Annotated in this window: 102 protein-coding genes and 1 pseudogene (2 of these 103 only partly in view); 39 read left to right on the top strand and 64 right to left on the bottom strand. The window is 69.3% G+C overall.

Annotated features, from left to right (window positions below; all coding sequences use genetic code 11):
* The 4 genes from gatB to gatC all read right to left on the bottom strand — a co-directional run.
* Positions 1–95: the 5' end (the start) of an Asp-tRNA(Asn)/Glu-tRNA(Gln) amidotransferase subunit GatB gene (gene gatB, locus ABZ195_RS01895; protein ID WP_355214340.1), read on the bottom strand. 1,417 nt of this gene lie to the left of the window's left edge; 95 of the gene's 1,512 nt are visible here — the first part of the coding sequence; it begins with the start codon at positions 93–95; its stop codon lies off the left edge, out of view.
* 51 nt (positions 96–146) lie between these two features.
* On the bottom strand, positions 147–1,178 hold the full coding sequence (locus ABZ195_RS01890) for an ATP-dependent 6-phosphofructokinase (RefSeq protein ID WP_355214338.1): 1,032 nt from the start codon (positions 1,176–1,178) through the stop codon (positions 147–149).
* Positions 1,179–1,196: 18 nt separating this feature from the next.
* Positions 1,197–2,681: an Asp-tRNA(Asn)/Glu-tRNA(Gln) amidotransferase subunit GatA gene (gene gatA, locus ABZ195_RS01885; protein WP_355214336.1), complete on the bottom strand. Its 1,485-nt coding sequence runs from the start codon at positions 2,679–2,681 to the stop codon at positions 1,197–1,199.
* A gap of 61 nt (positions 2,682–2,742) precedes the next feature.
* On the bottom strand, positions 2,743–3,042 hold the full coding sequence (gene gatC / locus ABZ195_RS01880) for an Asp-tRNA(Asn)/Glu-tRNA(Gln) amidotransferase subunit GatC (RefSeq protein ID WP_355214335.1): 300 nt from the start codon (positions 3,040–3,042) through the stop codon (positions 2,743–2,745).
* Between the two features lie 137 nt (positions 3,043–3,179).
* On the opposite strand from gatC, the gene ABZ195_RS01875 reads away from it, so the two are divergent.
* A complete protein-coding gene (locus ABZ195_RS01875) occupies positions 3,180–3,839 on the top strand; it encodes an amino acid-binding protein (protein ID WP_355214334.1) in 660 nt (219 codons plus the stop codon).
* Positions 3,840–3,841: 2 nt separating this feature from the next.
* Here the strand turns inward: ABZ195_RS01875 and ligA are convergent, their stop codons facing one another.
* Positions 3,842–5,959, bottom strand: coding sequence for an NAD-dependent DNA ligase LigA (gene ligA / locus ABZ195_RS01870; RefSeq protein WP_355214333.1), 2,118 nt, complete (start codon positions 5,957–5,959; stop codon positions 3,842–3,844).
* Positions 5,960–6,026: 67 nt separating this feature from the next.
* Between ligA and ABZ195_RS01865 the strand changes: the two genes are divergently transcribed.
* Positions 6,027–6,422, top strand: a complete 396-nt coding sequence (locus tag ABZ195_RS01865; RefSeq protein WP_355214332.1) for an MmcQ/YjbR family DNA-binding protein — start codon at positions 6,027–6,029, stop codon at positions 6,420–6,422.
* A gap of 37 nt (positions 6,423–6,459) precedes the next feature.
* Positions 6,460–8,067 (top strand): AMP-binding protein, encoded by a 1,608-nt coding sequence (locus ABZ195_RS01860; protein ID WP_355214330.1) that lies wholly within the window; start codon positions 6,460–6,462, stop codon positions 8,065–8,067.
* On the opposite strand, the gene ABZ195_RS01855 is transcribed toward ABZ195_RS01860, so the two are convergent.
* Both ABZ195_RS01855 and ABZ195_RS01850 read right to left on the bottom strand, forming a co-directional pair.
* Positions 8,064–8,843 (bottom strand): hypothetical protein, encoded by a 780-nt coding sequence (locus tag ABZ195_RS01855; protein ID WP_355214329.1) that lies wholly within the window; start codon positions 8,841–8,843, stop codon positions 8,064–8,066. The genes ABZ195_RS01860 and ABZ195_RS01855 overlap by 4 nt on opposite strands.
* Positions 8,844–8,880: 37 nt before the next feature.
* Complete coding sequence (locus ABZ195_RS01850) at positions 8,881–9,891, bottom strand: methionine synthase (RefSeq protein WP_355214328.1); 1,011 nt, start codon at positions 9,889–9,891, stop codon at positions 8,881–8,883.
* A gap of 46 nt (positions 9,892–9,937) precedes the next feature.
* On the opposite strand from ABZ195_RS01850, the gene ABZ195_RS01845 reads away from it, so the two are divergent.
* Positions 9,938–10,576, top strand: coding sequence for a sensor domain-containing protein (locus tag ABZ195_RS01845; RefSeq protein WP_355214326.1), 639 nt, complete (start codon positions 9,938–9,940; stop codon positions 10,574–10,576).
* Here the strand turns inward: ABZ195_RS01845 and mnmA are convergent.
* The 13 genes from mnmA to eltD all read right to left on the bottom strand — a co-directional run bounded on the left by mnmA (position 10,573) and on the right by eltD (position 25,127).
* The gene (gene mnmA, locus ABZ195_RS01840; protein ID WP_355214324.1) at positions 10,573–11,655 is read right to left on the bottom strand and encodes a tRNA 2-thiouridine(34) synthase MnmA; all 1,083 of its coding nucleotides are present in this window, start codon (positions 11,653–11,655) and stop codon (positions 10,573–10,575) included. The genes ABZ195_RS01845 and mnmA overlap by 4 nt on opposite strands.
* Positions 11,656–11,657: 2 nt before the next feature.
* Positions 11,658–12,842, bottom strand: a complete 1,185-nt coding sequence (locus ABZ195_RS01835) for a cysteine desulfurase family protein (protein ID WP_355214322.1) — start codon at positions 12,840–12,842, stop codon at positions 11,658–11,660.
* Between the two features lie 33 nt (positions 12,843–12,875).
* Positions 12,876–13,727 carry a lysophospholipid acyltransferase family protein gene (locus ABZ195_RS01830; RefSeq protein WP_355214320.1) on the bottom strand — a complete coding sequence of 284 codons (852 nt, stop codon included), beginning with the start codon at positions 13,725–13,727 and terminating at the stop codon, positions 12,876–12,878.
* A complete protein-coding gene (locus ABZ195_RS01825; protein ID WP_355214319.1) occupies positions 13,724–14,554 on the bottom strand; it encodes a GNAT family N-acyltransferase in 831 nt (276 codons plus the stop codon). Before ABZ195_RS01825 ends, ABZ195_RS01830 begins: the two co-directional genes overlap by 4 nt.
* Before the next feature lie 105 nt (positions 14,555–14,659).
* On the bottom strand, positions 14,660–15,925 hold the full coding sequence (locus tag ABZ195_RS01820; protein WP_355214317.1) for a hypothetical protein: 1,266 nt from the start codon (positions 15,923–15,925) through the stop codon (positions 14,660–14,662).
* A 309-nt stretch (positions 15,926–16,234) separates the two neighbouring features.
* Entirely contained in the window at positions 16,235–16,705 is a 471-nt protein-coding gene (derI1, locus tag ABZ195_RS01815) for a D-erythrulose 4-phosphate isomerase DerI1 (RefSeq protein WP_355214316.1), read from the bottom strand.
* 10 nt (positions 16,706–16,715) lie between these two features.
* Positions 16,716–18,446 (bottom strand): D-erythrulose 4-kinase, encoded by a 1,731-nt coding sequence (derK, locus tag ABZ195_RS01810; RefSeq protein WP_355214314.1) that lies wholly within the window; start codon positions 18,444–18,446, stop codon positions 16,716–16,718.
* The gene (locus ABZ195_RS01805) at positions 18,443–19,570 is read right to left on the bottom strand and encodes an ABC transporter ATP-binding protein (protein WP_355214313.1); all 1,128 of its coding nucleotides are present in this window, start codon (positions 19,568–19,570) and stop codon (positions 18,443–18,445) included. The genes derK and ABZ195_RS01805 overlap by 4 nt, the downstream gene beginning before the upstream one ends.
* A complete protein-coding gene (locus ABZ195_RS01800) occupies positions 19,567–20,694 on the bottom strand; it encodes an ABC transporter ATP-binding protein (RefSeq protein ID WP_355214311.1) in 1,128 nt (375 codons plus the stop codon). The genes ABZ195_RS01805 and ABZ195_RS01800 overlap by 4 nt, the downstream gene beginning before the upstream one ends.
* Complete coding sequence (locus ABZ195_RS01795) at positions 20,694–21,584, bottom strand: carbohydrate ABC transporter permease (protein ID WP_355214309.1); 891 nt, start codon at positions 21,582–21,584, stop codon at positions 20,694–20,696. Before ABZ195_RS01795 ends, ABZ195_RS01800 begins: the two co-directional genes overlap by 1 nt.
* Positions 21,584–22,540 (bottom strand): sugar ABC transporter permease, encoded by a 957-nt coding sequence (locus tag ABZ195_RS01790; RefSeq protein ID WP_355214307.1) that lies wholly within the window; start codon positions 22,538–22,540, stop codon positions 21,584–21,586. Before ABZ195_RS01790 ends, ABZ195_RS01795 begins: the two co-directional genes overlap by 1 nt.
* Positions 22,541–22,554: 14 nt before the next feature.
* On the bottom strand, positions 22,555–23,934 hold the full coding sequence (locus ABZ195_RS01785) for an extracellular solute-binding protein (RefSeq protein ID WP_355214908.1): 1,380 nt from the start codon (positions 23,932–23,934) through the stop codon (positions 22,555–22,557).
* 104 nt (positions 23,935–24,038) lie between these two features.
* On the bottom strand, positions 24,039–25,127 hold the full coding sequence (eltD, locus tag ABZ195_RS01780; RefSeq protein WP_355214306.1) for an erythritol/L-threitol dehyrogenase: 1,089 nt from the start codon (positions 25,125–25,127) through the stop codon (positions 24,039–24,041).
* Between the two features lie 132 nt (positions 25,128–25,259).
* On the opposite strand from eltD, the gene ABZ195_RS01775 reads away from it, so the two are divergent.
* Positions 25,260–26,288, top strand: coding sequence for a sugar-binding domain-containing protein (locus tag ABZ195_RS01775; RefSeq protein WP_355214304.1), 1,029 nt, complete (start codon positions 25,260–25,262; stop codon positions 26,286–26,288).
* A 7-nt stretch (positions 26,289–26,295) separates the two neighbouring features.
* On the opposite strand, the gene ABZ195_RS01770 is transcribed toward ABZ195_RS01775, so the two are convergent.
* Positions 26,296–27,153 (bottom strand): LLM class flavin-dependent oxidoreductase, encoded by an 858-nt coding sequence (locus ABZ195_RS01770; protein WP_355214302.1) that lies wholly within the window; start codon positions 27,151–27,153, stop codon positions 26,296–26,298.
* Complete coding sequence (locus ABZ195_RS01765) at positions 27,150–27,899, bottom strand: SDR family NAD(P)-dependent oxidoreductase (protein WP_355214300.1); 750 nt, start codon at positions 27,897–27,899, stop codon at positions 27,150–27,152. The genes ABZ195_RS01770 and ABZ195_RS01765 overlap by 4 nt, the downstream gene beginning before the upstream one ends.
* Before the next feature lie 98 nt (positions 27,900–27,997).
* Here ABZ195_RS01765 and ABZ195_RS01760 point away from each other — a divergent pair, with 98 nt between their 5' ends.
* The gene (locus tag ABZ195_RS01760; protein WP_355214299.1) at positions 27,998–28,984 is read left to right on the top strand and encodes an Lrp/AsnC family transcriptional regulator; all 987 of its coding nucleotides are present in this window, start codon (positions 27,998–28,000) and stop codon (positions 28,982–28,984) included.
* On the opposite strand, the gene ABZ195_RS01755 is transcribed toward ABZ195_RS01760, so the two are convergent.
* From ABZ195_RS01755 to ABZ195_RS01735, 5 genes are all read right to left on the bottom strand, one after another.
* On the bottom strand, positions 28,967–30,226 hold the full coding sequence (locus ABZ195_RS01755; protein ID WP_355214297.1) for an HNH endonuclease signature motif containing protein: 1,260 nt from the start codon (positions 30,224–30,226) through the stop codon (positions 28,967–28,969). The genes ABZ195_RS01760 and ABZ195_RS01755 overlap by 18 nt on opposite strands.
* Positions 30,227–30,260: 34 nt before the next feature.
* Positions 30,261–31,511, bottom strand: coding sequence for a threonine/serine exporter family protein (locus tag ABZ195_RS01750; RefSeq protein WP_355214295.1), 1,251 nt, complete (start codon positions 31,509–31,511; stop codon positions 30,261–30,263).
* Positions 31,511–32,905: a class II fumarate hydratase gene (fumC, locus tag ABZ195_RS01745; protein ID WP_355214907.1), complete on the bottom strand. Its 1,395-nt coding sequence runs from the start codon at positions 32,903–32,905 to the stop codon at positions 31,511–31,513. Before fumC ends, ABZ195_RS01750 begins: the two co-directional genes overlap by 1 nt.
* Before the next feature lie 89 nt (positions 32,906–32,994).
* Positions 32,995–33,159, bottom strand: coding sequence for a hypothetical protein (locus ABZ195_RS01740; protein WP_355214293.1), 165 nt, complete (start codon positions 33,157–33,159; stop codon positions 32,995–32,997).
* 64 nt (positions 33,160–33,223) lie between these two features.
* Complete coding sequence (locus ABZ195_RS01735) at positions 33,224–35,041, bottom strand: TIM barrel protein (protein ID WP_355214292.1); 1,818 nt, start codon at positions 35,039–35,041, stop codon at positions 33,224–33,226.
* Positions 35,042–35,136: 95 nt separating this feature from the next.
* On the opposite strand from ABZ195_RS01735, the gene ABZ195_RS01730 reads away from it, so the two are divergent.
* From ABZ195_RS01730 to ABZ195_RS01715, 4 genes are all read left to right on the top strand, one after another.
* Positions 35,137–35,793, top strand: coding sequence for a TetR/AcrR family transcriptional regulator (locus tag ABZ195_RS01730; RefSeq protein ID WP_355214290.1), 657 nt, complete (start codon positions 35,137–35,139; stop codon positions 35,791–35,793).
* Between the two features lie 163 nt (positions 35,794–35,956).
* The gene (locus ABZ195_RS01725; RefSeq protein ID WP_355214288.1) at positions 35,957–36,814 is read left to right on the top strand and encodes a shikimate dehydrogenase; all 858 of its coding nucleotides are present in this window, start codon (positions 35,957–35,959) and stop codon (positions 36,812–36,814) included.
* Positions 36,815–36,860: 46 nt separating this feature from the next.
* Positions 36,861–38,216 carry an MFS transporter gene (locus ABZ195_RS01720; RefSeq protein WP_355214286.1) on the top strand — a complete coding sequence of 452 codons (1,356 nt, stop codon included), beginning with the start codon at positions 36,861–36,863 and terminating at the stop codon, positions 38,214–38,216.
* Between the two features lie 101 nt (positions 38,217–38,317).
* Positions 38,318–39,505, top strand: coding sequence for a 4-hydroxybenzoate 3-monooxygenase (locus ABZ195_RS01715; RefSeq protein ID WP_355214284.1), 1,188 nt, complete (start codon positions 38,318–38,320; stop codon positions 39,503–39,505).
* Positions 39,506–39,509: 4 nt separating this feature from the next.
* Here ABZ195_RS01715 and ABZ195_RS01710 read toward each other — a convergent pair whose 3' ends face one another.
* Positions 39,510–40,274 carry an IclR family transcriptional regulator gene (locus tag ABZ195_RS01710; protein ID WP_355214282.1) on the bottom strand — a complete coding sequence of 255 codons (765 nt, stop codon included), beginning with the start codon at positions 40,272–40,274 and terminating at the stop codon, positions 39,510–39,512.
* A gap of 71 nt (positions 40,275–40,345) precedes the next feature.
* Here ABZ195_RS01710 and pcaH point away from each other — a divergent pair, with 71 nt between their 5' ends.
* From pcaH to pcaC, 4 genes are read left to right on the top strand one after another with little or no spacing between them, the layout of a single operon-like run.
* The gene (gene pcaH / locus ABZ195_RS01705) at positions 40,346–41,119 is read left to right on the top strand and encodes a protocatechuate 3,4-dioxygenase subunit beta (RefSeq protein WP_355214280.1); all 774 of its coding nucleotides are present in this window, start codon (positions 40,346–40,348) and stop codon (positions 41,117–41,119) included.
* Positions 41,116–41,691 carry a protocatechuate 3,4-dioxygenase subunit alpha gene (pcaG, locus tag ABZ195_RS01700; protein ID WP_355214278.1) on the top strand — a complete coding sequence of 192 codons (576 nt, stop codon included), beginning with the start codon at positions 41,116–41,118 and terminating at the stop codon, positions 41,689–41,691. Before pcaH ends, pcaG begins: the two co-directional genes overlap by 4 nt.
* Positions 41,688–42,908 (top strand): lyase family protein, encoded by a 1,221-nt coding sequence (locus tag ABZ195_RS01695; RefSeq protein ID WP_355214277.1) that lies wholly within the window; start codon positions 41,688–41,690, stop codon positions 42,906–42,908. Before pcaG ends, ABZ195_RS01695 begins: the two co-directional genes overlap by 4 nt.
* Entirely contained in the window at positions 42,905–44,062 is a 1,158-nt protein-coding gene (gene pcaC / locus ABZ195_RS01690; protein WP_355214276.1) for a 4-carboxymuconolactone decarboxylase, read from the top strand. The genes ABZ195_RS01695 and pcaC overlap by 4 nt, the downstream gene beginning before the upstream one ends.
* Positions 44,063–44,068: 6 nt before the next feature.
* Here the strand turns inward: pcaC and ABZ195_RS01685 are convergent, their stop codons facing one another.
* Positions 44,069–44,518 carry a nitroreductase/quinone reductase family protein gene (locus ABZ195_RS01685; protein ID WP_355214274.1) on the bottom strand — a complete coding sequence of 150 codons (450 nt, stop codon included), beginning with the start codon at positions 44,516–44,518 and terminating at the stop codon, positions 44,069–44,071.
* Between the two features lie 32 nt (positions 44,519–44,550).
* Positions 44,551–45,183, bottom strand: a complete 633-nt coding sequence (locus ABZ195_RS01680) for a DUF3159 domain-containing protein (RefSeq protein WP_355214272.1) — start codon at positions 45,181–45,183, stop codon at positions 44,551–44,553.
* Positions 45,184–45,218: 35 nt separating this feature from the next.
* On the opposite strand from ABZ195_RS01680, the gene ABZ195_RS01675 reads away from it, so the two are divergent.
* A complete protein-coding gene (locus ABZ195_RS01675; protein ID WP_355214270.1) occupies positions 45,219–46,235 on the top strand; it encodes a GTP-binding protein in 1,017 nt (338 codons plus the stop codon).
* Positions 46,236–46,239: 4 nt separating this feature from the next.
* On the opposite strand, the gene ABZ195_RS01670 is transcribed toward ABZ195_RS01675, so the two are convergent.
* The 9 genes from ABZ195_RS01670 to ABZ195_RS01630 form a co-directional block, all read right to left on the bottom strand.
* Positions 46,240–47,121, bottom strand: coding sequence for an endonuclease/exonuclease/phosphatase family protein (locus tag ABZ195_RS01670; protein WP_355214268.1), 882 nt, complete (start codon positions 47,119–47,121; stop codon positions 46,240–46,242).
* Entirely contained in the window at positions 47,118–48,305 is a 1,188-nt protein-coding gene (locus ABZ195_RS01665; protein ID WP_355214266.1) for a metallophosphoesterase, read from the bottom strand. Before ABZ195_RS01665 ends, ABZ195_RS01670 begins: the two co-directional genes overlap by 4 nt.
* A 69-nt stretch (positions 48,306–48,374) precedes the next feature.
* On the bottom strand, positions 48,375–50,099 hold the full coding sequence (locus ABZ195_RS01660; protein ID WP_355214905.1) for a BCCT family transporter: 1,725 nt from the start codon (positions 50,097–50,099) through the stop codon (positions 48,375–48,377).
* A gap of 191 nt (positions 50,100–50,290) precedes the next feature.
* Positions 50,291–50,695, bottom strand: coding sequence for a nuclear transport factor 2 family protein (locus ABZ195_RS01655; protein WP_355214265.1), 405 nt, complete (start codon positions 50,693–50,695; stop codon positions 50,291–50,293).
* Positions 50,696–50,711: 16 nt separating this feature from the next.
* On the bottom strand, positions 50,712–52,169 hold the full coding sequence (locus ABZ195_RS01650; RefSeq protein WP_355214263.1) for an aminotransferase class I/II-fold pyridoxal phosphate-dependent enzyme: 1,458 nt from the start codon (positions 52,167–52,169) through the stop codon (positions 50,712–50,714).
* Positions 52,166–53,341, bottom strand: coding sequence for an amidohydrolase family protein (locus ABZ195_RS01645; RefSeq protein WP_355214261.1), 1,176 nt, complete (start codon positions 53,339–53,341; stop codon positions 52,166–52,168). The genes ABZ195_RS01650 and ABZ195_RS01645 overlap by 4 nt, the downstream gene beginning before the upstream one ends.
* On the bottom strand, positions 53,328–54,635 hold the full coding sequence (locus ABZ195_RS01640; protein ID WP_355214260.1) for an aminotransferase class III-fold pyridoxal phosphate-dependent enzyme: 1,308 nt from the start codon (positions 54,633–54,635) through the stop codon (positions 53,328–53,330). The genes ABZ195_RS01645 and ABZ195_RS01640 overlap by 14 nt, the downstream gene beginning before the upstream one ends.
* Positions 54,632–56,119 (bottom strand): APC family permease, encoded by a 1,488-nt coding sequence (locus ABZ195_RS01635; protein WP_355214258.1) that lies wholly within the window; start codon positions 56,117–56,119, stop codon positions 54,632–54,634. Before ABZ195_RS01635 ends, ABZ195_RS01640 begins: the two co-directional genes overlap by 4 nt.
* Before the next feature lie 27 nt (positions 56,120–56,146).
* Positions 56,147–57,460 (bottom strand): glutamine synthetase family protein, encoded by a 1,314-nt coding sequence (locus ABZ195_RS01630; protein WP_355214903.1) that lies wholly within the window; start codon positions 57,458–57,460, stop codon positions 56,147–56,149.
* A gap of 134 nt (positions 57,461–57,594) precedes the next feature.
* Here ABZ195_RS01630 and ABZ195_RS01625 point away from each other — a divergent pair, with 134 nt between their 5' ends.
* Complete coding sequence (locus ABZ195_RS01625; protein WP_355214256.1) at positions 57,595–58,401, top strand: class II glutamine amidotransferase; 807 nt, start codon at positions 57,595–57,597, stop codon at positions 58,399–58,401.
* On the top strand, positions 58,398–59,252 hold the full coding sequence (locus tag ABZ195_RS01620; RefSeq protein WP_355214255.1) for a MurR/RpiR family transcriptional regulator: 855 nt from the start codon (positions 58,398–58,400) through the stop codon (positions 59,250–59,252). The genes ABZ195_RS01625 and ABZ195_RS01620 overlap by 4 nt, the downstream gene beginning before the upstream one ends.
* Positions 59,253–59,255: 3 nt before the next feature.
* Here the strand turns inward: ABZ195_RS01620 and ABZ195_RS01615 are convergent, their stop codons facing one another.
* Together ABZ195_RS01615 and ABZ195_RS01610 are read right to left on the bottom strand one after the other, a co-directional pair.
* Entirely contained in the window at positions 59,256–60,611 is a 1,356-nt protein-coding gene (locus ABZ195_RS01615; protein ID WP_355214901.1) for an MFS transporter, read from the bottom strand.
* Between the two features lie 69 nt (positions 60,612–60,680).
* The gene (locus tag ABZ195_RS01610; RefSeq protein ID WP_355214254.1) at positions 60,681–61,910 is read right to left on the bottom strand and encodes an FAD-dependent monooxygenase; all 1,230 of its coding nucleotides are present in this window, start codon (positions 61,908–61,910) and stop codon (positions 60,681–60,683) included.
* Positions 61,911–61,977: 67 nt separating this feature from the next.
* On the opposite strand from ABZ195_RS01610, the gene ABZ195_RS01605 reads away from it, so the two are divergent.
* Positions 61,978–62,454 carry a MarR family transcriptional regulator gene (locus tag ABZ195_RS01605; protein ID WP_355214252.1) on the top strand — a complete coding sequence of 159 codons (477 nt, stop codon included), beginning with the start codon at positions 61,978–61,980 and terminating at the stop codon, positions 62,452–62,454.
* Here the strand turns inward: ABZ195_RS01605 and ABZ195_RS01600 are convergent.
* Positions 62,420–63,559, bottom strand: a complete 1,140-nt coding sequence (locus tag ABZ195_RS01600; RefSeq protein ID WP_355214250.1) for an FAD-dependent oxidoreductase — start codon at positions 63,557–63,559, stop codon at positions 62,420–62,422. The genes ABZ195_RS01605 and ABZ195_RS01600 overlap by 35 nt on opposite strands.
* Positions 63,560–63,611: 52 nt before the next feature.
* Between ABZ195_RS01600 and ABZ195_RS01595 the strand changes: the two genes are divergently transcribed.
* Positions 63,612–64,526, top strand: a complete 915-nt coding sequence (locus ABZ195_RS01595; RefSeq protein WP_355214248.1) for a DUF808 domain-containing protein — start codon at positions 63,612–63,614, stop codon at positions 64,524–64,526.
* Positions 64,527–64,585: 59 nt separating this feature from the next.
* Here ABZ195_RS01595 and ABZ195_RS01590 read toward each other — a convergent pair whose 3' ends face one another.
* Positions 64,586–66,211, bottom strand: a complete 1,626-nt coding sequence (locus ABZ195_RS01590; protein ID WP_355214246.1) for a PucR family transcriptional regulator ligand-binding domain-containing protein — start codon at positions 66,209–66,211, stop codon at positions 64,586–64,588.
* An 80-nt stretch (positions 66,212–66,291) separates the two neighbouring features.
* Here ABZ195_RS01590 and ABZ195_RS01585 point away from each other — a divergent pair, with 80 nt between their 5' ends.
* Together ABZ195_RS01585 and ABZ195_RS01580 are read left to right on the top strand one after the other, a co-directional pair.
* Positions 66,292–67,815: a CoA-acylating methylmalonate-semialdehyde dehydrogenase gene (locus ABZ195_RS01585; RefSeq protein ID WP_355214245.1), complete on the top strand. Its 1,524-nt coding sequence runs from the start codon at positions 66,292–66,294 to the stop codon at positions 67,813–67,815.
* Positions 67,816–67,840: 25 nt separating this feature from the next.
* The gene (locus tag ABZ195_RS01580; RefSeq protein ID WP_355214243.1) at positions 67,841–69,223 is read left to right on the top strand and encodes an aspartate aminotransferase family protein; all 1,383 of its coding nucleotides are present in this window, start codon (positions 67,841–67,843) and stop codon (positions 69,221–69,223) included.
* A gap of 16 nt (positions 69,224–69,239) precedes the next feature.
* Here the strand turns inward: ABZ195_RS01580 and ABZ195_RS01575 are convergent, their stop codons facing one another.
* Positions 69,240–70,094 carry an aldolase/citrate lyase family protein gene (locus ABZ195_RS01575; protein WP_355214241.1) on the bottom strand — a complete coding sequence of 285 codons (855 nt, stop codon included), beginning with the start codon at positions 70,092–70,094 and terminating at the stop codon, positions 69,240–69,242.
* 99 nt (positions 70,095–70,193) lie between these two features.
* Between ABZ195_RS01575 and sthA the strand changes: the two are divergent.
* From sthA to ABZ195_RS01555, 4 genes and pseudogenes are all read left to right on the top strand, one after another.
* Positions 70,194–71,600 (top strand): annotated as a pseudogene (gene sthA, locus ABZ195_RS01570) (Si-specific NAD(P)(+) transhydrogenase); the annotation flags it as partial.
* 165 nt (positions 71,601–71,765) lie between these two features.
* Positions 71,766–72,518 carry an alpha/beta fold hydrolase gene (locus ABZ195_RS01565; RefSeq protein ID WP_355214240.1) on the top strand — a complete coding sequence of 251 codons (753 nt, stop codon included), beginning with the start codon at positions 71,766–71,768 and terminating at the stop codon, positions 72,516–72,518.
* A gap of 20 nt (positions 72,519–72,538) precedes the next feature.
* On the top strand, positions 72,539–73,447 hold the full coding sequence (locus ABZ195_RS01560; protein WP_355214238.1) for a 2-hydroxyacid dehydrogenase: 909 nt from the start codon (positions 72,539–72,541) through the stop codon (positions 73,445–73,447).
* Between the two features lie 9 nt (positions 73,448–73,456).
* On the top strand, positions 73,457–74,386 hold the full coding sequence (locus tag ABZ195_RS01555; RefSeq protein ID WP_355214236.1) for an NAD(P)-binding protein: 930 nt from the start codon (positions 73,457–73,459) through the stop codon (positions 74,384–74,386).
* Positions 74,387–74,394: 8 nt separating this feature from the next.
* Here ABZ195_RS01555 and ABZ195_RS01550 read toward each other — a convergent pair whose 3' ends face one another.
* The gene (locus tag ABZ195_RS01550) at positions 74,395–75,690 is read right to left on the bottom strand and encodes an aspartate aminotransferase family protein (protein WP_355214234.1); all 1,296 of its coding nucleotides are present in this window, start codon (positions 75,688–75,690) and stop codon (positions 74,395–74,397) included.
* Between the two features lie 54 nt (positions 75,691–75,744).
* Between ABZ195_RS01550 and ABZ195_RS01545 the strand changes: the two genes are divergently transcribed.
* The 4 genes from ABZ195_RS01545 (at position 75,745) to ABZ195_RS01530 (ending at position 81,024) form a co-directional block, all read left to right on the top strand.
* Entirely contained in the window at positions 75,745–76,977 is a 1,233-nt protein-coding gene (locus tag ABZ195_RS01545; protein ID WP_355214232.1) for a cysteine desulfurase-like protein, read from the top strand.
* Positions 76,978–77,189: 212 nt separating this feature from the next.
* Positions 77,190–77,678, top strand: a complete 489-nt coding sequence (locus tag ABZ195_RS01540) for a MarR family transcriptional regulator (RefSeq protein ID WP_355214230.1) — start codon at positions 77,190–77,192, stop codon at positions 77,676–77,678.
* Positions 77,675–78,115, top strand: a complete 441-nt coding sequence (locus tag ABZ195_RS01535) for an MmpS family transport accessory protein (protein ID WP_355214228.1) — start codon at positions 77,675–77,677, stop codon at positions 78,113–78,115. Before ABZ195_RS01540 ends, ABZ195_RS01535 begins: the two co-directional genes overlap by 4 nt.
* Entirely contained in the window at positions 78,112–81,024 is a 2,913-nt protein-coding gene (locus tag ABZ195_RS01530) for an MMPL family transporter (protein WP_355214226.1), read from the top strand. Before ABZ195_RS01535 ends, ABZ195_RS01530 begins: the two co-directional genes overlap by 4 nt.
* Here ABZ195_RS01530 and ABZ195_RS01525 read toward each other — a convergent pair.
* The 4 genes from ABZ195_RS01525 to ABZ195_RS01510 are packed head-to-tail and all read right to left on the bottom strand — an operon-like array spanning position 81,021 to position 87,885.
* Positions 81,021–81,350 carry an STAS domain-containing protein gene (locus ABZ195_RS01525; protein ID WP_355214224.1) on the bottom strand — a complete coding sequence of 110 codons (330 nt, stop codon included), beginning with the start codon at positions 81,348–81,350 and terminating at the stop codon, positions 81,021–81,023. The two genes, ABZ195_RS01530 and ABZ195_RS01525, sit on opposite strands and share 4 nt — an antisense overlap.
* Positions 81,350–85,438 carry a SpoIIE family protein phosphatase gene (locus ABZ195_RS01520; protein WP_355214899.1) on the bottom strand — a complete coding sequence of 1,363 codons (4,089 nt, stop codon included), beginning with the start codon at positions 85,436–85,438 and terminating at the stop codon, positions 81,350–81,352. The genes ABZ195_RS01525 and ABZ195_RS01520 overlap by 1 nt, the downstream gene beginning before the upstream one ends.
* Positions 85,439–85,495: 57 nt before the next feature.
* Positions 85,496–86,554, bottom strand: coding sequence for a cobalamin-dependent protein (locus ABZ195_RS01515; RefSeq protein ID WP_355214222.1), 1,059 nt, complete (start codon positions 86,552–86,554; stop codon positions 85,496–85,498).
* On the bottom strand, positions 86,542–87,885 hold the full coding sequence (locus ABZ195_RS01510; RefSeq protein WP_355214220.1) for a SpoIIE family protein phosphatase: 1,344 nt from the start codon (positions 87,883–87,885) through the stop codon (positions 86,542–86,544). The genes ABZ195_RS01515 and ABZ195_RS01510 overlap by 13 nt, the downstream gene beginning before the upstream one ends.
* 272 nt (positions 87,886–88,157) lie before the next feature.
* Here ABZ195_RS01510 and ABZ195_RS01505 point away from each other — a divergent pair, with 272 nt between their 5' ends.
* Entirely contained in the window at positions 88,158–89,834 is a 1,677-nt protein-coding gene (locus tag ABZ195_RS01505) for an alpha-amylase family protein (protein ID WP_355214219.1), read from the top strand.
* Here the strand turns inward: ABZ195_RS01505 and ABZ195_RS01500 are convergent.
* Entirely contained in the window at positions 89,827–90,684 is an 858-nt protein-coding gene (locus ABZ195_RS01500) for a cutinase family protein (protein WP_355214217.1), read from the bottom strand. The two genes, ABZ195_RS01505 and ABZ195_RS01500, sit on opposite strands and share 8 nt — an antisense overlap.
* Positions 90,685–91,033: 349 nt before the next feature.
* On the opposite strand from ABZ195_RS01500, the gene ABZ195_RS01495 reads away from it, so the two are divergent.
* Positions 91,034–91,279 (top strand): hypothetical protein, encoded by a 246-nt coding sequence (locus tag ABZ195_RS01495; protein ID WP_355214215.1) that lies wholly within the window; start codon positions 91,034–91,036, stop codon positions 91,277–91,279.
* 35 nt (positions 91,280–91,314) lie between these two features.
* Positions 91,315–91,566, top strand: coding sequence for a hypothetical protein (locus tag ABZ195_RS01490; protein WP_355214213.1), 252 nt, complete (start codon positions 91,315–91,317; stop codon positions 91,564–91,566).
* Between the two features lie 88 nt (positions 91,567–91,654).
* Here ABZ195_RS01490 and ABZ195_RS01485 read toward each other — a convergent pair whose 3' ends face one another.
* Both ABZ195_RS01485 and ABZ195_RS01480 read right to left on the bottom strand, forming a co-directional pair.
* The gene (locus tag ABZ195_RS01485) at positions 91,655–92,299 is read right to left on the bottom strand and encodes a TetR/AcrR family transcriptional regulator (RefSeq protein WP_355214211.1); all 645 of its coding nucleotides are present in this window, start codon (positions 92,297–92,299) and stop codon (positions 91,655–91,657) included.
* A gap of 68 nt (positions 92,300–92,367) precedes the next feature.
* On the bottom strand, positions 92,368–93,726 hold the full coding sequence (locus tag ABZ195_RS01480) for a trypsin-like peptidase domain-containing protein (RefSeq protein ID WP_355214209.1): 1,359 nt from the start codon (positions 93,724–93,726) through the stop codon (positions 92,368–92,370).
* A gap of 218 nt (positions 93,727–93,944) precedes the next feature.
* Here ABZ195_RS01480 and ABZ195_RS01475 point away from each other — a divergent pair, with 218 nt between their 5' ends.
* Both ABZ195_RS01475 and ABZ195_RS01470 read left to right on the top strand, forming a co-directional pair.
* Entirely contained in the window at positions 93,945–94,358 is a 414-nt protein-coding gene (locus ABZ195_RS01475; RefSeq protein ID WP_355214207.1) for a YciI family protein, read from the top strand.
* Positions 94,355–95,527, top strand: a complete 1,173-nt coding sequence (locus tag ABZ195_RS01470; RefSeq protein WP_355214205.1) for a DUF6596 domain-containing protein — start codon at positions 94,355–94,357, stop codon at positions 95,525–95,527. Before ABZ195_RS01475 ends, ABZ195_RS01470 begins: the two co-directional genes overlap by 4 nt.
* A gap of 6 nt (positions 95,528–95,533) precedes the next feature.
* Here the strand turns inward: ABZ195_RS01470 and ABZ195_RS01465 are convergent, their stop codons facing one another.
* From ABZ195_RS01465 to ABZ195_RS01455, 3 genes are all read right to left on the bottom strand, one after another.
* Entirely contained in the window at positions 95,534–96,250 is a 717-nt protein-coding gene (locus ABZ195_RS01465) for a CoA pyrophosphatase (protein ID WP_355214203.1), read from the bottom strand.
* Between the two features lie 28 nt (positions 96,251–96,278).
* Positions 96,279–97,496: a formaldehyde dehydrogenase, glutathione-independent gene (fdhA, locus tag ABZ195_RS01460; protein WP_355214201.1), complete on the bottom strand. Its 1,218-nt coding sequence runs from the start codon at positions 97,494–97,496 to the stop codon at positions 96,279–96,281.
* A gap of 134 nt (positions 97,497–97,630) precedes the next feature.
* Complete coding sequence (locus ABZ195_RS01455; RefSeq protein WP_355214199.1) at positions 97,631–98,461, bottom strand: LLM class F420-dependent oxidoreductase; 831 nt, start codon at positions 98,459–98,461, stop codon at positions 97,631–97,633.
* 232 nt (positions 98,462–98,693) lie between these two features.
* Here ABZ195_RS01455 and ABZ195_RS01450 point away from each other — a divergent pair, with 232 nt between their 5' ends.
* The gene (locus ABZ195_RS01450; RefSeq protein WP_355214198.1) at positions 98,694–100,664 is read left to right on the top strand and encodes an MFS transporter; all 1,971 of its coding nucleotides are present in this window, start codon (positions 98,694–98,696) and stop codon (positions 100,662–100,664) included.
* On the opposite strand, the gene ABZ195_RS01445 is transcribed toward ABZ195_RS01450, so the two are convergent.
* The 3 genes from ABZ195_RS01445 to ABZ195_RS01435 all read right to left on the bottom strand — a co-directional run bounded on the left by ABZ195_RS01445 (position 100,657) and on the right by ABZ195_RS01435 (position 105,789).
* Positions 100,657–102,960 (bottom strand): hypothetical protein, encoded by a 2,304-nt coding sequence (locus ABZ195_RS01445; RefSeq protein WP_355214196.1) that lies wholly within the window; start codon positions 102,958–102,960, stop codon positions 100,657–100,659. The two genes, ABZ195_RS01450 and ABZ195_RS01445, sit on opposite strands and share 8 nt — an antisense overlap.
* Before the next feature lie 133 nt (positions 102,961–103,093).
* Positions 103,094–104,230 carry a 1,4-beta-xylanase gene (locus ABZ195_RS01440; RefSeq protein ID WP_355214897.1) on the bottom strand — a complete coding sequence of 379 codons (1,137 nt, stop codon included), beginning with the start codon at positions 104,228–104,230 and terminating at the stop codon, positions 103,094–103,096.
* A gap of 176 nt (positions 104,231–104,406) precedes the next feature.
* Entirely contained in the window at positions 104,407–105,789 is a 1,383-nt protein-coding gene (locus ABZ195_RS01435; RefSeq protein ID WP_355214194.1) for an MFS transporter, read from the bottom strand.
* A 135-nt stretch (positions 105,790–105,924) separates the two neighbouring features.
* Between ABZ195_RS01435 and phoU the strand changes: the two genes are divergently transcribed.
* The 4 genes from phoU to ABZ195_RS01415 all read left to right on the top strand — a co-directional run bounded on the left by phoU (position 105,925) and on the right by ABZ195_RS01415 (position 108,658).
* Entirely contained in the window at positions 105,925–106,572 is a 648-nt protein-coding gene (phoU, locus tag ABZ195_RS01430) for a phosphate signaling complex protein PhoU (protein WP_355214192.1), read from the top strand.
* A 12-nt stretch (positions 106,573–106,584) separates the two neighbouring features.
* Positions 106,585–107,541: a D-2-hydroxyacid dehydrogenase family protein gene (locus ABZ195_RS01425; RefSeq protein WP_355214190.1), complete on the top strand. Its 957-nt coding sequence runs from the start codon at positions 106,585–106,587 to the stop codon at positions 107,539–107,541.
* Positions 107,542–107,738: 197 nt separating this feature from the next.
* Complete coding sequence (locus ABZ195_RS01420) at positions 107,739–108,332, top strand: hypothetical protein (RefSeq protein WP_355214188.1); 594 nt, start codon at positions 107,739–107,741, stop codon at positions 108,330–108,332.
* Between the two features lie 17 nt (positions 108,333–108,349).
* Positions 108,350–108,658, top strand: coding sequence for a hypothetical protein (locus ABZ195_RS01415; protein WP_355214186.1), 309 nt, complete (start codon positions 108,350–108,352; stop codon positions 108,656–108,658).
* Here ABZ195_RS01415 and ABZ195_RS01410 read toward each other — a convergent pair.
* The 6 genes from ABZ195_RS01410 to ABZ195_RS01385 all read right to left on the bottom strand — a co-directional run.
* Complete coding sequence (locus ABZ195_RS01410; RefSeq protein WP_355214184.1) at positions 108,630–109,520, bottom strand: sucrase ferredoxin; 891 nt, start codon at positions 109,518–109,520, stop codon at positions 108,630–108,632. The two genes, ABZ195_RS01415 and ABZ195_RS01410, sit on opposite strands and share 29 nt — an antisense overlap.
* Entirely contained in the window at positions 109,517–110,725 is a 1,209-nt protein-coding gene (locus tag ABZ195_RS01405) for a cupin domain-containing protein (protein ID WP_355214182.1), read from the bottom strand. The genes ABZ195_RS01410 and ABZ195_RS01405 overlap by 4 nt, the downstream gene beginning before the upstream one ends.
* A gap of 9 nt (positions 110,726–110,734) precedes the next feature.
* Complete coding sequence (locus ABZ195_RS01400; protein WP_263995107.1) at positions 110,735–110,983, bottom strand: BatC protein; 249 nt, start codon at positions 110,981–110,983, stop codon at positions 110,735–110,737.
* 127 nt (positions 110,984–111,110) lie between these two features.
* A complete protein-coding gene (locus tag ABZ195_RS01395) occupies positions 111,111–113,366 on the bottom strand; it encodes a glycoside hydrolase family 3 C-terminal domain-containing protein (RefSeq protein ID WP_355214180.1) in 2,256 nt (751 codons plus the stop codon).
* A gap of 34 nt (positions 113,367–113,400) precedes the next feature.
* Positions 113,401–114,870: a phospholipase D-like domain-containing protein gene (locus tag ABZ195_RS01390; RefSeq protein WP_355214178.1), complete on the bottom strand. Its 1,470-nt coding sequence runs from the start codon at positions 114,868–114,870 to the stop codon at positions 113,401–113,403.
* Positions 114,871–114,955: 85 nt separating this feature from the next.
* Positions 114,956–115,343 carry the 3' portion of an amidase family protein gene (locus ABZ195_RS01385; RefSeq protein ID WP_355214177.1) on the bottom strand. It continues 1,082 nt past the right edge of the window, so only the last 388 of its 1,470 coding nucleotides appear in the window; its start codon lies off the right edge, out of view — the gene reads right to left on this strand; its stop codon occupies positions 114,956–114,958.

The raw sequence follows: 115,343 nt of genomic DNA, 5'->3' as shown, positions 1-115,343 counted from the left end.
GTCGACAGTTCGACGTGGACCTCCATGCCCATCACGGGTTCGTAGCGGGAGACGACCTCGTCGTAATCGATCAGTTCGGCGGTGTCGACAGTCATGGTCCGATCCTAGTTAGTTGGTCTTCGTCCCCCGCCGACGGGAAGGCGACGTCAGCCGAAGAACTCGGCGGCGTCGTCGTAGCGGCCCTGCGGTACCAGCTTGAGCTGCTTGACGGCCTCGGCGAGCGGCACCCGGCCGATGTCCTGCCCGCGCAGCGAGACCATCGTTCCGTATTCGCCGGAGTGCGCGGCGTCGGCGGCGTTGACGCCGAACCGGGTGGCCAGCACGCGGTCGTACGCCGTCGGGGTGCCGCCACGCTGCACGTGACCGAGCACCGTGGTGCGCACCTCCTTCTTGATCCGCTTCTCGATCTCGACGCCCAATTGGTGCGCCACGCCGGTGAACTTCACGTGGCCGAATTCGTCGATGCCGCCGTCACGCAGCATCATGGTGCCCTCGGCGGGCTTCGCCCCCTCGGCGACCACGCAGATGAAGTGCGAGTCACCACGGACGAAGCGCTGCTTGATCAATCGGCACACCTCTTCGACGTCGAAGGGCTGCTCGGGAATCAGGGTCATGTGCGCGCCGGACGCCAGCCCGGCGTTCAATGCGATCCAGCCGGCGTGCCGCCCCATCACCTCGACGAGCATCACCCGCTGGTGCGACTCGGCCGTGCTGTGCAACCGGTCGATGGCGTCCGTCGCCACCTGCAGGGCGGTGTCGTGGCCGAACGTCACGTCGGTGCAGTCGATGTCATTGTCGATGGTCTTCGGCACGCCGACGACGGGCACGTTCTCCTCCGACAGCCAGTGCGCCGCCGTCAGCGTGCCCTCGCCGCCGATGGGGATCAGCACGTCGATGCCGTTGTCCTCCATCGTCTGCTTGATTTGGTCGAGCCCGGCGCGCAGCTTGTCGGGGTTCACCCGCGCGGTGCCGAGGATGGTGCCGCCCTTGGTGAGCAGACGGTCGTTGCGGTCGTCGTTGGCGAGCTGGATGCGGCGGTCCTCCATGAGACCGCGCCAGCCGTCGAGGAATCCGACGACCGAGGACTTGTAGCGGACGTCACAGGTCCGGACGACGGCTCGGATGACCGCGTTCAGTCCCGGGCAGTCACCGCCGCCGGTGAGAACTCCAATGCGCATGCGCTACATCCTCCCCCGTCAGATCGCCGACGGCAGCGCACAGCGGGCCGCCTCGTAGGCCGCACCGACGCGGTAGAGCCGGTCGTCGGCCAGCGCCGGCGCCATGATCTGCAGGCCAACGGGCAGACCGTCGTCCTCGGCGAGCCCCGACGGGACCGACATTCCGCAGTGGCCGGCCAAGTTCAGGGGCAGCGTGCAGAGGTCGAAGAGGTACATCGCGAGCGGGTCGTCGACCTTCTCGCCGAGGGGGAAGGCGGTCGTCGGGGTGGCGGGCGAGACCAACACGTCGACGCTCTGGTAGGCCCGCTCGAGGTCCCCGGCGATCAACGTCCGCACCTTCTGCGCCTGGTTGTAGTACGCGTCGTAATAACCCGCCGACAGGGCGTAGGTGCCAATCATGATGCGGCGCTTGACCTCTGGGCCAAATCCGGCGGCTCGGGTCATCGCCATCACCTCTTCGGCACTGTGCGTGCCGTCGTCGCCGACCCGCAGCCCGTAGCGCATCGCGTCGAAGCGGGCGAGGTTGCTCGACACCTCCGACGGCAGGATCAGGTAGTACGCCGCCATCGAATGGTCGAAATTCGGGCAGTCGACTTCGCTGACCTCGGCGCCGAGCGCCACGAGCTGCTCGACGGCGGCGGTGAACGAGTCCAACACCCCGGGCTGATAGCCCTCGCCGCTGCGCAGCTGCTTGACGATGCCGACGCGCACGCCCGACAGATCGCCCGTCGCACCGGCCTTGGCGGCGGCGACCACGTCGGGGACGGCGGCGGCCACCGAGGTCGAGTCGCGCGGATCGTGGCCCGCGATGACCTGGTGCAGCAACGCCGTGTCCAGCACCGTGCGCGCGCAGGGGCCGCCCTGGTCCAACGACGACGCGCACGCGATCAGCCCGTAGCGCGACACCGTGCCGTAGGTCGGCTTGACGCCGACGGTCGCGGTCAGCGCCGCCGGCTGACGAATGGAGCCGCCCGTGTCCGAACCGATGGCCAGCGGCGCCTGAAAGGCCGCGAGCGCCGCGGCGCTGCCGCCCCCGGAGCCACCGGGCACGCGTTCGACGTTCCACGGGTTGCGGGTGGGCCCGTAGGCGGAGTTCTCGGTCGAGCTGCCCATGGCGAACTCGTCCATGTTGGTCTTGCCGAGGATCGGGATGCCCGCCGCCCGCAGCCGCGCGGTGACCGTCGCGTCGTACGGCGACTGCCAGCCCTCGAGGATCTTCGACCCGCAGGTCGTCGGCATGCCGACGGTCGTGAAGACGTCCTTGAGGGCCAGCGGAACGCCGGCCAGCGGGGACGCCAAGGTCTCGCCGGCGGCGACGGCGGCGTCGACGCGCGCCGCCTGTGCCAGCGCGGCCTCACTCGCGACGTGCAGGAATGCGTGGTAATCGCCGTCAGTGGCGGCGATCTGGTCGAGATGGGCCTGCACGACCTCCGTCGAGCTGACCTCCTTGTCGGCGATCTTGGCGCCGAGCGTGGCGGCATCCAGACGAATCAGCTCGCTCACTGGGCCCTCCTCGCAGGCTCGGCCGGCCCAGCCCAGGCCGTCGGTTCGCTCGCGAGCTCGCTCACTGCTCCTCCCCCAGAATGCGCGGCACCGCGAAGCGACCGTCGACGGCGTTGGGAGCGGCCGAGAGGGCCTGCTCCTGGGTGAGGCAGGGTTGCACCTCGTCGGGCCGGGTGACGTTGACCTCGTTGAGGGGGTTGTCGGTCGCCTCGACACCGGTCACGTCGACGGCCTGAATCCGGCTGACGTGCTCCAAAATGGCGTCGAGTTGGCCGGCGAAACTCATCAGTTCGCCGTCGGTCAGGGTGAGCCGGGCCAGACGTGCCAGGTGGGCGACGTCGTCCTGCGAGATCTGCGACACGACACCAAAGCCTAGTCACGGCTTTCGAGTCGCTCCGCTCCTACCCTCCGTGCACATCTCCCGAGTCGCTCCGCTCCTACCCTCCGTGCACATCTCCCGAGTCGCTCGCTCCTGCCCTCCGTGACACAGTGTTGCCCGTGCCGTCATACCTGCTGCGCGTCGAACTGGAGGACAGGCCGGGCAGCCTGGGCTCACTCGCGGTGGCACTCGGCTCCGTGGGGGCCGACATCCTGTCCCTGGACGTCGTCGAACGCGCGGCCGGCTACGCCGTCGACGACCTGGTCGTAGAGCTCCCACCCGGGGCCATGCCCGACATGCTCATCACGGCCGCCGAGAAGCTCAACGGCGTCTACGTCGACAGCATCCGGCCGCACACCGGCCTGTTGGAGGCCCACCGCGAACTAGAGTTGATCGACCACATCGCCGCCGCGCCCGGCAAGGCCGGCAGGCTGCAGGTGTTGGTCGACGAGGCCCCCAAGGTGCTCAGGGTCGGGTGGTGCATGGTGATGCGCCGCGACGACGTCGGCGTGGCGATGGTGGCGGGTAGCCACGGCGTACCCGAGACCGCCGCCGAGTCCGCCCCCTGGCTGCCACTGGAGCACGCCGAGGCACTGGACGGCGCCGCCGAATGGGTGCCCCAGGTGTGGCGCGACTTCGACACCACGCTGGCCGCTGCTCCACTGGGCGATCACCACACCGCCGTCGTGCTCGGCCGTCCCGGCGGACCGGCATTCCGCCCGTCGGAGGTGGCCCGGTTGGGCTACCTCAGCGGCATCGTCGCGACGATCTTGCGCTGAGATCAGCCGTCGGCCGGCACCGTGTTCGGGTCGTCGGCGTCGGCGTCGGCGTCGGCGTCGGCGTCAGGATCCTCGGGTCCGTTCTCCAGCAGGCGCCGGAAGCCGTCCTCGTCGAGGACCGGGACGCCGAGCTCGACGGCCTTGTCGTACTTCGATCCCGGCGCATCGCCGGCCACCACGTAGGCGGTCTTCTTCGACACCGAGCCGGCGGCCTTGCCACCCCGAGCCAGGATCGCCTCCTTGGCCTCGTCCCGGGAGAACCCGGGCAGCGATCCGGTGACCACGACCGAGAGCCCCTCCAACGTCCGCGCGATGCTCTCGTCGCGTTCGTCGTGCATGCGCACGCCGGCGGCCCGCCACTTCTCGACGATGGCGCGGTGCCAGTCGACGGTGAACCAGTCGATCACCGCGTCGGCGATCGTCGGGCCCACGCCCTCGCTGGCCGCCAGTTGCTCCTCGGTCGCGGCCTCGATGGCCTCGAGGCTGCCGAACTCCCCGGCCAGCGCGCGGGCTGCGGTCGGGCCGACGTGCCGGATGGACAGTGCCACCAACACGCGCCACAGCGGCTGTTGCTTCGCCTTGTCCAGATTGGCGAGGAGTCGCTTCCCGTTGGCCGAGATCTCGCCCTTCTGCGTCGTGAACAGTTGAGTGCGCAGCAGATCGTCCGCGGTCAGGTCGAACAGGTCGCCCTCGTCGGTGATCACCTCCGACTGCAGCAGGGCGACGGCGGCCTCGTAGCCCAGTCCCTCGATGTCGAACGCGCCGCGTCCGGCGACGTGGAAGACCCGCTCGCGCAGTTGCGCCGGACACGTTCGCGAGTTGGGGCACCGAATGTCGGCGTCGCCCTCCTTGGCCGGAGCCAGCGTGGTGCCGCATTCGGGACACTCGGTCGGCATCTCGAACTCGCGCTCGGTGCCGTCGCGGACGTCCACCACCGGTCCGAGTACCTCGGGGATGACGTCGCCGGCCTTGCGGATGACCACCGTGTCGCCGATGAGAACACCCTTGCGCTTGACCTCGGAGGCGTTGTGCAGCGTCGCCAACCCGACCGTGGACCCGGCGATCTTCACCGGCTCCATGTAGGCGAACGGCGTGACACGTCCGGTGCGGCCGACGTTGACGCGGATGTCGAGCAGCTTGGTGGTGGCTTCCTCGGGCGGATACTTGTAGGCGATCGCCCACCGCGGTGCGCGGGAGGTGGCGCCGAGGCGGCGCTGCAGGGCGACGTCGTCGAGTTTGACCACCAGACCGTCGATTTCGTGTTCGACGTCATGGCGGTGCTCACCCCAGTAGGCGACCCGTTCGACGACGGCGTCGATGCCCGTGACGCGCGTGGTGTGGTCCGACACCGGCAGTCCCCAGGCCTTCAGAGCCAGGTAGGCGTCATGCAGAGTCGCGGGGCCGAACCCCTCGGCACGCCCGAGGCCGTGACAGATCATCCGCAGTTTGCGGCGTGCCGTCACCGCGGGATTCTTCTGGCGCAGTGACCCCGCGGCGCTGTTGCGCGGATTGGCGAACGGGGCCTTGCCGTCGGCGACCAGTCCGGCGTTGAGCTCCTCGAAGTCGGCGAGCCGGAAGAACACCTCGCCCCTGACCTCGAGGACGGCCGGGATGGGATGGTCGTCGCTGTGCGCCAGGCGCTCGGGGATGTCGGAGATGGTGCGGGCGTTGAGCGTGACGTCCTCGCCGGTGCGGCCGTCACCCCGGGTGGCGGCGCGGGTCAGCACCCCGTCTCGATACACCAGCGCCAGCGCCACGCCGTCGATCTTCAGTTCGCACAGGAACTCTGGGTCCGCACCAATCTCACCGGTCAGCCGGCCCGCCCAGGCGATGAGCTCCTCGGGGGTGAAGACGTTGTCGAGGCTCAGCATCCGTTCGAGGTGGTCGGCGGAACTGAAGTCCGTTGCAAACCCCGCTCCGCCGACGAGCTGGGTCGGCGAGTCGGGCGTCCGCAGTTCGGGGTAGCGCTCCTCGAGGGCGTTCAGCTCGCCGAGCAGCCGGTCGAATTCCCCGTCGGACACGATGGGGGCGTCCCTGACGTAGTAGCGGAACTGGTGACCGCGCACGTCGTCGGCCAGCTGTTGCCATTCGCGACGGACGTCGGCGTCGGGTGAGCTCACTCGAGGAAGGTTATCGGAGGTCGGTGACACGCCAGCCGGGCCGGCGCTGCGCCGATACGCTGGCGTCGTGCCGCACCCGATCGTGTTCCGCGACGGCGATCCCGGGCTGGCCGAACTGCGCGAGATCGCCCTGGCGTATCCGGAGGCCTACGAGAAGGTGTCCCACGGCCGGCCCAGCTTCTTCGTCACCAAGATGTTCGCCGTCTACGGCGGAAGCACCCGGCAGACCGGCGAGATGATCCCGGTCGACCACTGCGTGATGGTGAAGGTCGACGACGCCGACCGCCCCGCACTGGAACGTGACGAGCGGTTCTTCTACCCCGCCTACGTCGGCGTGTCCGGCTGGCTGGGTCTGGACTTCAGCGTCGCGCCGGTCGACTGGGACGAGGTCCGCGAGCTCGTCGACGCGTCCTACCGGCTGGTCGCGCCCACGCGCTTGGCCAGGGAGCTCGACGAACGATGACCCGCACGCGGCGGCTCATGGTTCGATCGGAGGCACGATGAGTTTCTCGAGCCCCTTCCCCCAGGTCCACGTTCCCACCACCAACCTCTACGACTACCTGTTCGCCGATCTCGACGAGCAGGACGCCGAGCGCATCGCGTTGGTCGACGCCAAGTCCGGTGCCGAGACGACGTACCGCGACATGGTCGCCCACATCGACGCCTTCGCCGGAGCACTGGCTGCGCGCGGCATCGGCGTCGGTGACGTCGTCGGCGTGCTGGCCCCCAACAGTTCGGCGTTCGCGATCGCCTTCCACGGCATCCTGCGCGCCGGCGCGACGGCCACCACGATCAACGCACTGTTCACGGCCAAGGACATCGCCAAGCAGCTGACCGACGCGAACGCGTCGATGCTGGTCACCGTGACGCCGCTGGTGTCCCAGGCCGCCGACGGAGCGGCGTCGATCGGACTGACCGCCGACCGCGTCGTCGTGCTCGACGGGCCCGGCGAGGCCGCCGACGGTCATCCCAACGCCGAGGACCTCATCGGTGCGGGACTGCCCGCCCCGGAGGTGACGTTCGACCCGGCCACGCATCTGGCAGCCCTGCCCTACAGCTCGGGGACGACGGGGAATCCGAAGGGCGTGATGCTCACGCACCGCAACCTGGCGGCCAACGTGGCGCAGATACGTCCCCTGCAGGGGATGCGCGCCGACGACCGCATCCTGGCGGTGCTGCCGTTCTTCCACATCTACGGCATGACGGTGCTGTTGAACGCCGCGATGCACGCCCGGGCCCGGTTGGTGATCATGCCCAGCTTCGATCTACTGGAGTTCCTCGGCAACATTCAGACGCACCGGTGCACCTACGCCTTCATCGCGCCCCCCGTCGCCGTCGCCCTGGCCAAGCACCCAGTCGTCGAGCAGTACGACCTGTCGAGCCTGCGGGGCATCATGTCCGGGGCCGCACCGCTGGACGAGGATCTGGGCAGCGCCGTCAGGCAACGCCTGGGCTGCCAGGTCGTGCAGGGCTACGGGATGAGCGAGCTCAGCCCCGTCAGCCATGTCGCCCCCTTCGACGGCGGCTTGGAGCTCGTCGGCACCGTGGCACCGTTGAGCTCGTGCGGCTGGACCGTGCCGAACGCCGTCAGCAAGATCGTCGACGAGTCCGGTGCCGAAATCGACCCTCCCGCTTCAGGTCTCAGCGAAACCGGCGAGCTCTGGTTCAAGGGTCCCAACGTGATGCCCGGATATCTGAACAACGCCGACGCGACCCGCTCGACCATCGACGAGGACGGGTTCCTGCACACCGGGGACGTCGCCAGGGTCGACTCGTCGGGTTGCGTCTACATCGTCGACCGGCTCAAGGAGCTCATCAAGTACAAGGGCTACCAGGTTCCGCCGGCCGAACTCGAGGCGGTGCTGCTCACCCATCCCGCGGTTGCCGACGCGGCCGTCGTCGGCGTGACCGACCCCGAGTCGGGTGAAGAGGTGCCGAAGGCGTTCGTGGTCAAGCTCGCCGACGCAGACTTGACCGACCGCGAGGTGATGGACTTCGTCGCCGAACACGTCGCCCCCTACAAGAAGGTCCGGCAGGTGGCCTTCATCGACGCGATCCCCAAGTCGGCGTCGGGCAAGATCCTGCGCAAGGACCTGCGAACGTCCTAGTGGCTGACGAGCTGCGAGGCCGACTTCGACGCACGGGCCTGGCGCCAGCCCAGCCACATTCCGGCGATCGGCGCCAGTAGCAGGCCGGCGATGCCGAAGATCGTGCCGGTGGGCCAACCCGGCGTCACCGGCGTCACCGTCGTCCACGGCGGTGGCGGCGGTAGTTCGAACCGTGGCGACGACGGAACGACCGTCACCGTCTGCGGCGCGGCCGCGACGACCGGCGGCGCGACGACCGGCGCTTCGGACTGCGGCGCCGCGACGAAGAACTCCGGGGGCGCGGGTGGCTCTTCGGCCGCGTGCACGGGGGCCGGCGAGCGTCCGTTGCCGACGACGACGCGCGGTGGGCTCGAGGCCAGCGCCGCGGGCACGGGGTCGAGGCCGCCGCGGCCCGTTCGGACCGGTGGCGCAGGCACGGAGACGGCGAGCTGAGGGGTCGGCGGTGCGACGGCGACGTTCGGCGAGGGCGACGGACTCGCGTTCGGGATCGCGGTCGCCGGCTCGACCACGACGACGCCCGGGCCGGGCCGGCCCGCGGTGTCGGAGCCGCCCCGCGGACCCGTGTGTTCGGCACCGGGGTGATCGCCGCCGCGCGGACCACGTCCAGGTCGAGGATCCTCGCGGTGACCGCGTGAATGTCCGCCGTCACGGGAGTGGCCCGGCGGTGACGTATACCCCGGGTCCGCGGCGGCTACGGCCGTGACGGGACCGCCGGCAACGCCGATCGCCAACGCGACGGCGACACCGGCCGCGAGGCGGATCGACGACGTGGCCACGGTCCTCCCTGACCCGTTGAGTGCAACTGAGCAAACCCTACGCCGCGCTGGGATCGTCGGCGATCCCATCGGCCACCTTCTGCGCCAACTCGATCGCCGTCCGCGCCCACTCGGGCGTCGCACCGGCCAAACCGCAGGCTGGAGTGACACCGGTGCGGTCGCGGAGCACCTCGCGGGAGAAGCCGAGCCGGTCGGTGATCGACGCGGCGGCCTTGGCCACCTCCTGGGGGCCGGGCGGACGACCGGGCGCCTGCCCCGGGATCACGCCCAGCATCACCACCCGGCCCGACTCGACGAACTCGCCGATACCGTCGAGGTCCGCCGCCGACAGCGTGGTCACGTCGATCGACACGGCGGCTAATCCGGTGCGCTGCAACGTCTTCCACGGCAGATCCGGTGCACAGCAGTGCAACGCCACCTCGCCCCCGATGCGCGCGACGCACCCGTCGAGCAGGCTCTGGGCGACCGCCTCGTCGACCGGGTGCACCGGCGAGAAACTCGTCACGCCGGTCAGGCGACCAGCCAGCGCGGCGGGCAGCGTCGGCTCGTCGAGCTGCACCACGACGGGTACGCCGAGCCGACGGGCGAGTTCGGCGCGGTGCAGCGCGACGCCCTCGGCGAGGCTCTCGGCGAGGTCGCGGACGGCCCCGGCGTCGGTGATGGCCCGATGTCCGTTGGGCAGTTCGAGATGCGCCGCCAACGTGATCGGCCCCGGCGCCTGTACCTTGACGATGCGCGCACCGCCCCGCAAACCGGCGCGTTCCCATGCCTCCTCGAGGGCGTCGACGTCCTCGTCGAGCAGGCTCACCGCGCGACGCAGCACCGAGCTGCGGCCTGGAGCCAACCGATAGCCGCGGGGCACGGTGTCGATGCCGACGTCGACGAGCAGGGCGCCCGCCCGCCCAATCATGTCGGCGCCAAGCCCGCGGGCGGGCAGCTCGACGAGGTGCGTCAGGTCGTGGAGTTCACCGACCACCACTTCGGCCGCCTCACGGGCCGTCGTGCCTGGCCAGGATCCGATGCCGGTTGCCGCGGCGAAAACGCTCACGCGGCCAACACTATTCGATGACGGAGGCGACGAGTTACCGTCGACCATGCCCACGTCGCACCCGAGGTCGCTGCTGGCGGTCTGCGCGGCCGCACTGACGGTCGGGTGCACCAGCACCGTCGACGGCTACGCGGTGGGGTCCGCGCCGGGGATCGAGGACTCCTCGCGGTCCCTCGTCGACGTGGACGCGGTGCTGCTCGAGCAATCGCGAATGCGGGCCATCACCGGCGGTGGCGACGATCTCACCGTCATCCCCACCATGGACGGAAAGACTCCCGTCGACGTGGACGTTCTCGCCGACCGGGTGCCGTCGCAGTGCGCCTGGCTCTTCGCCGAGACGCAGACCTTCGGCCGAGAGGTGGTCGACTTCCACAAGACGACCTACCAGAACCCGCCCGTCGGTGCGCTGATCTCGCAGGGCGCCGCCGCCTACCGGGACGTCTCGACGGCCCGCACTGCGTTCGACGGCCTGGTCGGCCGGGTCGACGCATGTGGCTCGTCGACGGCCGGCTACGTCGGGGATTGGACGGCGGACGACGACGCCATCCGCACCCGCACCAGCAGCGAGTGTGGTCGGGACTACCGGTTGAAGTCGGTGGTGCTCGTCGAGGTCACGTTCTGCGCCTACCCGCCGTCGGTGCCGGACATCGTGATGACCAACGTGCTGGAGCGCGTGCCCGGCTAGCGCTGCCGGCCGGCGACCGCGATCGTGGCGCTGGCCAGCACCTCGTCACCCTCGGGATCGGGGCGGTAGAGCACCATGGTCTGCCCGGGGGCGACACCGCGCAGCGGTCCCCGCAGGTCGGCGACCAGGGTGCCATCACGAAGTTCCGCCACGGCCGGCGCGATGCCACCGTGGGCGCGCACCTGCACCTCGCACTCGACGGGACCCTCGATCGGCGTTCCCCGGGTGAACACCGGTCGCTCCCCCACCAGGTGCCAGACGTCGAGGTCCGTTGCGGCGCCGACGTGCACGGTGCCGGTGTCGGCGTCGATCGCCGTCACGTACCGGGGAAGGCCGTCCGGGCCCGGTCCGGCGATGCCGAGGCCCTTGCGCTGTCCGATCGTGAACCCGTGCACACCGTCGTGCTCGGCCAACACGGCACCGCCCGCGTCGACCACGGCACCGCGCCGCACGCCGATCCGCGCACCCAGGAATGCCTTGGTGTCACCCGACGGGATGAAGCAGATGTCGTAGCTGTCCGGTTTGTCCGCCACCATCAGGCCGCGCTCGGCGGCCTCTTCGCGGATCCTCGGCTTGGGGGTGTCACCGATTGGGAAGACCGCGGTCGCCAGCTGCCCGGCGTCGAGCACCCCGAGGACGTAGGACTGGTCCTTGTCGGCGTCGACGGCGCGGCGCAGGCGGCCGTGGGCCAGACGGGCGTAGTGGCCGGTGGCCAGTGCGTCGAAGCCCAGGGCGAGCGCGCGGGCCGACAGCGCCGAGAACTTGACCCTTTCGTTGCACCGCACACAGGGGTTGGGGGTCTCGCCACGCGCGTAGGACGCGACGAAGTCGTCGATCACGTCCTCCTTGAAGCGGTCGGCGAAGTCCCAGACGTAGAACGGGATGTCGAGGATGTCGGCGACGCGGCGGGCGTCACCCGCGTCCTCCTTCGAGCAGCAGCCGCGCGAACCGGTGCGCAACGTACCCGGCGCCGACGACAGCGCGAGGTGCACGCCGACGACGTCGTGGCCGGCGTCGACCATCCTGGCGGCGGCCACCGAGGAGTCGACGCCACCGCTCATCGCGACCAGGACGCGCATGGTCACTTCCGTCCCGCGCTGGCCAATGCGGCCTGCCGGGCCCGGTCGACCGCGGCGGGCAGCACGGCGAGCACTGCCTCGACGTCGGCCTCGGTGCTGGCGTGCCCCAACGAGAAACGCAGGGAGCCGCGGGCACCAACGGGGTCGGCCCCCATGGCGATCAGGACGTGTGAGGGTCGCGCCACGCCTGCGGTGCATGCCGAGCCGGTTGAGCACTCGATTCCCTTGGCGTCCAACAACATCAGCAACGCATCGCCTTCGCAGCCGCGAAAGGTGAAGTGGGTGTTGCCTGGCAGCCTGGCGTCGCCGCGGGCGCCGTTGAGTTCGACGTCGTCCATCGAGGCGAGCACCCTCTCGACGAGGGTGTCGCGCAACGCCGAGATCCGGGCCCGGTTGGCCTCCAGGCCCTCGACGGCGACCCGGGCCGCCGCGGCCATCGCCACCGCGCCCGCGACGTCCGGAGTACCCGAGCGGACGTCACGCTCCTGGCCGCCGCCGTGCAGCAGCGGGACGCAGGCGGTGTCGCGGCGAAGCAGCAGCGCGCCGACACCGGTGGGGCCGCCGAACTTGTGGGCGGCCACGCTCATCGCCGACAGTCCGCTGGCCGCGAAGTCGACCGGCAGCTGGCCAATCGCCTGGATGGCGTCGCTGTGCATCGGCACGTCGAATTCGGCTGCGACGGCGGCTAGTTCGGTGATCGGCATCACGGTGCCGACCTCGTTGTTGGCCCACATGATCGTGACCAGCGCGACGTCGTCGTGCTCCTCGAGCGCGTGCCGGAGAGCCGCGGCGGTGACCGAACCGTCGGCACCGACGGGCAGCCAGGTGACCTCGGCGCCCTCGTGCTCGACGAGCCATTCCACCGCGTCGAGGATCGCGTGGTGCTCGACGGGGGTGGTGATGATCCGATGACGCTTGGGGTCGGCGTCGCGGCGGGCCCAGTAGACGCCCTTGACGGCGAGGTTGTCGCTCTCGGTACCACCGGCGGTGAGGATGATCTCCGAGGGCCGTGCGCCGAGGAGCCCGGCCAGCGACTCGCGCGCTTCCTCCATCCGGCGCCGCGCCGCTCGACCCGCGGTGTGGAGGGAGGATGCGTTGCCGACCGTTGCCAGCGCTGCCGTCATGGCCTCGACGGCGACGGGGTGCATCGGGGTCGTGGCGGCGTGATCCAGGTAGACGGCGGTCATGGCCCGTCAAGGATACCGGCAGGCCGGTGTGCGTCAGGCGACCAGCGCACGCCCGTGGGCCGGGCGGGCTTCGAGCACCGTCTCCCCGCGCACCGCGGCCTCGCACCTGGCCGCGAGGTCGCGGCGGTCCGTGCCGGGCAACTGAAGCGACTGCACCCGCACCTGGCACACCGTCAGACGGGCGGTGACGACCCGCCGCACCGATTTCAGAAGTGAGTCGTCGCCGATGAAGGCGGGAATCGTCGACGGCTGCCCGTCTCGGTGGTGATAGGTCAGCCGCAGCGGCTGGACGGGCCGGCCCGCGTCGACCGCGCCCTGGAACATGGCGGGCCGGAAGCTGCCGTAGGCGACACCGCACCACGTGGTGCCCTCGGGGAAGGCGACCACGGTCTGGCCGGCGGCCAACCTGTCGGCGACGGTGCCCACCACCTCGGGCAGGCGGCGCAGGCTGGCCCGGTCGATGGGGATCACCTTCATGAGGCGGGCCAGGACGCCCAGTGCGGGCCATTCGACCAGATCCGCGCGGGCGACGAACGAGCCGGGCAGCACCGCGCCGATCACGAAGACGTCGACCCAGGACACGTGCCCGCTGACCACCAGCACACCACTGAGGTTGCGGATGGGGCCGCCGGAGGTGGCGACTCGCACGCCGAGGCAGCGCAGCATCAGCCGGCAGTACAGGCGCTGGGCCCGCGCCTTGCCGGGCATCGGCAACGCGAGCAGGACCGCGGTCGGCAGCACCAGCAGGGCGCATACGACGCGAACGGTCGTGCGTGCCGCCATCACCACCCGCCGCACGCCGTGCACGGCCTCGCAGCGTACGCAGGACGCGTCACACGACGCTCTGGGCAACCACGGACTGTCCAGCACCGCATGACTGCTCATCGGCCCGACCCGTCGGACATGTCGCCAGCCTGGGACACCGAGCGCAGGCGCTGCAGGTAGCGGACGTCGGCGTGGCGCTTGTCGAGCAGTGCCGGGAAGTCGCCGACGCCGAAGTCGGGGTCGTGGGCCGGGTCGCCGCACACCTGAGCGCCAAGCCGAAGGTAGCCGCGCATCAGCGCCGGCAGCGCTGGCCGGGCGGGAGGTTCGATGTCGTCGAGCCCCCTGCCGTCCAGAACCACCGGCCGATGGGGACGGACGGCGAACGGCGATGCGTGCCGCTTGCGCACGAAGTCGCGAACACCGCGGATCTGGGCGCCGGGCACCTCGTCGGGAGTCCCCCGAACCGGCACCGAGACGCAGCCGGTGACGTAGTCGTAGTCGCTGCGGTCGAGGTAGGCCAGGATGCCCGCCCACATGAGCAGTACGACGCCGCCGTTGCGATGATCCTGGCGCACCACGGCGCGTCCCATTTCGACCAGGGAGGGTCGCAGTGGGTCCAGTTCGGTGACGTCGAATTCGGTGGCGCTGTAGAGGCCGCCGGCCGCGATCGCGCCGGGAGGCGGCAGCATCCGGTAGCAGCCGACGAGCTCGCCGGACTGGTCCTCCCTCACCAGGAGGTGGTCGCAGTATTCGTCGAATCGATCGGCGTCGCGTCCGTCGAGGCCGCCGACGAGTTCGAATCCGGGCTCGGAGGTGAACACCTCGTGACGCAGGCGCTGGGCGTCGGCGACGAGCGTGGGATCGGAGGACAGCAGCAGTGTGTAGCGCGGCGTGGATGATCCGGCGGTCGGTTGATCAGCGGCGATGAGTACGGAAGCGGTGCTCATGGCGGCCACGGTGCTTCAGCAGGACAGCGACTGAGCAATCACAGCGTGACGTGTCAGTGCACGCCAGGTGACGAGTTGACCTCGGCGGTGGTGTGAGCGGCGGTACTAGACGGCGGTGTCGAGCATCTGCGTGGCCGTGGTCTCGGACCTCACGACGTGCAGAGCCGGTCGCCGCTCGATTGCCTGCGTCGCCACCGGCGCGAGACGCGATGGGCGCGAACGCAATTCGACTTGGGAGTGGGAACGCACCACACCGACGGGACCCGACCCGACGAACCGCGCGAGCGCCGTGTTCGGCAGGGCCGACGCGGCCTTGGCCTGCCGGTACCCCACACGGATTCCCGCGGCGCACGTAGTGAGCAGGCCGAGGATGCCGGGCAGCGCCACGGCGGCCAACGCGGTCAGCGACACCGTGGCGACGACCGCCCCGATGACGTGCTCCACCGTGGACAGGACGTCGTTCTCAGGCGCTTCCACCGCAGCGGCGGCCGGCGCAGGCGACTCGGCGGGGCGGGCCGGACCCGTGGTCAACACGTCCAACGGACGAATCGGCGCGACGGGTGCCTCGGCAGCGGGACCGCCCGGTGCCGCGAGGAGGGCCGGGATGTCGGGTGCCGCCGACCAGACGGGCATCGCCGGGTCGGGGGTCACGGCCGTCGGACGGGAGAGACCGGTCGCGGCCCCGATGGTCGGTGTCGCCACGCCGGTATCCACGCCCATCAGACCCGCAAGGTCCGACGGCAGCGCCGCGAGGGAGTTGCCCGTGTCGCCGACGGAGGTGAGCACGTTCTGAATCGAGGTCAGCACGTCCGACACCGGCGTCACCGACGTCGGTAGGCCGGCGACGACCCCGGGTACCGCGGTCAGGGAGTTGGTGAGCGAGGTGACCGCGCTCGTGACCGGTGCGATCGGGTTCTCATTCACCAGCGGAGCGGGGGCTGGCGGCGACACGGGGGCCGACGACGATTGCTCGACGGGTGCGCTGGACGGCTCGGCCGGGGGCACCGGCGCATCGACGGATGGGCTCGGCGCCGGCGCGGTCGTGGGTGCGGTGCTGCCGTACACCGTGGGGCTGCCACCGAAGGTCGTCTTCGGCGACTTGGGGATGCTCGACGGGATCTGGCCGGGCCTGGCCAGGGTGCTCAGCGTGCCGGTGACACCCTGGACGGTGCCTTGCAACGAGGTCTCCACGGCCTTGCGAACGTTGTCGGCGAAGGTCCCGATCGGGCCGTGGGTGGCGCCGGTGGATGCGGTGGGCGCCGACGCGTCGGACTCCGGTTCGGCCGAGGCGACGGCTCCGCCGGCCCCGGCGATCATGAAGCTGGTCGAGAGCACGCAAGCGCCCGCGGCGACGCGCAGATGCGTTGACAAGGCGACCTCCTCGTACCAGCTAGCGGCCCACGTGGCGGGCGGTTACCGACAATCGTCCCACATCATTGGGTCCAGCTATCGAGATTGTGCCGTGATTCGACCGCCCTGACCAGCATTGGCAAACGGCGTCGCCGCAGCGCCGGGCGACCAGCCGCGAGAGCCGTCGTCCGCTCGATCCGCACGTCATCGGCACCTTTTGTCGCTGGGGCGCGATGTTGGCGCCGAAAGTCCTGTTCAAGGATCAGAAAACGCCTGACCCCGACTTGGCTGCGTTCGATCCATTTGGTCGCAAACTGCGGACACCCCGAATCAGGATGTGACGGACTCCGATTCGTACCCACAGATCGCGTCGACCTTCTCGGCCGACGCACTGGTCGGGTCGAACTCGTAACCGAGCCATTCCCGGGCAAGTCGGCGGGCCAGTTCGAGCCCGATCACGCGTTGACCGAAGCACAGCACCTGCGCGTTGTTCGACAGCACCGACCGCTCGACGGAGAACCCGTCGTGAGCGGTGACCGCACGGATGCCGGGCACCTTGTTGGCGCTGATCGCCACGCCGAGGCCCGTTCCGCACACCAGCAGCGCACGATCGGCCTTGCCCTCGGCGACGAGTCGGGCTGCGGCCACCGCGACGTGCGGGTAGGCGGTGTGCTCGTCGGCGCCGACGCCGACGTCGGTGACCTCGGCGACGCGGTCGTCGGCCTGCAGGTCCCGCTTGAGGGCTTCCTTGTATTCAGATCCCGCGTCGTCGCAGCCGACGACGATTCGTAGTCCGGTCATCGAGTTCTCCCTAGTTCTTGCGTTCGAGGCAATCGCCGACGGTGTGGGCGATCATCGCCAACGACGTCGCGCCGGCGTCAGGGGTTCCGACGCTGCGCTCTGCGAGCGGCCGTGCCCGTCCCACCTTCGGCCGCATGTCCGCGGTGGCGCGGGCGGCATCGGAGGCGATCTGCGCGGCGGCCCGCCACGAGGCCTGCCACGACTCGCCCTCGGACACCCGGCGTTGCAGCTCCTCGACGAACGGCGACATCGCGTCGAGCATGGTCTTGTCCCCCGGCGTCGCACCGCCGAGCGAGATGAGGGCGTCGTAGCCGTCCCGCATCGCCGCCGCCACGGTCGCCGAGTCCGGCCGACCGGTGTCGCCGAGTCGGGCGCCGACGGCGTTCAGCAGCGCTCCCCACAGCACTCCGGAGGTACCCCCGGCCTTCGCCGCCCATTCGCGTCCCGCCGCGGCGAGCACCGAACCCTGGCCCGCACCGGCCTTCGCCGCCGAGGCGGCGGCGGTCCGCGCCGCCGACGAGCCCTTGACCATTCCGCGCCCGTGGTCACCGTCACCGGCGACGGCGTCGATGCGGCCCAGTTCCTCCTCGACGCCGGCCAGCATGCCGGCCACCGCGTCGAGCGCCTTGACCACGAAACGCCCGCCGGCCCGACCGGCGTCGTCGGCGAGTCCGGACACGTCTCGTTGCGGGGCGGCCGCGTCGGCGGTGGGGTCCGTGCGCCGCTGACCCGAATCTCCCTGCCTGGCAACGCCCTTGCGGTAGGCGGGAGTGTCGGCCGGCGCCGTCCAGTACTTCTCGAGCTCGTCGTCGAGCCACATCAGCGTCAGCGAGCAACCCGCCATGTCGAGGCTGGTCACCAGTTCACCGACCTCGGGTTCGACGATCTCGTAACCGCGGTCGCGCAGCAACTGCGACGCCGTGCCCCACACGACGAACAGTTCCTCGTACTTGGTGCGGCCAAGTCCGTTGAGGATGACGGCGATTCGCTTGGATTCGGTCGTGGGCTCGTCGGCCAGCACGCCCTCGACCAGGGTCGCTGCGAGGTCGGCCGCCGATGGCATCGGTTCATCGCGCACGCCCGGCTCACCGTGGATGCCCAGACCGACGCCCATCTGCTTCTCGGGCACGCTGAACAGCGGGGCGTCGGCCCCGGGCAACGTGCACCCGTCGAACGCCACGCCGAGCGTTCTGGTGGCGGCGTTGGCGGCTTCCGCGACACGGATGACACCGGTGATGTCCAGGCCGTCCTCGGCGGCGGCGGAGGCACACTTGAAGACGGTGAAATCGCCTGCGATGCCGCGTCTCTTGGCCTCCTCGCCGGCCGGAGCGCTGGCGATGTCGTCGGTCACCGCGAAGTAGTGCGCGTCGATGCCCTCGCCGCGCAACTGGGTGACGGCGAGGCCGAAGTTCATCACGTCGCCGGCGTAGTTGCCGGTGGTCAGCAGGACGCCCGCGTCCCCGTGGGCGGCCCGCGCGACCGACGCCGCCTCCTCCGCTGACGGCGAGGTGAAGATGTTGCCGACCACTGCGCCGTCGGCGAAGCCCGGGCCGACCGTGCCGCAGAACGCGGGGTAGTGCCCCGACCCGCCGCCGATGACGACGGCCACCTTGCCCGGCGGGGTCTCGGTGGCGCGCACCACGCCGCCCGGAACGCCGGCGACGTAGGTCGAGTTGGCGTCGAGGAACCCGACGAGCATGTCCTCGGTGAATCTCGCCGGATCGTTGAACAGCTTCGTCATCGCAGTCGATCTCCCGTTTCGGCGTCGAAGAGGTACACCCGTTCCGGCGGTGCGCCGACGACGACCTTCTGCTCGGGCTCGTAACTCTCCTGCGCGGGAGTCTGCACGACGATGCCCTCCTGCACGCCGGCCACCGTCGTGGTCGCCAGGCCGAATTCCAGGAGGTGCTCGAAGTACGCGACGGTGGTCTGCAACCCGGTTCCGTGCGCGGCCGACATGGTGCAGTCCTGCGGGCGAATGCCCACGGCCACCTCGGTGCCGTCGGCCACTCCCGTCACGGTGGTCTGCAACGACCCAGCGTCGGAACCGATCTCGACCCGAACGGTGCCGCCGTCGGAGCGTGCGACTCCGCGCACCACGTTGATCTGCGGTTCGCCGACGAACTGAGCGACGAACAGGTTGGCCGGATCGTCGAACACCTCGTCGGGCGTGCCGAATTGCTGCACCACCCCGGCGTCCATCACCGCGAGGCGGTCGGCCAGCGACAACGCCTCGACCTGGTCGTGGGTCACGACGATCGTGGTGTAGCCGAACTCACGCTGCAGCACCTTCAGCTCTCGCCGAACCCGTTGCCGGGCCGAGGCATCCAGGTGGCTCAGCGGCTCGTCGAGCAGCAGCACCGGTGGGTTGCGAACCAGGGCGCGGGCCAGCGCCACCCGCTGCTTCTGACCGCTGGAGAGCCCGGCGGGCCGAAGGTCCATCATGTCGTCCATCTCGAGCCGGGTGCTGATCGACGACACCATCTGCTCGGCGCCCTTGACCTTGCGCGCCTTCAGGCCGTAGAGCAGATTCTCACGGACCGACATCGGCGGGTACAGCGCATAGCTCTCGAAGCCCACCCCGATCCCGCGCTTGGATGCCGGCAGCTGGGAGATCTCGCGATCGCCGATCTTGATGGACCCGCTCGTCACGGTCTCCAGCCCGGCGATCATCCGCAGCGTCGTCGTCTTGCCGCAACCCGAGGGTCCCAGCAGGGCGATCAATTCGCCCGGCGCGATGTCGAGATTGATGCCCTTGACCGCGGCGAAGCTCTCCCGGCCCTTGGCCATGTAGGTCTTCACCAGGTCGGTCAGCGTCAGGCTCTGGGCGGTCGTGGTCTTCGGGGCCGCCGTCGTGGTGGTCACTGTGCTGCCTCCAGGCTTTCGTGGTCTGAGCCGAGTCGTCGCGTGTCACCATCGCCGGCGGCGAACACGTGAACGTCATCATCGGCCACGGTCATCGAGACCCGGCCGCCCTCCTCGACGCCTTCTCGACCGGACGCCAGCACGATCAGCTGCTCGCCGCCCATGTCGACGGTCAGCTCGATGTTACGACCGAGCCGCTCGGCCAGCGTGACCGTACCCTGCAGGCGCGGCCCCGAGCCGTCTTGACCGGCACCGGTGACGACGTGAATGTCGCAGGGTCGCAGTCCCACTCGCACGCGGTCACCGCCGCGCACGTCGACTCCGGTCGGCACGGGCACGTCGAACGCACCGCCGCCGAGGCGAATGCGGCCGTCCTCGACCTCGCCGTCGAACAGGTTGATCTCCGGCTGCCCGAGGGCTCGGGCGACGAAGGTGTCGGCGGGGCGCCGCCAGATGTCCTCCGGAGTACCGATCTGCACCAGCGCGCCCTCTCTGAGCACCGCGATGCGGTCACCGAGGGCCAACGCCTCCTGGTAGTCGTGGGTGACGTAGACGGTGGTGGTCTTCGACATCGCACCGAGTTGCTTGAGCTCCGCGCGCATCGCCGCCCGCAGCTTCGCGTCGAGGTGGCTCAACGGCTCGTCGAGCAGGTAGACGTCGGCGGGCCGCACCAGCACCCGACCCAACGCCACCCGCTGCCGCTGCCCGTTGGACAGTTCTCGCGGAAAGCGCTTGAGCAGGTGGTTGATTCCGAGTGTCGTGGTGACCTGGTCGATGCGCTCCTTCTGCTGCGCGTCGGAGTAGTTGCCGGTCCGCCCGGACTTCAGCGGCGACGCCAAGTTCTCGCTGACCGTCTTCTGCGGATAGAGGGCGTAGCTCTCGAAGGCCATGGCGACGTTGCGGTGGTAGGGCTCGACCAGGGTGACGTCCTTGCCACCGATGGTGACCGACCCGCCGTCGACGTCGACCAGACCGGCCACCGACTTCAGCGTCGTCGTCTTGCCGGCGCCGCTGGGACCGAGGATGACGAAGAACTCGCCGTCGGCGATGTCGACCGAGAGATCGCGCACCGCCTGCGTCTTGCCGTAGGACTTGGACAGACCCTTGAGGGTGACGGTCGCCATCAGGCCTTCACCGCCCCAAAGGACAGGCCGCGCACCAGGTATCTCTGGATGGTCAGCGCCAGTATCAGTGGTGGTAGCGCGGCGATGATCGCCGCGGCGGCCGTCAGGTTGTAGTAGGCCTGCCCGCCGCCGCCGAGGAACTTGGTGATCGCGACGGTCACCGTGCCGGCGTTGCTGTCGGCGAGGATGAGCGGGAACACGTAGTTGTTCCAAGCGAAGATGAAGGCCAGCAGTGCGGCGGCCGCGATCCCCGGTCGCACGATGGGCAGGGCCACCATGACGAATGCGCGGGTGCGGCTGTAGCCGTCGAGCAGTGCCGCCTGTTCCAGGTCCTCGGGCAGATCCTCGAAGTAGGACCGCAGGATCCACACCACCAGCGGCATCGTGACCAGCTGGAGCACCCAGATCATTCCGACCTTGGTGTCGAAGAGCCCGATCTGGTTGTAGATCACGAACAACGGCACGATCACCATCAGCTCGGGGGCGAAGCGGAACGACAGCATCTGGAACATCAAGTCGTTGCTGCCCTTGTACTTCCAACGCCCCGCCGCATAGGCCGCGGGGATGCCGATGACCAGCGAGACGATCACGGCGCCGCCGCAGTTGATCAAGCTGGTGAGCATCGCGGACTTGAAGTCCACGCTCGTCATCTGAGTGCCCTTGTCGGACAGCACGGTGGCGAAGTTCGACCAGCTCGGGCTGAACTCGAAGTAGGTGGTGGTCTGCTCCTCGGCGTTCTTGAGCGCGAGGATCACCATCCACACGATCGGGAACAGCGAGAACACGAACCAGAAGATCAACCCGACGTCGGCGAAGACGGAGCCGAACCCGAGTCGCTTCTGGCCGGGCAGCAGTTCGGTGCGCGTCGGCTTGAACCTGTCGAGTGCCATTAGGACTCCGCTCCCGCAGCACGACGCTGCGCCTTGCCGAGCACGCTGACGAGGTAGCGCGCGGTGATGAACACGATGATCCAGAGCAGCAGCATGTAGGTGCTGCCGCGTGAGTAGTCGAGGTTGATGATCGAGTCCTCGAACGCCCCGATTTGCAGGGTCCTCGTCGCCACGCCGGGGCCACCGGCGGTCAGGACGTAGATGTGGTCGAACACCTTGAGGTTGTCCATGAACCGGAAGATGACCGCCACCAGGATGTAGGGCCACAGCATCGGCAGCATGAGCTTGCGGAACATGAAGAACCAGCTCGCGCCGTCGACCTCGGAGGCCTCGAACGGTTCCTTTGGCAGTGACCGAATGCCGGCCAGCACCAGGATCGCCACGAAGGGCGTGAAGATCCACAGGTCGACGAGGATCACCGAGAACAGGGCGTTGCTGCTCGAGAGCCAGTCGAAGGTGTTGCCCAGTCCGAGAACGTGGTTGAGGATTCCGAACTGCGGGTTGAACATCAGCTTCCAGATGACGCCCGCGATCACGGGGGCGATCATCAGCGGCAGGATGAGCACCTTCTCGAAGATCTTGCCGATGATGCTCGACCGGTTGAGCAGCAGCGCCAGTCCGACGCCGAGCGCGGTCTCGACGAGCGTGGCCAGGACGGCGAAGATCGCCGTCGTGCGCACGCTGTACCAGAACACCTGGTCGCCGAGAACGGATTTGAAGTTGTCGAACCACACGAAGTGCGGGTTCGGGTTGACCGCGGCGTAGTTGAGGAACGCGTAGTACGCACCGACCACGAACGGGTACAGAATTCCGATGACGATGACCAGGGCGGGAATCGACAAGAGATACGGGCGAAGCTTGCGGCGCCAGGTTGGCACCTCGGGCAGGTTGCTCCGCCGGGTGGCGGCAGGCTGTTCCGGCGAGGTGGCCGGCGCCTTGGGGGTCTGAGTCGTCATCGGTTCCAGATCTCCTAGAGGTTGACCTTGGAGGTGTTGGTCTTGGCGAGGCTGCGCAAGCGCGACGCAGCGTCGTCACCGCCGTAGATGTCCTGCAGGGCTACGGCCCAGTTCTGCGTGGTGTCGAAGAACTTCTTCTGGGGGGTGAACTGGATCTTCGACTGCCCGATCACGGTCTCGAACGTCTCGAGGTAGCCGAACTGGTCGGCCGCGACCCTCTTGAAGGTGGTGTCGAACACCGACTTTCGCACCGGGTCGGCGTACGTGCCGCCCTCGACGGCCTTGTTCATCGACTCCTTGCCCGTCGCCCACTGGATGAACAGCCAGGCCGGCAGCTTGTTTCGGGAATTGGCGCTCATCGCCCAACTCCAGGTCCACAGGTTGGTCTTGTAGTTGCCGTCGGCGCCCGCGGGTCCGGGGTACCAGCCGAGGTTGCCCGCCTCCTTGCTGGCACCTGGCTTGTTCTTCGGGTACGTCGCGCTGTCGGCGTCGAACACCATCATTGCCTTGCCGTCGCCCAAGTCGCCGGTGGCATTGGGGTAGTCGTAGGTGGTCCACGAGGTGGGGCCGGCCTCGTGCTGCATCTGGATCCACTTCTTGGTGAAGTCGATCGCCTTGTCGCTGTCCATCTCGGCGATGAGTTCCGAACCGTTGAACGTGTAGTCGACCGCCCCCGCCCGGCTGTACTGGGTCATGAAGCCGGGGTGAATCGTGGCCCACGACTTCGAGCCGCGGGTCGCGATGCCGTATCGGTTCTGCGACCGGTCGGTCAGGTCGACGGCCAACTGGATGAAGTCGTCGAAGTCGTCGGGCAGCTTGGTGATGCCCTTCTCGTCGAAGATCCGCTTGTTGTAGGCCACGACGTTGTTCTCGAAGCCCCACGGAATGGCCCACTGACCGCCGGTGCCCAACGGGTTTCCGTTGACGAAGTCCCATCGGGTGGAGGTGCGCAGGCCTTCGAAGATGTCCTCGAAGTCGTAGTCGGGGTTGGTCGCCGAGCTGTTCTGCAGCCACGGGTTGAGATCCTCGATCCATCCCGGCGGGCCGTACTGCCAGATGAAGTAGGCACCGAGCATGAACGCGTCGTGCTTGCCGGAGCCACCGGCGAGTTCGGTGTTCAGCTTGGTGAAGTAATCGGCCTCGGGCACCAGGTCGACGTTCACCGTGATGCCCGTCAGCTCGCTGAACTCCTTGAGCAACGGCTGGTACGACAGCTGGTACGGGTGTGGCGTCTGCAGGATGTTCAGCGTCTGCCCGGATGCCTTCTTCCAGTCGAATCCACCGGTCACCGCCGACGCACCGTTGGGTGCGCTGGCCTTGCCGCCGACCCCGCAGGCACTGAGGATTGGCAGACTGGCAGCGGCCGCTCCGGCAACGCCCAACGCCGCCAACATGTTTCGACGCGACATCTGGGGTCCACCCGAGTGGGCCCCGAATGCGCCTGGGCTGCGATCTCGACTCATCTTCGTCCTTCGTGGGATTCCGCAGGGAGGCTGGACTACGCCGGGATCAGGGAGACCTTGACCGATTCCTTGCCGCTGCCGACGAGGTCCAGGCCCTTCTGGAAGTCGCTGAGCGGGAGTTGGTGGGTGCAGATCTCGTCGAGGGGCAGCACGCCGGATTCGATCATCTTGATGGCGGCCGGCCAGCAGTAGGGCCCGAGATGTGCACCGAGCACGTCGAGTTCCTTGTCGTCGCTGATGATGCTCCAGTCGACGGTGACGTCACTGCCGAAGACGCCGTACTCCACGTAGCGGCCGAGCTTGCGAAGGGCGTTGAGGCCCTGCGGAACTGCCGACGGATGCCCGGTGCCCTCCAGGTATACGTCGGCCCCGTAGCCGCCGGTGAGGTCCTTGACGATCTTCTCGACGTCCTCCTCGGCGATATTGATCGTGATGTCGGCGCCGCACTTCTTGGCAAGGGCCAGCTTCTCGGGCGCCATGTCCAACGCGATGACGTGCATCGGATTCTTGGCGCGGGCACCGGCGATCATGCCGAGACCGATGGGTCCGCAGCCGGCCACGACGACGGTGTCCTCGAAGGTGATCTGGGCCCGTTCCACCGCGTGCAGCGAGCACGACAGCGGCTCGACGAACGCTGCGTGCGCAGGCGGGATGTCCCCGGAGATCTTGTGCACCAACGCCTCCACCGGGTAGGTCATGTATCCGGCCATGGCCCCCGGGGTACGGCGCTTGAATCCGTACAGGTCATGGGGCTGGCACATGTGGTACTGCCCGCGCTTGCAGAAGCGGCATTCCCAACAGGGCACGATCTGCTCGGAGGTGACCCGGTCGCCGACGGCGATGCCCCACCGGCTGGCGGCTTCGTCGTCGAGTTCGACCACCCGACCGACGAATTCGTGGCCGGGGATGACCATCGTCTCGGTCCACGCAGGGCGATTCTCGTCGCCCCAGAACTTGGCCGCGCCGTGGTAGCACTTCAGATCGCTGGCGCAGATGCCGACCGCCTCGACCCGGATCAAGGCCTCTCCGGGCTTGCGCAGCGGAACGGCGACCTCCTCGAGTCGGTAATCGTTGGGTCCGTGACACACGACTGCCTGCATCTTCTCGGGGATCTGTTCGGGCATTTCAGAGACTCCTTCGGCTGTGGCTGAGGTCACATTAACCAGGTCGTTGCACATTTGTCCAGAACGATTGTTCAGAAAGATTCTTTTCTGAACAGATGTGCAGGGGCCTGGGGGCGGTGCCATACTGCGTACATGTCCAGGTCGGCTCAGCCCGTGCCGGCGAATCAACCGGCAGAGGCCACGCCGCCGGACGGCGAGGCCAGCCACGTCGCTGCCTCACTGCTCTACACCGCGGCCCGGCTCTACTACGAGGACGACGCCACCCAGGCCGAGGTGGCCGAACGACTCGGCACCAGCCGCGCCACCGTCAGCCGGCTTCTCTCGGAGGCCAAGCGCCAGGGCATCGTCCGCATCGAGGTGGTCCCACCCGCCGAGGCGCGCACCGGCGATCTGGCCGATCGGCTGGCGCGCGCCCTCAACGTCACGTCGGTGTACCTCAGCGCACCGCTGCCGACGCCCGGTTCGGGCCGCACGGTCGTCGACGTGATGGGCCGCGTTCTGGCACCGGCGGTCGCGCGCGCCCTCGGCGAGGCCGGACTGCTGCCGGGCGACGTGCTGCTGGTGTCCTCCGGACGCACCATGTACGAGGTGGCGCAGTGCGAGCTGATCCCGTTGCCGGGCGTCGTCGTCGCGCCCACCGTCGGCGGCCACGACCAACCCGAGGAGTGGTACCAGACCAACGAGATCACCCGCCTGGTCGCCAATCGGGTCGGCGGGCGAGCGAACTACCTGTTCGCCCCCGGCCTGCCCGGCGAGGAGCTCTACCAGTCACTGCTCAACGATCCGAGTATCCAACGGGTGCTTCATCTTTGGCCTCACGCACGGTGTGCGCTGATGGGCATCGGCGCGCCGCCGCTGACCCGCTCGGACATCCCCCGATTCGTCCCGACGGGCTCGACATCACTGCGCTCCGCGGTCGGCGACGTGTGCTCGCGCTTCTACGACCGCGACGGCAGACCGGTCGACTTCGAGAACGGCGACCGGTTGATCGCCGTCGAACTCGAGGTGCTGCGGCACATTCCGGCCACCATTGCGGTGGCCATCGGCAAGGAGAAGGTCGAGTCCGTCATCGCCGGCGCGCGCGGCGGGTACTTCAACCGTCTGGTCACGGACCCGCAAACGGCCAACGACATCCTGACCAGTCCCGCCCTGGCCGACTGACCGTCGGCTACAGCACGGCGTCGGCGAGACGGTAGACCTGATCCGGTGAGGCGACCGCCGGATGGAAGAGCAACCGGTCGAAACCCAAGTCGCGATAGGCCATCACGGTCTCGACCGCGTCGCGTGGCGAGGACACCATGTCGGCGACGTTGAGCGCCGCATAGTCGGGTTTGTTTCCGTAGTAGGCGGCCAAGTTTCGTCGCCCCTGCGCGAGGACGTCGTCATCCCCGAGGGCGAAGTTCACCGACGTCTGCATCACCGGGTGGCCCGCACGCCCCGCCGCGAGCCACCTCGCGCGGATCTCCGCGGTGAACGACGCCTGGGTCTCGTAGTCGCGCACGGCACCCCCGGCCCACCCGTCACCGACCGTGGCCACCCGCCGCAGCGTCGGCGCGCCCTTGCCGCCGAACAGCACGGGGATGCAGATCGGTGCCGGACACAGCGCCGTGTCGCCGTCGAGTGGCTCCCCCGCCCACACTCGGCGCCAGACGGTCACGGCCGCGTCGAGAGTCCGCCCGCGAGTGTCGAATTCGACGTCGGCTCCGCGGTAGTCGTCGGGTCGCGCGCCGACACCGACCCCGAGGGTGAGCCGGCCGCCGGAGGCGTCCGCCAACGTGGCCACTTGCTTGGCGAGGATCACCGGCGGATACAGCGGGGCCAGCAGCACATTCGGCACCAAGTCGACGGTCGAGGTGGCACCCGCGGCCACCGCCAAGGTGGTGATCGAGTCGAGGCTCGGATAGATCAGCCGGTCGATCGTGGTGAGCGCGTCGAACCCGCACCTCTCGGCACGGCGCGCCCAGTCGACGACCACCGTCCCGGCCACGCCGGAGAGATGATTGGGTATTCCAATTCCGATCTTCATGACAGACCCTTCGCGTCGTTGACTGCGTTGAACGATTGGCTGTACGCGCCGCGGCGTTCCGCGAAGCGCAGTCGGCGAGCAGCTCGGACGACGATCTCGCCCGCCTCGGGGTGCGCCACGAGCGAGGACATCACCTCCGCGACGAACTCGTCGACGGTGATGCCGTGATCGCCGCCCGGTGCGTCCGATTCGATTCGGACTCGAGGCGGTGCCACCTCGATGACGTGAACACTGCTGTGGCGCAACTGGAATCGCAGCGACTCGGTATAGGAATGAAGCGCGGCCTTGGTGGCGCAGTACGTGGGCAGTTCGGCCTTGGGGACGAAGGCCAGGGCCGAGGTCACGTTCACGATCGCCGCTGACGGCCTGCGCGTCAGCACGGGCAGTAGGTGCGCGGTCAGCGCGAGCGGCCCGCCCAGATTGGTGGACGCCACCTCGGCGACGACGTCCGGGTCGGGCGCGTACAGGTCCTCGGCGCGCACGATTCCGGCGTTGTTGATCAGAACGCTCAACTGCGGATGTCGTCGGACGACCTCGTCGGCGAAGGCGCGAACCGCACGTGGGTCGCCCTGGTCGAACCGCAGATAGCTCATGCCTGGGTGCCGGTGCGCCATTGCTTGCAGCACCTCTGTACGGCGCCCTGCGATGACGACCTGGTTGCCGGCGTGGTGCATGGCGGCTGCCAGACCTGCGCCGATGCCGCTGCCACCCCCGGTGATGAGGATCGTGTGTCCGGTCCATTGCATGTCCACGAGCGTGCCAATGCATCATGGCGATCAGCCAGGATCTGATCCGAAATCGTGAGTAATCCTCATTTCTTGCGCCGATGCGTAGGTTGATCCTCATGATCGACGATCTCGACGGCCAGATCATCCATGCCCTCCAGGTCTCTCCACGGGCGTCGTTCCGTCTCATCGCCGAGGCCGTCGACGCGCCCGAGCAGACCGTCGCCCGCCGCTACCACCGTCTGCGTAGCGATGGGACCGTTCGGGTCGTCGGCCTCCCCGATCCCCGCGTGCATGGTGACGCGCAGTGGTTGGTTCGGGTGAAGGCCAAGCCCGATGACATGCCCCGGCTGTCTGAGGCCTTGATACGGCGCCCCGAGGTCACGCACGCCAACATCCTCTCGGGCTGGAGCGAGCTGGTGTGCACCATCCGCGCGCCGCTCGCCGAGGGCTCCGACGGCCTCCTGCGACGACTTCCGCGCACGACGTCAGTGATCGATCTCGATGTCGACCTGATCCTGCGGACGTTCGGCGAGCCGGGTACCGAACCGTGGACCGCATACGGTTCGACGTTGGGCGCCGATCACGTGAGCAGGCTGGTGTCCCTCGTCGCCGCAACGGTTTCGGGCCGGCCCACGGCGCCGTCGAGCAATGACGAACCGCTCTTCGAGGCGCTCGCATCGGACGGGCGGGCGTCGCATGCGCGCCTGGCCGAACACACGGGGTGGTCGACCCCGCGGGTCGCCCGTCGGCTCGCTGCGTTGGAGGCCTCGGGCAGCGTGATCTACGACGTCGACGTGCTGCCGCAACGACTCGGGTTTCACGTCAACGCAATGGTGTGGTTGACGGTCGCGCCGTCACACCTCGAGGCCGTGGGGAGCGAGATCGCCGCGCACGCCGAGATCGCATCGGTGATCGCGATCAGCGGCCGCCACAACCTCGTGGCCATCGCGATCTGCCGCGACGTCGAACACCTCTACGCCTACCTCACGGGGTCGTTCGCCGCCGTCGGTCAGGTGACGGCGTACGACGTCGGCATCCGCGCCGAGCGCCTGAAGCAGACCGCCTCCCTGGTGTCCCATGGGCGGCTAGTTGGCCGAGGGTGACCTGGTGGGGTCGTAGGGGTCGTACCACCACCAGTCGGCGCGTTCGCCGAGTGGGCCGGTGCACGGTGGCACGTCCGGTGGGGGTGTGGTGGGTGGTCTCGCCAGGGACGCCCCGGTCAGGACTGCCCCGTCGGTGTCGGTGACGACGAGGTGGGTGGCGGTGCCGGCGATGGTGATGCCACCGCGGTGGTGCAGCCGGTGGTGAAACGGGCACAGCAGCACCAGGTTGTCCGGATCGGTGGGGCCGCCGTCCTCCCAATGCCGAATGTGATGGGCGTGCAGGCCGCGGGTGGCTCCGCAGCCGGGGACCACGCAGCAGCGGTCGCGGTGCTCGAGGGCTCGGCGGAGTCGGCGGCTGATGGTGCGGGTGGCCCGGCCCGCCCCGATCGGCGTCCCCTGGCGTTCCAGCCACACTTCACACGTCGCGTCGCAGAGCAGGTATCGGCGGTCGGCGTCGGAGAGGACGGGCCCCAGATGCAGGGCGGCTGAGTGGTTCTCGAGGTCGAGGTGCACCACCACTGTGGTGTGCTGCCCGTGCGGGCGACGGGTCGCGTCAGCGTCCCACCCGGCCTCCACCACGCTCATGAACGCGTCCACGGTGGTCGGGAACGGCGCTGCGAGCTCCGACCCGGTGTCGTCGTCGCCGCCGTCCTCGCGGGCGGCCTTCCAGTCGTTGATCAACGCGTCGCGGTGTGAGGCCAAGCCCGCGTCGACCTTGGCGGCCTCCACCTTCGGCAGGCGGATCCGCCAGGTCGTGTGGGTGGCGGTCTCGGTTCGGGTGATCGAGCGGTCCGGTTGGTATTTCGCCTTCGGGTCGGGCCGGGGTTCCAGCGCGATGGCGGTCCGCAACTGGGTGACCGTCGCGACTGACGCCAGGGCGGCGTAGTGCGCGTCGGATTCGTCGCCGGCGCGTTCGGCGATCACCCCGACCTGATCGAGGGACAGCCGGCCCTCTCTCAACGCCTCGACGCACGACGGGAAGTCCGGTGCCCGTTCGGCGATGGTGGTGATGGTCTGCGCGTTGTGCGGGGACATGCCGGTGCGCCAGGCCACCAGCGCGGAGATCGACGCGCACCCGGTGTTGCCCCACAGTCGGTTGCCGTCGATCTCGGCGACGATGTCCACGATGCGACCGTCGATGGCGTTGCGTTGTCCGGTCAGCTCCGCCAACTCCTCGAACAACACCTCCAACCGGTCCTGGGGACTGAGCTCAGTCACCAAAGGCGTTGCGGTCATGGACATGAACCCATCACAGCACAGGGGTCCGACACGTCTGCTAGACCCGCGTCACCCGGTTCGCCGTGGCCACCGCGTAGGCATGCATCGGCAGCGCCAGCCCGGACGCCAGCCCGGCGACGACGAGCGCCGCGACGGCGCCGTCCGAGGCCAGCGCAGTCAGGAGCTCCGGCGTCGGCGTGGACGCGAACCTCACCAACCCGCTGAGCATCCGAAATACGTAGACGCCCGGAACCAGTGCCACCACCGACGCGAAACCGACTGCCGCAAAGGGTATTCGCAACGTGTGCGCAACCGGCACCAACAAGACGCCGGCAACGAGCGCGGACAGGAATGCCGCGGTCGCCAGGTCGACACTCCACGTCGTCATCGCCCACCAGTGAACCGCGTGCACCAACATTCCCACCCCCACCGGCCAGACGATCATCCGGTAGGGCATGGAGAAGAAGATGGGATAGGACCCCGCGGCGACTCCCGCGGCCACCACATCGACGCCCATCGGCACGGGGACACCCGACTGTCCCACCGCGATGTCGAGGCCACCCGCAGCCAAGCCGAGAATGAGACCGCTGGCAATCGCGGTCACGATCAGCGCCCCGTAACCCAGCCGCGCGGCACCCAGCGCCACGCGGAGCGACAGCAGATCCAGAGCGCCGTTGAGGATGTGCGGTCCCGGCACCAGGACCATCGCCGGACAGAGCACTACCAGGCCCGTGGCGTCGTCGACGTGCAGACGGTCGGCCACGACCCCCACCAGTCCCGCGATCAACGCCGCCGCGAACGCCTGGGTGAGGACTTCGCCATGTAGCTTCCCGACTCCCCGGCGGGCCAGTCCGCCCAGGGCGGCGCTGAGCGCGGCGACCAGCACGACCGCGGGGTGCTGCGCCCCGAAGATGACCGCGAGCGCTCCGGCACCGGTGGCGCAGGCACCGCTGAAGATCAATGCTTGGGAGATGGGTTGTGTTGCTGCCGCGGCGAACTCGCCACGAACCACGTCTGGGTCCAGCGGACCGTCCTGGGCACGGTCCACGACGGCCATCGTCGCGGCGACGCGCCGCATGTTCACCCCCGTCGGCGATCCGGCAGCCACGTGGACGGTGCCGTCCGGATCGGCCAGCTGAAGCGACGCCCAGGTCGGGATGAGGGTGCCGGCGACACCGAGACCGGTGTTCAGCCGGTCCACCGCTGCCAGCGTCATGCCGGTCGACTGGCCGCCGGCATACAACACCGCGGCGGCGTTCAGGACGAGATCGGTCGGGGACTCCGCACGTTCGGACCCGCCGGTGGGCATTAAGCGCCGCCCACCCCGTCGCCGACCATGCTCTTCGGATCCACGACCGAATCGAATTGTTCGTCGGTGACGTGACCGGACGCCACTGCGGCCTCACGCAGGGTCGTGCCCTTGGCCAACGCGTCCTCGGCGATGTGGGCGGCGTTCTGGTAGCCGATGACGGGGCTGAGCGCGGTCACCAGCATCAGGCTCTCGTCGACGTACTTGGTGATCCGCTCGGTGTCGAGAGTCGTTCCCTTGACCGAGAACTCGAGGAACTTGGCGCATCCGTCACCCAAGATGCGAGCGGAGTGTAGGAAGGCGTTGATGATCACCGGGCGCATCGCGTTCAGCTCGAAGTTGCCCTGCGAGCCCGCCAGCGCCACCGCGGTGTCGTTGCCGATGACCTGGATGGAGATCATCACCAGGGCCTCGCACTGGGTGGGGTTGACCTTGCCCGGCATGATCGACGAGCCGGGTTCGTTGGCGGGCAAACGCAACTCGCCCAGCCCGCATCGCGGGCCCGACGCCAGCCAGCGCATGTCGTTGGCGATCTTCATCAGTGCCACGGCAAGACCGCGGAGCGCGGCGTGAGCTCGGACCATTGCGTCCAGAGACCCCAGGGCCGCGAACTTGTTTGGCGCCGTGACGTATTCGGCGCCGGTCAGGTTGGCGATCTCGGCGGCGACGTCGCGGCTGAAGCCCGCCGGTGCGTTGAGTCCGGTTCCGACGGCCGTGCCGCCGACGGCCAGTTCGAGCAGTCCCTCACGCGCATGCCTCAGCTCGGCGATGCAGGCGTCGAGTTGGGCGGCGTAGCCCGACCACTCCTGGCCGACGGTCAACGGGACCGCGTCCTCGAGGTGGGTGCGTCCGATCTTCACGACGTCGGCCCACTGCGCGGCCTTGTCGGCGATCTCGCGCTGCAGCGCCTCCACACTGGGGATCAGCCGGTCGTCGAGTTCGGTGACCGCCGCGACGTGCATCGCGGTGGGGAACGTGTCGTTGCTGCTCTGTCCCATGTTGACGTGGTCGTTGGGACCCACCGGTACCTGGCTGCCGAGCTCACCGCCCAGGAGCTGAATCGCCCTGTTGGACAGCACTTCGTTGACGTTCATGTTGCTTTGGGTGCCCGAGCCGGTCTGCCACACGAACAGCGGGAACTCGTCGTCGAGCTTGCCCGCCACGGTCTCGTCGGCGGCCTGCACGATGACCTTGGACCGCCAGTCCTCCAGTCGGCCGGCCCGTTCGTTGACCAACGCGCACGCCTTCTTCACCACGCCGTAGGCGCGGTAGACCTCGATGGGCATGTGGTCGTTGCCGATCGAGAAGTGGACCAGGGAGCGCTGCGTCTGCGCACCCCAGTAACGGTCGGCGGGGACGTCGACCGCCCCAAGACTGTCGAACTCGCGGCGCATCCCGGTGGCGTCGATGCCGACCGGCACGTCGGTGTAGGTCGGGACGACCTCGGGGGTGGGGTTCTGCATCACGTTCTCCCTTCTAAGGTTCATTGTGAGACGTGGTGGGCGGTGTGTCGGTGACGCCACTCCGCGATGACGAGGACGGAGACGACCGAGGCCAGGGACCAGAGCGGCGCGACGAGCGGCAGGGTGGCGAGGGTCAGCCCACCGTGGGCGGCGGCGACGACCGCCATGCGCTGATCTCGATGCATGGTTCGAGTCTGGGTCGCGGGGGCCAGCCGTGTCGTCCCCGGTGCCGCCACCGTGCGGTGGGGGCTAGCCGGTAGTGCGTTGCCGCTGCGCCGCCAGGCGCACCGGTGCGTTGTCGGTGCCGTAGCCGTCGTAATCGCCGATGCGCTGGACGAATTCGAAGAACACCGATCCGACGGTGCGCGTGTAGAAGTGGATGAACGACCCGTCGCGGTTGCGGTCGTAGAGCAGGTCGAGTTCTCTGAGTTCGGCGACGACGGACTCCTCGACGCCGAAGCGGCCCGCCACGTAGTCGTAGTAGTTGTCCGGCACGGCGAGGAAGCGCAGGCCCCTCGACCGCGCCCGACGGGCGAAGGCGACGACGTCGGCGCACGCGAAGGCGACGTGCTGCGGCATGTCCGCCGTCTCGAGCACCTGCGGGGCGACATTGAGCGGCAGGCGGATCGCGCCGTCGTCGGTCCGCATCACCTGGCTGCGCACCAAGCCGCGCGGCCCGGCCACCTCGGTGGGTGCGTCTGCGGTCAGGTCGAAGACACTGGTCAGGAAGAGCACGGCCTCGTCGGAGGTCTGCCACGGAACGGCGAGGTTGACGTGGTCCACGTGGCTCAGCGGCGAGGCCGAGTCCGGCGGAAGCCCGTTCTCGAACTCGTCGACCCAGGGCGGCGGGGACCCGGCCGGTGGCGCGGTGACCCAGAAGAACTCGGTGCCATCGGGTGCCACCGCACCACCGAGCGCCTGCTCGGAGGCATGGGTCCGTCGATAGGCCACCGGCGCCATCAGGTCCGCCGCGCGCCGGGAGGTCGCGTCGCCGTCGGGCACCTGCAGGCCCACCGCCGCGACGTGGGGCCTTCGGTCGCGGGCCTGGTGCTCGTTGAGAACGATGCGGACGTCACCGGAGGTCCACAGCGACACGGGCTTGGTGCGGTGGCGTCCACCCGCGACGAAGCCCAACTGCTCCAGCAGGACTTCGACGTCCCCGGTGTCCTCCGCTTTGAGTTCGACGAAGTCGAATCCCACCGGCGGCTTGGCGTCGGTCACCGGAGTCAGGCCGGTCCCGAGTCGAACCCCCGGCAGCGCGGCGACCTTGTCCTGCAACCAGATCAGCGAGCGCAGGGCGTGCACGGCGGTGCGGTCGGGGTCGGTCTGCCGAAAGGTGTCGTTGAAGACCTCCAGGGAGAGCGGCCCGTCGAAACCGGTGTTCAGCACGTGGGCGACGAAGGTGGCCAGGTCGAAGTCACCCTCGCCAGGAAACAGCCGGTGGTGCCGACTCCAGGACAGCACGTCCATGGAAAGCGCTGGGGCGTCGGCGAGTTGGAGGTAGAAGATCTTCTCGCCGGGGATGTCCTCGATGACGGCCGGATCGTGGCCGCGGGACAGCACGTGGAAGCTGTCGAGGCAGACGCCGACGGCGGGGTGGTCGGCCAGCTCCACGATGCGCCAGGCACGCCGATAGTCGTCGACGAACCGGCCCCAGGCCAACGCCTCGAAGGCGACGCGGACGTCGTAGCGCGCCGCGACGTCGCCCAACCGGCGCAGTTGGTCGGCGGAGTGTTCGTCGGAGTCGACGCTGGCGGTGGCCACGTTGCTGCAGACGAGCACGGTGCCGATGCCGAGCCGCTGGGCGGTGGCGAAGGTCGCGCCGGCACGACGCAGGTTCTCGACGAAGGTCGCCTCGTCGACGCCCTCGATGTCGCGCAGCGGCTGGTAGAGGTCCAGGGACAGACCCAGTCGACGGGCCAGACCGCGAATCTCCTCGGGGCTGTGGTCGCTGGCGATCAGATCCGGCTCGAAGATCTCGACGCCGTCGAAACCGGCGGCCGCGCAGGCGTGCAACTTGTCGACCAGGGAGCCACTGATGGACACGGTGGCGATGGACGTCCTCATGGTGTGCCTCCAATCACAATCAATGTACTAAACGGTTCATACATTCGGAAGGGCGTGACCGGGATCGGTTCGCGACGCTCGGTAAGCTGCCGGGCGTGGCGCAACCCGAGTCGAGGCCCGTGCCGAAGCGGGAACTGCTGCGCGACGCCGAACGCACCCGCGCGGAGGTGCTGGCCGTCGCCACCGAGGTGTTCGCCGAATCGGGCTACTCCGGGGCGCGAGTGGACGAGATCGCGCAGCGGACGCGGACCACCAAGCGAATGATCTACTACTACTTCGGCGGCAAGGAACAGCTCTACCTCGCTGTCCTCGAGAACGCCTACCGCGGCATCCGCGAGGCCGAACAGCGGTTACAGGTCGACCACGTCGACCCCGTGGTCGCGATGCGACGGCTGGCCGAGCTGACCTTCGACCACCACCTCGACCACCAGGCCTTCATTCGGCTCGTATCGATCGAGAACATCCACCGCGGCGCGTTCATCGCACAGCTCGATTCGCTGCGGTCTCTGTCCCAGCCGGCCACGACGCTCCTCGACGACATCCTGGGTCGCGGTCGGGCCGCAGGGGTGTTCCGGGACGACGTCGACGCACTCGACGTGCACATCCTGATCAGCTCGTATTGCGTGTTCCAGGTCGCCAACCGGCACACCTTCGGCTTCCTCTTCGGCGTCGACTTCACCGACCTGTCGCAACGGGCGCACATGCGGCGGATGATCGGCGACGTCGTCGTCGGCTGGCTGACGTCCCGCTGACCAGTGCGATTTCGGCGTGATCGGTCACGCTGGGGACGACCGATCACGCCGAAATCACTCGGCGTGGGGAGATCCACGCCACCTCCGGGGGTTGACGAGACCCACGCCACACTGCTCTAATTCCTGTACGTACCAGTTAGTACATTAAAGAGAGCAGGTCGACGTGGCGGCGAAACCCTTCTTGGTCGGACTCGTCGGCGTCGGCGTCGGCCCATCCCTCACCCCGGCCCTGCACATGGCCGAGGCCAAGTCCCACGACCTGGACTACCTCTACCGCACCGTCGACCTTCGGGAGATCGGCGTTGCGCCCGACCGCATCGGCGACGTGCTCCGGTGGGCGCGGGCGCTGGGCTTCGACGCCCTCAACGTCACGCACCCCTGCAAGCAACTCGTCATCGGGCACCTCGACGTCGTCGACGACGCAGCCGCCGCGCTCGGGGCAGTCAACACGGTGGTCTTCGAGGCCGACCGGGCGGTCGGGTACAACACCGATGCCCCGGGTTTCGCGACCGCATTCGCCGAGGGCCTCCCCGGTGCCGCCACCCACGACGTCGTGCTCCTGGGCGCAGGCGGCGCAGGCACCGCCGTGGGCCACGCCCTGCTCGACCTGGGTGCCGACCATCTGACCGTCGTCGACGTCGACCTCGACCGTGCCACGACGTTGACCGGCGAACTGTCTGCCCGCCATCCCGAGGCGCGGGTCGACGCGTCGGCGTTCGACAAGCTCGACGTCCTGCTCGCCCACGGCGACGGCGTCGTGCACTGCACGCCCACGGGGATGGCCGACCACCCCGGCCTGCCCTTCGACGAGGCTCTGCTGCACTCCGAACTCTGGGTTGCCGACATCGTCTACCGACCCCTGGACACCGCGCTTCTGACCGCGGCCCGCCGCGCCGGCTGCCGCACGCTCGACGGCGGCCACATGGCCGTGCACCAGGCCACCACTGCCTTCGAGTTGATCACCGGCATCACGCCGGACGCGGCCAGGATGTCGCGTCACTTCCGAAGTCTCGTCTCGTGATTCGCACGCGCCGACCAATCGCCAGTAGGAAACCAGGAGGAATCCGATGACCGCCATACCGCAGACCGGATCCGGCGCCGTCGCGCCGGGGGGACCGGCGCGTACCCCGAAGCGTGCGGCCCTGGCCAGCTTCATGGGCAGCGCCGTCGAGTACTACGACTTCTTCCTCTTCGGTCAGGCCGCAGCCCTGATCTTCCCCCGGGTGTTCTTCCCGGAGGGCGGCAGCCAGGCCGCGCTGCTGATGTCGTTCGCGACCTTCGGTGTCGCGTACTTCGCCCGGCCCGTCGGCGCATTCGTGCTCGGGCACTTCGGCGACCGCATCGGCCGTCAAAAGGTGCTGATGTTCACGATCGTCTTGATGGGGTTGTCCACCTTCGCCATTGGCTGCTTGCCCAGCTACGACACGGCCGGCTACCTCGGCATCAGCCTGCTGGTGGTGTGCCGCCTGCTGCAGGGCTTCTCCGCCGCCGGCGAGCAGGCGGGCGCGAGTTCGCTGACCTTGGAGCACGCCCCCGACCACCAGCGCGCGTTCTACACCTCCTGGACGCTCACCGGCACGCAGGGCGGTCTCATCCTGGCCTCGCTGGTGCTGATCCCGTTCGTGTCCCTGTCCGACGACGACGAATTGTCCTGGGGCTGGCGCATTCCGTTCTGGCTGAGTGCGGTCGTCGTACTGGTTGCCTACTTCATCCGCCGCAAGCTGCACGAGACGCCGGAGTTCGAGGAGGCCAAGGCGACCGGCACGCTCGCCAAGATGCCACTCAAGCCGCTGCTGCGCGACCACTGGCGCGACGTGTTGCGAGTGTTCTTCTGCGCCTTCATCGCCGCGGTCTCGACGGTGTTCGGCACGCTGGCCATCGCCTATGGCAAGAAGGTGGGCCTTCCTGCCGACATCACGCTGTGGTTGGTGGTCGTGGCCAACGTGGTCGCGCTGGGTACGCAGCCGTTGTTCGGCATGCTGGCCGACAAGATCGGCCGCAAGCCGGTATTCGTCTACGGCGCACTCTCGTCGGCTGCCCTGATGCCCTTCTACATGCTCTCGATGAGCAACGAGGACCACACGTTGACCTTCGTGCTCGCCGTTGCGACGTTCGCCTTCGGCTACGGCGCGGCCAACGCGGTGTGGCCGTCGTTCTACAACGAGATGTTCAGCACCAAGGTGCGCTTCTCGGGCGTGGCGATCGGCACGCAGCTCGGATTCCTGGTCGCGGGCTTCGCACCGACGATCGTCACCGCGCTCGGCGGCATCCGCGAGGGTGGCTGGGTCGTGATCGGCGCCTTCACCGCGGCCGTGTGCGTCATCGCCGCCGGAGCGGCGCTGACCGCCCGCGAGACCAAGGACGTGCCGACCCCACTTCTGGGCACGACGCCGGACGCAGCCCGCAAGCTGGTCGACCACTAGCCGGGACGTGAGCGTCCCCGCGGCCACCGGTCGCGGGGACGTTTCCGCTGGACGGAAGTCCGCTCTGGCCCTGGGCTCGGAACTAGGATGAGATCGACGTCATGACCGTCCGCCAGGCCTCCGCCACCGTCGCCATCGTCGGTGGCGGTCCCGCAGGCCTCATGTTGTCACACTCGTTGTCTCGCAATGGGATCGAATCGATCGTGATCGACACCCGCACGCGTACCGAGATCGAGCAGACGGTGCGGGCAGGCATCCTCGAACGCGACAGCGTTCGCCTCCTGGCCGACGGCGGGGTGTCCGACCGCGTTCTGCGCGAGGGTGACGAGCACCGGGGAATCAGCCTCGGCTTCGGGGGCGCCGACCACCGCGTCGACCTCAACGGTCTCACCGGAGCCTCGGTGTGGCTCTATCCCCAGACCGACGTGTTCGTCGACCTCGCCGCGGCCAGGGAGCGCGACGGCGGCGACGTTCGCTTCGGCGTTCGCGACACCGAGGTACTCGACGCGCTGTCCGACCGTCCCGGCGTCAGATTCACCGACGCCGACGGCGTGGCCACGGAGATCCGGTGCGACATCCTCGTCGGGGCCGACGGTTCGCACGGCGTCTGTCGTCAGGCGGTTCCAACCTCGTTGCGCCGCGACTACTTTCGCGAATATCCCTTCGCCTGGTTCGGGATCCTGTGCGAGGCGCCGGCGAGCGCGCCCGAACTGATCTACAACCACTCCGAGCGCGGATTCGCGTTGATCAGCCAACGCACCGCGAACGTGCAGCGGATGTACTTCCAGTGCGACCCGGACGAGGACGTCGACGCCTGGTCCGACGACCGGATCTGGGACGAGCTCGGCACCAGGGTCGGTGCCAACGGCTACGCGCTGAAGGAGGGACCGGTCACCTCCAAGACCGTGCTGCGCTTCCGCAGCTTCGTCTGCGAACCGATGCGCTTTGGACGCCTCGTCCTGGCCGGCGACGCGGCGCACACCGTGCCACCGACGGGCGCCAAGGGCCTCAATCTCGCACTCGCCGACACCCAAGTGCTCGCCGAGTGCATCGAACGCTTCGTGCGAGGGCACGATTCGACCGCCCTGACCGACTACACCGACCAGGCCCTGGCGCGGGTGTGGAAGGCCCAGCACTTCTCGTACTGGATGACCACGATGCTGCACACCCTTCCCGGCGCCATGCCGTTCGACGTCCGACGTCAAGTGGGAGAACTGAATTCGGTGGTCTCGTCCACCGCCGGCTCGACGTACCTGGCCGAGGCCTACACGGGGTGGCCCGCGACCTGATCGGTCAGGCGCCCAGAATTCGGCCGACACCGCGGGCGGCGACCTGAAGGGCCCCCAGCAGCCGCTGCCGGTCGCGCTTGAGCGACGGCACGACGACGCCGATGGCAGCCACCACCTCGGGTTCGGACCCAGCCTCTCGACGGCGCACCGGCACGGCCAGCGAACAACCGCCCAGGGACATCTCCTCGACGGTGCTGGCCACGTCGTCGCGTCGGATCCGGTCGAGCTGGGCGCCCAGCACCGCGGGCTGCGTGATCGTGTACGGGGTGACACGTCGCAGCGAGGCGAACACCCGCCGCCGCACGTCCGGCGGGGCGTGGGCGAGCAGCACCTTGCCCACCCCGGTGCAGTGCAGGGGCAGCCTGCTGCCGACGCGGCTGACGATCGGTACCGACGCGCGCCCGGCCATCCGGTCGAGGTAGAGCACCTCGTCGCCGTCACGCACCGCGAGGTGCACGGTGGCGAGCGTTGCGGCATAGACGTCGTGCAGGAACGGCTCGGCGACCAGGCGCAGCTCGGCTTGCACCGGTGCCAGCAGGCCCACCTCCCACAGCAGCGGCCCCACCACGTAGGTACCGTCGGCGCGACGTTCCAGCGCACGGCCCTCGACGAGCTCGCCGACGAGCCGGTGCGCCGTGGGAAGCGCAAGGTGCGCACGTTCGGCGATGGCGCTGAGTCGCAGGACGCGATGGTCGTCGTCGAACGCGGCGATGATGGCCAGTAGCCGCGCCGAGACGCGCACGCCGGGCACGGAGGTGTTTCCCGCCAATCGAGGAGTTCCTTTCGCTCAGTGGAACCGTACGCTTCCGCGATCCAATCGGGGCCGGATACGTTCCACCCATGAACGCAGTGCGCAACGAGGCCACTCAGGCCGACGTCAGTGCGGAGATCGAGGCGATCGAATCCGCTTATCGGCGAAGCGGTGTCGAGGAGACCCAGCCACGCCTGGACTACGCGCCGTATCGCAGCAGCGTGCTGCGCCATCCGACGAAGGACCTCCACCACGCCGATCCCGAAGGCGTCGAACTGTGGACGCCGTGCTTCGGTGAGCGCGACGTCAGTGTGTTGGAGTCCGACCTCACCATCGGCCACGGCGCCGACCCGATCGGCGAGCGGATGGTGGTGACCGGTCGCGTGCTCGACGGTGACGGCCGGCCGGTGCGTCGCCAACTCGTCGAGATCTGGCAGGCGAACGCCGCCGGACGCTACATCCATCTGCGGGACCAGCATCCGGCCCCGGTCGACCCGAACTTCACCGGCACCGGCCGCTGCCTCACCGACGACGACGGCCACTACCGGTTCACCACCATCAAGCCGGGGCCCTATCCGTGGAAGAATCACCGCAACGCCTGGCGGCCCGCCCACATCCACTTCTCCTTGTTCGGAACGGAATTCACGCAGCGGATGATCACGCAGATGTACTTCCCCGGCGATCCGCTGTTCGGACTCGATCCGATCTACCAGGCCATCACCGACCAGAAGGCGCGCGACCGACTGGTCGCCACCTACGACCACGACGTCACCACCCACGAGTGGGCCACCGGCTACCGATGGGACGTGGTGCTCACCGGTGCCACCCGCACGCCCTTCGAGGATTCGGAGCAGGAGTCGTGAGCACCGTGCACGTCGACGCCACGTCGGCCGCCACCCCGGGCCAAACCGTCGGCCCCTTCTTCGGCTACGCGCTGCCCTTCGACAAGGGCGACGAACTCGTCCCCCCGGGCTCCCGGGGTGCGATCCGGTTGCACGGCGTCGTCACCGACGGCGACGGCGCCCCGGTTCCCGATGCGCTGCTGGAGCTCTGGCAGGCCGACGCCGACGGCACCGTGCCCACCGCCACCGGATCGTTGCGCCGCGACGGGTGGACGTTCACCGGCTGGGGCCGATCCGCGACCGACGGCGGCGGTCACTACGGCTTCACCACCGTGACGCCCGGGGTGACGAATCCCGGTGCGGCGCCGTTCTTCCTGATCACCGTCTTCGCGCGCGGATTGCTGAACCGGCTCTTCACCCGGGCCTACCTGCCGGGAGAGCACCTCGACGGTGACGCCCTGCTGTCCTCCCTGCCCGCCGAGCGGCGCGACACCCTGATCGCGGTACCGGAGCCGACCGGATTCCGGTTCGACGTCAGCCTGCAGGGACCCCAGGAGACGGTGTTCCTCCGCTATCCGGGCCATCGGTCGTGACCGACCTGTTCTGGCCGGGCGACCACCTCGCCGGCGACCTAATGTCCGACGGGGCCTTCCTGGCGGCGATGCTCGCCGTGGAGCAGGCCTGGCTCGACGGCCTCGTCGACGCCGCCGTCGCCCCCACCGCAGCCGGAGTCACCCTGCCGACCGACGTCGACGCCGACGACGTCGCCCTGCAGTCCGACGTGGACGGAAACCCCGTCTCCGCCCTCGTCGCCCTGCTGCGCAGCCGCACCCCGGAGCCCGCGTCGCGGTGGATCCATCGTGGGCTCACCAGCCAGGACGTCGTCGACACCGCTCTGATGCTGTGCCTGCGCGACGTGCTGACCCGGCTGGCCGAGGAGGTCGGCAGCCAGCTCGCCGTCCTCGTCGCGCTCACCGAGAAACACCGTCACACAGTGGCTTTGGCCCGCACGCTGACCCAGCCGGCACTGCCCACCACGATCGGCACGCGAACCGCCGCCTGGCTGACCGGACTACTCGACGCCGCCGAGCCGCTGCGCCGCGTCGAGCTTGCCGCTCAGTTCGGCGGTGCGGTGGGCACCTTGGCCGCCGTCGTCGAGCTCACCGGCTCGGTGCAGGACGCGCTCGACCTCACCGGCCGGACGGCCCGCCGGCTCGGACTCGCGGACGTGGCGCCATGGCACACCACCCGGGCGCCGATCACCCGGATCGGGGACCTGCTGGCCGGACTCTGCGACGCATGGGGACACCTGGCCGCCGACGTCGCCACCGGCAGCCGCGCCGAGATCGGCGAGTTCACCGAGGGGCACGGCGGCGGGTCGTCGACCATGCCGCACAAGAACAATCCGGTGCGCTCGGTGCTGATCCGCCGGGCCGCGCTGACCGCGGGACCGCTGGCGGGCACCCTGCACACCGCGGCGGCCACCAGCGTCGACGAGCGCGCCGACGGGGCCTGGCACGCCGAATGGGCCACCATCGGTGCCCTGGCCCGCCGCACCGTGGTCGCGGCGACGCACACCACCGAACTGCTCACCGGCTTGCGCGTCGACGCCGACCGGGCCGCCGCCAACCTCGCCGCCGCGGGCGACCTCGGCGCCGAGCAGTCCACGATGGCGGCGCTGGTGGGGCGCGAGGCACACTCGACGTACCTCGGCGTCACCGACCACCTCGTCGACGCGGCGCTCGAGCGTGCTGCCACCTACAGTGCCGGTCAGAACGATGCCGCCCACTACCGCAAGGACGCGCCATGACCGTGCCCCGCCTCGTCGGCACCCTGACCGGCGGACCCGCCGACGCCCCCACCCTGATCCTCGGGCCGTCGCTGGGCACCTCGGCCGACACGCTGTGGGCCCCCGTCACCCGGATTCTGCGCGACCACGTCCGGGTGGTGGCGTGGGATCTGCCGGGGCACGGGCGCAGCCCGTCGGGTGAGGACTTCACGATGGCCGACCTCGCGGCGGGCGTGCTGGCACTCGCCGATCGCGTTGGGGCCGAAACGTTCCACTACGCAGGCGATTCCGTCGGCGGCTGCGTGGGACTGCAACTGCTGCTCGACGCCCCCGAGCGGGTGCGGACCGCCACGCTGCTCTGCACCGGTGCGAAGATCGGCACCGAGGACGGCTGGCGGGAGCGTGCCGCCGCGGTCCTCGACGGCGGCACGGCCGCGGTGCGGGACGGCTCGGCGCAGCGGTGGTTCGCTCCAGGCTTCGTCGACCGCCATCCGGAGGTGGCCGCGTCGCTGCTGGGCGCGCTTCGGGACGCCGACCCCCGGGGATACGTCCAGACCTGCGAGGCGTTGGCCGCGTTCGACGTCGTCGACCGGCTGGCCGACGTGCATGTGCCGGTGCTCGCCGTGGCGGGCGCTCAGGACGTCGCCACTCCCCCGGAGTCGTTGCAGCGCATCGCCTCCGGTGTGCGCGACGGTCGGCTCGAGGTGCTCGACGGCGTCGGGCACTTGGCTCCCGCCGAGGCACCGACCATCGTGGCCGATCTGATCGCCGCGCACTGCGGGGTGCGCGCGCAACGTCCCCGGACCGTCAACGAGGTCTACGAGGCGGGCCTGGCGGTGCGTCGCGCCGTCCTCGGCGACGCGCACGTCGACCGGGCGATCGCGGCCACCACGGATCTGACCGCCGACTTCCAGCGGATGATCACCCAATACGCGTGGGGCGGCATCTGGACCAGGCCCGGGTTGGACCGACGCAGCCGCTCCATGATCACCCTGACCGCTCTGGTCGCCCGCGGGCACCACGAGGAGCTGGCGATGCACGTGCGCGCCGCCCGACGCAACGGGCTGACGGACGACGAGATCAAGGAAGTGCTGATGCAGACCGCGATCTACTGCGGTGTGCCGGACGCCAACACCGCGTTCCGGATCGCGTCGGCCGTCCTGGCCGAATCCTGACGCGATTCACTCGGTGAACACCGGAATCGGCTTGACGATCCGCAGCATCACCACGGGGATGTGGCGCGTCGTGGCCGTCTGGTAGCCGAGGTACGGCGGGTACAGGTGGGTCATGTAGGCCCACACCTGGTGCCGCTCCTCGTATTCGGGCTCGCGCCAGGTGGCCTCGAACGCCTGGGTGGCGATCTGCACGCCAATCGTCTCGCTCTCCCGGAGGTTGAGGTACCACTCCGGGTCGGTGTCGGCTCCGCCCTTGGAGGCGACGATGACGATCTCGCCGCCCACGTTGCCGTAGATCAACGGCGTGACGTAGGTCTTGCCGGACTTGCGACCCACCACCTTGATGAGACAGTTCGTCGTGAGCGCATGACCGCCGGCGGACGTGACGTCGAGGATGTGGCCCTCGGCGCCGCCGGAGGTCAGATAGGCCTTGAGGTGCTCGTCGATGAAGCTCACGGGTGGATCCCCTTCGGCTAGGTCGGTCGTGTCTAGGTCGGTCGTGTCGCCTCGGCCGAGCGCGGCAGCGCCCGGACGGCGATCCGGATGGCCCAGTAGATCAGGGCCGAGGTGACGATCCAGATGGGCCACCCCATTGCGATGCGAGCCGCGGCGAGCAGGTTGGCCTGATCGGTGGCGTAGAGATACCACTGCACGGCGAAGCGCGACCAGGACGCGACCGCCATCGCGAGCGTGACCAGGTCGAAGGCCCGACGGACCCGCCGCACGTGCCGCCAGGCGCCGTCGCGACCGGTCACCCACGCCCAGCCGACCCCGATGAGTGGCCGCCGGACCAGAACCGAGACCGTGAAGGCCGTGCCGAGCACCACGTAGGTCCAGATGCCCGGCAGGTAGAAGTCCTTGGCCCGGCCGGTGACGAACGCCGAACCCGCTCCGACCGCCACGGCGGCGAAGCCGAAGAGGGCGGGCCGGACCGACTCTCGCCGCACCAGCTGCCAGCACAGGACGAGCACGCCGACGCCGACTGCGACGGCCAGGGCCCACCACAGCGTCACCACGGCGTTGACCAGACCGAAGGCGGTGACCGGCAGCGACGAGTAGATCAGTCCGCGGATGCCGCCCGCGCGCCTCAGGAGGCTGCTGAGGGGGGTCGGGGCGTCCACTTCGACGAGCGTACTGACTCCCCTAGACTCCTCGGGTGCCCGCCATCCCCGTCATCGCCCTGACCGGGTATCTCGGAGCGGGCAAGACCAGCCTGCTCAACCACGTGCTGCGCGCCCCGGGGGCGCGAATCGGCGTCGTGATCAACGACTTCGGTGACGTGAACGTCGACGCCGCCTTGGTGACGGGTCAGGTGGACGAGCCCGTCTCGATCGCCGGCGGCTGCGTGTGCTGCCTCGACGACGACAACGGCCTGGACGAGGCACTCGAGAAGCTGTCCGACCCTCGGCTCGCCCTGGACGCGATCGTGGTCGAGGCCAGCGGGCTGGCCGACCCGGTGGCGGTGTCGCGGTTGATCCGCTTCAGCGGTGTGGAGCGGGTGCGTCCGGGCGGGGTGGTCGACGTCATCGACGCCGTCACGCACTTCGACGTCGTCGACCGCGGGGGCGCCCCGCTGGCCCGGTACGGGGCGGCGTCGCTGATCGTGGTCAACAAGCTCGACCAACTCCCCGAGGACGGTCGCGACGCCGAGGTGGCGCGCATCGAGGCCCGCATCCGGGAGCGCAATCCCGACGCCCACGTCGTCGGGGCGGTGGGCGCGCGGATCGATCCCGCGCTGCTCTACGACACCGGCGACGCCGACGGCGGCTCGGGCCAACTGTCCATCCGCGAGTTGTTGATCGACGTCCACGCCGACCAACCCGATCACGTCCACGCCGCCTCGGTCACCGCGACCAGCGACGGGTGCGTCGACCCCGGCGTTCTGCTCGACCTGCTGGAGGACCCGCCCGCGGGGGTATACCGGCTCAAGGGCACCGTCGCCGTGCGCGCCCGGGAACGGGTGCGCAACTACGTCGTCAACGTGGTAGGGTCCTCGGTCCACGTCGCCACGGCACCGCCGCGGGCCCGGGCCAATTGCCTGGTGGCGATTGGCACCCACTTCGACGTCGACGAGGTGCGCGCCCTGGTAGACGCCGCGGTGCACCCTCGGGACGGCGGCGCGTCCACGGTGGCCATGCGCCGGCTGCAGAGATACCGCCGACTCAGCATCTGAGGCGTCAACGACGCCAGAATCGTTGCGGCCGAGCATGTTCAGCGGATGCGGGCTGCGACCTCAGGCGGCAGAGCACCCCGAAGTGGTCCGACGGGAACACCCTGGGCAGCTCAGGTGAGACCGGCTCGGTCCCCAACAACTCGATGTCGGTCGCCGTCCAGCCGCCGCCCTTGAGCAGCACCCTGTCGAACCGGACGTGGCGCTGTTTGTTCTTGCTGTCAAGGCGCATCAGGTTGATCGTGGTGTCCTCGGTGAAGCCGTCGTCGTGCGGCCGCAGGATCGGCCACAGGTCGCGGTACGGCTGGCCGATGCGGTCGTTCTCCGAGTCGCGCATGTTGAAGTCGCCCAGCACGACTGCGTTCTCGGTTCTGCGCAATGCGCGAAAGACGCGGCCCAGCTGGCGCGACCGCAACCGAGAAGCGGCCTTCCCGCTCTCCAGGTGCAGTGCCACGACGGTCAGCGGCACGCCGCCGGTGTCGAGGTCCGCGGTCAGGAAACCCCGCGCCAGATTGGTGGGCAGCGGGGTGTAGGTGACGTTGGCGACCGGCAGGCGCGAGAGCATCAACATGCCGTAGTTACCCAGGTCGCCGCCGGTGACCTCGGCCCGCCGGTACCGCACCCGAATCCACGGCTGGGCCAGGAAGATCGCCAGCGCCGCCGGCGTGACCTCCTGAAACACCATGACGTCGGGCATCTTTCGCGACAGCACGTCGGCGATCGCCCGGAACCGTTCCTCGGCGTGGAAGTCGCTGAACCAGACGTTGAACGTCGCGACCACCAACTCGTCGCGCGGGACCGCCGCGGCACCGCCACCGCCGGTCCACCGCTTCGACGCCGCGTCGAAGGAGCCGACGCGAACCCGGCGGCTCCTTCGAGGCGATCTCACGCTCGCCGCAGCGTCAGCACCGTGATCTCACTCGGCGCGAAGACCCGGAACGGCGGACCCCAGAAACCCGTGCCCCGACCGGCGTAGAGCTGGGTGCGCTCACCGTGGCGGCTCAGCCCGTGGACGACGGGCTGGTCGAGCCTGACGAAGAAGTTGAACGGCCAGATCTGGCCGCCGTGGGTGTGCCCCGAGATCTGCAGATCCACCCCCGCGGCGACGGCGTCCGGGATCTGCTTGGGCTGGTGCGCCAGCAGCAACACCGGAAGCTCGGGGTCGGTGTCCGCCAGCGCGGCCGGCAGATCCGCGCCGTGCCCGGTCACGCCGGAACCCCCTGCGGTCGCGTCGTCGACGCCCGCCACCACCAACCGGTCGCCCCCGCGCTCGAGTACGACGTGCCTGTTGTGCAGGACGTCCCAGCCGATGTCGGTCATGTAGTCGACCCAACCCAATGCCTCGCCGTAGTACTCGTGGTTGCCGGTCACGTAGACGCGGGCGAGCTTGGCGCGCATGGCCTTCAGCGGGGCGGCCTGCGGCTCGCGCATCGCGACGGTGCCGTCGGCGATGTCCCCCACGTGGCAGACGAGGTCCGCGTCGAGCGCGTTGACGCGCTCGGTGACCCCCGCCGACCAACGGCGTCGGTCGATCGGGCCGTAGTGGGTGTCGGTGATCATGGCGACGCGTAGACCGTCCAACCCGGACCCCAGCCGCGGCAGCACGACGTCGACGGCTCTGACGCGCGGCACGCGCATCGCCTCGTAGTGGCCCCAGGCCAGCACGGCGAGCGCGACGACGACGACGGTCACGGCGACGACGCGCGACCGCGTCGGATCCTCGACGCCGGCGAGCACCAGCACCAGCCGCAGTAACAGCCCGACGACGGAGGTGGTGAACAGCACCCACACCGAGCCGAGCAGGGTGTCGGCCGCAACCGCCGCCCAGTCCGGACGACGTCCACCGTGCCCGAGGATCGTCAGGGCGGGCAGGGCCACGACGGCCACCGCGAACACCACGCTGCCGCTCGACACCACGGCCGTCGGCCAGTGGGTCCCCGCCCCCAGCAGCGTCCACCACGGCACTCCGAACAGGATCGCCGAGATGACCACCGGGATGGCGGGCAACCACCATCTGCGCCGTGGCCGGGCCCGCGAGGCGGGTTCGGTCTGGGTCGACTGGTGGTCTGACATGGCGGAGCGCCTCGATCCGGGTCGTGGAGGTTACCGTCGAGGCTACCCAAACTCCCGCGTGCGACCCGCTCAGCGGATGGCGCGCCCGATCGGATCCCGCGAGTCGCCGATGGCGTCGGGATCCTTCTCGACGGCGATCACGAAGTCGTCACCGTGCTCGACGACGCCGGCGATCACCGCGTCGTCGATGGCCTCGGCGGCGTAGCGCCGACGCACCATCATCGGGTCGGTGCGCAGATCCTTCACCAGCGCGACCGCGAGGCCGACCATCACCAGGACGAACGGCAGCGCCGCCAGGATCGTCAACGATTGGAGGCCGGTGAGGGCGTCGTCACCGCCGACCAACAGCATCACCGCCGCCACGGCTCCCGTTGCGGCGCCCCAGAACACGACCGTCGCGCGCGAGGGCTCGATGGTTCCGCGCTCCGACAACGAGCCCATGACGATCGAGGCCGCGTCGGCACCCGAGACGAAGAAGATCGCGACCAGGACGATCACCACGATGCTGGCGACGGTGGCGAAGGGGAACTGGTCGAGCAGGGTGAAGAGCTGACCCTCGGTGGTGCCCTCTCCGGCGAGGTCGACACCACCCTCCTGGATGCTGATCGCCGCGCCGCCGAAGATGGCGAACCAGATCAGCGACACCACGCTGGGCACCAGCAGCACACCGGTCACGAACTGCCGGATGGTGCGGCCGCGGGAGATGCGTGCGATGAACATGCCGACGAACGGCGTCCACGACAGCCACCACGCCCAGTAGAAGACCGTCCAGCTCTGCAGCCAGGTGTCCACGGCGGCTCCCTCGGCGCCGCTGCGGGCCGACATCATCGCCATGTCCTGCAGGTAGCTGCCCAGCGAGGTGGGAATCACGTTGAGGATGAACACCGTTGGGCCGACGACGAACACGAAGACCGCAAGGCTCAGGGCCAGCACCATGTTGATGTTGGAGAGCCACTGAATGCCCTTGGCGACACCGGACACCGCGGAGAAGATGAAGGCGACGGTCAGGACGGCGATGATGACGACCAGCACCGCGTTGCCCGTCGCGCTGAAGCCCGCCACGATGCTCAGGCCACTGCGAATCTGCAACGCGCCCAACCCAAGTGAGGCGGCCGAGCCGAACAGGGTGGCGAAGATGGCGAGCATGTCGATGATCTTGCCCAGCGGCCCGTTGGCCCGGTCGCCGATGAGCGGGGCGAAGGCGGCGCTGATGAGCTGCAGGCGGCCCTTGCGGTACACGCCGTAGGCGATCGCCAGACCCACCACGGCGTAGATGGCCCACGGGTGCAGCGTCCAGTGGAACAGCGTGGTGGCCATCGCGGTCTGCATGGCTTCCGGGTTGCCGGCCGCACCGGTTCCGGGCGGAGGCGTGACCAGGTGCGAGAGCGGCTCGGCGACGCCGTAGAACATCAGCCCGATGCCCATGCCAGCGCTGAACATCATCGCGATCCAGGAGATGGTCCGGAACTCGGGCTCCTCGTCGTCACGGCCCAGCGGGATGGCACCGAAGCGGCTGATCGCCAGCCACAGCACGAACAGGACGAAACCCGACGACGTCACGACGAACAGCCAGCCGGTGTTCTCCATCGTCCAGGTCAACGCGGAGCCCGAGACGCTCTTCAGCGACGGCGTGCTGAGGAAGCCCCAGACCAGGAAGCCCAGCGCGATCACGGCGGTGACGCCGAACACCACCCAGTCCACGCCGCGGCTGCGGGTCTGTTCGGTCTCGTCGACCGGGACGTCGAGTGCGGGGTGGGGGATCACGCCACCCTTGCCGGTCTCCAGCACCCGCACGATTCGGCGGCGCTTGCGGTGCGCCTCGGGCTCGGCGGAATGGTCGAGATCGGGTTTCGCGTCTGTCGTCACAGGAGGTGCCTTCGGTTAACGGTCGACATACGGGCGAGGAACACACAACTCCCTCACAGGTGGCTCGTCAACCCGAGAAGCCAAGTCGCCGAACTCGATCTTGATCCCGAACGCGCCATTCACTCCCCGGGCGTGTCCAGCGACAGATGCTCGTGCATGCCCAGCCATCGGCCGTCGGCCTGGCGGCGCAGGACGATGGTCTCCCGCTCCCGTTGCTCCTCCTCGACGCCGGCCAGACGGGTGCGCACCGAGTGCGTGAAGACCGCGACGTCGTCGGTGACCAGGTCCAGTCGGGGGTCGACCGACCGGCACGACAGCACCCGGAAGCCGTCGCGCTCCCACTGTGCCCACGACGCCTCGTACGCCGCCCGTGAGGTGAGCAGGGCCGGCTCGGCGTGGAACAGGAACGTGGCCTCGGGCGCGAACCCCGCGAAGTAGCGGGCGGTGTCGTGGGAGCCGAACGCGTCGATCACGTCGACGGCGGCCTGCATGGCAGAGGCAGCGTGGTCCTGGGTGTTCGTCATCGCCCGAGCGTAGGCGTCAGCGCACGACGGTGACGAACTCCAGCGTTGGGTCCGACGCGCTGATCGGGTTGCCCGCCTCGCGCAGCGCGCGCAGCAGACCCAGCACGTCGGCGTCGAGCCGCTCCCCGGGCATCACCAGCGGTATGCCCGGCGGATAGGGCGTAATCGCCTCGGCCGCAACGCGTCCCGCGGCCTCGGCCAATCTCGCCGACTCCTCGCCGGCGAAGTAGGCCTCGCGCGGGGTCAGCACCATCTCGGGCCGCAAGGCCAGCAGGTCGGCGACCATCGCATCTTTCGAGCCGGCTGCCCGTCTGCCCGCGTGCTGGGCCACCTCGGCGAAGCCGGTGACCAGCCGGTCCACGTCCGTCTCGGTGGTGCCGATGGTGGTGATGCACAGCACGTGACCGGTGCCTGCCAGCTCGGGTTGCACGCCGTGCACGGCGTTGAGCCGGGCCACCACGTCACGGGCGGCCGCGGCCAGGCCCGCGGTCCCGACGAGCAGTTTGGTCTCGTCGAGCTGGTGCAGCCCGGTGCCCGGACCGGCCAGGTGGTCGGGTCGCAGGACCGTCAGCCCCGGGATGGCCGCCAGGCGGTCGGCGGTGCGACGGGCGCGGTCCAGCGTCGCCTCGAGAAGGGCGTGACCGTCCTGCACCATCTGACGTCGGGCCAGGTCGACCGAGGCCATGATCGCGAAGTGCGGGCTGGTGGTCTGGATCAGCTGAAGCGCTCGGCGCACGGCGGCCGGATCCAGCCGGGCAGGGTCGACGTGCAGCACGGCGGCCTGGCTCAGCCCGGAGATGATCTTGTGCACCGACTGCACGGTCGCGGCGCCGTGGCGTTCACCCGGTGTCGGAAGGTCCGGATGGAAGGCGAAGTGCGGGGAGTGGGCGCCGTCGACCAGCAGCCTGGCGTCGTGCCGACGACACAGTTCTGCGAGTGCGGCGACGTCACCGGTGGTGCCGTAGTACGTCGGGTGCAGCACCCAGAGCGCGGCGGCCGGGTTCTGGGACAACGCCCGCTCGACGACGGCGGCGTCCAGACCGTGGGCGACGCCGAAGGTCTCGTCCCAGCGTGGCTCCAGCCACACCGGTCGGGCCCCGACCTGAACCAGTCCGGCGAGCACCGACTTGTGGGCGTTGCGCGCCACCAGCACCGGGTCACCGGGGGCCAGCGCCGAGAGCGCCATCGCAACGTTGCCACTCGTCGACCCCTGCACCAGGATGAAGCTGCGTCCGACGCCCCAGGCGTCGGCGATCAGTGCCTCGGCCTCGGCGATGGGGCCCTCGGGACAGTGCAGGGTGTCGGTGTCGGGCAGGTTGTTCAGGTCGAGGTCGGCCAGATGGGCGCGAAACCACGGGTCCAAGGTGCGGCCACCCTTGTGGCCGGGACTGTAGAACGGGGCCTGATCGCGTTCGACGAACCGCCTCAACGAGTCGAAGAGCGGTGCGGCCGCGTGGTCTTGGGGCCTCGTCACGACCCGTAGACCCGCTCGGCGTTCGTCACCCCGATCATGTCCACGATGCGGATCGCGTCCTCGTCGGTGCAGTCACCGGCCTGCACCCACTCACCGAGCACCACGCCCATGGCCCGGCGCCACAACACCGATCCCAGCACGTGTAGCTCCGGTGGACCGAACGCGTCCGACGAGTACAGCTGCTTGGCGAACGGTGCAGTCTCCATCGCCTCGGCGACCAGACCCGTCGACCGTGCGCCCAGGTAGTTGACCGCAAGCCCGACGTCGAAGTTGACGTGGTCGAACGCCTGCGCGAGATAGCCGGCCTGACGCTGAAAGGGATAGCAGTGCAACAACATCACCGGCACGGGCGTCATCGTGCGCAGCAGCGGCAGCAGCAGCATGGGGTCGCTGCGGTGCAGGTCCATGTCGCGGTCGCCGAAGCCGACGTGCACCTGGATCGGCAACCCGTGTTCGGCCGCCTCGTGCACGCCGAAGGCGATGAGCAGGGCGGCGGCGACGCGCAGTGGGCGGGGGCCGGCCAGGAATTCCCTGGCGTGGGCGACGACGTCGGCGTCCGACGGACGTGTCCAGTCGACGTCGAACCCCACGCGGTAGGCGGCGATGGTCTTGGTGCCGACCACGTCCGGGTCCTCGACGGCGCGCCCAAGCGCGGTCCGGAAGGCGTCGGGGAAGTCCTCGGCCGAGGTGCCACCGTCGAGGAGGTCCTCGGTGAGGCGCTCCAGCCGCAGGATCTCCGAGGACCGCACGCCGCTGAGATCGGTGAGTTGGTCGGGGGTCGTGATGAGGTCGCCCTTGAATCCGGTGTCGACGACCCACCGCCGCACGCGCGCCGCGGGCAGCATGATGCGCGAGAGGTCCGCCGGTGTGAACTCGCTGCGCCGCGCCCAGTAGTCGTCGGCGCTGGCCAGCGCCTCCAGCCCCAGCAGCGGCGCACACCACCGGCGGATGGAAAGGCCCAGCGGAGAGTCGAATTGGGTCATGAAGCTCGGCACGGGGTCGGTGGACCCCTCGTTGACGGACGCCTCGAAGTCGGCGCGGTCGACGGGTTGGCTGAAGGTGCCGTGGACGTGGTGGTCGACCAATTCGACGGACTGCAGGTGGGCGGCCAGCGGCTCGGAGACCTCGCCCCGGACCCCGGCGAAGACGTCCGGCAGTTCACCAGCCTGCATATCGAGCCACCTCCTCGGCGTTGACGCGTCCGGCCGCCGCATCGGCGACGGCCGCGCCGAGGATCTCGACCGCCCGGGCCGCCTCGGCGTCGGTGAGCACCAGCGGTGGCGTGATCTCCAGGACGTTGCCGCCCACGTAGTAGACGACCGCTCCCAACTCCCACGCACGGTAGACCACCTGGGCGGCCAGGCGGGGGTCACGTTCCCCCGTCGCCGGGTCGACGAGTTCCAGACCGATCGCCAGCCCCCGTCCTCGGACGTCGCCGATGCGGTCGGCACCCGGTGAGCCGGCGAGTGCGCGCAGACCGTCGGCGAGCAGCTTGCCGACGGTGGCCGCCCGCGCGGGAAGGTCGTCACCGACGATGGTGGCCAGTACCGCACGACCCGCCGCGGTGCACACGGGGTTGCCCGCAGTGGTGAGAAGTGCTGCGGCCGGCGGATTGTCGAGGACCGCGGCGGGTCCGACCGCTGCGGAGAGGGGCAGGCCGCCGCCGAGCACCTTTCCGAAGGTGACGATGTCCGGTTCGACGCCGTCGTGGGTGAAGGCGTGCAGGGTGCCCGGTCTGCCGAGACCCATCTTGACCTCGTCGCAGATCATCGGCACGCGAAAGCGGCGGCACAGCTCGTGCAGCCGGGCGAGGAAGCCGTCGGGCGGCACGACCAGACCACCGTCGGACAGGATCGGCTCGACGATCAGGCACGCGATCGACCCGCTGCTCAGGTGCTCTTCGGCCAGCGCCAAACAGGCGGTGACGTCGGCGTGGACTCCCTCGGGCCCGGGCCGAAAGGGGTTGGGGTAGGGCAGGAACACCGCATCGGGGTCGGCGGGCGCACCGGCGTCCACGTGCACCCCGGAGACGCCCATCGCGACCCCGACGCCACCGTGGTAGCTGTGTTCGAAGGCGATGACGGTGCGCTTGCCGCTGGCGTGCCGGCATGCGCGCAACGCGACGTCGTTGGCGTCGGAACCTGCGTGGCCCAGGTAGACCCGCCGCTCGCCGGTACCGGGCACCAACGCCAGCAGATCCTCGGCCAGCCCGACGGAGTCGGGGTGCACCGCCGAGAGCCCACCGGATCCCGGGGCGGTGCGCACCGCCCGGCTGACGGCCTCCACGATGGCCGGGTGGCCGTGCCCGAGCCCGCTCGCGGTCCAGGTGGCCGACAGGTCCAGCAGCTCGCGGCCCTCGGGGGTCACCAGCGTCGAGCCGTGGCCCGACACCACTTCCAGCGGGAAGAACCGGAGCTTCTCGATGCCGGCGACGGCGGCTTCGTCACGGACGTAGAGGGTGCTCATTCCGTCGCGGCCAACTCGGCGCTCAGCGACGCCCCCACGCGTTTTGCGATGCCGGAGGCGGCGATCGCGATGACCAAACCGATGACACACCAATACAATCCGAGCAGTGGCGCCGCCGACCAGTCCGTCGCGTCCTTCACGTTGAACCAGAGCACCACCGCGATCACCAGCGCGCCGAGGATCGGCAGCGTCAAGCCGAGCACCTTGCCACCGCCGCCGTGGACCCGTTCGAACTTGGGCGCTCCGACGAACCACGCCGCGGCGAGTTCGACCAGCAGGTAGCAGACCATGAGACAGACCGACCCGGCGACGGCGAACAGGAAGTACGTGTCGATGGCGGGGTTGCCGGTTCCCATGTCCGGCCACCGGAAGGCACCGCAGAGCAGGTCGACCACCAATGCCACTCCGACCACCAGCCAGGTGGCGAAGCGCGGACCGCCGGTGCCCTCGTGGATCTGGGCCAGCGCCTTCGGGCCGAAGCCGTCACGGCCGAACGCGTACAGCATGCGGCCCGACGTCGCCGAGCACGCGAGGTGACATCCGAACGCCGACACGATGGCGGTGAAGATGATCAGCAGGCTGAACCACTGGCCGATGTAGGTGTTGCCCAGGTCGCCCAACGTGTTTCCCGAACTGCCGAAGGCCTCGAGCCCCGCGGCGTCGGTACCAAACCCCACGACTTGGGCGAACATCACGACGACGAACAGGACGCCGGTGAGGATCAGCGTGCCGGCCAGCGCCCGGGGAATGTTACGGCCGGGGTCGTCGGTCTCCTCGCCCATCGACGCGCATGCCTCGAAGCCCGCCCAGGACAGGAACGCCGCGACGACGCCGCTGATGACCGCGGAGCTGGACACGCCGTCGAAGGAGAATGCGCTGAAGTCGACTCCCGTGGCGGGTGCGCCACCGCGCGCGAAGATCACCACGACGAGCACGATCATCGACACGATGCCGACACCCTCGATGCCGAGCAGGATCTTGCCGAGCAGCCGCACGTCGCGACCGGACAGCAGGAACGAGATCACCGCGCCGACCGCCACGACCGCCAGCCACGGCAACTGGTAGGGCGTGTCGGTGCCCGGTTGGAGCTTGGCGACGAACGCGTTGACGAAGGCGGCCGTCAACGCCAGCGTGCCGATGGCGAATCCGGCGTAGGCGCCGAGCATGGCGAAGCCGGAGAAGAAGCCGGCCCGCGGCCCGATGGTGCCGCCCACCAGTCCGTAGGCCGATCCGGCGTGGTTGAGGTGGCGGGTGAGCCGGACGAAGCTGTAGCCGACCAGTGACACCCCGACGAGCCCGATGACGAAGACCAGCGGAATGGCCTTGCCGACCGTGGCGATCAGGCCCTGGCCGTTGCCGGACATGGCCAGCGTCGGCCCGACCAGGGCGACGGACATGGCCAGCGCCACCCAGAACGGGAGGCGCCCATGCGGTAGCCGGCCCGCCTCCTCCGACGGGCTGGCCGGTGTCGTGTTGGTGCTCATCGATGTCTCCTCGGAAGTGGTGGCGATTCAACAGCTCCACGCCAGGCGCAGCGCCTGGGTGGTCTCGGCGGGTGTGCTGTCGCCGAAGGTCGCGATTTCGTGCCGACGCACCGCGACGAGTGCCCCGACCATGTCGGCGGTCAGCAGCTCCGCGGCGACGGCGGAGTGTTCGAGCGCGTCGACCGCGGATCGTTGATCGGTGGTCAGCGGCGGCGGCGCGCCGGCCGACTGGGCCGGGTTCTCGGCGACCTCGGGGGGCAGCTCGAGCCCGCGGTCGACCCCGCGCAGGGCGCTGCCCAGGAATGCCGCGGCGGCCAGGTAGGGGTTGGCGCTGGGGTCGATGAGCTTCAGTTCGGCGTTGGCGCCGTGGGGACTACCCGCGGTGGCGGCGACGAATCGCACTGCGGCCTCCCGGTTCTCCAGCCCCCAGCACGCCACGGCGCCCGCCCAGTTGCCTGGTTTGAGGCGCAGCGCCGACAGGGCGGAGCCGGCGTACACACCGATCAGATCGGGCAGCGCGTCCACCACACCGGCGATCGCGGACCCGCCCGTGGGCCGAATCCCGTACGGACCGTCGCCTCCGGAGAAGAGCGGGCCGTCGGCATCGGCCAGCGACAGGTGCAGATGGGCGCCGTTGCCGGCGGCGCCGACGAAGGGCACCGGAGCGAACGAGATTCGCAACCCGTGCCTTGCGGCGGCGCGCCCGAGGACGATGCGGGTTCCGATGACGGCGTCGGCGGCGGCGACCGGCGTGGTCGGCGCCAGCGACACCTCGAGTTGGTCGTGGCCGTACTCGGTGTGGATCTGTTCGATGCACAGGCCCGCCCGCTCGGCGGAGGTGGCGAGGTCGACCAGGAATGCCGAATGTTCCAGGGACGTCCGAATACCGTACGGAGACCACGGATCCGAGGACGCCGGGGAGCCGTCGGGCGCGATCATCGTGCATTCGAGCTCGGCACCCACCAGCGCGGTCAGACCCTGCTCGGCGGCCGCGCGTTCGGTATGACGAAGCAGGCTGCGGGGACACAGCGGCGCGGGGTCGCCGGCTTGGTCGGTCAGGTCGCCGGGCGCCCAGCCGATCCCGTCGTCGACGATCCGCGTGGTGTCGGGGTCGATGCGGATGCGCAGATCGCCGGCGACGCCGATGGTCGGAGTGAACGCGATGCCGGTGTCGACGCAGAACACGCTCCAGGACGGTGAGACGCCCATTCCCGAGCGCTGAAAGTCACCGAGTCGGCGCAGCGGCACGTACTTGGCCCTGGTCACCCCCGCCGGATCGGTCACCGAGCCGGCCACCAGCTCCACGCCCTGGGCGCGCAACTGGTCGATGCGCTCCTCGATCGACACTGGCACGTCTCCCGTCGCTCGTGGGTGCGGTGTGAGTCTGCGAGAAACCTATGTCATGAATGTTTCAGATTCTTTAAATTCATCGGTTTATGGTTGATTCGTAAAATCTCGGATCGGAGGATGTCCACATGTGTCGGCTCTTGGGTGTCGCCTCGCTGGCGCCGGTGTCCATCGCCGGCGCGGTCGGCGACGCCGTGCTGAACGACTTCGTCGCGCTGACCAAGATCCACGGCGACGGCTGGGGCGTCGCCGGCGTCGACCACCTCGGCGACGCCCCGTGGGTCACGGTGTCCGCGGGCACCGCCCTCGGTGATCCCGACTTCGCGGCGGCCACCCACGACCGCCGCCCGACCGCGTCGCTGGTCCACCTCCGCTGGGCCACCAACGGACTCGCCGTCGAACCGCGCAACTCCCACCCGTTCCTCGCAGACGGGCTCGCGATGGCGCACAACGGGTCGATCAAGCCGATTGGCTTATTGGACGACCTCCTCGACCCCGGGATCGCCGCGTCCGTCCACGGCACCACCGACAGCGAGCGCTACTTCGCCTTGATCCGTCAACACCGCAGCACGGCAACCACTCTCGCCGAGGCCGTGCGGCGGGCGGTGGTCCAGCTGCGGCAGGGCCATCCCGACGCCAGCCTCAACGCGCTGCTGCTCGGCGAGGAGCAGCTGGTCGTCGTCCACGCGCATGCGCACAGCCGACTGCTCGACGAGGACGTCGAGGAGATCAGCGCGACGGACCTGCCCGCCGAGCACCTCGAGGACTACTTCGCGTTGCGCATCGCGCGCCCGGTGCCCGGTGTGGTGGTCGTCGGGTCCACCGGGTTCGGCGATCTCGCCTGGGATCCACTGCCACCGGAGTCGGTGATCGCCGTCTCGCTGCGCGACCTGTCGACGACGATCCTTCCGCTCGCAGCGGCCGCGCTCCCGTGACCGAGGAGACCGTCGCGGCACGCGCCGGGGCGGCGCTGCCGTCGCTGAGCAAGGCGGAGCGTCGGGTGGGCCGGGCACTGCTGGCCGACTACCCCAGCGCAGGACTCACCAGCGCGGCGCGCCTCGCCGAACGCGCCGAGGTCAGCCCGCCGACGGTGCTGCGGTTCGCGCAATCCCTTGGCTACGAGGGCTTCACCGATCTGCAGGTGGCGCTGCGCGCCGAGCTGACCGCTCAGTCCAACGGTCCGATCACCCGGCTGCCGTCGGCGCCCACGGCCGACGGGCCCCTGGACCGCCTGCTACAGCAGGGTCACGCTCAAAATGCCCGCGCCGAGCAGACTTTGGCGCAGCTGCCCGCACCGGCGGTCGAGGCGGCGATCGCCTTGCTCGCCGACACCACCCGGCCGCTGTATCTGCACGGCGGCCGGTTCTCCCACCTGCTGGCGGAACATCTGGCCGCGCACCTGGAGCAACTGCGTCCCGGGGTTCGGGTGCTGACCGACCCCGATGGCCGCGACCTCGGGTCCATGATCGAACTGACGCGCCGTGACGTGGTGGTTCTGTTCGACTACCACCGCTATCAGCGCAGCGTCGCCGAGCTGGCCGCGCGGGTGCATCGGGCCGGCGCGACGGTGCTTCTGATCACCGACGACCTGGCCTGTCCCGTCGCACCGGATGCCGAGGTGGTCCTGGCGGCGTCGAGCACCGTGGGCACCACCTACCAGAGCATGACGGCGGGCTTCCTGCTCACCGAGCTCCTCATTCCCCTGGTGATGGACGCCGTCGGCGAACCGGCCCGGACGAGGATGGCCCTCTGGGAGGAGCTCCGCAGAAGTGAGCTGTTGGAATGACTGCTAGCCCTTGGCCGTAACGCTCGACCCGGCGTCCGGCGACAGCCGGATGGTCGCGATCGTGGTCAGCGCCATCAGCCCAGCGAGCGTCACGAAGGTCCACGAGTACGCCGCGCCGGGAGCGCCAGCGAATGGGGTGAGGGTGGTGAGCACCAAGGCCGCAAGCGCGATGCCGAGACCGGAGGCGAGTTCCTGAACGGCGGCGTTGAGGGTGTTGCCGTGGGTCAGGTCCTCGCCGGTGACGTCGGAGAACGCCAGGCTGACGTAGGCGGTGAAGCCGATGGATCGCAGCGCGCCGCTGAGGAACAGGATGGCGGCGACGGCGGCGACGGGCATGGTCGGCGCGAGGCTGGCCAGCAGGCAGGTGCACCCGACCGAGAGCACGCCGTCGACCAGCAGCACGCGACGAATTCCGAAGCGCCGCATGAGCGGTGTGGTCGCCGGCTTGACCGCGATGTTGCCGGCGAAGAGCACCGCGACCATCAGTCCCGACAGGAACGGCGTCCACCCGAACACCAGCTGGAACTGCAGCGGCAGCAGGAACGGCACCGCGGTGACGACGAGGCGGTACAGAGATCCGGCGGTGACCGTGATCCGCAGGGTGGGCACCCGCAGCACGCGCAGTTCGACCAATGGGTGCGAGGTGTGCAGCAGGTGCCACGTCGCACCGGCCAGGAGCAGCAGGGCGATCACTCCGCCGGCGGCCACCAGCGTCCAGTGCGTGGCACTGACGTGGACGTTCTCCAGGGCGACCAGCGCCGCCGCGATGCCCGCGCCCAGCAGCAGCAGTCCACGCCAATCCAGCGGCCGCGGATCCGGGTGCGGTTCGCCGCGGATGAGCCTGCGCGACAACACGACCCCGACGATCCCGATCGGCACGTTGACGAGGAAGATCCAGCGCCACGACCCCAGACTGGCGATCGCACCGCCCAGCACGGGTGCGACGACCGGGGCGGCCAGGGCGGGCCAGGTGAGCAGCGCGATCGCCCGCACCAGATTGGTCTTGCCGCTGACCCGCAGCACGGCCAGCCGGCCCACGGGCACCATCATCGCGCCGCCGACGCCCTGCAGGATCCGCATGCCGACGAGCATCGGCAGCGAACCGCTGAGCGCGCAGCCGAGCGAGGCGAGCGTAAAGATGGCGATGGCCGCGGTGAACACCGGCCGCGGGCCGAATCGATCGGCCAGCCATCCGCTGGCCGGGATGAGCACCGCCAGCGTGACGAGGTAGGCGGAGATCGCGACGCTGACGTCGACGGGGTCGACGCCGAACGACGTGGCGATCAGCGGTATCGCCGGGGTGATGATGGTGGCGTCGACGATCTCCATGAAGAACGCGCCCGCCACCAACAGCGCCATGCCGCGCGGAAAGCGCTCCGCGTCGTCGGCGGCGTTCGGTAACGGCACCGCTGTCACCGTAGTCAGGTGTCAGCCGGCGCGCTGGCTCGCGGTCGCCGGGTAGTCGGGCAGTCGCACGCCGTCTGACGCGACGGTCACCATCCGCCGCCCGAGCAGTTTCATGGCGCCGCGGGCCACGGGGGTGGCGGCCAGCCGGGACACGGTGTGCAGGACGTCGATGCCCCGCTGGGTTCGGGGATTGGCGCGTCGCAGCGTGTCGATGGACACCTGCCCGGCCTTCTCGGCCAGCGGGCGCATGTACCGCTCGTAGCGGGACAACGCCGCCAGATGATCCTCGTCGCGACCCAGTTCACCGGCCAGCACGTAGGCGCCGATGAGCGCCAAGCTGGTGCCGCTGCCGCCAAAGGTGGCGTTGCAGTGGGCGGCGTCGCCGAGCAGCGCGACACGGCCCGCGCTCCACCGCGGCGAACGCACCTGACCGAGCGCGTCGAAGTACAGCGGGGCGTCGTCCAGTTCGGCCAGGATGCGCGGGGCCGGCCCCTCGACGTCGGCGAAGGTCTTGCGCAGGATGGCGATCTGGTCGGCACGCGAGAGGTCTTGGAGGCCACGGACGTCGGAGATGAACGTCAGGATGGCGCGCGTCGTGCCGAGGTTGTCGGGGCGCAGATGCACCGACCGGCGCCCCGGCACGTGTTGCCAGCTCCACCACTGGTCGTCGGTGTCGCGGCGGGCCAGGGTCAGGTACGCGAAGTACATGCCGAGGTCGTTCACCTCGGCCGTGGTGACGAATCGGCGCGAACGCGACCGCAACCCCTCGGCGATCACCAGCAGGTCGGCGTCGAGGGTGGTGCCGTCCCGCAGCGTGGTCGTGACGTGGTCGCCGTGATCGGCGACGTCGGCGATCTCCGACCCGAAGCGGTAGTCGGTGGTCTCGCCGGTTCGCTCGATGAGGATGCGGGAGAGCTCGCCGCGCAAGATCTCCAATTCCGCGGTGGGACCGTCGATCTCGCCGGGTTCGCTCATCGGGAACGACGCGGCGGGCGAGCCGTCGGGACGGGTGAAGCGCATGCCGACCTCGCCGGTGTTCGCGGCGCGTAGGTCGGCCTCGATGCCCATCCGCCGAGCGGCCTCGCGGGCGGCGCCGCGGACGTCGACGTTCTGACCCTCGAAGCGGCGCTGCGGGAATCTCTCGACGATGGTGGCGCGCCAGCCTCGGGCGGTGAGTTCGTGGGCCAGTGCGGGTCCGGCGATACCGGCTCCGGAGATGACGGCGTGGTGTGTCACGGAAGCGATGTCCAATCTGGGAGGATGTTCCTAGAATAACGTAATACACGATCTTCGAAGTAACTGCCCTCGAGGAGGCGGCGTGAGACATCAGCGCGACGAGACGGGGCACTGGCTGGCCGGGCTCAGTGCGCCCATGCTCGCGATGCGGGGCTTCCTCGAGGCGCACGACGAACTGCAGCGACGGCAGGCACGGCGCATGGGGCTCAACGCAACCGACATGGCCGCCCTGCGGCTACTCGACGTCCACGGGCCCCTGGGCCCCACGGAGCTGGCTCGCCGGCTGGACCTGCGCTCGGCCTCGGTGACCGTGCTGCTGGACCGACTCGAATCCGACGGATTGGTCGAACGCGTCCGCGACGAACGGGACCGGCGACGGGTGACGGTTCGCGCCCTGCCGCACGCGGTCGACCGGCTGTTCGACACCTGGGCGCCGATCGTGCGCGCCATGGACGACGTCGGGCACGGCCTGACCCCCGCCCAGCAGTCGGCGGTGTGCGCCTACTTCGACCAACTGGTCACCGTCATGACCGAAGGCGACCCGGCGCCAGCCGAGTGACGTCGAGCCCGCGGTCGACGAGATCCGGCGGGACCGGCTGACCGAGCACCAGGGCGGCACCCAGCGCTGCGGTGGCCGGCGCGGTCTGGATGCCGTAGCCGCCCTGCCCGGCGAGCCAGAAGAACCCCGGGGCCTCCTCGTCCTCACCGACCACGAAGGTGCGGTCGGGTGCGAACGTGCGCAGACCGGCCCACGACGCACCGATGCCGCGCACCCCGATCGTCGTGGCCGCGTTGATCGCCTCGATGGCGCGCGCGATCTCCAGCGTGTCCGGTCTGGCGTCACTCGGCGGGCACGGCGTCTCGTCGGCCGGTGAGCAGAGGAATTGCGCGCCTTCGGGATTGACGTAGAAGGACTGGTCGACGTCGCTGAAATTGGGCAGCCCGCGGGTCGCCTCGCCCAGCGGCGAGGTGACCATGAAGATGGTCCGCCGCAACGGCGCCAACCCCACCGGCCGCACCCCTGCCGCGACGGCCACGACGTCGGCCCACGCGCCGGCGGCGTCGACCACCACCGGGGCCCGATGGCGGCCACCGTCTGCGGTGGTCGCGGTCCAGGCCTCCCCGGCCCGTCGAAGCGACGTCACGTGGGCGGTGCGCATGATCTCGGCACCGTTGCGACGGGCGCCCCGCACATAGCCCTGGTGCAGCGCCGACACGTCGAGCGCCAGTGCCCGCGGCTCGTAGATCCCCCGCTCGGCCGCGCCGGGTCGCAACGGCGGGAAGAGCTCTCGGCAGCCGTCCCCGTCGAGCAGTTCGGCGTCCGACACCAGCGCGCACACCCCGGCGTGCATCCGGTCGACGACCGACGCGCGCCCGGCGGTGGCGAATTGCAGGAAGGGTCGCGGTGTGGTCAGCGACGCCTCGAAATCCTCCGGCGGGTCGACGAAGAAGGCTCGACTTCCCGTCGTCAGCGCTCGAATCTGTTGACCACCATAGGTTTCCAGGAACGTCGCCGCCGAGCGACCGGTCGTGTGATACGCCAGCGTCGGTTCCATCTCGAGCAGCGTGACCCGCACCGTTCGCGAGAGTTCGTAGGCGATCGACACCCCGGCGATGCCGCCGCCGATGACGACGACGTCCGCGCTCGTGTCGACCAAACTCATCTCAGCAGCTTCCCAGACTGCACGTAGGCTCGGGAGCCATGAGGGACAGACCATGAGTGCGGGGTTGTTCGGGTTGCTCGACGACGTGGCCGCGCTGGCCCGGCTCGCGGCCGCATCCGTCGACGACATCGGCGCCGCCACGGGTCGGGCCGCCGCCAAGGCTGCCGGGGTCGTCATCGACGACACGGCCGTGACGCCTCAGTACGTACACGGCATCGCCGCCGAGCGCGAGTTGCCGATGATCAAGCGCATCGCCCTGGGGTCGCTGCGCAACAAGCTGCTGTTCATCCTGCCTGCCGCACTGCTGCTGAGCCAGTTCGTGCCGTGGCTGCTGACTCCGATCCTGATGCTCGGCGCGACCTATCTGTGCTTCGAGGGCGCGGAGAAGGTGTGGGGCCGAATCGCCGGCCACGACGCGCACGCCGCGCCGACCACCGCGATCGGCGAGGACGCCGAGAAGCAGATGACGAGCAGCGCGATCCGCACCGACTTCATCCTGTCGGCCGAGATCATGGTGATCGCCCTCAACGAGGTGGCCGACCAGTCCTTCTGGCCGCGGCTGATCATCCTGATCATCGTCGCGTTCGTCATCACCGTCGCCGTCTACGGCGTGGTCGCGGCGATCGTGAAGATGGACGACGTCGGGCTGGCCCTCACCCAACGCTCCTCGGCGTTCGCGCAGAAGGTGGGCCGCGGCCTGGTCGTCGGGATGCCGAAGCTGCTGGCCGCGCTGTCGGTGATCGGCACCGTCGCCATGCTGTGGGTCGGCGGACACATCCTGCTCGTCGGCACCGACACCCTCGGGTGGCACGCGCCCTACGGGTTCGTCCACCACCTCGAGGAGGGCCTCAACGGCGTGTTGGCCTGGCTGCTGAACACCGCGATCTCGGCGGTCATCGGGCTGGTCGTCGGCGCCGTCGTGGTGGCCGTCGTGCACGTCCTGCCGTTCGGCAAGAAGAAGCACTAGGCCGATTCGTGCACGCCGACCCGCGCCCAGCGCGGGTATCCGTGCACGAACGCCGGGGGTCAGGGCCGCGCGAGCACCATCATCGCGACGTGCAGCGAGGTTCTGGACTCCGCGTCGTCGAGGTCCACGCCCAGCAGCCGCTCGACGGCTGCCAGTCGCGCGTAGAGCGTCGGCCGGGACAGGTGCAGCCGCTTGGCCAGGGCCGCCTTGTTGCCACCCTCGTCGAGGTAGGCCGCGAGCAGATCGAAGGATTCGTCGCCATGCGTGGCGCGCCGCTCGAGCAGCCCACGAAGTTCGGTCTCGGCGAATGCCTGCACCCGCGCATCGGAGCGGATCAGGGCGACCAGACCCCGCAGTCGCACGTCGGCCGCCCGGTAGAACGGCTTGGCCTCGGGACGGTCGGCCATCGCCAGCGCGACGTCCGCCACGTGGCCGGACTCGGCGAGACCACCCGCGGCGTCGACGAGCCGGCTCGATTCCGGGCCCACCCCGATGACGCACCGCGAGACGCCGTCGACCGCGAGGACCGCCCGACGCATCCCGGCGGCCACCTCGACCAGGACGCGTTCGGTGCCGGGGTCGCCCCTGACGGCCATCGCCGTCGGCTGCGGCGCCACGAGCAGGTCGACCCGACCGTCGTCACGGCTGGCGGCCAGGACGCTGTGCCCGCCGGACCGGATGGCGTGAACCAGCGCGTCCAATGTCCGGCTGCGCCGCTGCTGGATCAGCAACTGGTTGGCGCTCGCGGTCTCCGGCACCCGAACCGTGACGGGCACGTAGGTCAGCGCCGGCCGCAGGCCGAGCGCATGCGCGCGAGCCGTCGCCTCGCCCTCGTCGCGGATCCGCCCGCGCAGCAGGTCGTCGACCAGACCGCTCTGCGCGCGCAGTTCCAGTGAGGTGCGGTCCTGCTCGACCATGCGGTGCATCGCCAACGCCTGAGCCGCGCGCTCCAGGGTCGTGGCGATCCGGTCGCCGGCCTCCTCGCCGCGGCCTCGCCCGAGCGGTGCCACCAGCCGCCCCCACTCCTGCCGGTACGGGCCGACGGGGCACGTCACCCAACCGTCGGCGCCGAGCCGTGACCGACGCTCCCAGTCGTCGAGCAGTTCGGTGAGCGAGAGCCCGTGCCGCACGACGGCCAGCGCCTGGTGGTTCAGGTCCTCCAACACGATGGGCGTGTCGAGCATGTCGGCCGTCGCCGCGACGATCTCGTCGACCGAGGCCCGGCGCATGTTCAAGTTCGTGAACGCCTCGTGCACCCGACGGGCGTAGTCCACCTCGGCGTACTGCTCGGCGACGATCCGACGGTGCACCTCCTCGGTCACCTCGACGAACCGCACCGGGCGGCGCAGCGCGACGACGGGCAGGTCCAGGTCGGCGCCGGCCGCCACTACCGACGACGGCACGTCGGCGACGTGGACGCCGAGTTCGACGACCAGCGCCACCGCCCCCGCCCGCGCGAGTTGCGGCAGGTAGTCGTCGCGGTGCGCGACGTCGGTCAGCGCCTGTCCGGTGGTGAGCACCATCTCCCCGCCCTCGAGCAGGTTCGACAGATCGGGCAGATCGCTGACGTGCACCCAGCGCACCGGCCGGTCCAGTGCGCCGCTCCGGTCGGCGCCACAGACCAGTACGGGATCACCGGCCTGCAGGACCGGCAACGCGACGATCTCCCGGACTGTCGGCAACATCTACACATAGTAAGTTTCTCGGCCACATTCGTTACACATCGTCGGACTTGGCGCCTACATGCCGACCCCAGAATCGAGGCATGACTCTCAGCACCCGCGTCACGACCATCGCCCACTGGGCCGACGGCAAGAGCTTCGCCGGCTCCGGCGACCGCACCTCGTCGGTGACCAATCCCGCCACCGGACAGGTCACCGGCGAACTCGCCCTGGCCGACGTCGCCGACGCCCGCGTCGTGATCGACGCCGCGGCCGCGGCCTACCCGGCCTGGCGCGACACCTCGCTGGCCAAGCGCACCAGCATCCTGTTCGCCTTCCGGGAATTGCTCAACGCCCGCAAGGGTGAGCTGGCCGAGATCATCACCAGCGAGCACGGCAAGGTCGTCTCCGATGCCCTCGGTGAAGTGAGCCGCGGCCAGGAAGTCGTCGAATTCGCTTGCGGCATAGCGCACCTGCTCAAGGGCGGGATGACGGAGAACGCCTCGACCAACGTCGACGTCGCCTCCATCCGTCAGCCGCTCGGCGTCGTCGGCATCATCAGCCCGTTCAACTTCCCGGCCATGGTGCCGATGTGGTTCTTCCCCATCGCGATCGCCGCGGGCAACACCGTCGTGCTCAAGCCCAGCGAGAAGGATCCCTCGGCCGCCCTGTGGATCGCCGAACTGTGGGCCGAGGCCGGCTTGCCCGCTGGCGTGTTCAACGTGCTGCAGGGCGACAAGGTCGCGGTCGACGAACTGCTCACCAATCCGACGGTCAAGGCCATCAGCTTCGTCGGCTCGACCCCGATCGCGCAGTACGTCTACTCGACCGGCACCCTGCACGGCAAGCGCGTGCAGGCCCTCGGCGGCGCCAAGAACCACGCCATCGTGCTGCCCGACGCCGACCTCGACCTGGCCGCCGACGCCATGGTCAACGCCGGCTTCGGCTCCGCCGGAGAACGCTGCATGGCCATCTCCGCGTGCGTCGCGGTCGGCCCGATCGCCGACGAGCTGGTCGCCAAGATCGCCGAGCGCGCCAAGGGGCTCAAGACCGGCCCAGGATCAACCCCAGACGGCACGCGCGACTCCGACATGGGCCCATTGGTCACCAAGGCCCACCGCGACCGGGTGGCGTCCTACCTCGACGCCGGCGAGGCTGACGGCGCGACCATCGTGGTCGACGGCCGCGGGATCTCCGTCGACGGTGAGGCTGACGGCTTCTGGCTCGGCCCGACGCTGATCGACGACGTCACCCCCGAGATGAGCGTCTACACCGACGAGATCTTCGGCCCCGTGCTGTCGGTCGTCCGTGTCAGCTCCTACGACGAGGCGCTGAACCTCATCAACGCCAACCCCTACGGCAACGGCACCGCCATCTTCACCAACGACGGCGGCGCGGCCCGGCGGTTCCAGAACGAGGTCGAGGTCGGCATGGTCGGCGTCAACGTGCCCATCCCCGTCCCGACCGCGTACTACAGCTTCGGCGGCTGGAAGAGCTCGCTGTTCGGCGACACCCACGCCCACGGCACCGAGGGCGTGCACTTCTTCACCCGCGGCAAGGTCGTCACGACGCGTTGGCTCGACCCCAGCCATGGTGGAATCAACCTCGGCTTCCCGCAGAACGACTGACAGGCACACGAGGAACACTGAGCACATGACGACTTTCGACAGCACCGTGTTACCGAGCGGTCAGGACCTGGCCACCGCCAAGGCCGAGGCCGCCCACGCCTACGAACTCGACCGCAAGCACGTCTTCCACTCCTGGTCGGCGCAGGCTCAGATCACCCCGATGACGATCGTGGCCTCCGACGGGCAGTACGTGTGGGACGGCGACGGCAACAAGCTGCTCGACTTCTCCGGGCAGCTGGTGTTCACCAACATCGGCCACCAGCACCCGACGGTGGTCAAGGCCATCGCCGAGCAGGCGGCCAAGCTGTGCACCGTGGCGCCGCAGCACGTCAACGCCGCGCGCTCCGAGGCGGCCCGGCTGATCGCCGAGCGCACCCCCGGTGACCTGAACCGGGTGTTCTTCACCAACGGCGGCGCCGACGCCGTCGAGCACGCGGTCCGGATGGCGCGGCTGCACACCGGCCGCTACAAGGTGCTCTCCCGCTACCGCTCGTACCACGGCGGCACCGACACCGCGGTCAACCTGACGGGCGACCCGCGCCGCTACCCCAACGACTACGCCAGCAGCGGCGTCGTGCACTTCAACGGACCGTTCCTGTATCGCTCGTCCTTCTACGCGGAGAACGAACAGCAGGAGAGCGAACGCGCCCTGGAGTACCTGGAGCGGCTGATCCAGCACGAGGGTGCGTCGTCCTTCGCGGCGATCATCCTGGAGTCCGTGCCCGGCACCGCGGGCATCATGGTGCCGCCGCCCGGCTACATGGCGGGCGTCCGCGAGATCTGCAACAAGTACGGCATGGTGATGATCGCCGACGAGGTGATGGCCGGTTTCGGCCGCACCGGTGAGTGGTTCGCCATCCAGAACTTCGACGTCGTCCCCGATCTGATCACCTTCGCCAAGGGCGTCACCTCGGGTTACGTGCCGCTGGGCGGCGTGGCCATCAACGACGCGATCTACTCGACGTTCGCCGACCGCGCCTACCCGGGCGGGCTGACCTACTCCGGTCACCCGCTGGCGTGCGCGGCCGCCGTCGCCACCATCAACGTGATGGAGGACGAGGGCATGGTGGCCAACGCCAAGCGCATCGGCACCGACGTGCTCGGTCCCGGCCTGGCCGACCTCGCAGCGAAGCACCCCTCGGTCGGGGAGGTGCGTGGGCTCGGCGTGTTCCAGGCGATCGAACTGGTGGCCAACCCGCAGACCCGTGAGCCGCTGGCGGCCTACGGCGGGTCCAGCCCGGCGATGAACGCGGTGATCGCGGCCTGCAAGTCCGGTGGCCTGCTGCCGTTCGCCAACTTCAACCGCATCCACGCGGTGCCGGCCTGCAACATCTCCGACGCCGAGGTGGCCGAGGGTCTGGGCATCCTCGACGCCGCGCTGACGGTGGCCGACGGCTACGTGCAGTAGGACGGCGCTGGGGGGATCAGCTCAGCAAGCCCAGCTTCTCCGCGTAGTCGAGCACGGCCTCGGCACGGGCCCGGGTAGGGCCGACGCTTCCGTCGTACGGTCCGGCCGGTGCGTCCAGGCGGGCCAGCGTCGCCCGGGCCTCGTCGATCTCCTGCGGTGACGGCGACAGCAGGGCGTTGACCGTCGCGGCGTGCGCGGCGTCCAGGCACAACCGCCCGGTCATGCCGGCCGCCTTGGTCACTGCGGTGTCCGTGGCCAGGTGTACGGCCTGATCGCGCAGCGTGGGCCCGTCCACGGGTGCGGGCAGTCCCGCCGCGCGACTGGCGATCACCAGGCGGGCACGCGGGTAGGCCAGCGTCGCCGGGTCGGCGGACATGCCGGTGTCGCGGCGAAAGTCGCCCACGCCGAACGCAATTCGCGCGCAGGCGGGTGCGCGCGCGACGTCGGAGACCGACTCGACGCCGACGGCCGACTCGACCAGCGCGACCACCGGCGTGCCCGCGGGCAGCCGGGCACTCGTCGCCTCGACGTCGGCGGCGGACTCGGTCTTGGCCAGCATGACGCCGATCAGGCCCGGCGCGCCGGACAGCGCGTTCAGATCGGCCGCCCAGTAGGGCGTCGTCGTGGCGTTGATCCGGACCCAGCCCTGACCGCCGGCGAACAGCCACTCGGCCACCGACTGACGACCCGCGGACTTGCGCGCGTCGGGCAACCCGTCCTCCACGTCGAGCACGACGGCGTCCGCGCTGCCGGCCACCGCGGCGTCGAAGACGTCCTGGCCGTCGGGGACGCCCGGCTGCAGCAACCACGTCCGCGCGAGCGACCAGTGCGGCCTGCGAGTGCGTACCGGTGCGTCGATCGAGCGGGTCATGACTCCATCATCTGCGGCGAGGACTCAATGCAGAAGCTTGCGCACATTTAGTTCACGGCCCCGGCGGGCACGCGCCCGAGATGTGGGTATGTCACTCCCATGGCGAGTGAGAACGAATACGACCTGATCGTGATCGGCTCAGGCCCCGGAGGGCAGAAGGCGGCTCTGGCAGCGGCCAAACTCGGCAAGAGGGTGGCCATCGTCGAGCACGGCCACATGGTGGGCGGCGTGTGCACCAACACCGGCACCATCCCGTCGAAGACGCTGCGCGAGGCCGTGCTGCATCTGACCGGGATGAACCAGCGCGAGCTCTACGGCGCCAGCTACCGGGTCAAGGAGCACATCACCCCGGCCGATCTGCACCAGCGGACCTCGCACGTCATCGACCGGGAAGTCGACGTCATCCGCAGCCAGCTGATGCGCAACCACGTCGACCTGCACATCGGCAGCGGCAGCTTCGTCGATGCCCACACCGTCAAGGTGGAGGGCGTTCACGAGGCCGAACACCGCACGCTCACCGGTGATTTCATCGTCATCGCCACCGGCACCACACCGCGACGGCCCGAGGGCGTCGACTTCGACCAGGAGCGGGTGCTGGACTCCGACGAGATCGTCAACCTCGACTTCATCCCGACGTCCATGGTCGTCGTCGGCGCCGGCGTGATCGGCATCGAGTACGCGTCGATCTTCGCCGCGCTCGGCAGCCACGTGACCGTCGTAGAGAAGCGCGACACGATGCTCGACTTCTGCGACCCCGAGGTCGTCGAGGCCTTGCGATTCCACCTCCGCGACTCCGCGGTGACGTTCCGCTTCGGCGAGGAGGTCACCGACGTCGACGTCTCCCCAAACGGCACTCTGACCACCCTGGCCAGCGGCAAGCAGATCGCCGCCGAGGCCGTGATGTACTCGGCGGGCCGCGTCGGGAGCACCGACGGCCTGAACCTCGAGGCCGCCGGTCTGTGCACCGACGACCGCGGCCGCATCGAGGTCGACGACCACTTCCGCACCAAGGTCGACCACATCTACAGCGTCGGCGACGTGATCGGATTTCCGGCGCTGGCCGCCACCTCGATGGACCAGGGCAGGCTGGCCGCCTATCACGCGTTCGGCGAGCCGGCCAACGACATGACGGCGCTGCAGCCCATCGGCGTCTACACCATTCCGGAGTTGTCGTTCGTCGGTGCCACCGAAGTGGAGCTGACGAAGGACGCCGTCCCATACGAGTTCGGGGTCTCCCGATACCGCGAGTTGGCCCGCGGCCAAATCGCCGGTGACTCCTACGGCATGCTCAAGCTGCTGGTGTCCACCGAGGACCGAAAGCTCCTGGGCGTGCACATCTTTGGCACCGCCGCCACCGAATTGGTGCACATCGGCCAGGCGGTGATGGGGTGCGGCGGCACCGTCGACTACCTGGTCGACGCGATTCTGAACTACCCCACGTTCTCCGAGGCCTACAAGGTCGCGGCGCTCGACGTGATGAACAAGATTCGGGCGGTCCGCAAGTTCCACGAGGGTCACGAGGCCGACGCGGGCCCGCCGGAACGCGACGGCGCCGACGAGCGTACCGACGAGGAACTCGCCACTGCCGCGGAGTGACGTGGGCGCGTGGGATCGCTCTCACTCGGGCCCGATGACGGCACCCGGCGTGACCGTCGACGACATGATCTGCAGGTGGCCGAGCCCGTCAGTTTCCCCAGCAGCACCGGACCGACCCTGCGCGGGGTGGTCGACGTCCCCGACGGCGAGATCCGCGGGTGGGGCGTCTTCTCCCATGGTTTCACCCTTGGCAAGGACAGTCCCGCCGCGAGCCGGATGTGCAAGCAACTCGCGGCCGAGGGCATCGGCATGCTGCGCTTCGACAACCTGGGCCTCGGCGACTCCGACGGCGACTGGGGCGACGGATCCTTCTCCCACAAGGTGGCCGACACCGTGCGGGCCGTCGAGTTCATGAACGACACCGGGCGGGAGGTGCACCTGCTGGTCGGGCACTCCTTCGGCGGCGCCGCGGCGATCGCCGGCGCCCACGAATGCGAGACCGTGGCCGCCGTCGTCAGCGTCGGGGCGCCCTACGAACCCGCGCACGTCGAGCACAACTACGACGCCCTGGTGCACCGAATCGAAGCCGACGGCGAGGCACCGTTCCTGGTCGGCGGCAAGGCGCTGACGCTCAAGCGGCACTTCATCCACGACGTCCGCGCCGCGGATCTTCGCGAGCGCATCCGCACGCTGCGCCGCGCCCTGCTGGTGATGCACTCCCCCACCGACAACACCGTGGGCATCGCCAACGCCAGCGACATCTTCCGCACCGCACGCCACCCCCGCAGCTTCGTCTCCCTCGAAGGCGCCGACCATCTGCTCACCGGCAAGAACCAGGCAGCGCGGGCGGCCCGCATCATCAGTGCGTGGGCCGACCCGTATCTGTAGGCCCGACTAGCGTGGGCCCGGTGAAAGTGCTCGTGCCGGACGACCTCGGCCTCGAACTGCCCGCCCCCACCGACGGCACGACGATGGCGTTCTACCAACCCGGCGCCCCGTGGCCGGCCGACCATGCCGACGCCGACGTCGTCGTGGTGGGGTTCGACAACGCCGCCGCCACTGGGACGCGGTTCGCCGACCTGCCGAACCTGCGCCTGGTCCAGACTCTGAACGCCGGCTACGAGCAGTGGGTGCCCCACCTGCCGCCCGGCGTCGTGCTGTCCAACGGGCGCGGGGCGCACGGCGGTTCGACCGCCGAGTGGGTGATGGCGGCGCTGCTGTCGATCTACCGCGACCTGCCGCTGTTCCGCGCCCTGCAGGCCGACGGCGTCTGGGGTTTCCAGGAGACCGAGACGCTGATCGGCAAGCACGTCCTGGTGCTCGGCGCCGGTGATCTGGCCGTCAACCTGGCGGCCCGGCTGACGCCGTTCGAAGCCGAGGTGACCCTCTTCGGGCGCACCGCCCGCGCCGGCGTGGCCGCCCTCGCCGACGTCGAGGACCTCCTTCCCGACGCGGACGCCGTGGTCGCGATGCTGCCAGCGACCGAGGACACCCACCACCTCGTCGACGCCGCGTTCCTGCGCCGGATGCGCGACGGCGCCGTCATCGTCAACGCCGGCCGCGGCAGCGCCGTCGACTCCGACGCGTTGCTCGCGGAGCTGACCTCCGGGCGCCTGCGCGCCGCCCTCGACGTCACCGAGCCGGAACCGCTGCCACCCGGGCACCCGCTGTGGTCGGCCCCCAACCTGCTCCTCACCCCGCACGTCGCGGGCAGCACCGAGGGAGCATGGGGCCGGGCGTGGCGCGTCGCACTCGAACAGATCGCCGTCTACGCCCGGGGCGATCGGCCGCCCAACGCGGTCGTCGGACCGGACTAGGTTGGACTCGTGTCCTCACGAGTCGCAGTCGTCGGTGCCGGCATCTCCGGAGCGGTGTGCGCCCGGGTCTTGCGCGAGCACGGAATCGCGGTGGAGCTGATCGAGCGGGGACGCGCGCCGGGCGGGCGGATGGCGGCGCCGGAACTGCACGGCCGACGCGTCGACCTCGGTGCGGCGTACTTCACCGCGAAGGAACCCGAGTTCGTCGCCGCGGTCGAGGACTGGTCGGCCCGAAACCTGGTGCGGGACTGGACCGATACGCTCGACGTGTTCTCCGCCGAGGGGCACCGCACCACCTCCGGTCCGATGCGCTACGCCACCCCCGGCGGGCTGCGGTCGCTGGTGGCGGCGGCGCTGCCCGGGGAACCGCGATTCGGCGACGCCGTCGGCTCCCTCGACGACCTGGATCACGACGCCGTCGTCTTGGCGATGCCCGATCCGCAGGCCGCCCGGCTGGCGCCCGATGCCGCCGAGTGGGTGGACTACGAACCGGTGATCACCGTGGTGGCCGGGTGGGCGCAGCGCTACTGGGCATTTCCGGACGCCGCCTTCGTCAACGACGATCCCGACGTCACCACCATCGCCGACGACGGCTCGCGGCGCGGGGACGGCGCGGCCGTGCTCGTCGTCCACACCACCGCAAAGCGTGCCGCCGCACATCTGGAGGAGCCCGACGGCGCGGTGGCACCGGTACTGGAGGCGCTGAGGCGGGTCCTCGACGTCACGACGCCGCCGCAGTGGACCCACGCCCACCGCTGGACCTTCGCGAAACCCGTTGACACACATGGGGACGACGCGTTCGGACTGACCACCCACGGCGGTCGTCCACTGGGGCTGTGTGGCGACTCGTGGTGCCCGTCCGGCGCCCCGCGCATCGAGTCGGCGTGGCTGTCCGGGCACCGGCTCGGCACGGCGCTCGCCGACCGGTTGGGTTCCTGACTTCCCGACTACAGGCAGGCCGCCACGGCCTCGGCCAGGATGTCGAGTCCGGCGTCGAGGTCGGCGTCGGTGATCGTCAGCGGCGGGGCGATGCGGAAGATGCCGCCCATGCCGGGCAACTGGACGATGTTCATGTGCAGCCCGCGTTCGAGGCACTCGGCGGTGACCCTCGCCCCCAGGTCGTCCGCGGGAGCCTTGCCGACCTTGTCGGCGACCAGTTCGATGCCCTGCAGCAACCCGCGCCCCCGCACGTCGCCGACCTGTTCGTGCTCGTCGCGTAACGCGGCCAACCGGGCGCCGAGGTGCCGGCCCAGACGGGCGGCCCGCTCGACGAGCCCGTCGCGTTCGACCACCCTCAGCACCGTCAGGGCGACCGACGCGGCGAGCGGATCCGACACGTGGGTGGTGAAGAACAGGAAACCCCGTTCGTGACAGAGGCTCTCGATCTCGTCGGTGGTGACGACGGCGGCCACGGGCAGACCGGCACCGAGGGTCTTCGACAACGTCAACAGATCGGGCACGACGCCGTCGCGTTCGAAGGCGTACATCGTTCCGGTGCGGCCGATTCCGGTCTGCGCCTCGTCGGCGATCAGGAGCATGCCCCGTTCGGCACAGAGTTCGGAGAGCCGCGCCAGGTAACCGAGCGGCGGTTCGATGATGCCGCCGGAGGACAGGATCGGCTCGACCAGACACGCGGCGAGGCTGCCCGAGGACTGCGCGTCGACGGCGGCGAAGCCGTACTCCAGTTCCGTACGCCAGTCGTAGCTGCCGTCGGCGTTGCGGAATGGCGACCGGTAGGCGTTGGGAGTCGGCAGCGTCAGATTGCCCGGCATCGGCGGGCCGTAGCCGCGACGTCCCGCGCTGAAGGTCGCCGAGGCCGCGCCCGAGGTCATTCCGTGCCACGACCTGTCGAAGGACACCACCTCGTAGCGGCCGGTGAACAGCTTGGCCATCTTGATCGCGGCTTCGTTGGACTCGGCACCGGTGGTCAGCAGCAGCATCTTGCTCAGCGAGGCGGGCAGCGTCGCGGTGAGCGTCGCCGACAGTTCCACCACCGGTTCGCTGAGCATGCCGCTGTAGAGGTGGTCGAGGGTCGCCACCGCCGAGGAAACCGTGGCGACGACGTCGGGATGGGAATGCCCCAGCACCGAACTCATCTGCCCGGAGGTGAAGTCCAGGATGGCCCGGCCCCGCTCGTCGTATACGTGACTTCCACTGGCCCGCTTGATGATTCGGGGTACGAAGGCGCCGCCGTAGCGGACCAGATGGTGCTCGGCGTCGGCCCAGAACTGCGTGGTGTCCACGACACGAGTATGCCGTTGCGTGCGCACCACGTGAGGGTGGGCCAGACTTCGGTGGTGACCGGCACCCACCAGACCGCAGCGTTCGACGTCGACGCGGTCCGCGCCCAGTTTCCCGCCTTGGCCGACGGCACCGCGTTCTTCGACGGGCCGGGTGGTTCGCAAACGCCGATCGCGGTGGCCGACGCCGTCCGCACTGCGATGCTCGCTCCTCTGGCGAACCGCGGCCAGGTGACGGCCGCCGCGCGCAACGCCGAGACCATCGTCGTGTCGTGCCGGGCGGCCTTGGCCGATCTGCTCGACGTCGGCCCCGACGAGGTGATCTTCGGGCGCAGCATGACCGCGCTGACCTTCGACCTCGCGCGCACGTTGTCGGCCGGGTGGGGCCCGGGCGACGAGGTCGTCGTGACGCGCCTGGATCACGATGCCAACGTGCGGCCGTGGGTGATCGCGGCCGCCGCGGTCGGTGCGACCGTGCACTGGGTGGACTTCGACGCCACCACCTCCGAACTCGACGTGGCCGCCGTGGCCGCGCAGGTGACCGATCGCACGCGACTGGTCGCGGTGACCGCGGCGTCGAACCTGATCGGCACGATGCCCGACGTGCGGGCCATCGCCGAATTGACCCACGACGCAGGCGCGTTGGTCTACGTCGACGGAGTGCACTACACCGCGCACGGCGTGGTCGACGTCGGCGCGCTGGGTGCCGACTTCTACGCCTGCTCGCCGTACAAGTTCCTCGGACCGCACTGCGGCGTGGTGGCCGGCCGCCGCGACGTGCTCGCCGAGCTGCGACCGGCCAAGCTCGTCCCGTCGACCGATCGGATCCCCGAACGCTTCGAATTGGGCACGCTCCCATACGAAGTGATGGCGGGCGCGACTGCCGCGGTCGACTTCCTCGCGGACATGACCGCCGCCACCGGCTCGCGCCGCGAGCGCCTCGTCGCGAGCCTGGAGGCTCTCGAGGCCCACGAGGAGGCGTTGCGCGGTCGGCTCGAATTGGGGTTGGCGGCGCTCTCGGGCGTGACCGCGCACGCCCGGGCCGCGCGACGAACGCCGACACTGCTGGTGACCTTCGAGGGCCGCGACGCCGCCGAGGTCAGTGCGACGCTCGCCGAGCAGGGCGTCAACGCTCCGGCGGGATCGTTCTACGCCTACGAGGCGTCCCGGCTGCTGGGGCTCGGGGACGCCGGTGGACTACGGATCGGCCTGGCGCCCTACACCACCACCGACGAGGTCGACCGCCTGCTCCGGGCGCTCGACGACGCACTGGTGGCGCCGGATACATAGGGTGACGTATGCAAATGATCGGCGGCGGGGCGGCGATGTGATTCAGGCGCCGGGAGGGCTGGGATCGCCGTGACCGAAAGTCCTACCGGCCGTTGACACCGACTCGTAGCTGCCACTGGTCGCCTCGCATTCCCGATGCTGTGAATGTGCTGTCAGAAGACTGTGTCGCCCGTCGGTTCGCGACTACATAGGTCTCATGATATATGTAGCGGGTGCAGGAGCAGCCCGACGATCGCAGCGCCAGTGACGGCGTCGGCGGCTTCCTCGACCAGGTCGTGGACCTGACCGCACGATTCCTGACCGACCGCACCGACATGAGCGCCTCGGCGCTGTTCGTCGTCAACCGACTGTGTCGAGAAGGTCCGCTCCGCTTGACCACTTTGGCCACCAAGGAAGGCATCAGCCAGCCGTCGATGACGCAGCTGATCACGCGGCTCGAACGGCAGGGCTTCGTCTGCCGGATTGCCGATCCGGAGGACGGACGGGTAACGCTCGTCGGCATCACCGAACGGGGCCAGGAGGCCGTCGCCGACCGCAGACACTCCCGCCGCGAACGCCTCGCCGAACTGCTCGGCACCCTGAGTCCCGACGAACGCAAGGGGCTGCAGCTCTCCGCCCATGTCGCCCTGCCCATCCTCCGCCGGCTCGCCGCCAGTGCGGACGAACCACCTCATGACGATCCACGGAAGGCGTCGCAGTGAAGAACAATCCGATCGGCCGCGGGTTCAAGACGCTGTGGATCCCCCTGGTCCTGATCGTGGTGCTGGCGGTCTCCGGCCTGGTGGTCTACCGCCTGCACTCGCAGTTCGCCTCCAAGGATCTCAACGCCAACGCGGGGTCCGGAATCGAAATCGTCCAGTTCAACCCGAAGGTCATGGTCTACGACGTGTACGGCTCACCGGGCGACACCGCCCTCATCAGCTACTTCGACCCGGACGCCAACGTCCACACGATCACCGCGTCGCTGCCGTGGTCGGTCACCCTCTCGACGACGTTGCCGACGGTCAGCGCCAACTTGATGGCGCGAGCCGACGGAGATCAGATTGGATGCCGCGTCACCGTGAACGGAACCGTCCGTGAAGAGCAGTCCGCCAGCGGAATCGAAGCTCAGACCTACTGCCTGGTGAAGTCCGCATGACCCACGCGACGCCGGACGCACCGGCCCAGGCCCCATCGGGCAACCGACCCAAGCGGCCCTACCTGCCGCACGCCATCCGACTCCTCTCCGTCCCCATCGTGCTGTTCTGGGTCGTGGTGGCCGTGCTGGTGAACGTGCTCGCGCCCCAACTCGAGGTCGTCGGCGAACTGCACTCGGCGCCGATGGCCCCCGAGGATGCGCCGTCGATGACGTCGATGAAGTTGATGGGCGGCAACTTCAAGGAGTTCGACTCCAACAGCACGGTCATGGTCGTGATCGAGGGCCAGCAGCCACTCGGGCCGGACGCGCACGCCTACTACGACGCGATCATCAAGAAGCTGCAGGCCGACCCCGAGCACATCCAGCACATCCAGGACTTCTGGGGTGACACGCTCACCGCGGCCGGAGCGCAGAGCTCCGACGGCAAGGCGTCCTACGTGATGATCAACCTTGCCGGCGAGCAAGGCCAGACGCTGGCCAACGAGGGCGTGGACAACGTCCGCAAGGTCATCGAGGAGACCAAGGCACCGCCGGGCGTGCAGGCCTTCGTCGCGGGCCCCGCCGCCCTCACCGACGACCTGCACGTCATCGGCAACGCCAGCCTGGCGCAGATCACGTTGATCACCCTCGCGGCGATCGCCATCATGCTGCTGATCGTCTACCGGTCCATCCGCACGACGCTCGTCCAGTTGTTCTTGACCTTCCTCGGGCTGCTCACGGCGCGCGGGGTGGTCTCGGTGCTGGCCACCCACGGCGCCTTCGGTCTGACCACGTTCGCGGGCAACATCTTGACGATGCTGGCGATCGCCGCGGCCACCGACTACGGCATCTTCATCTTCGGGCGCTATCGGGAAGACCGGGCGATGGGGCTGGACCGGGACGACTCCTACTACGCCACCTTCAAGTCCGTGGCCCCCGTCATCGTGGGTTCGGGCCTGACGATCGCGGGCGCCACCTACTGCCTGAGCTTCTGCCGGTTGCCCTACTTCAGCACCATGGGCGCACCCGTGGCGATCGGCATGATCGTCGTGGTCGTCATCGCGGTCACCCTCGGCCCGGCGGTGCTCTTCCTCGGCAGCAAGGCCGGCCTCTACGAATCCAAGCGGCCCGCCAAGAGCCGGTTTTGGCGCAAGGTCGGAACGGCCGTAGTCCGTTGGCCCGCGCCGATCTTCGTCGTCAGCCTCTTCATCGTGTTGATCGGCATCGTGGCGATTCCCGGCTACAAGCCCGCCTACAACGACCAGTACTACCTGCCGAAGGACGCCCCGACCAACGTCGGGTTCGCGGCCGCCGACCGGCACTTCTCCCAGGCCCGGATGAACCCCGACATCCTGATGGTCGACTCCGAGCACGACATGCGCAATCCCGCCGACATGCTGGTGCTGAACGCGGTGGCGCGCAACGTCATGCACACCGACGGCATCGCCATGGTGCAGAGCATCACCCGGCCGCTGGGAATCCCGATCCAGCACAGCTCGATTCCGTTCCAGACGAGCGTCTCCGGTCAGACGAGCAACATGAACCTGCCGTTCCAACGCGCACAGCTGGCCGACCAGTTGCGGACGATCGACTCGACCAACGCGTCGATCGCCATCCTGGAGCAGCAGTACCAACTCTCGCTGGAGCAGACCCGGCTCACCCAGGATTCGGCGGACAAGTCGCGCGACCTGCTGGCCACGACCGAGAAGCTCCGGGACAACATCGCCAACTTCGACGACACGTTCCGGCCGATGCGCGCGTACTTCTACTGGGAGCCGCACTGCTTCGACATTCCGCTGTGCTCTGCCATCCGATCCCTCTTCGACTCCCTCGACGGCATCGACGAGCTGACCGACCGGACCGGGGCCGTGCAGGGCAACACCGACCAATTGGCGGCGCTGGCACCGAAGTTGACCGCCCTGCTACCGCAGACCCTGGCCACGATGAAGCAGAGCCGAGATCTCGCGCTGGCCTCGTACAACTCGCAGAAGGCGTTGCTCGACCAGATGGAGGCGTCCAACGACACCGCCCTGGCGATGGGTGCCGCCTTCGACGACGCCAAGAACGACGACCTGTTCTTCTTGCCGCCGGAGGCGTTCAGCAACCCGGACTTCAAGCGTGGCCTCGCGATGTTCCTGTCCCCGGACGGCAAGTCGGCGCGCATGTTCATCACCCACGAGGGCGATCCCGCGACCGTCGACGGCATCGCCAGGGTCAACTCCGAGCGCAAGGCCGCGCAGGAGGCCTTGAAGATGTCGTCGCTCTCGGACGCCAAGATCTACCTCGGCGGCGTCGCGGCGACCTACCGGGACATGGCCGACGGCGCCAAGTACGACCTGCTGATCGCCGTCGTGTCGGCGTTGACCCTCATCTTCATGATCATGATCATCCTGACCCGAAGTGCGGTCGCCGCCCTGGTCATCGTGACGACGGCGGGGAGTTCCATCGCCGCGTCGTTCGGCATCTCGGTTCTGTTGTGGCAGGACCTGTTTGGCAAACCGGTCCAATGGCTGGTCATGCTGATGTCGGTGATCATCCTGCTGGCGGTCGGCTCGGACTACAACCTGCTGCTGGTGTCGCGGTTCAAGGACGAGATTCACGCCGGCCTGAAGACCGGCATCATCCGCTCGATGGCGGGTACCGGTGGCGTGGTGACCTCGGCCGGTCTGGTGTTCGCGGCGACGATGGCCGCGATGATGTTCAGCAAGCTGGTGGTGCTGGCGCAGATGGGATCCACCATCGCGATCGGCCTGCTGGTGGACACGTTCATCGTGCGGTCGCTGCTCATGCCCTCCATCGCGACGCTGCTGGGCCGGTGGTTCTGGTGGCCGCTGGTGGTCTACCCCCGCGGCGACAACCACTTCAGGAAGACCCCGCCGCCAGCGGCCAGCGACGACACCGACACCGCGCCGGTACCGGTGCCCAGCTAGGCGTTCGACACCGGCGGGGCGGCCGCCTCCACCACCGCGACGTCGCTCAAGCCACTGATCGTCAGAACGCGAATCAGGAACGGATGCACGATGAGTCGGAGACGTTCGACCTCGTCGGCGTGGTTGAACAGAGCGTTGATACCGGCACTGTCGAGGTACTTGACCGCGCTCATGTCGACGGTCATGGGCCGCCGGGTGCCGGCGCTCGCAGTGGCGAGCGCCTCGGTGAACACGGCGATGTTGCTGAGATCGATCTCGCCGGCGGCGACGACCCGCGGCGCCCCGTCGGCGTCCTGATCAGTGTTCACGGTCAACGGTGTGGCCATTAGTCAATCCTCGCGTACATGGAAACTGTCGTGCCGACGTCGTCGGAGTGAATCGTGAAGCCCTCCATCAGACCCTTCATGAGCGCCATGCCCCGACCGCGGCTGATGTCGGCGACCGCTCGTGGCCGCTTCCAGGTGCCCGTGTCGGCGACCGTGACCCGCAGCCGGTTGACGACGGCCATGGCGGTCAGGGAGACGACACCGTCGGGCCTGTCGCGGTGACCGTGCTCGACCGCGTTGGACACGGCCTCACCGGTGGCGATGAGGACGTCCTGCATCGTGTCGTCGGCCACCCCCACCTGAGTCAGCCAGCCACGTAGGGCTTCTCGGGTGGGCGCGAGCTGGGCGGCGTCGGCGGCGAACGTCATGGTCAGTGGTCCGGGTCGCCGGTACAGCAGCAGCGCCACGTCGTCGGGATAACCGCCACCGGGCTCCAGTTCGGACATGAGGTGGTCGGCGACGTCGTCGAGTTCGTCCATGCGGCCGCCCCTGACCAGATCGGCGGCGCGAATCATGCCGTCGTCCATGGACGTACCGCGGCGCTCCACCAGACCGTCGGTGTAGAGCAACAACGTGGCTCTGGCCGGCATCGTCATGCGCACCTCCGGCCGAGTCCGGCTGGGCTGCAATGCAAGCGGGAGCCCACGGCCGCCCTCCAGCATCGTGGTGGTCCCGTCCGCCAGCACCAGGATCGGGGGTGGGTGTCCCGCACTGGAGAAGACGAGCTCGCCGCTGTCGAGGGTGAGCACCGCGGCGAAGGCCGTCGTGCAGCGGGCACCCGGCAGGCGGCTCGCGAATCGATCCATCCCCGCGAGAACCGCACTTGGAGAGGACTGTTCGAGGAACAGTGCCCGACACGCACTGCGTAGTTGACCCATCACGGTGGCGGCGCCCAGACCGTGGCCGACGCAGTCGCCGACGATGAGCGCAATCCTGCCGTCGTCGAGGTCGACGACGTCGTACCAGTCACCGCCGACCTGGAGCGGTCGACTCGCCGGGTGGTAGCGCACGGTGAACCCCGCAGGCAGGTTCACCGGCCCCAACATGGCGTGTTGCAGGGCCAGCGCGGTCTCTCGTTGTTCGTCGAGTTGATAGGCGCGGTGCAGGCCTTGGCCTAGTCGTCCGGCCAGGACGGCGAGCAGGGTGTGGTCCCGCGGTCCGAAGGGCCGTCGTTCGGACAGTTCGACCCACACGACCAGGACGCCGCGCGGATGCTGCAGGGACACGCCGCCGTAGTTCGTCGCCTCGGCCGAGGTGGTCAGCAGACCCGCGTCGCGGATGACCGCGATCGACTCGCGCTGCTCGTCGGAGAGTTCGGTCCACTCGACCGGTTCGCCGACGCCGAGGAGTTCGGGCGGGGTGTCCTCGTCGGCACCGGTGGGGAACGTCAGAGCCAGCACGCGCCGGGCACGCCACACGCCCTTGAGCTCGTCGATGGCGCCGACGAGGGCGTCGTCGAGGGAATTTGCCTGAGCCAGGCGCTGATTCAGCGCCGCCAGTGCGGACTGGCGCTGCACGGTGTAATGCTCGGAGGTGACGTCGCGGAAGGTGCCGACCATGACCCGCCGGGCGGTGTCGGGGTCCTCGGCGTGGTTGAAGTTGACCGCGACCCACAGCCGGTGGCCGTCACGGTGGGTGACCGGAACGGTGAAGGTGCCGTGGGCTTGGTCGAGCAGGTTCCGAAACGCGTTCTGCACCAACTGGTGCGCATCGGGGTCGGTGTCGGCGTCCGGCCACCAGGGGTGAACGGGATCGTAGGGCAGACCCGAGGGGCCGTACCCCAGCACGTCGGCGAAGGCGGTGTTGACCTCGATGACCGCACCGTGCTCGTCGCAGACGAAGAACGCCTCCTGCAGCGAGTTCACCAAGGCCGTCCGCCACCGGGCATGGTGGTTGCGCATCCTGGCGAGCTCCACGTTGGCCCGCACGCGGGCAAGCAGTTCCGCGGCCGCGAACGGTTTGACCAGATAGTCGTCGGCCCCGGCCTGCAGGCCCTCGATCGAAGCCTCCTGCCCCGCACGGGCCGACAGCAGCAGGACGGGAAGTGCCACCGTCTGAGGATCTCCCCGCAGCGCGGCCAACAGCGCGAGGCCGTCGAGGCGGGGCATCATCACGTCGCTGACCAGGATGTCGGGAGCCTGGTCGCGGATCGACCCGAGTGCCTCGACGCCGTCACTGGTGGTGGTGACCGAATACCCCGACGTACGAAGCAGATTGGTGAGGTATTCACGCATGTCGGCGTTGTCGTCGGCAATCAGGACGCGCACCGGATCCTCACCACCGCCCACGGGGGTGACGGCCGCCGACGGCGCGTCGGATTCGGCGGACGCCGGGTCTGACGGCAACCAGCGCAGCGCCTCCTGGACGTACGGTTGCGCCACGGCACCGGTGGTGCCGCTGGTTCCCGACGGCAAGATCTCCTCTGGGACGAGGCGTGCCGAGCCGAACGGGAGGCGCACCGCGAACGTCGTCCCCACCCCCTCCCGACTGTCGGCCGCGATCGTGCCGCCCTGCAGTCCGACGAGTTCGCGCACCAGCGCCAGTCCGATGCCGCTGCCCTCCGTCGAGCGCGATCTGGCGGTCTCGATGCGATGGAAGCGCTCGAAGAGCCGGGGCATCTCGGCCGCGGACACCCCGATTCCGGTGTCGGCGACGGTGACCACAGCACCGCCGTCCTCGCCGCGGACCCGCACGGTGACGGCGCCGTCGAACGTGAACTTCAGCGCGTTCGACAGCAGGTTGAGTACGACCTTCTCCCACATGTCGCGGTCCAGATACACGGGTTGGTCCAGCGGGGGACAGTCGACGTCGAAGGTCAGCCCCGCCCGCTCGACGGCGGAGCGGAAGACGCTGGCCAGCTCCACCGTGACCGCCGACAGGTCGACGGGTTCGAACCTGGCCCGCATCCGACCGGCCTGAATCCGGGAGAAGTCGAGCAGGGTGTTGACGAGCTTCGCGAGCCGTAACCCGTTGCGGTGGATCAGTTCCAGTTCGTCGCGCGCGGCCTGGTCCAACGCGTCTCCGCGAGCCCGCAGGTCGTCGACGGGCCCGAGGATCAACGTCAGCGGAGTGCGGAACTCGTGACTGATGTTGGAGAAGAACGCCGTCTTGGCGCTGTCGAGCTCGGCCAGTTCCTCGGCGCGCTGCTGCTGCGCCTGATAGCTGCGCGCACTGCCCACACCTGCCGCGACGTGGCCGGCGACGAGTTCGACGAACCCGCGGTAGCCGTCGTCGAGGGGGCGGTGTCGATTCAGCGCGGCGACCATGAAGCCCACGGGCGCGGCGCCCTGCTGCAGCAGCGGCACCACCAACGCCGTGGTCGGCGGTTCCGCCCACGCACCCGACGGCAGGTCGAGTCCCATGCCGTCGAGATCCACGACCGCGGTCTCCCCGCGGGAGGCCGGTTCGACGGGCCACACGTCGGGTCGGCCCGCCGAGAGCGTAGGCGGTACCGCCCGATGGCCGGTCTCGATGCCACTGACGCCGGCGAGGTGGGCGACTCCACCGTTGGGCTCGGCGTCGAACAGATAGGTCAAGGTGAAGGGCAGATCGTACGGATTGCCGGCGAGCTGACTGGCCGCGAAGTCCAGCATCTGGCGCTCGGTGCGCACCACGCTGGGGTCCGAGCCGAGGTCGCGCAGCGTCGACATCCGGCGCTCGGCGATCACCCGGTCGGTGTCCTCGCTGACGACGCAGAGCATGCCGACCACGCGGCTGTCCTCGTCGCGCAGCGGACTGTAGGAGAACGTGTGATAGCTCTCTTCCGGGTACCCGAATCTCTCGAGGAACAGCAACAGCCCCTCGTCCCAGGTCGCCTCTCCGGTCGACAGGACGTGTTCGATTCGGGGGCGCGCGTCGTCCCAGACCTCCTCCCACACCTCCCTCGCGGGCCGGCCGAGTGCCCACGGATACTTGCCGCCCAAGGTGTCGCGACGGTAGGAGGCGTTGCAGAAGAACGTCAGATCCGGTCCCCAGGCCATCCACATCGGGAATCGCGATGCGAGCAGGACGCTGACGGCCGTACGCAGGCTCTGCGGCCACTGCGAGGGTGAGCCCAGCGGCGTAGCCGCCCAGTCCACCCTCGCCATGTCGCGACCGATCTCGTCGTCATCGCGAAAGACCACGAAAACGCCCTTCGTCACGCGTCATTCGACGATCGTCCCGCCCTGGCGCCACTCGACGGGCACGACGAAGTGCGCGGCCAACATCGCCGCCGCCACCGGGTAGTCGCGCATTGCGGTCGTGAAGATGTCGACCAATTCGGCCATCATCGTCGGATCGGCGCCACGTGTACGCAGCAGATCGTCTATCCACCAAGCGGTTTCGGCCAAGACACGATGATCGCCGGTGAGAAGCGCCACCTGCACCGCATACAGAATCTGATGCAGCACGTCGTCGGCGACGTCGATGACGCTGTTGAGACAGTCTGCGTCGTGCGTGGTGGCCGTGGCGACCAACGACCACCGTTGCCGGAGCAGGGCGACGAGCCGGCGGTGGTCTGACTCCAGCGCGGACTGTTCGACGATGCGCTCGCCGAACAGGGGGCGAGCCGGTTCCACGACGGCAGGCAGGGCGTCCATTGCCGCGACGGCGCCGTGCGCGTCGCGGGCCCACGCGGTGGCGCCGAGGGCGACCGCTCGCATGTCGTCCACGCCAAATGCCGGACCGCCGACCAGGATTGGCGTTCCGCTGGCGGTCGTCGCCTCGATGAACCGTCGGCAGGTCGGCAACGAGCCCAGCACCGAGCAACTCACCGCGACGGCGTCGGGCCCCAGGTCCTGCAGGTACTGGTTGAGGCGCAGCGGATTCGTCGACGCCCCCAGCAGCGTGGTGTCCCAACCGTGAGCGCGCAGCGCGCACTCGATCATCATGGCGGGCAGCGCATGCCACTCCCGTTCGGCGCAGGCGACCAGGACCTTCCCCCGGGTCACCGGCACCTCGCGAACGTGCCTGGCGACGACCTTGGTCGCGGCGATGGCCGTGGCGGTGGCGGCATGCTCCTGGGCGATGGTGTACTCCCCGAGTTGCCAGCGCCGACCGACCTCACGCTGCGCGGCGGCGACCACGTCGGTGAGCACCGACACCGGATCCGTGCCTCCGTCGAGCATCTCTCCGACCAGCGCCCTGACCGTCTCGGTGTCACCGCTCGCGAGAGCCGCGTCGTACGCCTCCAACGGGTCTCGACGCTCGTCTAGTCGCCGCATGTCACCGCGAGCAACGCGATGTCATCGTGGTGGCGACCGTCGAGATACTCCAGGACGTCCTGCTCGATCGCTTCACAGAGCACTTCGGGGTCGGCGCCGGCATAGCTCGGCATCAGGGCCGTCAACCGGTCCACGCCATACATCCCGTCTGCACCCGTGGCCTCGTCGACCCCGTCGGTGAACATCAGCATGGTGTCCCCGGGTCGGAGGGTGACGGTGGCCGGTTCGTATCGAACCTGGGCGATCATGCCGGCTGCGGTGCCGCGCACGCCGATGGTCTCGACACGGCCGTCGCTGCGCAGCACGATCGGGGCGGGGTGTCCGGCGGCCGCGACGTCGACCACGAACCGTCCGTCGGTCTCGCGCCGCATCCGCGCGCAGACCACCGTGACGAAGTCCCTGGTGTGCTCGTCGAAGAGCACCGTGTTCAGCGCGTCGAGCACCGCCTCCGGTCGGCGGTCGAAATGGCAGGCAGTTCGGATGCTTTGACGAGTCCGCCCCGTCAGCGCCGCAGCCTCCACGCCCTTGCCCGAGACGTCGCCGACCGAGAGCAACCAGTCGGCACCCCTGCCGTGGACGTCGTAGAAGTCACCGCCGATGTCGAGGTGCTCGGCCGCGGGCCTGTATCGGGCGGCCAGCCGCGCACCGGGGACCTCGGGCAGCGACGGTGGCCGGAGGCTGCTCTGCAGAACCGAGGCCATGCGGCCACGCTCTTCGTAGAGCCGTGCCGAATCCAGGGCCATGGCGGCGCTGCCGGCCACCCCTTCGGCAACCGCCATGTCTCGGGAGTCGAAACCCCTGCCCTCGCTCCGGATCATGACCAGCACGCCGATGGTCGCACCTCGCGCGGTGAGGCCGACGGCGAGTACGTCCGCCGGGCGCATCGTGGCGGCCTCGGCGGCGAGCCTGGGGTGCGGAATCATGCCAGCCAGATCGGCCTCCGCGTCGGAGTCCATCATGACGTGGCGCAATTCGGTGCCGCCGGTCCGCAGCACGCGGCTGAGCTCGAGGTTGGCGATGGCCGCGGTGGAGATGACGGCGTGGAAGCCGGCGTCGTCGCCTCCGACGAGGGTCAGTGCGCCGGGGCGGTCACCCGGTAGGACGACCATCCCCCAATCCGCGAGGGTGGGGCGAATCATCGTCAACAACCGAAGCGCGGTACGACGCAGATTCAGGGAGCCGGACAAACCACGGGCGACGTCCTCGACGAGTTGGTCGCCGACACGGAGGTCGGGTGTCATCTCAGCGGGACGCAAACGGGCCTGCGGGTGCAGAGAGGTCGTCGGTCTGACCGCCACTACCTCACCTCCCAGCGCGTCGTCACGACGCATCAGCTAATGGTCGCCAACCTGCGTTAGGGCAGGTAACCATGGGTTTCGCGATACTGATGGAAAACCAGGCATCGATCCGGGGATCGAGACGACGACGGGCTGGGAACTCAACCTCCCGCCAATCTACCGATCCGATCACGTTAAGGCGAGCGGCGTCGCACCGAATCGCCAGATCTTACGCACCCGTAAGGCGTCGACGGAACGGGTATGCGCCCCGTCATGACCGTCACCGACGTCCACCACTGCCCAGCGTCCACCGGAATGCGGACCTCGTGAGCGGCGGCGGTGACCTCTGGTGGAAGAGCGCGGTGTACTACTGCGCCGACGTCGAGACCTTCTACGACTCCGACGGCGACGGCGTCGGTGACATCCGCGGGATGGCCGACCGCGTCGACTACCTCGCCGACCTCGGCGTCACCTGCCTGTGGTTGATGCCGTTCTACCCGACGGCACAGAGGGACGACGGGTATGACATCACCGACTTCTTCGGTGTCGACCCGCGGCTGGGCAACCTCGGCGACTTCGTCGAACTGGTGCGCACGGCGCGGGCAGCCGGGATCCGGGTGATCGTCGACTTCGTGATGAACCACACCTCGAACGCGCACCCGTGGTTCAAGTCCGCCCGCCGCAGCGTCGACGACCCCTTCCGCGACTACTACGTCTGGAGCGCCACCGAACCGAAGTCCGACCCCAAGGACGTGGTGTTCCCCGACCAGGAGAACAGCATCTGGGAGCTCGACCCCAAGACCGACCAGTGGTACCTACACCACTTCTACAAGCACCAGCCCGACCTCAACATCGCCAATCCCACAGTGCAGGAGGAGATTTCGAAGACACTAGGGTTCTGGCTCGAGTTGGGCGTGGCCGGTTTCCGGATCGACGCGGTGCCGTTCCTGTTCGCCAGGGACTCCGTACCCGGTGAGCCGGGTGCCTTCGATCCGTTCGAGTACCTCGGCGACGTCCGCAACTTCGTCACCCGACGCCTCGGTGACGCCGTGCTCCTCGGCGAGGTCAACGTGCCCTACGGAGAGCAGAAGAAGTTCTTCGGCGGCCCCGACGGCGACGGGCTCAACATGCAGTTCGACTTCATCGGCATGCAGAACGTCTACCTGTCCCTCGCCCGGGGCGACGCACGCCCGCTGGCCAAGGCGATGCGCCAGCGCCCCGACCTCGACGTGACCAGCCAGTGGGCCAACTTCGTGCGCAACCACGACGAGCTGACCCTCGACAAGCTCAGCGAGTCCGAACGCCAAGAGGTCTTCGCCGCCTTCGGCCCGGATCCCGACATGCAGCTCTACGGCCGCGGGCTCAGGCGACGATTGCCGACGATGGTCGGCGGTGACGAGCGCTGGATGCGATTGGTGTACTCACTGGCCTTCTCCACGCCGGGCAGTCCCGTGCTGTTCTACGGCGAGGAGATCGGCATGGGGGAAAACCTGGACATCCCAGGACGTTTGGCGGTCCGCAGCCCGATGCAGTGGACGGGCGGCGCCAACGGCGGCTTCTCGTCAGCGCCGAAACGGCGCCTCACCAGACCGCTACCCGACGGGTTGTTCGGCCCCGAGCGGGTCAACGTCGCGGCCCAACGCCGCGATCATCGGTCGTTCTGGTGGTTCATCCGCGACCTGATCTACACCTACCGCCAACAGCCGCAGATCGGCCGGTCGACCGTCGAGGTGCTCAAGCAACCCCACCGATCGGTATTGGCCCACGTGTGTCACGAGGAGGAGTCGGGCTGGCAGATGCTGGCGCTACACAACTTCGGAGCCGACGGCGCAATGGTTCCCATCGAACTGACCGACGCACCGGCCGGATCGATTCTGGTGAACCTGCTCGACGGGCTCACCGAACATCCCCTGGATGCCTCGGGGCGCGCGGAGTTCGGCATCGAGCCATACGGCTATCGATGGCTACGGCTGCTCCGGCCGGGCGACGACCCGATCATCTGATCGGCGCGGCCAGTCCCGTCGTCGACGCTTCCTCGTCGGCGCCGAGGCTGGCGTTGGCCACCAGTCGGTAGAGCGGAGCGCCCCAGGCGTGCGGCCCGCTGGTCGTCGGCGCGTACGAGGTGTGGATCGCCAGCGCTGCCGGCGAGAAGGTGTCGGTGTCGGCATCGGGATCGGCGTCGCACACCGGGTCGCCGACGTCGCAGACGCTGACGGTGCGGGCGCCCATCTCCGGCGGCAGTTCCGAGGTGGGAGCCGACGCCAGGAACGAATGCTCCTGCGCGACGCCCTTGCCCACGCTGGGGACACCGGCCGCTTGATAGGCCGTCGAACCGAGGTTGACGGTGGTGTCGGTGGGCAGCCGGTCGCCGTCGGCGATGAGCAGCGCCGCCGCTACGTGCGGGTCCTGCGCCAAGTCATGAAGGTTGCGGTGGATCACCATCGCGCCCTGCGAGTAGCCGGCCAGCACGACCTTCGTGGTGGGGCAGCGCTCGGTGAACGCCTCGAACTGCTTGGCGGCGGCGTCGGTGCCCGCCTTGACGCTGTCCATGAATCCCATCCAGCCGCCGATGCCGCCGTCGAGCGGGACGGGTGCCGCTGGATACTGCACGGCCTCGGCGGTGATCGTCTGACCGTTGGCGGCCAGCTCGGACTGCAGCTGCTGGAACGACTGGTACACCACGGGGCCCATCCCGCCGTTGGCGGTGAGTGCCGCGCCGTCGCGCTGACCCGATCCGGCCGCGCCGAGCCAGTGGAAGTCACCGCATCCGGGTGCGGCGCCTGCCGTACCCGTGGCGACCCCGGCCAGCGCCGTGCCTGCGACCAGAACGGTCAATCCGAAACGACGAAACATGACGTGAACCCCTTCGACCCTGGCGGCGACGGGTGTCGACCCGCTGCCGTGTCAGTCGATTGATCGCTCCCCCGGCGCTCTGGCGTTACAGAGGCCGACTCGACAGTCGACTGGACGCCCTCGGCGACGACGGCGTGCAGCGGTCGACGTCTGGACCGACTCGTCCTGTTGCCGGTGGACGGCCTCGTCCGTGCGCCGCCGTCGCGGGATGCCCGTGAACAGAGCGTTTCACATACTCTGTGAGCGCAGGACCCACCCTCACATCACCTTGACGCGACACCGTTCTGGACGATAGAGTTCAGTTCACGTATCACCAGCGCTTTCTAGGTAGCAAAGATAGGATTCGAGCATGAATAGTCGTCTCACCCGTCGCGTGGCCGCGGGCCTCGGCGTTGCTGCCTTCATCTCCATGGGAGCGTTGACCGCCTGCGGTGGCAGCGAGAAGCCCGCCCCGTCGAGCACCACGGAGACGTCGACCACCGCGCCGTCGGCCACGCCGACCGAGAAGAGCATCAACCCCACCGGTGGCAATCTCTTCACCCCGCCCGTCAAGGCGCCGCCGGCCCCCACGGCCATCCCCGGCACCCACAACTGATTCGTCGATCCCCAGAAAACGGAGAGGACCAACTCGTGTCCAGTCTCACCACCCGTCGCGTCGCGGCTGGCCTCGGCATCGCGGCGTTCGTCTCCATGGGAGCGTTGACCGCCTGCGGTGGCAGCGAGAAGCCCGCCCCGTCGAGCACCACGGAGACCTCGACCACCGCGCCGTCGGCCACGCCGACCGAGAAGAGCATCAGCCCCAGCGGCGGCAACTCCTTCAGCCCGCCGGTCAAGGCGCCCCCGGCTCCGACCGGAGTCCCCGGCACCAACCACACCGGGTAATTCACCGAGTCCCTTCATCAGGACGAACGAGGCGGGCCAGTCGACGACTGGCCCGCCTCGTTCGTGATGGACCTGATGGTCCGAATCCTCAGTCCTGCCGGGCGTCCTCCGGCTCGAAGGTCCTGACGTAAGCGATCGCCGAGTCCAACGCGGTCTGCATGAGCCGGGGATCGTGTGCGGTCTGCGACAGCAGATACCCGCCCTCGACCGCAGCGAGCAGACCCGTCGCGAGCATCGGGGCGTCGACGTCGGATCGCAGCGCACCGGTGTCGCGCATCCGCTCGAGCGCCGCTGCCAGCAGCTCCCGCCACTGCGCGAAGTGTGCCGCCAGGGATTCGCGCGCCTTGTCGTCGCCGTCGGACAGTTCGGCGGCCAGCGAGCCAAGCTCGCAACCCCACAGGCCCCGCCGCAGCGCACAGCGCTGAACCATCGCGTCGCGCCAATGATTCAGTCCGCGAAAGGAGTCGACCTTCTCCAACCGCAGCCGTTGCCAGGACAGGATCTCGTCCGCGCGGACGCTGATCACGTCGTACACCAGATCGGTCTTGTCGTCGAAGTGTTGGTAGAACTGCGACTTGCTCGTCGCGCTGGAGGCCAGCACCTCGTCGATCGTCGTGGCCGCCACCCCGCGCACGTGCATCAGCTCTGCTGCTGCCTGCACGATGCGGTTGCGGGTGGCGGCGCCTCGCGAGGTGAGCCGGGGCCGCGTCACGTCGTTCGATGATGGCGGCATCGTCCAACTGTAGCCCCTTGTTTGGACTCTGAAGTCCAACTCCGCCATCTGGTCCGGCTTGGTCTCGACTACTGCTGGGCGGTTCCGAGAGTGACCTGTTTGGTGTCGCTGGAACCGGACGGATCCTGGTACGTCAGCGTCACCTGATCACCGGGCGCCTTGGACCGCACGGCGGCCACCAACGCCTCCGCTCCGTCGACCACACGGCCGTCGACCTTGGTCACCACCACGCCGTCGGGCACACCCGCGGTCGCCGCGGGCCCGCCCTCGACCACCTGGGAGATCGCGGCGCCGGAGGCGTTCGGATCGTTGCTCAGCTGGACGCCGAGCGACGCGTGGGTGGCGGTGCCGGTGGAGGCGAGCTCGGAAGCGATGCGCTTGGCCTGGTCGACCGGGATCGCGAAGCCGAGGCCGATCGAACCGCTCTGCCCGCCTGAGGAACCCTGACCGCCGCCGAGCGAGGCAATCGCCGAATTCACCCCGATCAGTTCGCCCTTCATGTTCACGAGTGCGCCACCCGAGTTACCGGGGTTGATGGCCGCATCGGTCTGGATGGCGTCGAGCACGGTGGTCTGATGATCCTGACCCTCGCCCGCCGTGGAGACGGGCCGGTCCAGCGCGCTGATGATGCCGGTGGTCACGGTGCCCGAGAGACCCAGCGGCGAGCCCACCGCGACCACGTTCTGGCCGACCTTCAGGTCATTCGACGAACCGAGGGTGATCGGGGTGAGACCCGAAAGGCCCTGAGCGCGGACGACCGCGATGTCGCTGGACGGGTCCGCGCCGACGACGCTGAACGGTGCGGTACGACCGTCGGACAGGGTGACGGTGGCCTTCATGGCCTGCGGCGTCGGGGACTCCTGGCCGCTCGGGGTGACCTGGGCGTCGGGACCGCCGGACGCGCCCGCCAGGGCCGCGACCACGTGATTGTTGGTCAGGATGAGCCCGTTGGGATCCAGGACGACGCCGGAGCCCTCCTCACTTTGACCACCCATGTCGATCTGCAGTTGCACGACGCTGGGCAGCACCCTCGCCGCCACCGACTCGACCGAGCCGGTCGGCACGTCGGCCGTCGGTTGGGCCGCCGGCGCCTGCTTCGGCGCGGTGGCCAGCGCGGTCGCGAGGCCGTTCTCGGCGGAATCGTCGTGCTGGCTGGTCACCGCCACCGCGCCGACACCGGCGGACACCACGGCGACGGCCGCCACACCGGTGACCATCGCCCCGACGCGGGAGCGCTTGCGGTGCGACCGGATTGGGGCCATCGGCGCCGTGACGGCGGCCGCCGACGGGTCGCTGGCATACCTCCAGTCGTAGGGCGTTTGGTACCCGCCCTGCGGCGGATGAGTCGAATGCGTCCGTGCCGCATGGTGATTGGCACCGGGCCGGCGTCCGGTCGGTTGCATCGGGTACTGCGGGTAATTGGTCATGTATGGGGGCCTTATCGTTTCGGGCAGTTGACGTTGACCTCACGGTGCCCGTGCTGGCTGAGATGGGACTTAGAGCTGGATCGGCGCAGTCCAAGACTTTTCATCGATCCGTCACGACCGGACGTCCCAGACACCACCATGTCGAGAATCCCGGTGTGGCTCCGTCCCAGGGGTGAGGGCGGCCAGAATGGGCCGCACCAGACCCGAAGGAGACCACGATGGCCAAGTACCTGATGCTCAAGCACTACCGCAGTTCGAGCGTCCCCGGGGACCGACCGTTCGCGCCGATGAACGAGTGGACGCCCGACGAGGTCGACGCCCACGTCAGGTACATGTACGACTTCCAGGACAAGCTTCGGGAGACCGGTGAGTTCATCGACGCGCAAGCCCTGTCCCCCGAGGGCACCTTCGTCCGCTACGACGGCCCGGGACGGCCACCCGTCACCGACGGCCCGTTCCCCGAGACCAAGGATCTGATCGCCGGCTGGATGGTGGTCGACGTCGACGACTACGAGCGGGCCGTCGAGCTTGCCGGGGAATTGTCGGCGGCTCCCGGCCGACACGGCGAACCGATTCACGAATGGCTCGAGCTTCGGCCGTTCCTCTCCTCACCGCCCACGATCACCGAGTGATCCCCGGGTTCGACGCAGCCGCGCTGCGGGAGCTGGTGCCCGCAGTGCTGGCGGTCCTCGTCCGGCGCGGAGCCGACTTCGCGACGGCCGAGGACGCCGTTGCCGACGCACTCGTCGCGGCGCTGGCCAGTTGGCCGTCCGATCCGCCGGCTGATCCCAAGGCGTGGCTGGTCACCGTGTCGTGGCGGAAGTTCCTCGACGTCGTGCGCTCCGACGCCGCCCGCCGGGCCCGAGAGGAGCGCCTGTTCGCCGAGCCGGAGCCGGGGCCCACGGAGGATGCCGACGACACCCTGTACCTGTACTTCCTGTGTTCGCACCCGTCGTTGTCGTCGAGTTCGGCGGTCGCACTGACTCTTCGTGCGGTCGGCGGTCTGACCACCCGTCAGATCGCCGCCGCCTACCTGGTGCCGGAATCGACGATGGCCCAGCGGATCAGCCGGGCCAAGCGCACCGTCGCCGCACTGGGGGCGGGCACGTTCCCGGTGTCGGTCGCCGATCCCGCCCAGGTCCTGCTGGTGCTCTACCTCGTCTTCAACGAAGGCCACGGCGGTGACGTCGACCTCGCCGCCGAGGCCATCCGGCTCACCAGACAGTTGAGCCAGCTCGTCGACGATCCGGAAGTGAGCGGTCTGCTCGCGTTGATGCTCTTGCACCATGCCCGCCGCGAGGCCCGCATCGGCGCCGACGGCAGCCTGATCCCGCTGGCCGCCCAGGACCGCAGCCGATGGCGGACGGACCTGATCGCCGAGGGCGTCGACCTGCTGCAGACCGCGTTGGCGCGCGACTGCCTCGGGCCCTACCAGGCGCAGGCCGCGATCGCGGCGCTGCACGCCGACGCCCGCACCGTCGAGGACACCGACTGGGTTCAGATCCTCGACTGGTACGACGAACTACTGGCCCTGACCGACAGCCCGGTGGTCCGACTCAACCGAGCCGTCGCCGTCGGGCACGCCGACGGCGCTCGAGCCGGGCTAGCCGCGCTCGCCGACGTCGACGAGACGGTGCCACGCCACACCGCCGTGGCCGCCTACCTGCACGAAAGAGACGGCGACCTCACGACGGCGGCACGGCTGTACGTCGTGGCGGCGGCACGCGCGCCAAATCTCGCCGAGCGCGACCACCTGACCCGCCAGGCCGCGCGGCTCAACCAACGACCGGGAACCCCGTAGCAGCGTCTACTTCCAGGCGAACACCGGTTGTTCGAACTGGTCGACCGGGTCGTCGCGGCCCTCGAGGCACAGCCAGCGGAACTGCAGCAGCACCGCCCCGGTCGGAGCGTGGATGAGGTCGTTGCCCAGCGGTACTTGTACCACCGGCCGCTTGCTCTCCGGAATTTCGACGAAGCGTGGGGAGTCTGGCCGCTGGAGTTGATGTAGCCCCACCCGGTAGACGGCGACGACCTCGTCCGGCGAGGGACGCAGGTCTCCCCGCCCCCCACCCCAGACGACCACCGGGGTGATCACGTACCCCGAGCGGGTCGGGTAGTCGTCGAGCAGACCCAGCACCGACGCCACCGGCAACCTGACCCCGACCTCCTCGTCGAGTTCCCGCAGGGCGGCGTCGACCACGGTTTCGCCCTGGTCGACGCGGCCGCCCGGCAGCGCCCATTGCGCGGAGTGGGCGCGTAGCCGAGATGCTCTGCGGCACAACAGGAACGCGGCCCCACCGGACACGTCGACCATGCGCCCGTCGAGACCGGCACCCATCGGCCGGCCGTCGATCCAGTCGTCGACCGGTGCCGGGTCGACCCTGTCCTCGCCAAGCTCGGAGTCGACGAGCACCACCGCCACGGCCGCGTGCCGCTTCGACGGGTCGACCACCTCGCGGCGGCGGTGCCCGGCCAGGTTGCCCCGAACCCGCATCCGCAGCGCCTCGTCATAGATGATCGTCACCGCTCGACCATAGGTGCTGCCCGCGAGATCAGGCCGCGGGCACCATCCCATGCGGGTCGAGCACGAACTTCTGCGCGACGCCGGAGTCGAATTCGGCATAGCCGCGCGGTGCGTCGTCGAGGGGGATCACGGTGGCGTTCACCGCGTCGGCGATGTGCGCCTTGTCGTGCAGGATGCTCATCATCAGTCCGCGGTTGTACTTCAGCACCGGGCACTGACCGGTGGCGAAGCTGTGGCTCTTGGCCCATCCGAGACCGAGCCGGACCTTCAGCGTGCCCTCCTTGGCGTCGTCGTCGGAGGCGCCGGGATCCCCGGTGACGTAAAGCCCGGGGATGCCGAGCGCTCCGCCGGCACGCGTCAACCCCATGATCGAGTTCAGAACCGCCGCCGGCTGCTCACCGGCCCCCTGACCGTGCCCGCTGGCCTCGAACCCGACCGCATCCACGGCGCAGTCGACTTCATTGGTGCCCAGGACCTCGGCGATTTGGTCCTCCAGGGATGTGTCGGCGCTGACGTCGACCGCTACGCAGCCGAAGGATTCGGCCTGCCTGAGGCGGTCGGCGTTCAGATCGCCGACGATCACCACCGCGGCCCCCAGCAGTTGGGCCGAGTACGCGGCGGCCAACCCCACCGGTCCGGCACCGGCGACGTAGACCGTGGAACCGGTGGTGACGCCCGCCGTCTTCGCGCCGTGGTAACCGGTCGGGAAGATGTCCGACAGCATGGTCAGATCGCGGATCTTTGCCAGCGCCGCGTCGCGGTCGGGGAACTTCAGCAGGTTGAAGTCGGCGAACGGCACCATCACGTAGTCGGCTTGGCCGCCCAGCCAGCCGCCCATGTCGACGTAGCCGTAGGCCGACCCCGCGCGCGCCGGGTTGACGTTGAGACACACGCCGGTCTGGCCCTCACGGCAGTTGCGGCACCGCCCGCAGGCGATGTTGAACGGCACCGTACAGATGTCGCCAACCTCGAGAAACTGTACGTCGGAACCCTTTTCGACGACCTCACCGGTGATCTCGTGGCCCAGCGTCTGCCCGACCGGGGCGGTGGTGCGTCCGCGCACCATGTGTTGGTCCGAGCCGCAGATGTTGGTCGACACGCACTTGAGGATCACGGCGTGGTCGGCCTTTCGGCTCATTCCCATCGCGCTGGCCACCTCGGCCGGAACCTCGAGCTTGGGGTAGTCGACCGTCTCGACGGCGACCTCGCCGGGACCCTTGTACACGACAATTCGGTTGCCACTCATGGCTTTCCCAACCAGAGCCGCGGTGTTGGCAGCAGGCTCTCCGTTGCGCCCGCGGTCCTCGCTCCGAGCCTAGGCACCCATCCTCGCCCCGGGCAGCCCCTTGGCCGAAACCTGTTCCAAACCTGGCCTTTCGACTAGCCGCGGTAGTCGGCGACCTTCGCGGCGTAGTCGTCGAGCAGACGCAGTGTGTCGTCGCGGGACACCGACGGCAGCATCAGGTTCGTCTGCCCGAATCCGAGATCGTCGACGGCCTGCCAGTAGTCCGCGTCCACCGGCGCCGCGAACATGGACAGCGGGACGTCGCGGCCGGAGCCGTCGCGCATCTGTCGAACGCGAGACGACAGCACGTCGACGGGCAGTGGGTTGGAGATCCAGCCCGCGTCGTGACGGATCACCCGCTTGACCGTGGCATCGGAATTGCCCCCGATGAAGACGGGCGGGTGTGGTTGCCGCACGGGCTTGGGCCGGCTGTAGGAGGCGTCGAAGTCGACGTACTTGCCGTGGTACTCGGCGGGCTCGTTGGTCCACAGCGCCTTGATGGCCTCGATGCGCTCGTCCAGCAGCGCGCCGCGCGTCTTCGGATCGGTGCCGTGGTCGCGGAGCTCTTCGATGTTCCAGCCGGCGCCGACGCCGAACACGAAGCGACCGCCCGAGATCAGGTCGACGCTCGCGGCCTCCTTGGCGGTGGTGATCGGATCGCGCTGAATGAGCAGAGCGATACCGGTGACGAGGTCGATCCGCGAGGTCACCGCGGCGGCGGCCGCGAGGGTGACGAACGGGTCCAGCGTCTTGTAGTAGACCTTCGGCAGCTCTCCGCCACCGGGATACGCGCTCTCCCGACTGGCCGGGATGTGGGTGTGCTCGGCCACCGCCAGCGCGTCGAAGCCCCTGTCTTCGACCGCCGTGGCCAGCGAGACCGGGTCGACGGCGTCGTCTGTGACGAACGTGGCAATGCCGAATTTCATGTGTGTGGGAACGCCGCACGGGTGGGGCGCTATTCCGTCCGGGTACCGACGAATGGCCTTCCGGCCCGAACGTTAGATAGGGTCACTATCAGGTTGGGCCGGGATCGACGGTGCTTCGGGTGCGACAGCCATTCGCGAGAACACGCCGTTCCGCGGGAATGAACCCCGCCGGAGACACCTTGGAGAAGTACGTGCCTGCCCCCATTTCGTCTGACCACCGCGGAGTTCGCTGATGCGCCAAGGACCCCTCGCCGGCCGGTATCCCGCCGTTGCCGCCATGGTCATCCTCGCGCTGATCCCCTACCTGGCGCTGTCGGCTGCGATCGACCCCCTGGTGCCGATCATCACCGAACAACTCCACATGAGCGTGCAGACGATGAGCCTGAGCTCCGGGCTCGGCAACGCCGCCTATGCCGTCGGCACGGTGCTCGCCGTGCAGTTCGCCCAACACCTTCCGCAACGCCGGATGCTGCTGGCCTACGCGGTGGTGCTGGCGGTCGGATCGGTGGTGTCCGCGTCGGCGGTGAACGCCGGCATGTTCATCGGCGGGCACGTACTCCAAGGGCTGGCCACCAGCATGCTGCTGATCGCCGCGGCGCCACCGCTGACGATCGGCTTCCCGAAGGACAAGCTGCGCAACACCGCGGTGATCATGAACATGTGCGTGTTCGGCGCGGTGGCGCTCGGCCCGTTCATCGGCGGCGCGCAGGCTGAATCCCACGCCTGGCGGCCGCTGTTCTGGATCATCGCCGGGATCGCGGTGCTGGCCCTGGTGATGGCCGCCCTGACGTTCGAGGACGCGCCGCCCGCCGACCTCGACGCACCCCGCGACCTACCCGCGATCGGGCTCGCCGCCGTCGGGTGTGCCGCGGCGTTCGTCGGGGCCTCTCAGTTGACCACTCACGGTTTCGGCGACGCCGCGGTCACCGTGCCGATGTTCGGCGGACTGGCCCTCATCGTGGTGCTGGTCGTCTACCAATTCCGTTCGCGCCGTCCGCTTCTCACCGTGCGGACGATGCTGACCAGCTCGATCCCCGTCGCCGGTGTGGGAGTCGCCCTCTTCGCCGCGGCGGCCTCGGTCGCGGCGACGGCGCTGACGGCCAACGTGCTGCTGCAGACCTACAGCCCCGTCCACGTGGGCCTGCTGTACCTGCCCGAACTGGGCGGCGCGATCGTGATGGCCGTGGTCTTCGGCATCGTCATCACCCGGCGCGCCATGCACTACCTACCGCTGGTCGGCATGGTGCTGCTCGCGGCGGGCATCCTGGTCTTTCAGATCGCCCTGCCCGCCAATCAGCCCCTGGTGCTCCTCGCCGCCGGTCTGACGGGGCTGGCGCTGGGCGCCACCGTCGCGCCTGCACTGTTCGTCGCGGGCTTCTCGCTGCAGTCCAACAGTCTGCAGCGCGTCTTCGCGATCATCGAATTGTTCCGGGCGGTGGCCGCATTCATGGTCGCGCCCATCCTGGCTCACTTCGCGACGACGGTGTCGTCCGACCTTGGAATCGGGACGAGCTACGCGCTGTGGATCGGCTTCGGCCTCGCGGTCGGCGGCGCCGTCTTCGGCGTGGCGGTCTACGCGCTCAGTGGCGCCCGGCCGCAGCAACCCAACCTCGACGAGTTCCTCGACGGCGACGATCCGGCGTGGCATTCGCCCCCGCTGCTGGCCCGGATCCGGTCCGGGGTGTCGGCGGCACCCGAGCGGACCGCCGTCGTCGCGACCCCGGCCGACGCTCGGGCGGACGCGGGCACCGAACCGACGGGCATGGTGCTCATCGCCTACGACGGCACCGATCTCGCCGACTTCGCGATCACCCAGGCCGCGGCCCGCCTCGGCACGGGACGCGAGGTGCTGGTGGTCTGCGTCTGGCAACCGGTCGACGTCGGCTTCAGCCCAACCGATGCGCAGCACTTCGACGCCGACCGGGCGACCGAGGTGCGCAGCGCCGCCCAGCGGACGGCCGCCCACGGCGCGGAACTGGCGCGCCGGGCCGGCTTCACGGCGCGCAGCGTGGCGGTGGAGGCGGTGCCGACGTGGAAGGGCATCGTCGCCGCAGCCGAGGATCACGACGCCAGCGTCATCGTGCTCGGGCCGCACCGCCGCAGTGGGCTACTGGGCCACCTGCAGGGAAGCGTGGCGTCCGCCGTCGTCGCCCACACCGACCGCCCGGTGTTGATCGTCCCGCAGTACCAGGACGTCAGCTAGCCGCGCCGGCACCGGACTCGTTGGTCGACTTCTCCCCCACCTTTGTCGGCGATGCGTCCGGTGCACCGCTGGGCGTCGCGGTGCTCTGCGAGCCGCCCGTGACACCGCCGACGACCCTCTGAATCTGCTGCTGGCCGTCCTTGGCGATCGCGTCCAAACGGGCGGTGGCCCGCTTGAGGGTGGCGTCGGCGCGGGCCTGAGCCCGCGTGGCCGCCGCATCGGCGCCAGTCGGCGTGCTCACCTGGGCGGTTCCACCGGTGGGCGTGGTGTGGGGCGTGACGGTGTCTGGTTTGCTCGTGTCGGGTTTGCCCGTGTCGGCTTTGGCGGCGGGTTCGACGCCGCCGTTCGCGTCATCGGCCTGGACCGTCGGGGGCTCCGTCGCGGTGATCGCGTCCGGCGTGGGGCCGGAGTTCTTCTGCACCAACGGTTTCGGTTCGATGGGCGCGGGGGCTTGTGACCGCGCGGCGGCCAGCGGGACCAGGCCCTGAACTCCGGCGGCGCCGGCACCGGCGGCGAGCGAGGGCACGTCGGCAACCCCGCTCAACGGGCTCACCGCATTCGTCGCTCCCGGAAGACCCTTGACGCCAAGCAGATTCGCCAGGACGGCCAACGGGTTGACACCCGGTGATCCGACCAGCCCCTGGGCGATCGCCTTCTGCACACCCGCGATCAACTGGACGAACAGGTCGCCCGGCACCTGACCCCAGTCGACGCCCGACGGCAGCGTGCCGAAGGGCGTGATCACGTTGGCCTGGTCCAGGGTGCGCTCGTAGACCGGCACACCGTCGACGACGGTGCGTTCGACGTCGGTGTAGCCCAGGTTGACCAGGGTGGTCAACGCGGGTTCCAGCGCGGTCGCGATCGGGTTGTTGAGGTTGGCGCCGGTCAACAGGTTGATCAGGTCGATCGGCAGCCGGACCGGTTCCAGCAGCGGCAGCGCATCGTTGACCGGGACCGTGAGGTACAGGTTCAGCGCAAGCGGGTTGCCGAGCGCGGTGCTGGCGAGCGCCGCGGCGAGTTGCGGGGTGAGCTGGTTGGTCAGCAGTTCGGTCAGGCTCGCGGCCGTGATGCCACGCAGCAGATAGGTCGGGAAGAGCAGAGCCGCACCGGAATTGAGGAGCGACACCGGGTTCGGCCAGGCCGGCACGTCGGACAGCGGATCGTATTCGGCCGTCGCGTCCACCTTGATCGGAATGAGGTTCGCCGACCCGAGCACGATGCCGGTGTTGCCGATCGGGATGCTCAGCCCCGTGCCGTCGGAACTGCTGCTGACCGAGGTGTCCGGGGTGACGGTGTCGATGCCGAACAAGCCGGCCAGCGGGTAGGCGCGGGCGAAGAGGCCGCCGTTGGCGCGACCGGGATTTCGCAGCAGGATCATCGGCAGGATGGTGAGGCTGCCGAGCAGGGGGTCGACGCCGACGTCGTTCGCGCCGCCGGGCTGGTTCGCCAGATCCGCGACGACCTGGGGGTAGGCCATGCCGGCGGCGAATGCGCCGAGACCAAAACCCAGGACGATCGGCACGCGAACGTCCACCACGTTCACGTCGCCGCCGGGCAGCAGCTTGACGCTCGCGATCAACCCCGCCACGACGGCCCGCAATGGTGAGAACTGCGGGAGGAGGCCGTCCAACTCCTGCAGCACGCCCAGTGCGCCAATGTTCAGATAATCGGTACCGTTGACTTCGTCGGCCACCGAGTTCGGGAACCCGGGCACCCAGCCCAGGTCGATGCCCAGGAACTTGAGCAGGCTGAACGGCGGCCCCGCGGTGATGAGGTTGACGCCGGACGCGGCTGCACCCGGCAGGTTCAACGGGTTGGCGAGGTTGAAGCCGAGCAGGCTCAGCAGTGCCCCCACGTTCGTCACGCCGGCCGCGGTCAGGACGGGTCCGAGGACCGGAATCGCGCCGGTGTCGACGGTTACGCCCGCCAGCAGTTGCGTCAGCGCGTTGCCCAGCGCCGCGTTGACTGCGGCCTCGGGGTCGTAGCCCAGGTTCGCCAGCAGCCCGGACAGGTTGACGTCGTCGAGCAGCGCCGTCTCCAAGGCCGCCCCGAGCGCCTGGAAGGAGTCGTAGGTGCGCCCTCCGAAGCCGAAGGTCAGATCCGGGATGGAGGCTGGGTCCGGCGCGCCAGGAGCGAGCTGCATAGGCGGCAGACCGGCCGATCCCGCGGTGGACGCGGCGTTCGCCAACGGTGGCGGTGCCGCACTCATGGCAAGCGCTGCCACGGTTGCGGTGGCGATCCCCGCGCTGGCAATTCGACCGGTGGTGCGCGCGTTCTTGCGATGCCGAGATGCCATTGACCAGTCCGTTCACCGGGATTCACAGGAATATCTCAGCACGGTAACACGTGTTGACCATCGCGAAAAGAGTTGCTGGCGAAGTTCTTGCCCGAGTTCGGCAAACCTCGCTAAGGTTGCCGCCGGCAAACTACTACTTGGCGCGCAACAGGGGTGTCAACCGCCGGATCGCGCGAATCTCGTCGTCGCGGTAGGGCCGACCGTCCGGGCCGAGGAGATCGCTGAACCACACCTTGGGGGCCGGGTCGGGGCGGTCCCACGAATCCCACGGCAAATAGGTCTGCGTCTTGCCTGCGACCAACCCCCAGTTGAACGCGCCGACGTCGAGCCGCTGGGCGACGGGCAGGATGCCCTCGACGTTGCTACCCAGCGACCGGGCCAGGTATTCGGTGCACACTATCGGCCGTCGAAGCGGGGCCAGTTCGGCCACGCGGCCCTCGAACTCCGCCGGCTTGGCATAGGAGTGGAACGTGATCACGTCGGAGTTGTCGAGTTGGATGCCCGCGATGGCGCTGCGCCTGCCCGGGTCGGCCCAGGCGCCCTGCCACACCCCGCTGGTCAGCGGCTGAGTCGGGTCGACCTTTCGGGCCCACTGGAAGACCTGAGGAAGCAAAGCGGCGACGAGGTCGACCTTGTCCGGCCGCTCCACGTCTCGATAGACGGTCGCGGGGTTGTCGGGCTCGTTCCAGAGATCCCACCCCAGGATGCGGTCGTCGTTGCGGAATTGAGCCATCACACCGGTGACGTACTCCTCGAGCACCCCGACGTACTGCCGGTCTCCGAGGCGATCGGCGCCCGGGCTCTGCACCCAGCCGGAGTTGTGCACACCGGGCCTCGGCGCCCGCTGCGGACCCGGCTTGGGCCGCGGATCCCAACAGGAGTCGAAGAAGACGAACAGCGGCTTGATGGCGTGGCGCGCGGCGATGGTCACGAACTGCATGAGCCGACGAATGAAGCCGCGGCGATCCTGGGTCCACAGGAGGTCGTGCAGGAACACCCGGATGGAGTTGAACCCGATCCGCCGCGCCATGGCCAGCTCGGCGTCGATGCGCCGGATGTCGTAGGTCTGCGGTTGGAACATCTCGAGTTGGTTGACCGCGCTGGCCGGAATGTAGTTGGCGCCGACGAGTCCGCGATGAGCCCGGTACCAGCCCTGGGCCCGCTCGACCGGCCACCGTGCCCCGCCCGCCGCGGACGCCCTCGGGGTGGCGGTGAGGGCGGCGCCACCTGCCAGCATCAGCGGAATCTTGAGCGCCGTTCGGCGATGAATCACGCGTCGAGTGGGCCGTCCGGAGTCGTGTACGGAATCACCCACCAAGCTGCAGTCCTTGCGTCAAAATCACGAAAGGTGCCGTCGCACAACACCTTTGGAAGCGACGGCCGGATCGCACACCCGCCGTCACGCACCACGGTACGTGAAGCGCACGGCTGCGGCATCCGCGCCGCTCAGCGGCGGGTGGGAACCGCCCAGGCGCTGCCCTGCTCGCGGTCGAGCACCGTCAAGCCCTTGTTCTTCAGCCCGAAGACGTAGACCACCAGGCTGACGCCGATCACCACGGTGACGTAGACGATGAAGGAGACGACGCGGTCGGAGGACTTCGCCGCCTGGAACAACAGCGGCGCCGTGCCACCGAACACGGAGTTGGCCAGCGCGTAACCAAGTCCGACGCCGAGCGCGCGCACCTCGGCGGGGAACAGTTCGGCCTTCACGATGGCGTTCACCGAGGTGTATCCGGTCAGGATCACGTAGCCCACCACCGTCAGCGCGAAGGCGATCATCGGCGACGTGGTCTGCGGGAGGTAGGTCAACAGCACGTAGGTGTAGAGCACCCCGCCGACGCCGAAGAACACCAGCAACACCTTGCGGCCGATCCGGTCGCTGAGCAGACCGCCCAGCGGTTGCACGAGCATCAGCAGGATCAGGCTGGCGAGGTTGATCCACGTCGCCGTCAGCGCCTGGTCGGAGCCGAACGTCGACTTCACGATCGCCGGCGCGTTGATCGTGTAGGTGTAGAAGGCCACCGTGCCACCCGCGGTGATGAGGAAGACCAACAGCAGCGGTCGCCAGTGCGTGGTGAACAACGCCTTCAACGATCCCGCGGCCTTGTCCGCTCCGGAGCGGACGGACTCGAGGTAGGACTCGCTGAGCGACTCGTCCATCGAGCGTCGCATCCACAGCACCACCAGGGCGGCGATGCCGCCGATGAAGAAGCCGACCCGCCAGCCCCACGCCGTCACCATCTCCACGTCGAAGACGCTGAGCAGGATCAGAAGCGTGAACTGGGCGAGCACGTGGCCGCCGATGAGGGTGACGTATTGGAACGACGACAGGAAGCCGCGCCGGTGCGGGGTCGCGGCCTCGGACATGTACGTCGCCGAGGTGCCGTACTCCCCACCGGTGGCGAATCCCTGCACCAGCCTTGCGAGGATCAGGATCACCGCCGCCCAGTAGCCGATGATCTCGCGCGTCGGCATGACGGCCACCACGAAGGCGCACGCCGACATCACCGTGATGCTGAGCATCAGCGCCGACTTGCGCCCACGCCGGTCGGCGTATCTGCCGAAGAACCACGACCCCACCGGCCGCATGACGAAGGTGACCGCGAAGATGCCGTAGATGTAGAGCGTCGAGTTCTTGTCGCTCTTGTCGAAGAACTGCGCCTCGAAGTACGTGGCGAACACCGTGTAGACGTAGACGTCGTACCACTCGACGAGATTTCCCGCCGACCCCTTCATGGTGTTGAGCACCGCCCGTCGGGTGCTCGTCGGCGCGAGGGTCGGACCACCGGGGCTGGACGGCGTGCTCGGTGCGCTGGCCGGTTCGCTCATCCGGCGACGATAACGGCCCGCCCCGCCGAGCGCACGCATGTTGACGGCCCCTCTCGGCGTTCGCGGTCACGATGCGTGCGGTCAGGGTGTGCCCCACCGGGGTGAGCCGGCGTCACGCCGGGTAGTACATCTTCCATGCGGAACGACTTCCACGGCGAACTCGACTCGCTGATCCAGACGTTGAGTCGGATGTGCGGCCTCGCCGGGCTGGCCATGGAACGCGCCACCCAGGCCCTGTTGCAAGCCGACCTGCCGCTCGCCGAGACCGTCATCACCGATCACGACCATCTGACCCTCGTGCAGTCCCAGGCCGAGGAGGCCGCGCTGCTACTGCTGGCACTGCAGGCTCCCGTGGCCGGCGACCTGCGCGTGGTGGTCAGCTCGATGCAGAACGTGGCCGACGCCGAACGGATGGGCGGCCTGGCGCTGCACGTGGCCAAGATCGCCCGCCGTCGTCATCCGGACTACGCGGTGCCCGAGGAGGTCAACGGATACTTCGCCGAAATGGGCCGCATCGCAGTCGATCTCGGCAACAACGCCAAGGACGTCGTGCTGTCGCGCGATCCCGAGCAGGCGGCTCAGATCGGTCGCGACGACGACGCCATGGACCAGCTGCACCGGCACCTGTTCACGATGATGATGGACGAGAACTGGAAGCACGGTGTTGCAGCCGCCGTCGACGTCACCTTGCTGGGACGCTTCTACGAGCGCTTCGCCGACCACGCCGCACAGATCGGCCGCCGCATCGTCTTCCAGGTCACCGGAGAGGTGCGCGAGCTTTGAAGGAGGAATCCCATGCCCACCGTGACGATCCTGGACGACTACCAGGGCGTGGCGCTCACCAGCGCCGACTGGTCGGCGGTGAGCCGGGACTACACAGTCGACGTGATCGGTGAGCACATCGCCGACCACACGGCACTCGTGGCGCGGCTGCGCCACAGCGAGGTGGTCGTGGCCATGCGGGAGCGGACCCCGTTTCCGGCTGCCCTGCTCGAGGCCCTTCCCGCGCTGCGCCTGCTGATCACCACCGGTCCGGTCAACGCGTCGATCGACCTGGCCGCCGCCGCATCCGCCGGCGTCACCGTCTGCGGCACCGGGGGTTCGGGCAATGCGATGCCCGAACTCGTGATCGGCATGATCATCGCGCTGACCCGCAACTTCGCCCAGGAGGACGCCGCCGTCCGCGCGGGTGGCTGGCAGCACACCATCGGCCCGGGTCTGTTCGGCTCGACGCTCGGCGTGGTCGGGCTGGGCCGCCTCGGGACGCCGGTGGCGACCTTGGCGCAGGCCTTCGGCATGTCGGTGATCGCCTGGTCGCCGCACCTGACTGCCGACCGTGCCGCCGAACACGGCGTCCGCGCGGTCCCCAAGGCCGAACTCTTCGGCGAGTCCGACGTAATCACCGTGCACGTGCCGCTGGCCGACGGCACCCGCGGCATGGTGGGTGCCGACGACATCGCGATGATGAAGCGCACGGCGTACCTGGTGAACACCTCCCGCGGACCCGTCGTGGACCAGTCCGCCCTGGTGGCGGTCCTGCGCGAGAACCGCATCGCGGGGGCGGGACTGGACGTCTACGACACCGAGCCCCTGCCGGTCGACGATCCCCTGCGATCGCTGCCCAACACGCTGCTGCTACCGCACATCGGCTACGTCACCACCGACGCCTACCGCGTGTTCTACCGTCACGCCGTGGAGGACATCCTGGCCTTCGACGCGGGCGCTCCCATTCGGGTACTGAGCCCGATCTAGTTTGCTGCCCTGTGCGGCCGGTCGCCTCGGTGGGCCCCGTCACATTCGCCCTTCCGAGCCGGGCACGGTGGTCCCGGCCACTCACCTGCTGTGATACTCATCGCCCTGAGCCCGGAAGACTTGGCGTCTCGTGGTGTCGATGTCACCATTGATGAGGTGTTGACGAGAACCCCCGGACTTCGTACTGGCTGGCGCCGATGAGCGCTCACTCGTTTGCTCAGAGCCTTCGCTGGAACGTCCGGGCATTGCAGCGCAATCCGCTGACTCGCCCCACCGATCGTCTCGAGGCACTGACCTTCCTGGTGCTGTTCCTGATGACGCTGCTCGCCATCCCCGTCGCGACTCACGTCGCCAACCTGGCCTATGACTCGACGATGAGCTTCGTGCGCGAGGAGTCGCAGCACCGCCACTCCGTAGAGGCCAAGGTGATCGGCGGCACCGCCGCTCCCACCGACTTCGGCACGCCCCTCTACGTCGAGGCGAAGTGGACCGAGGGCGCCCAGGAGCGCACCGAACGCATCGCCAGCCCGGGAGCCGTCGCCGCGGGCGCCACGATCACCGTCTGGCTCGACGATGCGGGCAAGGTCGTCACCGCACCCCTGCGGCCGGCCGATGCGTCGGTCAACGCGACCAGCGCCGGCTGGTCGGTCTGGATGCTGGCCGTGGTGTTCTGCGGGCTCGTCGGGTTTGGCGTCCGCAAGGCGCTGGACCGGGTGCGGGCGCGGTCTTGGGATCGGGCACTGCAGCTGTTCGCGTACGGCGACGACGGCTGGGCCAACCGCAGGGGCTGAGCCCTAGACTCGGCCGGGTGGGCGAACCGGCGAGGACCGAGGACGGCCACTACTTCGTGATCGACGGCCGGCGCTGGCGGGCCACCGACCCCGCGATACCCGAGCACCGCCGGGCCGAACTCACCCGCATTCTGATGTCCTGGCGCCGAGAAGTGCGTCGCACCAAGGGAACCGACGAAGAGCGCGCCGCCCGCGCCGGCGTTCAAGCCGCCAAGGTCGCCCTCGGCGAACGCGGCACGCCCCCGTGGTGGGAGCAGAGCGACGACCAACGGCGGACCCGCTGGGAGGCAACCGTCGCTACGCCCGCGTCAACGACACCAGCGTGAAGGTGCGCACCCGCCCGGGAATCGTTGCGCTGCACTGGGACAGCAGCGGCTCGGAGAGCCGTTCTCCGATCACGACGTCGACGGTGCCCGTCTCGGCGGCCAGGGTCACGCGCGTCGTTCCCTCGCCCGGCTCGAGGCGCACCGGCGCCAGTGCCCGCAGCCGGTCCTCGCCCAATGCCTCGCGCGCGAAGTACTGGGCCGCCTGCACCACGTGCGGCAGCGAGGTCCGTCCCCGCAGAAGGGCGTTGTTCACCCGGCCGTCGGCGTACAAGCTCACCAGGCTCGCGGCGTCGGTGGTCTCGACCCGCCCGTAGCACAGGCCCTCGGGCAGGATCAGCATCGTCGCGGCGAACCGGTCGCCGCCCAGATGCGAGCACTCCCAGGTGATGTCGGGATGGGCCGCCGCGATGGCCGCGACGGCGCCGCGGCCCCGCACGGCACAGCACTGGTCGTGGCGGCCGTGCGCGCAGACCGCGACCAGCGGCGCCCTAGTCGACTGGCCCCCGGAGCCGTCGAGCGGCAGGTTCAGATAGTCGTCGGGACCCGAGACCTCCCCGTGGTGCAGGGTCTCCGCGCCGAGGTGGGACTGCGCGACGAACCACCGCCAACGCCGCGGTGCCACCCGCCGGCCCGGCCGCCGGATCGCCGCGATCCGCATCCCGGCCGCCTCGGCCCGGCGGACGACGGCCCGGCCCAACACCGGGTCGATCACCGACGGCGAGTCCATGAACGCCGAAGGCCCCCACCCGCCGCACAATTCGAGCATCAGCCATGACGTGCCCGCCGATGCCGTGCCGTACATGGCGTCGTCGCGTTCCCGAGACACGTCGCTGCAGGGCCGCCAACCGCCGGACAACGTCATCCGGGGACCGGTATGACGACCGCCTCGCGCAGCAACCGGCGAATCACGACCTCCCCGTCGGCCGCGTCCAGCCCGGGCAGGGACCCGGCGTGGACGTCACCGCCAAACTGCAGCGCAGCGATCGCGTCGGCACAGGAATCCGGGAGGCTGATGGTGCGGTCCGTCAGCTTCACGTGCACCCGGCCGCCACACCGATCGACGGTCGCGACGAGACCGGGGCGCCACCGGACCGCGACGGTCGCGGCCTGCTCGGCGGCCACCAGGGAGGCCAGTGGTCGGACTGCGACGGGCCGGGTGCGCTCGGCGAAGCGCCACCTCATGGTGGTTGCGGCCTGCTCGCCGAGGTCGGCGGCGTGATCGCGCAGTCTGTCGGTCAGTTCCGCGACGATCTTCGTGGCGGTCGCCGTCATCTCGCTCTGGTCGGTCAGGTCGACTCCCATGGGCAGGGATCGCCGGAACTCCGGCACTGCGGCCAATTGGTCGACGACGGCCCGCACCACGTCGACGGCGGTGACGGCCGAGACGCCGATCGTCAGGTGCACCGACGTCTCGCCGAGCGCCTGGGCCGAGTGAATCCAGCCGCGCGGCAGATACAGCGCGTCACCCGGTCCGAGCACCGCGTCGACGACCGGTGCGTCGCGGACGCGCTCGGCTATCGCGTCGCGGTGATCGGTCCACGGCTGCGAGGTCAGGGGGTCGGGATGGACCGGCTCGTGCACGGTCCAGTGCTTGGTGCCCGCGGTCTGCAACACGAACACGTCGTGGACGTCGTAGTGGGCGTCGAAGCCGCGGTTCTGGGGTGGGGTCACGTAGGCGTTGGCCTGGACGGGATGTCCGAGGTCGGACACCATGCTGCGAACGAAGTCGATCATCGGTGGCCACAGCCGGTGTAGACCTTGCAGCACTATCGTCGAGCCGGAGGAGAATTGGTTGAGCACCTTCGCCGAGTCGACCTGGTCGGGCATCTCGGCGCCGAACCCCGCCGGCCCGAGATAGCACTCGCGGGCGAGCACCTCGCCCTCCTTGGCCACCCGGATGAATGGGGCACGCACACCACGCTCGGCCAGCAACTCGTCGACGTGGTCGACCGAGAGCAGGTCTGTGAAGTCACGCGGCAAGTCCGCCGCACGGGTCAACGACGGCAACCGCCCCCAGTGTTCGCGCGCGAACGTCTGGGGGTCGGTGCCGATGCAGCGGTTCAGCATGCCGCTGGATCAGGCGGTGCCGTCCGCGCCGCCGTCGTGTCCGTCGGGGTTGGAGCCACCATCGGCCGGACCCTCGCCACCGGCGCTGCCGTCGGCACCGCCGTCATGGCCACCGGGGTTGGAACCACCGTCGGCCGGACCCTCGCCACCGGCGCTGCCGTCGGCACCGCCGTCGTGACCACCGGGGTTGGAACCACCGTCGGCCGGGCCTTCGCCGCCCGCACCGCTGGTCGTGATGTCGTCGTCGTTGATCGCCATGGATCCATCTCCTTCATCGAACCGCATCGAGGCTTGCGCAGGAGGAGCCTGCTGCGTCGCGGTGAGACCGGATTTGCCCGCCGGCGAGCTTCCCAAACCGAAGGTACGGCTGGCCTAACCGCACGGTCTACCCGGCGGTGTCGTCGGAGGGCCGCGCTGCGAGGAGGGTGTCGATCATGGCGGGGTCCACGTCCGCGCCGAACATGCCCACCCGGCCGATCGGGAACGAGGCGAGCATCTTCGAGAGGTCGACACCCTCGGGCATGATCGCGGCCGGAGCGTCACCCATCATCTCGGCCATCGCCGCCGCGAGGACGGGTCCGGCGGTGGGGTCGGCGAGCACCTCGCCGATCGACGACCCGCGCGACAGGGGAACCGCCACGGGGTCGCCGGCGACCTCGACGAGGACCGTCGAGCGGAGGTCGCGACTGGACGCGGCGACGTCGAAGGCATAAGTGCCGCCCTCGACCACCCAGGCGTCCACGCGAACGTCCCAGTAGGCCAGGTCCCGTCGCGGGACGGTGAGCATCACCTCGCGGGTCTCGCCGGGCTCCAGCGGCACCGATGCGAACGCCTTGAGCTCGCGAGGCGGACGCTGGGTGCCGGCCCCGGGCAGCGACGAATAGAGCTGGACGATCTCCCGGCCGGCCACCGGTCCGGTGTTCGTCACGGTCGACGTCACCACGACGTCCCCCTCCGGCGAGGTCGACGCGGATGCCGGCCCGTACTCGAAGGTGGTGTAGGACAAGCCATGTCCGAAGGGATGGGCGACGTCGAGGTCACGGGCGTCATACCAGCGGTAGCCCACGAACAGTCCCTCGCCGTAGCGCACGTGGGAGAACTCGCCGGGGAAGTCGAGATAGGCAGGAGTGTCGGCGAAGCGTAGCGGGATGGTCTCGGTCAGCTTCGCCGACGGGTTGACCACGCCGAAGAGCACGTCGGCGATGGCACCGCCGCCCGCCTGGCCCAACAGCCACCCCTCGAGGATCGCCGGCACGCGGGCGGCGAACGGCAGGGTGACCACGCCGCCGTTGGACAGCACGACGACGGTGTTCGGATTGGCGTCGACGACCGCGTCCAGCACGGCGAGCTGGTTGGCGGGCAGGTCGACGTCATCGCGGTCGTAGCCCTCGGACTCCAACCGGGCCGGCAGACCGAGGAACACCACGGCCACCTCGGCGGCGGAGGCCGCGGCCACCGCCTCGTCGAGCAGCCGCTCGGCCTCGGAATCCGACACCGCGACGGCGGTGCTGAAGCCGGCGGCGTAGGTCACCGATCCCGTTGACAGGGAACCTATCTCGTCAATCGAACGGTCGAGCCGGGTCGGGTTGATCATCGACGAGCCGGCGCCCTGATAGCGCGGGTCGGCGGCGAAGGCACCGATCACGGCGAGGTCGGCGTCCGGCGCCAGCGGCAACAGGCCGCACTCGTTCTGGAGCAGGACGATCGACCGCCCCGCCGCCTCCCGGGCCAGCGCGTGGTGCGCGTCGACGTCCAGCGGACCCGGAACCGGTGCACGAGCGCCCGTCCGGTCGACCAGTGCCAGCACGCGTCCGGCCGCGACGTCGACCACCGCCTCGTCCAGGGAACCGTCGGCGACCGCCGCCGCCAACTGCGTGGTGGTGACGCCGCGGGAGCCGGGCATCTCCAGATCCAGGCCGGCGGCCAGCGCCCGGACGCGGTCGTCGACCGCGCCCCAGTCCGACACGACCAACCCGTCGAAACCCCACTCCTCGCGCAGCACCGAGGTCAGCAGCCAGCGGTCCTCGGAGGCGTAGACCCCGTTGACGCGGTTGTAGGAGCACATGACCGTCCAGGGGTGAGCGTCGGTGACGACGCGCTGGAAGGCGCGCAGGTAGATCTCGCGCAGCGGCCGGGGGTCGACCTCGGCGCTGACCCGCATGCGGTCGGTCTCCTGGTTGTTGACCGCGAAGTGCTTCAGCGACGCACCGACGCCGCGACTCTGGATGCCCTGCACCATGGCCGCGCCCAGCACCCCCGCGACGACCGGGTCCTCGGAGAAGTACTCGAAGTTGCGCCCGCACAACGGTGATCGCTTGATGTTGACGCCGGGTCCGAGCACCACCGCCACGTCCTCGACGGCCGCCTCGGTGCCGATCGCCGCTCCGACGCGGCGAACGAGGTCGACATCCCACGACGACCCCATGGCGACGGCGGGCGGGAAGCAGGTGGCCGGCACGCTGTCGCCGAGCCCCAGGTGGTCGCCGGCCCCGCGCTGCTTGCGAAGGCCGTGGGGACCGTCGGTCAGCATGATCGAGGGGACGTCGTGGGCCTCGAGCGCCGCGGTGTGCCAGAAGTCCGCGCCGCTGAGCAGTGCGATCTTCTCCTCGAGGGACAGCCGGTCGATCTCCTGGGTCGTCATGGGATCCATGGTGCCCGCCGGTGGCGGAGCGCGGTCAGTCGACGAACCCGCCGAGCCACCGGGCCACGCTCCTGGCGAACGACTCGGGCACGCGGTCGGGATCCATGAGGTCGTTCTCCGCCCAGAGGCTGCGTTCGCCGACCACCGTCTCGGGGGTGAACCGCAGCAGGGTCCGGCCCGAGCCTCGCAGCGCCTCGACGGCCGCGAGGAACGATCCCCGCTCGGTCTGCTCCCGTTCGAAGTCCTCGACCGTCACCCCGAGGTGCTCGCACACCAGCGCGTTGCGTAGCGCCACGATCGTGGCGGCGACGTCGTCCTCGTCGTCGGCCCCGTGCGACTCGATGGCCACGTCGCACTCGCTGTCGAAGCCCAGCGATCGGTTGTTGAGGTTCGACGAGCCGACCCGGAACAGACGGTCGTCGACCGCCATGACCTTCGCATGCACGTAGACCGGGGTGCCGCCGTCGGTCACCGGCCAGTACACCCCGAGGCGGTCGTATTCGTCGGCGGCCCAGAGCCGCTTCAACATCCGGTACCGCGCGCTGTCCATCGCGCGCTCCTCCAGCGGGCTCTCGGACTTGCGCGGGATGACGATCACGATCTCGGGGCCGGCCGGTTCCCGCAGCCGGGCGCACAGGGCGTCGACCAGGATCCGTGAGGCCAGGTACTGGTTCTCCAGGTAGATCGTGTCGTGCGCGGCCGACATGCCCGCCAGGTTGAGTGCCTCGACCTCGCGCACCTCCTGACCGTCGCCGAGGCGGGGCATGGTGCGGGCCACCGCGACGTCCACGCCGCGCAGGGTGGGCTCCAACCCGCCCGGCCAGACGTCACGCGTCCCGTCGACCGGGTCCAGATCGCTGCCGGTGGCCGCCGACCAGCGGTCCATTGCGACGTCGGCGAGGGCGCGCGCCGCGGCACCGTCGACCGCGGCCGCCACCTCGTGACGCGGACCGTGCGGCTCGCCGAGTGCGCGCCGGAGCCGGTTCTCGTCGAGGTGCTCGGGGGTGTCCCAGCGGTCGACGGTGAAGTCGATGCCGCCGCAGAACGCCACCGAGTCGTCGACCACGACGATCTTCTGATGGTGCACCGCGCCGGTGGGGTGGGCGCCGTCGATGGCGAAGTGCAGGCGTTCGCTGCTGAAGCGGTTCATCACCGACACGGGGGTGACGCCCTCCCACAGGCCCTCGAAGGCCGGCAGGAGTCTCAGGTTGGATCGCAGCACGTACACCTCGAGGGCGGGCCGTTTGCGCACCAGCGAGCGAAGGAACGGGCCCAACTCGTTGTAGCCCGGCACGGTCTTGCCGCCGGGCTCGAAGACCGTCCGGGAGTCGAAGTCCCACCCGATGAGCAGGATGCGGTGCTTGGCCCGCACCATCGCCGCCTTGGTGTGGCGAAAGTAGTCCGCCGCGTCCACGATGAAGGCGAACCGGTCGGCGCGCTCGAGACGCCAGCACGTCGTGCCCGGGATCAGGAGGCGATCGCCGGTCGCCTGCGGCGATGACATAGCGCAGTGTCTATCACATCGAAACAACCCGTCCGGGCGGCGCCGCCGCCGCGGTAAGGGACCGGTCACACCGTCCGCGTCGCCGCTAGATCGGAGCGACCCGATCCGACCAGGGCAACGCCTGCTCCAGCTGCGCGGCGAGCCGGATCAGCAGTGACTCGCCCGCCAGCGGCGCGACGAACTGCACGCCCAGCGGCAACCCGTCGGCCGTCTGGTGCAGCGGCAGTGAGACGGCCGGCCGGCCGGTGATGTTCGCCAGCTGCGTGTAGGGCACCCAGCCCAGGTTCTGGTCGACCATGTCGTCGACGATCCTGGTGTGGCGCAACAACTTCGCGGTGCGCGTCCTGATCAGCACGTCGGCGCCGCGCTGCAAGGCCTCGGGCAGCTCGAACTGGCCGATCCGGGGCGGGGGCGTCGCGAGGGTGGGCGTCAGCAGCAGGTCGTAGGACTCGAAGAACGTCGTCAGTCGGCGC

It is taken from the genome of Mycobacterium sp. NPDC006124 (assembly GCF_040614235.1).
GTDB lineage: Bacteria > Actinomycetota > Actinomycetes > Mycobacteriales > Mycobacteriaceae > Mycobacterium.
The sequence above is the reverse complement of the archived record's forward strand: the minus strand, read 5'-3'. Positions and strand labels throughout refer to the sequence as shown.

What these genes read in the sequence shown, in the direction of transcription:
- ABZ195_RS01640 (WP_355214260.1), bottom strand. Translation starts at nt 54,635, where the DNA reads ATGAGCACCCTCTACGTCCGTGACGAAGCCGCCGTCGCCGGCATCGAG.
- mnmA (WP_355214324.1), bottom strand. Translation starts at nt 11,655, where the DNA reads ATGCGCGTCCTGGTCGCGATGAGCGGTGGCGTCGACTCCTCGGTGGCC.
- pcaH (WP_355214280.1), top strand. Translation starts at nt 40,346, where the DNA reads ATGAACGCAGTGCGCAACGAGGCCACTCAGGCCGACGTCAGTGCGGAG.
- ABZ195_RS01845 (WP_355214326.1), top strand. Translation starts at nt 9,938, where the DNA reads ATGCCCACGTCGCACCCGAGGTCGCTGCTGGCGGTCTGCGCGGCCGCA.
- ABZ195_RS01395 (WP_355214180.1), bottom strand. Translation starts at nt 113,366, where the DNA reads ATGACGACCCAGGAGATCGACCGGCTGTCCCTCGAGGAGAAGATCGCA.
- ABZ195_RS01655 (WP_355214265.1), bottom strand. Translation starts at nt 50,695, where the DNA reads ATGACGAACACCCAGGACCACGCTGCCTCTGCCATGCAGGCCGCCGTC.
- ABZ195_RS01645 (WP_355214261.1), bottom strand. Translation starts at nt 53,341, where the DNA reads ATGCAGGCTGGTGAACTGCCGGACGTCTTCGCCGGGGTCCGGGGCGAG.
- ABZ195_RS01800 (WP_355214311.1), bottom strand. Translation starts at nt 20,694, where the DNA reads ATGGCGACCGTCACCCTCAAGGGTCTGTCCAAGTCCTACGGCAAGACG.
- ABZ195_RS01830 (WP_355214320.1), bottom strand. Translation starts at nt 13,727, where the DNA reads ATGAGCAGTCATGCGGTGCTGGACAGTCCGTGGTTGCCCAGAGCGTCG.
- ABZ195_RS01580 (WP_355214243.1), top strand. Translation starts at nt 67,841, where the DNA reads ATGACGACTTTCGACAGCACCGTGTTACCGAGCGGTCAGGACCTGGCC.
- ABZ195_RS01480 (WP_355214209.1), bottom strand. Translation starts at nt 93,726, where the DNA reads ATGACCAATTACCCGCAGTACCCGATGCAACCGACCGGACGCCGGCCC.
- pcaC (WP_355214276.1), top strand. Translation starts at nt 42,905, where the DNA reads ATGACCGTGCCCCGCCTCGTCGGCACCCTGACCGGCGGACCCGCCGAC.
- ABZ195_RS01485 (WP_355214211.1), bottom strand. Translation starts at nt 92,299, where the DNA reads ATGCCGCCATCATCGAACGACGTGACGCGGCCCCGGCTCACCTCGCGA.
- fdhA (WP_355214201.1), bottom strand. Translation starts at nt 97,496, where the DNA reads ATGAGTGGCAACCGAATTGTCGTGTACAAGGGTCCCGGCGAGGTCGCC.
- ABZ195_RS01445 (WP_355214196.1), bottom strand. Translation starts at nt 102,960, where the DNA reads ATGGCATCTCGGCATCGCAAGAACGCGCGCACCACCGGTCGAATTGCC.
- ABZ195_RS01615 (WP_355214901.1), bottom strand. Translation starts at nt 60,611, where the DNA reads ATGGCGCTGTTGGTGGCGGGCGCGTTCTTCATGGAGATCGTCGACGCC.
- ABZ195_RS01520 (WP_355214899.1), bottom strand. Translation starts at nt 85,438, where the DNA reads ATGGCGAGGGTGGACTGGGCGGCTACGCCGCTGGGCTCACCCTCGCAG.
- ABZ195_RS01420 (WP_355214188.1), top strand. Translation starts at nt 107,739, where the DNA reads ATGAGCGCTCACTCGTTTGCTCAGAGCCTTCGCTGGAACGTCCGGGCA.
- ABZ195_RS01575 (WP_355214241.1), bottom strand. Translation starts at nt 70,094, where the DNA reads ATGACCCGCTCGATCGACGCACCGGTACGCACTCGCAGGCCGCACTGG.
- ABZ195_RS01530 (WP_355214226.1), top strand. Translation starts at nt 78,112, where the DNA reads ATGACCCACGCGACGCCGGACGCACCGGCCCAGGCCCCATCGGGCAAC.
- ABZ195_RS01405 (WP_355214182.1), bottom strand. Translation starts at nt 110,725, where the DNA reads ATGCTGAACCGCTGCATCGGCACCGACCCCCAGACGTTCGCGCGCGAA.
- ABZ195_RS01775 (WP_355214304.1), top strand. Translation starts at nt 25,260, where the DNA reads ATGTCCAGGTCGGCTCAGCCCGTGCCGGCGAATCAACCGGCAGAGGCC.
- ABZ195_RS01590 (WP_355214246.1), bottom strand. Translation starts at nt 66,211, where the DNA reads ATGTTGCCGACAGTCCGGGAGATCGTCGCGTTGCCGGTCCTGCAGGCC.
- ABZ195_RS01740 (WP_355214293.1), bottom strand. Translation starts at nt 33,159, where the DNA reads ATGCATCGAGATCAGCGCATGGCGGTCGTCGCCGCCGCCCACGGTGGG.
- ABZ195_RS01475 (WP_355214207.1), top strand. Translation starts at nt 93,945, where the DNA reads ATGGCCAAGTACCTGATGCTCAAGCACTACCGCAGTTCGAGCGTCCCC.
- ABZ195_RS01595 (WP_355214248.1), top strand. Translation starts at nt 63,612, where the DNA reads ATGAGTGCGGGGTTGTTCGGGTTGCTCGACGACGTGGCCGCGCTGGCC.
- ABZ195_RS01525 (WP_355214224.1), bottom strand. Translation starts at nt 81,350, where the DNA reads ATGGCCACACCGTTGACCGTGAACACTGATCAGGACGCCGACGGGGCG.
- ABZ195_RS01500 (WP_355214217.1), bottom strand. Translation starts at nt 90,684, where the DNA reads ATGTTTCGTCGTTTCGGATTGACCGTTCTGGTCGCAGGCACGGCGCTG.
- ABZ195_RS01450 (WP_355214198.1), top strand. Translation starts at nt 98,694, where the DNA reads ATGCGCCAAGGACCCCTCGCCGGCCGGTATCCCGCCGTTGCCGCCATG.
- ABZ195_RS01400 (WP_263995107.1), bottom strand. Translation starts at nt 110,983, where the DNA reads ATGGCGATCAACGACGACGACATCACGACCAGCGGTGCGGGCGGCGAA.
- ABZ195_RS01425 (WP_355214190.1), top strand. Translation starts at nt 106,585, where the DNA reads ATGCCCACCGTGACGATCCTGGACGACTACCAGGGCGTGGCGCTCACC.
- ABZ195_RS01510 (WP_355214220.1), bottom strand. Translation starts at nt 87,885, where the DNA reads ATGCGTCGTGACGACGCGCTGGGAGGTGAGGTAGTGGCGGTCAGACCG.
- fumC (WP_355214907.1), bottom strand. Translation starts at nt 32,905, where the DNA reads ATGCGCCGCGAGTTCGACAGTCTTGGGGCGGTCGACGTCCCCGCCGAC.
- ABZ195_RS01585 (WP_355214245.1), top strand. Translation starts at nt 66,292, where the DNA reads ATGACTCTCAGCACCCGCGTCACGACCATCGCCCACTGGGCCGACGGC.
- ABZ195_RS01720 (WP_355214286.1), top strand. Translation starts at nt 36,861, where the DNA reads ATGACCGCCATACCGCAGACCGGATCCGGCGCCGTCGCGCCGGGGGGA.
- derK (WP_355214314.1), bottom strand. Translation starts at nt 18,446, where the DNA reads ATGACGAAGCTGTTCAACGATCCGGCGAGATTCACCGAGGACATGCTC.
- ABZ195_RS01625 (WP_355214256.1), top strand. Translation starts at nt 57,595, where the DNA reads ATGTGTCGGCTCTTGGGTGTCGCCTCGCTGGCGCCGGTGTCCATCGCC.
- ABZ195_RS01825 (WP_355214319.1), bottom strand. Translation starts at nt 14,554, where the DNA reads ATGAGCACCGCTTCCGTACTCATCGCCGCTGATCAACCGACCGCCGGA.
- ABZ195_RS01665 (WP_355214266.1), bottom strand. Translation starts at nt 48,305, where the DNA reads ATGTCAGACCACCAGTCGACCCAGACCGAACCCGCCTCGCGGGCCCGG.
- ABZ195_RS01735 (WP_355214292.1), bottom strand. Translation starts at nt 35,041, where the DNA reads ATGAGGACGTCCATCGCCACCGTGTCCATCAGTGGCTCCCTGGTCGAC.
- ABZ195_RS01860 (WP_355214330.1), top strand. Translation starts at nt 6,460, where the DNA reads ATGAGTTTCTCGAGCCCCTTCCCCCAGGTCCACGTTCCCACCACCAAC.
- ABZ195_RS01390 (WP_355214178.1), bottom strand. Translation starts at nt 114,870, where the DNA reads ATGTCATCGCCGCAGGCGACCGGCGATCGCCTCCTGATCCCGGGCACG.
- derI1 (WP_355214316.1), bottom strand. Translation starts at nt 16,705, where the DNA reads ATGACCGGACTACGAATCGTCGTCGGCTGCGACGACGCGGGATCTGAA.
- ABZ195_RS01785 (WP_355214908.1), bottom strand. Translation starts at nt 23,934, where the DNA reads ATGTTGGCGGCGTTGGGCGTTGCCGGAGCGGCCGCTGCCAGTCTGCCA.
- ABZ195_RS01765 (WP_355214300.1), bottom strand. Translation starts at nt 27,899, where the DNA reads ATGCAATGGACCGGACACACGATCCTCATCACCGGGGGTGGCAGCGGC.
- ABZ195_RS01770 (WP_355214302.1), bottom strand. Translation starts at nt 27,153, where the DNA reads ATGAAGATCGGAATTGGAATACCCAATCATCTCTCCGGCGTGGCCGGG.
- ABZ195_RS01635 (WP_355214258.1), bottom strand. Translation starts at nt 56,119, where the DNA reads ATGAGCACCAACACGACACCGGCCAGCCCGTCGGAGGAGGCGGGCCGG.
- ABZ195_RS01755 (WP_355214297.1), bottom strand. Translation starts at nt 30,226, where the DNA reads ATGTCCATGACCGCAACGCCTTTGGTGACTGAGCTCAGTCCCCAGGAC.
- phoU (WP_355214192.1), top strand. Translation starts at nt 105,925, where the DNA reads ATGCGGAACGACTTCCACGGCGAACTCGACTCGCTGATCCAGACGTTG.
- ABZ195_RS01435 (WP_355214194.1), bottom strand. Translation starts at nt 105,789, where the DNA reads ATGAGCGAACCGGCCAGCGCACCGAGCACGCCGTCCAGCCCCGGTGGT.
- ABZ195_RS01790 (WP_355214307.1), bottom strand. Translation starts at nt 22,540, where the DNA reads ATGACGACTCAGACCCCCAAGGCGCCGGCCACCTCGCCGGAACAGCCT.
- ABZ195_RS01760 (WP_355214299.1), top strand. Translation starts at nt 27,998, where the DNA reads ATGATCGACGATCTCGACGGCCAGATCATCCATGCCCTCCAGGTCTCT.
- ABZ195_RS01750 (WP_355214295.1), bottom strand. Translation starts at nt 31,511, where the DNA reads ATGCCCACCGGCGGGTCCGAACGTGCGGAGTCCCCGACCGATCTCGTC.
- ABZ195_RS01715 (WP_355214284.1), top strand. Translation starts at nt 38,318, where the DNA reads ATGACCGTCCGCCAGGCCTCCGCCACCGTCGCCATCGTCGGTGGCGGT.
- ABZ195_RS01795 (WP_355214309.1), bottom strand. Translation starts at nt 21,584, where the DNA reads ATGGCACTCGACAGGTTCAAGCCGACGCGCACCGAACTGCTGCCCGGC.
- ABZ195_RS01890 (WP_355214338.1), bottom strand. Translation starts at nt 1,178, where the DNA reads ATGCGCATTGGAGTTCTCACCGGCGGCGGTGACTGCCCGGGACTGAAC.
- ABZ195_RS01495 (WP_355214215.1), top strand. Translation starts at nt 91,034, where the DNA reads ATGAATAGTCGTCTCACCCGTCGCGTGGCCGCGGGCCTCGGCGTTGCT.
- ABZ195_RS01455 (WP_355214199.1), bottom strand. Translation starts at nt 98,461, where the DNA reads ATGAAATTCGGCATTGCCACGTTCGTCACAGACGACGCCGTCGACCCG.
- ABZ195_RS01515 (WP_355214222.1), bottom strand. Translation starts at nt 86,554, where the DNA reads ATGCGGCGACTAGACGAGCGTCGAGACCCGTTGGAGGCGTACGACGCG.
- ABZ195_RS01410 (WP_355214184.1), bottom strand. Translation starts at nt 109,520, where the DNA reads ATGACGTTGTCCGGCGGTTGGCGGCCCTGCAGCGACGTGTCTCGGGAA.
- eltD (WP_355214306.1), bottom strand. Translation starts at nt 25,127, where the DNA reads ATGCCCGAACAGATCCCCGAGAAGATGCAGGCAGTCGTGTGTCACGGA.
- ABZ195_RS01600 (WP_355214250.1), bottom strand. Translation starts at nt 63,559, where the DNA reads ATGAGTTTGGTCGACACGAGCGCGGACGTCGTCGTCATCGGCGGCGGC.
- ABZ195_RS01835 (WP_355214322.1), bottom strand. Translation starts at nt 12,842, where the DNA reads ATGACCGCCGTCTACCTGGATCACGCCGCCACGACCCCGATGCACCCC.